Annotated in this window: 96 protein-coding genes and 22 pseudogenes (1 of these 118 cut by a window edge); 57 read left to right on the top strand and 61 right to left on the bottom strand. The window is 68.8% G+C overall.

Features of this window, described 5'->3' with window-relative positions; genetic code table 11:
- Positions 1 to 195: 195 nt before the first annotated feature.
- The 4 genes and pseudogenes from ACFY1U_RS34470 to ACFY1U_RS34455 form a co-directional block, all read right to left on the bottom strand.
- Positions 196 to 602 (bottom strand): annotated as a pseudogene (locus ACFY1U_RS34470) (transposase); the annotation flags it as partial.
- 150 nt (positions 603 to 752) lie between these two features.
- Positions 753 to 1103 carry a hypothetical protein gene (locus ACFY1U_RS34465; RefSeq protein ID WP_390698052.1) on the bottom strand — a complete coding sequence of 117 codons (351 nt, stop codon included), beginning with the start codon at positions 1101 to 1103 and terminating at the stop codon, positions 753 to 755.
- Positions 1104 to 1697: 594 nt separating this feature from the next.
- Positions 1698 to 2954 carry an MFS transporter gene (locus ACFY1U_RS34460; protein ID WP_390698051.1) on the bottom strand — a complete coding sequence of 419 codons (1257 nt, stop codon included), beginning with the start codon at positions 2952 to 2954 and terminating at the stop codon, positions 1698 to 1700.
- Positions 2955 to 2986: 32 nt separating this feature from the next.
- Positions 2987 to 3580 carry an ArsR/SmtB family transcription factor gene (locus tag ACFY1U_RS34455; protein WP_390698050.1) on the bottom strand — a complete coding sequence of 198 codons (594 nt, stop codon included), beginning with the start codon at positions 3578 to 3580 and terminating at the stop codon, positions 2987 to 2989.
- Positions 3581 to 4017: 437 nt separating this feature from the next.
- Here ACFY1U_RS34455 and ACFY1U_RS34450 point away from each other — a divergent pair, with 437 nt between their 5' ends.
- Entirely contained in the window at positions 4018 to 4401 is a 384-nt protein-coding gene (locus tag ACFY1U_RS34450; RefSeq protein WP_390698049.1) for a hypothetical protein, read from the top strand.
- Positions 4402 to 4875: 474 nt separating this feature from the next.
- Here ACFY1U_RS34450 and ACFY1U_RS34445 read toward each other — a convergent pair whose 3' ends face one another.
- Complete coding sequence (locus ACFY1U_RS34445) at positions 4876 to 4998, bottom strand: hypothetical protein (protein ID WP_390698048.1); 123 nt, start codon at positions 4996 to 4998, stop codon at positions 4876 to 4878.
- A gap of 115 nt (positions 4999 to 5113) precedes the next feature.
- On the opposite strand from ACFY1U_RS34445, the gene ACFY1U_RS34440 reads away from it, so the two are divergent.
- The gene (locus tag ACFY1U_RS34440; protein ID WP_390698047.1) at positions 5114 to 6196 is read left to right on the top strand and encodes a hypothetical protein; all 1083 of its coding nucleotides are present in this window, start codon (positions 5114 to 5116) and stop codon (positions 6194 to 6196) included.
- Between the two features lie 100 nt (positions 6197 to 6296).
- Here the strand turns inward: ACFY1U_RS34440 and ACFY1U_RS34435 are convergent.
- From ACFY1U_RS34435 to ACFY1U_RS34425, 3 genes and pseudogenes are all read right to left on the bottom strand, one after another.
- Positions 6297 to 6485, bottom strand: a pseudogene (locus tag ACFY1U_RS34435) (transposase); the annotation flags it as partial.
- A 121-nt stretch (positions 6486 to 6606) separates the two neighbouring features.
- Positions 6607 to 6819: a hypothetical protein gene (locus ACFY1U_RS34430; RefSeq protein ID WP_390698073.1), complete on the bottom strand. Its 213-nt coding sequence runs from the start codon at positions 6817 to 6819 to the stop codon at positions 6607 to 6609.
- 88 nt (positions 6820 to 6907) lie between these two features.
- A complete protein-coding gene (locus ACFY1U_RS34425) occupies positions 6908 to 7702 on the bottom strand; it encodes a WD40 repeat domain-containing protein (RefSeq protein ID WP_390698046.1) in 795 nt (264 codons plus the stop codon).
- Between ACFY1U_RS34425 and ACFY1U_RS34420 the strand changes: the two genes are divergently transcribed.
- Positions 7701 to 8027, top strand: coding sequence for a transposase family protein (locus ACFY1U_RS34420; protein WP_390698072.1), 327 nt, complete (start codon positions 7701 to 7703; stop codon positions 8025 to 8027). The genes ACFY1U_RS34425 and ACFY1U_RS34420 overlap by 2 nt on opposite strands.
- A gap of 96 nt (positions 8028 to 8123) precedes the next feature.
- Here the strand turns inward: ACFY1U_RS34420 and ACFY1U_RS34415 are convergent.
- A pseudogene (locus tag ACFY1U_RS34415) lies at positions 8124 to 8228 on the bottom strand (hypothetical protein); the annotation flags it as partial.
- Here ACFY1U_RS34415 and ACFY1U_RS34410 point away from each other — a divergent pair.
- Positions 8216 to 8456 (top strand): annotated as a pseudogene (locus tag ACFY1U_RS34410) (DinB family protein); the annotation flags it as partial. The pseudogenes ACFY1U_RS34415 and ACFY1U_RS34410 overlap by 13 nt on opposite strands.
- Positions 8457 to 8542: 86 nt before the next feature.
- Here the strand turns inward: ACFY1U_RS34410 and ACFY1U_RS34405 are convergent.
- Positions 8543 to 11353, bottom strand: a complete 2811-nt coding sequence (locus tag ACFY1U_RS34405; RefSeq protein WP_390698045.1) for a BTAD domain-containing putative transcriptional regulator — start codon at positions 11351 to 11353, stop codon at positions 8543 to 8545.
- Between the two features lie 581 nt (positions 11354 to 11934).
- Here ACFY1U_RS34405 and ACFY1U_RS34400 point away from each other — a divergent pair.
- Positions 11935 to 12183, top strand: a complete 249-nt coding sequence (locus ACFY1U_RS34400) for a hypothetical protein (RefSeq protein WP_390698044.1) — start codon at positions 11935 to 11937, stop codon at positions 12181 to 12183.
- Positions 12184 to 12351: 168 nt separating this feature from the next.
- Here the strand turns inward: ACFY1U_RS34400 and ACFY1U_RS34395 are convergent, their stop codons facing one another.
- From ACFY1U_RS34395 to ACFY1U_RS34385, 3 genes and pseudogenes are all read right to left on the bottom strand, one after another.
- Complete coding sequence (locus tag ACFY1U_RS34395) at positions 12352 to 12612, bottom strand: hypothetical protein (protein ID WP_390698043.1); 261 nt, start codon at positions 12610 to 12612, stop codon at positions 12352 to 12354.
- Between the two features lie 269 nt (positions 12613 to 12881).
- Positions 12882 to 14043, bottom strand: a pseudogene (locus tag ACFY1U_RS34390) (IS3 family transposase).
- Between the two features lie 80 nt (positions 14044 to 14123).
- Positions 14124 to 15283: pseudogene (locus ACFY1U_RS34385) on the bottom strand (IS3 family transposase).
- Between the two features lie 725 nt (positions 15284 to 16008).
- On the opposite strand from ACFY1U_RS34385, the pseudogene ACFY1U_RS34380 reads away from it, so the two are divergent.
- From ACFY1U_RS34380 to ACFY1U_RS34370, 3 genes and pseudogenes are all read left to right on the top strand, one after another.
- Positions 16009 to 16230 (top strand): annotated as a pseudogene (locus tag ACFY1U_RS34380) (transposase); the annotation flags it as partial.
- Positions 16231 to 16420: 190 nt separating this feature from the next.
- A pseudogene (locus tag ACFY1U_RS34375) lies at positions 16421 to 16612 on the top strand (transposase); the annotation flags it as partial.
- An 88-nt stretch (positions 16613 to 16700) separates the two neighbouring features.
- Entirely contained in the window at positions 16701 to 16841 is a 141-nt protein-coding gene (locus tag ACFY1U_RS34370; protein WP_390698079.1) for a hypothetical protein, read from the top strand.
- A gap of 29 nt (positions 16842 to 16870) precedes the next feature.
- Here ACFY1U_RS34370 and ACFY1U_RS34365 read toward each other — a convergent pair whose 3' ends face one another.
- A complete protein-coding gene (locus ACFY1U_RS34365; RefSeq protein ID WP_390698042.1) occupies positions 16871 to 17314 on the bottom strand; it encodes a hypothetical protein in 444 nt (147 codons plus the stop codon).
- Between the two features lie 250 nt (positions 17315 to 17564).
- Entirely contained in the window at positions 17565 to 18302 is a 738-nt protein-coding gene (locus ACFY1U_RS34360; RefSeq protein ID WP_390698041.1) for a DUF4352 domain-containing protein, read from the bottom strand.
- Between the two features lie 614 nt (positions 18303 to 18916).
- Here ACFY1U_RS34360 and ACFY1U_RS34355 point away from each other — a divergent pair.
- Positions 18917 to 19516 carry a hypothetical protein gene (locus ACFY1U_RS34355; protein WP_390698040.1) on the top strand — a complete coding sequence of 200 codons (600 nt, stop codon included), beginning with the start codon at positions 18917 to 18919 and terminating at the stop codon, positions 19514 to 19516.
- Positions 19517 to 19855: 339 nt separating this feature from the next.
- Here ACFY1U_RS34355 and ACFY1U_RS34350 read toward each other — a convergent pair.
- The 3 genes and pseudogenes from ACFY1U_RS34350 to ACFY1U_RS34340 all read right to left on the bottom strand — a co-directional run.
- A pseudogene (locus ACFY1U_RS34350) lies at positions 19856 to 19996 on the bottom strand (LysR family transcriptional regulator); the annotation flags it as partial.
- 567 nt (positions 19997 to 20563) lie between these two features.
- Positions 20564 to 21016, bottom strand: coding sequence for a DUF5707 domain-containing protein (locus tag ACFY1U_RS34345; RefSeq protein WP_390698039.1), 453 nt, complete (start codon positions 21014 to 21016; stop codon positions 20564 to 20566).
- Positions 21017 to 21442: 426 nt separating this feature from the next.
- The gene (locus ACFY1U_RS34340) at positions 21443 to 21802 is read right to left on the bottom strand and encodes a hypothetical protein (protein ID WP_390698038.1); all 360 of its coding nucleotides are present in this window, start codon (positions 21800 to 21802) and stop codon (positions 21443 to 21445) included.
- Positions 21803 to 21864: 62 nt separating this feature from the next.
- On the opposite strand from ACFY1U_RS34340, the pseudogene ACFY1U_RS34335 reads away from it, so the two are divergent.
- The 4 genes and pseudogenes from ACFY1U_RS34335 to ACFY1U_RS34320 all read left to right on the top strand — a co-directional run bounded on the left by ACFY1U_RS34335 (position 21865) and on the right by ACFY1U_RS34320 (position 26887).
- Positions 21865 to 22673 (top strand): annotated as a pseudogene (locus ACFY1U_RS34335) (IS5 family transposase).
- Between the two features lie 65 nt (positions 22674 to 22738).
- Complete coding sequence (locus ACFY1U_RS34330; protein WP_390698071.1) at positions 22739 to 23794, top strand: PP2C family protein-serine/threonine phosphatase; 1056 nt, start codon at positions 22739 to 22741, stop codon at positions 23792 to 23794.
- Between the two features lie 1289 nt (positions 23795 to 25083).
- The gene (gene mscL / locus ACFY1U_RS34325) at positions 25084 to 25527 is read left to right on the top strand and encodes a large conductance mechanosensitive channel protein MscL (RefSeq protein WP_115912821.1); all 444 of its coding nucleotides are present in this window, start codon (positions 25084 to 25086) and stop codon (positions 25525 to 25527) included.
- 769 nt (positions 25528 to 26296) lie between these two features.
- Positions 26297 to 26887, top strand: a complete 591-nt coding sequence (locus ACFY1U_RS34320) for a DinB family protein (protein ID WP_390698037.1) — start codon at positions 26297 to 26299, stop codon at positions 26885 to 26887.
- 52 nt (positions 26888 to 26939) lie between these two features.
- On the opposite strand, the gene ACFY1U_RS34315 is transcribed toward ACFY1U_RS34320, so the two are convergent.
- Complete coding sequence (locus ACFY1U_RS34315) at positions 26940 to 27371, bottom strand: hypothetical protein (RefSeq protein ID WP_390698036.1); 432 nt, start codon at positions 27369 to 27371, stop codon at positions 26940 to 26942.
- A gap of 954 nt (positions 27372 to 28325) precedes the next feature.
- Here ACFY1U_RS34315 and ACFY1U_RS34310 point away from each other — a divergent pair.
- From ACFY1U_RS34310 to ACFY1U_RS34300, 3 genes and pseudogenes are all read left to right on the top strand, one after another.
- Entirely contained in the window at positions 28326 to 28625 is a 300-nt protein-coding gene (locus ACFY1U_RS34310; protein WP_390698035.1) for a hypothetical protein, read from the top strand.
- A gap of 120 nt (positions 28626 to 28745) precedes the next feature.
- A pseudogene (locus ACFY1U_RS34305) lies at positions 28746 to 28872 on the top strand (Tn3 family transposase); the annotation flags it as partial.
- A gap of 195 nt (positions 28873 to 29067) precedes the next feature.
- The gene (locus ACFY1U_RS34300) at positions 29068 to 29757 is read left to right on the top strand and encodes a hypothetical protein (protein ID WP_390698034.1); all 690 of its coding nucleotides are present in this window, start codon (positions 29068 to 29070) and stop codon (positions 29755 to 29757) included.
- Positions 29758 to 30010: 253 nt separating this feature from the next.
- On the opposite strand, the gene ACFY1U_RS34295 is transcribed toward ACFY1U_RS34300, so the two are convergent.
- A complete protein-coding gene (locus tag ACFY1U_RS34295; protein ID WP_390698033.1) occupies positions 30011 to 30814 on the bottom strand; it encodes a maleylpyruvate isomerase family mycothiol-dependent enzyme in 804 nt (267 codons plus the stop codon).
- A 174-nt stretch (positions 30815 to 30988) separates the two neighbouring features.
- On the opposite strand from ACFY1U_RS34295, the pseudogene ACFY1U_RS34290 reads away from it, so the two are divergent.
- Positions 30989 to 31246 (top strand): annotated as a pseudogene (locus ACFY1U_RS34290) (transposase); the annotation flags it as partial.
- Positions 31247 to 31358: 112 nt separating this feature from the next.
- On the opposite strand, the gene ACFY1U_RS34285 reads toward ACFY1U_RS34290, so the two are convergent.
- Positions 31359 to 31586 carry a hypothetical protein gene (locus ACFY1U_RS34285; protein ID WP_390698032.1) on the bottom strand — a complete coding sequence of 76 codons (228 nt, stop codon included), beginning with the start codon at positions 31584 to 31586 and terminating at the stop codon, positions 31359 to 31361.
- Positions 31587 to 31819: 233 nt separating this feature from the next.
- On the opposite strand from ACFY1U_RS34285, the gene ACFY1U_RS34280 reads away from it, so the two are divergent.
- The gene (locus ACFY1U_RS34280) at positions 31820 to 32941 is read left to right on the top strand and encodes a PP2C family protein-serine/threonine phosphatase (protein WP_390698031.1); all 1122 of its coding nucleotides are present in this window, start codon (positions 31820 to 31822) and stop codon (positions 32939 to 32941) included.
- 325 nt (positions 32942 to 33266) lie between these two features.
- Positions 33267 to 33853 (top strand): annotated as a pseudogene (locus tag ACFY1U_RS34275) (PHP domain-containing protein); the annotation flags it as partial.
- A gap of 657 nt (positions 33854 to 34510) precedes the next feature.
- Here the strand turns inward: ACFY1U_RS34275 and ACFY1U_RS34270 are convergent.
- A complete protein-coding gene (locus tag ACFY1U_RS34270) occupies positions 34511 to 35317 on the bottom strand; it encodes a hypothetical protein (protein WP_390698030.1) in 807 nt (268 codons plus the stop codon).
- A gap of 502 nt (positions 35318 to 35819) precedes the next feature.
- Here ACFY1U_RS34270 and ACFY1U_RS34265 point away from each other — a divergent pair.
- Positions 35820 to 36029: a glycoside hydrolase family 125 protein gene (locus tag ACFY1U_RS34265; RefSeq protein ID WP_390698029.1), complete on the top strand. Its 210-nt coding sequence runs from the start codon at positions 35820 to 35822 to the stop codon at positions 36027 to 36029.
- Between the two features lie 15 nt (positions 36030 to 36044).
- Here the strand turns inward: ACFY1U_RS34265 and ACFY1U_RS34260 are convergent, their stop codons facing one another.
- The gene (locus tag ACFY1U_RS34260) at positions 36045 to 36185 is read right to left on the bottom strand and encodes a hypothetical protein (protein ID WP_390698027.1); all 141 of its coding nucleotides are present in this window, start codon (positions 36183 to 36185) and stop codon (positions 36045 to 36047) included.
- A 198-nt stretch (positions 36186 to 36383) separates the two neighbouring features.
- Between ACFY1U_RS34260 and ACFY1U_RS34255 the strand changes: the two genes are divergently transcribed.
- The gene (locus tag ACFY1U_RS34255; RefSeq protein ID WP_390698026.1) at positions 36384 to 39176 is read left to right on the top strand and encodes an ATP-binding protein; all 2793 of its coding nucleotides are present in this window, start codon (positions 36384 to 36386) and stop codon (positions 39174 to 39176) included.
- On the opposite strand, the gene ACFY1U_RS34250 is transcribed toward ACFY1U_RS34255, so the two are convergent.
- A complete protein-coding gene (locus ACFY1U_RS34250) occupies positions 39166 to 39885 on the bottom strand; it encodes an SDR family oxidoreductase (protein WP_390698025.1) in 720 nt (239 codons plus the stop codon). The two genes, ACFY1U_RS34255 and ACFY1U_RS34250, sit on opposite strands and share 11 nt — an antisense overlap.
- A gap of 305 nt (positions 39886 to 40190) precedes the next feature.
- Here ACFY1U_RS34250 and ACFY1U_RS34245 point away from each other — a divergent pair, with 305 nt between their 5' ends.
- From ACFY1U_RS34245 to ACFY1U_RS34235, 3 genes are all read left to right on the top strand, one after another.
- Complete coding sequence (locus ACFY1U_RS34245; protein WP_390698024.1) at positions 40191 to 41171, top strand: DUF4331 family protein; 981 nt, start codon at positions 40191 to 40193, stop codon at positions 41169 to 41171.
- Between the two features lie 21 nt (positions 41172 to 41192).
- Positions 41193 to 41903, top strand: coding sequence for an SDR family NAD(P)-dependent oxidoreductase (locus tag ACFY1U_RS34240; RefSeq protein ID WP_390698023.1), 711 nt, complete (start codon positions 41193 to 41195; stop codon positions 41901 to 41903).
- 175 nt (positions 41904 to 42078) lie between these two features.
- Complete coding sequence (locus ACFY1U_RS34235) at positions 42079 to 43098, top strand: GlxA family transcriptional regulator (RefSeq protein ID WP_390698022.1); 1020 nt, start codon at positions 42079 to 42081, stop codon at positions 43096 to 43098.
- Between the two features lie 38 nt (positions 43099 to 43136).
- On the opposite strand, the gene ACFY1U_RS34230 is transcribed toward ACFY1U_RS34235, so the two are convergent.
- From ACFY1U_RS34230 to ACFY1U_RS34220, 3 genes are all read right to left on the bottom strand, one after another.
- A complete protein-coding gene (locus ACFY1U_RS34230) occupies positions 43137 to 43541 on the bottom strand; it encodes a nuclear transport factor 2 family protein (protein ID WP_390698021.1) in 405 nt (134 codons plus the stop codon).
- 113 nt (positions 43542 to 43654) lie between these two features.
- Positions 43655 to 44260, bottom strand: coding sequence for a hypothetical protein (locus ACFY1U_RS34225; protein WP_390698020.1), 606 nt, complete (start codon positions 44258 to 44260; stop codon positions 43655 to 43657).
- Positions 44261 to 44277: 17 nt separating this feature from the next.
- Complete coding sequence (locus ACFY1U_RS34220) at positions 44278 to 44556, bottom strand: hypothetical protein (RefSeq protein ID WP_390698019.1); 279 nt, start codon at positions 44554 to 44556, stop codon at positions 44278 to 44280.
- 418 nt (positions 44557 to 44974) lie between these two features.
- On the opposite strand from ACFY1U_RS34220, the gene ACFY1U_RS34215 reads away from it, so the two are divergent.
- The 7 genes and pseudogenes from ACFY1U_RS34215 to ACFY1U_RS34185 all read left to right on the top strand — a co-directional run bounded on the left by ACFY1U_RS34215 (position 44975) and on the right by ACFY1U_RS34185 (position 49037).
- The gene (locus tag ACFY1U_RS34215) at positions 44975 to 45670 is read left to right on the top strand and encodes a type 1 glutamine amidotransferase domain-containing protein (protein WP_390698018.1); all 696 of its coding nucleotides are present in this window, start codon (positions 44975 to 44977) and stop codon (positions 45668 to 45670) included.
- A 103-nt stretch (positions 45671 to 45773) separates the two neighbouring features.
- Positions 45774 to 46391, top strand: coding sequence for a VOC family protein (locus tag ACFY1U_RS34210; RefSeq protein WP_390698017.1), 618 nt, complete (start codon positions 45774 to 45776; stop codon positions 46389 to 46391).
- Positions 46388 to 46513: pseudogene (locus ACFY1U_RS34205) on the top strand (oxidoreductase); the annotation flags it as partial. The gene ACFY1U_RS34210 and the pseudogene ACFY1U_RS34205, both read left to right, overlap by 4 nt.
- Positions 46514 to 46646: 133 nt before the next feature.
- Complete coding sequence (locus tag ACFY1U_RS34200) at positions 46647 to 47099, top strand: SDR family NAD(P)-dependent oxidoreductase (protein ID WP_390698070.1); 453 nt, start codon at positions 46647 to 46649, stop codon at positions 47097 to 47099.
- Between the two features lie 62 nt (positions 47100 to 47161).
- The gene (locus tag ACFY1U_RS34195) at positions 47162 to 48523 is read left to right on the top strand and encodes a dihydrolipoyl dehydrogenase family protein (protein WP_390698069.1); all 1362 of its coding nucleotides are present in this window, start codon (positions 47162 to 47164) and stop codon (positions 48521 to 48523) included.
- A 70-nt stretch (positions 48524 to 48593) separates the two neighbouring features.
- Positions 48594 to 48725, top strand: a complete 132-nt coding sequence (locus ACFY1U_RS34190) for a hypothetical protein (protein ID WP_390698016.1) — start codon at positions 48594 to 48596, stop codon at positions 48723 to 48725.
- Positions 48726 to 48755: 30 nt separating this feature from the next.
- Positions 48756 to 49037 (top strand): hypothetical protein, encoded by a 282-nt coding sequence (locus ACFY1U_RS34185; protein WP_390698015.1) that lies wholly within the window; start codon positions 48756 to 48758, stop codon positions 49035 to 49037.
- Here ACFY1U_RS34185 and ACFY1U_RS34180 read toward each other — a convergent pair.
- Positions 49034 to 49156 carry a hypothetical protein gene (locus ACFY1U_RS34180; RefSeq protein ID WP_390698014.1) on the bottom strand — a complete coding sequence of 41 codons (123 nt, stop codon included), beginning with the start codon at positions 49154 to 49156 and terminating at the stop codon, positions 49034 to 49036. The genes ACFY1U_RS34185 and ACFY1U_RS34180 overlap by 4 nt on opposite strands.
- A 19-nt stretch (positions 49157 to 49175) precedes the next feature.
- Here ACFY1U_RS34180 and ACFY1U_RS34175 point away from each other — a divergent pair, with 19 nt between their 5' ends.
- The gene (locus ACFY1U_RS34175) at positions 49176 to 49586 is read left to right on the top strand and encodes a group II intron maturase-specific domain-containing protein (protein ID WP_390698068.1); all 411 of its coding nucleotides are present in this window, start codon (positions 49176 to 49178) and stop codon (positions 49584 to 49586) included.
- Between the two features lie 180 nt (positions 49587 to 49766).
- On the opposite strand, the gene ACFY1U_RS34170 is transcribed toward ACFY1U_RS34175, so the two are convergent.
- Positions 49767 to 50276, bottom strand: a complete 510-nt coding sequence (locus ACFY1U_RS34170; protein ID WP_390698013.1) for a CGNR zinc finger domain-containing protein — start codon at positions 50274 to 50276, stop codon at positions 49767 to 49769.
- A gap of 36 nt (positions 50277 to 50312) precedes the next feature.
- Between ACFY1U_RS34170 and ACFY1U_RS34165 the strand changes: the two genes are divergently transcribed.
- Positions 50313 to 51014, top strand: a complete 702-nt coding sequence (locus tag ACFY1U_RS34165) for a hypothetical protein (RefSeq protein WP_390698012.1) — start codon at positions 50313 to 50315, stop codon at positions 51012 to 51014.
- A gap of 930 nt (positions 51015 to 51944) precedes the next feature.
- Here ACFY1U_RS34165 and ACFY1U_RS34160 read toward each other — a convergent pair.
- Complete coding sequence (locus ACFY1U_RS34160; RefSeq protein WP_390698011.1) at positions 51945 to 53570, bottom strand: esterase-like activity of phytase family protein; 1626 nt, start codon at positions 53568 to 53570, stop codon at positions 51945 to 51947.
- 775 nt (positions 53571 to 54345) lie between these two features.
- Between ACFY1U_RS34160 and ACFY1U_RS34155 the strand changes: the two genes are divergently transcribed.
- Entirely contained in the window at positions 54346 to 55083 is a 738-nt protein-coding gene (locus ACFY1U_RS34155) for a hypothetical protein (RefSeq protein ID WP_390698010.1), read from the top strand.
- A 142-nt stretch (positions 55084 to 55225) separates the two neighbouring features.
- Here the strand turns inward: ACFY1U_RS34155 and ACFY1U_RS34150 are convergent, their stop codons facing one another.
- Together ACFY1U_RS34150 and ACFY1U_RS34145 are read right to left on the bottom strand one after the other, a co-directional pair.
- Positions 55226 to 55987 carry a metallophosphoesterase family protein gene (locus ACFY1U_RS34150; protein ID WP_390698009.1) on the bottom strand — a complete coding sequence of 254 codons (762 nt, stop codon included), beginning with the start codon at positions 55985 to 55987 and terminating at the stop codon, positions 55226 to 55228.
- A gap of 71 nt (positions 55988 to 56058) precedes the next feature.
- Positions 56059 to 56454 (bottom strand): hypothetical protein, encoded by a 396-nt coding sequence (locus tag ACFY1U_RS34145; protein ID WP_390698008.1) that lies wholly within the window; start codon positions 56452 to 56454, stop codon positions 56059 to 56061.
- Between the two features lie 332 nt (positions 56455 to 56786).
- Here ACFY1U_RS34145 and ACFY1U_RS34140 point away from each other — a divergent pair, with 332 nt between their 5' ends.
- Positions 56787 to 57170 (top strand): hypothetical protein, encoded by a 384-nt coding sequence (locus ACFY1U_RS34140; protein WP_390698007.1) that lies wholly within the window; start codon positions 56787 to 56789, stop codon positions 57168 to 57170.
- A 1469-nt stretch (positions 57171 to 58639) separates the two neighbouring features.
- On the opposite strand, the gene ACFY1U_RS34135 is transcribed toward ACFY1U_RS34140, so the two are convergent.
- From ACFY1U_RS34135 to ACFY1U_RS34125, 3 genes are all read right to left on the bottom strand, one after another.
- Positions 58640 to 60895 carry an ATP-binding protein gene (locus ACFY1U_RS34135; protein WP_390698006.1) on the bottom strand — a complete coding sequence of 752 codons (2256 nt, stop codon included), beginning with the start codon at positions 60893 to 60895 and terminating at the stop codon, positions 58640 to 58642.
- Positions 60896 to 61204: 309 nt separating this feature from the next.
- Positions 61205 to 61609, bottom strand: a complete 405-nt coding sequence (locus ACFY1U_RS34130; RefSeq protein WP_390698005.1) for a hypothetical protein — start codon at positions 61607 to 61609, stop codon at positions 61205 to 61207.
- A 196-nt stretch (positions 61610 to 61805) separates the two neighbouring features.
- Positions 61806 to 62585 (bottom strand): hypothetical protein, encoded by a 780-nt coding sequence (locus ACFY1U_RS34125; RefSeq protein WP_390698004.1) that lies wholly within the window; start codon positions 62583 to 62585, stop codon positions 61806 to 61808.
- A gap of 47 nt (positions 62586 to 62632) precedes the next feature.
- On the opposite strand from ACFY1U_RS34125, the pseudogene ACFY1U_RS34120 reads away from it, so the two are divergent.
- Positions 62633 to 62815, top strand: a pseudogene (locus ACFY1U_RS34120) (hypothetical protein); the annotation flags it as partial.
- A 54-nt stretch (positions 62816 to 62869) separates the two neighbouring features.
- Here the strand turns inward: ACFY1U_RS34120 and ACFY1U_RS34115 are convergent.
- The 7 genes and pseudogenes from ACFY1U_RS34115 to ACFY1U_RS34085 form a co-directional block, all read right to left on the bottom strand.
- Positions 62870 to 63007: pseudogene (locus ACFY1U_RS34115) on the bottom strand (IS630 family transposase); the annotation flags it as partial.
- Positions 63008 to 63138: 131 nt separating this feature from the next.
- A complete protein-coding gene (locus tag ACFY1U_RS34110) occupies positions 63139 to 64209 on the bottom strand; it encodes a histidinol-phosphate transaminase (protein WP_390698003.1) in 1071 nt (356 codons plus the stop codon).
- Between the two features lie 3 nt (positions 64210 to 64212).
- Positions 64213 to 65232 (bottom strand): 3-oxoacyl-ACP synthase III family protein, encoded by a 1020-nt coding sequence (locus tag ACFY1U_RS34105; RefSeq protein WP_390698002.1) that lies wholly within the window; start codon positions 65230 to 65232, stop codon positions 64213 to 64215.
- Positions 65229 to 65882 (bottom strand): SRPBCC family protein, encoded by a 654-nt coding sequence (locus ACFY1U_RS34100; protein WP_390698001.1) that lies wholly within the window; start codon positions 65880 to 65882, stop codon positions 65229 to 65231. The genes ACFY1U_RS34105 and ACFY1U_RS34100 overlap by 4 nt, the downstream gene beginning before the upstream one ends.
- Positions 65854 to 67629 (bottom strand): thiamine pyrophosphate-binding protein, encoded by a 1776-nt coding sequence (locus ACFY1U_RS34095; protein WP_390698000.1) that lies wholly within the window; start codon positions 67627 to 67629, stop codon positions 65854 to 65856. Before ACFY1U_RS34095 ends, ACFY1U_RS34100 begins: the two co-directional genes overlap by 29 nt.
- Entirely contained in the window at positions 67626 to 68705 is a 1080-nt protein-coding gene (locus ACFY1U_RS34090) for a GlxA family transcriptional regulator (protein WP_390697999.1), read from the bottom strand. Before ACFY1U_RS34090 ends, ACFY1U_RS34095 begins: the two co-directional genes overlap by 4 nt.
- 134 nt (positions 68706 to 68839) lie before the next feature.
- Complete coding sequence (locus ACFY1U_RS34085; protein ID WP_390697998.1) at positions 68840 to 68986, bottom strand: hypothetical protein; 147 nt, start codon at positions 68984 to 68986, stop codon at positions 68840 to 68842.
- Between the two features lie 425 nt (positions 68987 to 69411).
- On the opposite strand from ACFY1U_RS34085, the gene ACFY1U_RS34080 reads away from it, so the two are divergent.
- The gene (locus ACFY1U_RS34080) at positions 69412 to 70068 is read left to right on the top strand and encodes an HD family hydrolase (protein WP_390697997.1); all 657 of its coding nucleotides are present in this window, start codon (positions 69412 to 69414) and stop codon (positions 70066 to 70068) included.
- 46 nt (positions 70069 to 70114) lie between these two features.
- Here the strand turns inward: ACFY1U_RS34080 and ACFY1U_RS34075 are convergent, their stop codons facing one another.
- On the bottom strand, positions 70115 to 70300 hold the full coding sequence (locus ACFY1U_RS34075; protein ID WP_390698067.1) for a hypothetical protein: 186 nt from the start codon (positions 70298 to 70300) through the stop codon (positions 70115 to 70117).
- A gap of 841 nt (positions 70301 to 71141) precedes the next feature.
- On the opposite strand from ACFY1U_RS34075, the gene ACFY1U_RS34070 reads away from it, so the two are divergent.
- Entirely contained in the window at positions 71142 to 71873 is a 732-nt protein-coding gene (locus ACFY1U_RS34070) for a dienelactone hydrolase family protein (protein WP_390697996.1), read from the top strand.
- A gap of 75 nt (positions 71874 to 71948) precedes the next feature.
- A pseudogene (locus ACFY1U_RS34065) lies at positions 71949 to 73083 on the top strand (IS630 family transposase).
- A gap of 36 nt (positions 73084 to 73119) precedes the next feature.
- On the opposite strand, the gene ACFY1U_RS34060 reads toward ACFY1U_RS34065, so the two are convergent.
- Entirely contained in the window at positions 73120 to 73989 is an 870-nt protein-coding gene (locus tag ACFY1U_RS34060) for an NAD-dependent epimerase/dehydratase family protein (protein WP_390697995.1), read from the bottom strand.
- Between the two features lie 92 nt (positions 73990 to 74081).
- Between ACFY1U_RS34060 and ACFY1U_RS34055 the strand changes: the two genes are divergently transcribed.
- Positions 74082 to 74657, top strand: a complete 576-nt coding sequence (locus ACFY1U_RS34055) for a TetR/AcrR family transcriptional regulator (RefSeq protein ID WP_390697994.1) — start codon at positions 74082 to 74084, stop codon at positions 74655 to 74657.
- Between the two features lie 351 nt (positions 74658 to 75008).
- Complete coding sequence (locus tag ACFY1U_RS34050; RefSeq protein WP_390698078.1) at positions 75009 to 75785, top strand: dienelactone hydrolase family protein; 777 nt, start codon at positions 75009 to 75011, stop codon at positions 75783 to 75785.
- A gap of 40 nt (positions 75786 to 75825) precedes the next feature.
- On the opposite strand, the pseudogene ACFY1U_RS34045 reads toward ACFY1U_RS34050, so the two are convergent.
- Both ACFY1U_RS34045 and ACFY1U_RS34040 read right to left on the bottom strand, forming a co-directional pair.
- Positions 75826 to 75956: pseudogene (locus tag ACFY1U_RS34045) on the bottom strand (IS5/IS1182 family transposase); the annotation flags it as partial.
- A gap of 514 nt (positions 75957 to 76470) precedes the next feature.
- Positions 76471 to 76995 (bottom strand): EF-hand domain-containing protein, encoded by a 525-nt coding sequence (locus ACFY1U_RS34040; RefSeq protein ID WP_390697993.1) that lies wholly within the window; start codon positions 76993 to 76995, stop codon positions 76471 to 76473.
- Between the two features lie 336 nt (positions 76996 to 77331).
- On the opposite strand from ACFY1U_RS34040, the gene ACFY1U_RS34035 reads away from it, so the two are divergent.
- The 3 genes from ACFY1U_RS34035 to ACFY1U_RS34025 are packed head-to-tail and all read left to right on the top strand — an operon-like array spanning position 77332 to position 79157.
- The gene (locus tag ACFY1U_RS34035) at positions 77332 to 77751 is read left to right on the top strand and encodes a hypothetical protein (protein ID WP_390697992.1); all 420 of its coding nucleotides are present in this window, start codon (positions 77332 to 77334) and stop codon (positions 77749 to 77751) included.
- Positions 77752 to 77759: 8 nt separating this feature from the next.
- Entirely contained in the window at positions 77760 to 78827 is a 1068-nt protein-coding gene (locus ACFY1U_RS34030; RefSeq protein WP_390697991.1) for a cobalamin-independent methionine synthase II family protein, read from the top strand.
- 33 nt (positions 78828 to 78860) lie between these two features.
- Complete coding sequence (locus tag ACFY1U_RS34025) at positions 78861 to 79157, top strand: hypothetical protein (protein ID WP_390697990.1); 297 nt, start codon at positions 78861 to 78863, stop codon at positions 79155 to 79157.
- Between the two features lie 642 nt (positions 79158 to 79799).
- On the opposite strand, the gene ACFY1U_RS34020 is transcribed toward ACFY1U_RS34025, so the two are convergent.
- Positions 79800 to 80852: an Lrp/AsnC family transcriptional regulator gene (locus ACFY1U_RS34020; protein WP_390697989.1), complete on the bottom strand. Its 1053-nt coding sequence runs from the start codon at positions 80850 to 80852 to the stop codon at positions 79800 to 79802.
- Between the two features lie 300 nt (positions 80853 to 81152).
- Between ACFY1U_RS34020 and ACFY1U_RS34015 the strand changes: the two genes are divergently transcribed.
- Positions 81153 to 82067: an alpha/beta hydrolase gene (locus ACFY1U_RS34015; protein WP_390697988.1), complete on the top strand. Its 915-nt coding sequence runs from the start codon at positions 81153 to 81155 to the stop codon at positions 82065 to 82067.
- Between the two features lie 246 nt (positions 82068 to 82313).
- Entirely contained in the window at positions 82314 to 82607 is a 294-nt protein-coding gene (locus tag ACFY1U_RS34010) for a hypothetical protein (RefSeq protein ID WP_390697987.1), read from the top strand.
- A 61-nt stretch (positions 82608 to 82668) separates the two neighbouring features.
- Here ACFY1U_RS34010 and ACFY1U_RS34005 read toward each other — a convergent pair whose 3' ends face one another.
- Both ACFY1U_RS34005 and ACFY1U_RS34000 read right to left on the bottom strand, forming a co-directional pair.
- Positions 82669 to 82986 carry a helix-turn-helix domain-containing protein gene (locus tag ACFY1U_RS34005; RefSeq protein ID WP_390697986.1) on the bottom strand — a complete coding sequence of 106 codons (318 nt, stop codon included), beginning with the start codon at positions 82984 to 82986 and terminating at the stop codon, positions 82669 to 82671.
- The gene (locus ACFY1U_RS34000; RefSeq protein ID WP_390697985.1) at positions 82983 to 83912 is read right to left on the bottom strand and encodes a tyrosine-type recombinase/integrase; all 930 of its coding nucleotides are present in this window, start codon (positions 83910 to 83912) and stop codon (positions 82983 to 82985) included. Before ACFY1U_RS34000 ends, ACFY1U_RS34005 begins: the two co-directional genes overlap by 4 nt.
- Positions 83913 to 84197: 285 nt before the next feature.
- Between ACFY1U_RS34000 and ACFY1U_RS33995 the strand changes: the two are divergent.
- A pseudogene (locus ACFY1U_RS33995) lies at positions 84198 to 84335 on the top strand (ATP-binding protein); the annotation flags it as partial.
- A gap of 14 nt (positions 84336 to 84349) precedes the next feature.
- On the opposite strand, the gene ACFY1U_RS33990 reads toward ACFY1U_RS33995, so the two are convergent.
- On the bottom strand, positions 84350 to 84733 hold the full coding sequence (locus ACFY1U_RS33990) for a YybH family protein (protein WP_390697984.1): 384 nt from the start codon (positions 84731 to 84733) through the stop codon (positions 84350 to 84352).
- 771 nt (positions 84734 to 85504) lie between these two features.
- Complete coding sequence (locus ACFY1U_RS33985) at positions 85505 to 85888, bottom strand: hypothetical protein (RefSeq protein ID WP_390697983.1); 384 nt, start codon at positions 85886 to 85888, stop codon at positions 85505 to 85507.
- Between the two features lie 71 nt (positions 85889 to 85959).
- On the opposite strand from ACFY1U_RS33985, the pseudogene ACFY1U_RS33980 reads away from it, so the two are divergent.
- The 5 genes and pseudogenes from ACFY1U_RS33980 to ACFY1U_RS33960 form a co-directional block, all read left to right on the top strand.
- Positions 85960 to 86652: pseudogene (locus tag ACFY1U_RS33980) on the top strand (transposase family protein); the annotation flags it as partial.
- A pseudogene (locus ACFY1U_RS33975) lies at positions 86585 to 86731 on the top strand (transposase); the annotation flags it as partial. The pseudogenes ACFY1U_RS33980 and ACFY1U_RS33975, both read left to right, overlap by 68 nt.
- Positions 86732 to 87184: 453 nt before the next feature.
- Positions 87185 to 87754, top strand: a complete 570-nt coding sequence (locus ACFY1U_RS33970; protein WP_390697982.1) for a dihydrofolate reductase family protein — start codon at positions 87185 to 87187, stop codon at positions 87752 to 87754.
- A gap of 8 nt (positions 87755 to 87762) precedes the next feature.
- Entirely contained in the window at positions 87763 to 88725 is a 963-nt protein-coding gene (locus ACFY1U_RS33965) for a GNAT family N-acetyltransferase (protein ID WP_390697981.1), read from the top strand.
- A gap of 115 nt (positions 88726 to 88840) precedes the next feature.
- Positions 88841 to 91585: an AAA family ATPase gene (locus ACFY1U_RS33960; protein WP_390697980.1), complete on the top strand. Its 2745-nt coding sequence runs from the start codon at positions 88841 to 88843 to the stop codon at positions 91583 to 91585.
- A gap of 128 nt (positions 91586 to 91713) precedes the next feature.
- Here ACFY1U_RS33960 and ACFY1U_RS33955 read toward each other — a convergent pair.
- Together ACFY1U_RS33955 and ACFY1U_RS33950 are read right to left on the bottom strand one after the other, a co-directional pair.
- Positions 91714 to 91899, bottom strand: a pseudogene (locus ACFY1U_RS33955) (hypothetical protein); the annotation flags it as partial.
- Positions 91900 to 91919: 20 nt separating this feature from the next.
- Positions 91920 to 92258: a pentapeptide repeat-containing protein gene (locus ACFY1U_RS33950; protein WP_390698066.1), complete on the bottom strand. Its 339-nt coding sequence runs from the start codon at positions 92256 to 92258 to the stop codon at positions 91920 to 91922.
- 35 nt (positions 92259 to 92293) lie between these two features.
- On the opposite strand from ACFY1U_RS33950, the gene ACFY1U_RS33945 reads away from it, so the two are divergent.
- Positions 92294 to 92542, top strand: coding sequence for a hypothetical protein (locus ACFY1U_RS33945; protein WP_390698077.1), 249 nt, complete (start codon positions 92294 to 92296; stop codon positions 92540 to 92542).
- A gap of 588 nt (positions 92543 to 93130) precedes the next feature.
- On the top strand, positions 93131 to 94618 hold the full coding sequence (locus tag ACFY1U_RS33940; RefSeq protein WP_390697979.1) for a hypothetical protein: 1488 nt from the start codon (positions 93131 to 93133) through the stop codon (positions 94616 to 94618).
- Between the two features lie 184 nt (positions 94619 to 94802).
- Here ACFY1U_RS33940 and ACFY1U_RS33935 read toward each other — a convergent pair whose 3' ends face one another.
- The 5 genes from ACFY1U_RS33935 to ACFY1U_RS33915 form a co-directional block, all read right to left on the bottom strand.
- Positions 94803 to 95138, bottom strand: a complete 336-nt coding sequence (locus tag ACFY1U_RS33935; protein WP_390697978.1) for a macro domain-containing protein — start codon at positions 95136 to 95138, stop codon at positions 94803 to 94805.
- Between the two features lie 397 nt (positions 95139 to 95535).
- Complete coding sequence (gene ygiD, locus ACFY1U_RS33930; protein WP_390697977.1) at positions 95536 to 96342, bottom strand: 4,5-DOPA dioxygenase extradiol; 807 nt, start codon at positions 96340 to 96342, stop codon at positions 95536 to 95538.
- A 66-nt stretch (positions 96343 to 96408) separates the two neighbouring features.
- Complete coding sequence (locus ACFY1U_RS33925; protein ID WP_390697976.1) at positions 96409 to 96732, bottom strand: MoaF N-terminal domain-containing protein; 324 nt, start codon at positions 96730 to 96732, stop codon at positions 96409 to 96411.
- 16 nt (positions 96733 to 96748) lie between these two features.
- Positions 96749 to 97510 carry a nuclear transport factor 2 family protein gene (locus ACFY1U_RS33920; RefSeq protein ID WP_390697975.1) on the bottom strand — a complete coding sequence of 254 codons (762 nt, stop codon included), beginning with the start codon at positions 97508 to 97510 and terminating at the stop codon, positions 96749 to 96751.
- The gene (locus tag ACFY1U_RS33915) at positions 97507 to 98229 is read right to left on the bottom strand and encodes a DsbA family protein (RefSeq protein ID WP_390697974.1); all 723 of its coding nucleotides are present in this window, start codon (positions 98227 to 98229) and stop codon (positions 97507 to 97509) included. The genes ACFY1U_RS33920 and ACFY1U_RS33915 overlap by 4 nt, the downstream gene beginning before the upstream one ends.
- A 120-nt stretch (positions 98230 to 98349) precedes the next feature.
- Between ACFY1U_RS33915 and ACFY1U_RS33910 the strand changes: the two genes are divergently transcribed.
- On the top strand, positions 98350 to 99258 hold the full coding sequence (locus ACFY1U_RS33910) for a helix-turn-helix domain-containing protein (RefSeq protein WP_390698065.1): 909 nt from the start codon (positions 98350 to 98352) through the stop codon (positions 99256 to 99258).
- A gap of 33 nt (positions 99259 to 99291) precedes the next feature.
- Here ACFY1U_RS33910 and ACFY1U_RS33905 read toward each other — a convergent pair whose 3' ends face one another.
- A complete protein-coding gene (locus tag ACFY1U_RS33905; RefSeq protein ID WP_390697973.1) occupies positions 99292 to 99606 on the bottom strand; it encodes a hypothetical protein in 315 nt (104 codons plus the stop codon).
- A 29-nt stretch (positions 99607 to 99635) separates the two neighbouring features.
- Positions 99636 to 99881 (bottom strand): hypothetical protein, encoded by a 246-nt coding sequence (locus ACFY1U_RS33900; protein WP_390697972.1) that lies wholly within the window; start codon positions 99879 to 99881, stop codon positions 99636 to 99638.
- 191 nt (positions 99882 to 100072) lie between these two features.
- Here ACFY1U_RS33900 and ACFY1U_RS33895 point away from each other — a divergent pair, with 191 nt between their 5' ends.
- Positions 100073 to 100912 (top strand): TauD/TfdA family dioxygenase, encoded by an 840-nt coding sequence (locus tag ACFY1U_RS33895; protein WP_390697971.1) that lies wholly within the window; start codon positions 100073 to 100075, stop codon positions 100910 to 100912.
- A 48-nt stretch (positions 100913 to 100960) separates the two neighbouring features.
- Here the strand turns inward: ACFY1U_RS33895 and ACFY1U_RS33890 are convergent, their stop codons facing one another.
- Complete coding sequence (locus tag ACFY1U_RS33890; RefSeq protein ID WP_390697970.1) at positions 100961 to 101563, bottom strand: TetR/AcrR family transcriptional regulator; 603 nt, start codon at positions 101561 to 101563, stop codon at positions 100961 to 100963.
- Between the two features lie 653 nt (positions 101564 to 102216).
- Between ACFY1U_RS33890 and ACFY1U_RS33885 the strand changes: the two genes are divergently transcribed.
- Positions 102217 to 102325 carry the beginning of a Rieske 2Fe-2S domain-containing protein gene (locus tag ACFY1U_RS33885; protein ID WP_390697969.1) on the top strand. The gene runs 932 nt beyond the window's last position, so only the first 109 of its 1041 coding nucleotides appear in the window; its start codon is at positions 102217 to 102219; the stop codon falls past the right edge of the window.

The raw sequence follows: 102325 nt of genomic DNA, 5'->3' as shown, positions 1-102325 counted from the left end.
TCGAAACCGGTCAAAGACATCCGGCCACTGTCACAGCACACCCCGATAGCCAACACCCCCTCCACCCACGACGAACACCTCAAGCACACCCCCCCCCACGCTTACCTCACATCCAACTCCGACCCGACCCGATCGACACCCGCCCGACCGCCACCAGCCCCCCCACCCAACACCCGACAAACAACCCAAGGAAGTCAGTAGGTTGTGCTTCGAGCCGGGGCGGGCGCGGTCGACGGGTGAGGGGCCGACGTGATCCCCCCTTTCAATGCCCGGACGTGCGACCCGTCCACGGAGCAGTCATCCAGGTCCAGCAGGCCGACACGGCGAAGCTCGGTCAGCAGGGCAGCGTGCAGGCGCGGCCACACGCCAACCTCGGTCCAGTCCCGCAGCCGGCGCCAGGCCGTCACCCCAGAGCAGCCCACCGTCTCTGCGGGGACATCACGCCATGTGACACCGGTCCGCAGCACATACATCACACCGGCGAGTGCCACTCGGCCGGGAACGCGCAGCCGCCCGGGGTGGCGATGGCGCCGTTCGGGAACAGGCGGCAGCAGCGGGGCCACCCGCGCCCACAGGTCGTCAGGAACAAGATCAGAACGCACCCCAGATACCCTGCCGACCAAGATCAGCAAGCGCAAGATCCGCAGATCAACTCATTCTGAAACGATCAGTTAGAGCATCCGCCAGTAAGGCTGTCCCGTAACTGTGAGCCGTCGCCGCCCCTCGGTGATGGGTCACCCCGCGTTCCCGGATCAGCCGAAGATGAGTTCGACGTTCTTGTCCACGCAAGACCGCAGGACGGTGACCAGCTCACCGACGTCTTCGATGCGCCGTCGCAGGACGGGGTCGCTGTCATCCGGCAGTCCGTGATCGAGGATTTCTTCCAAACGGGGCAGCATGGCCGCGCATTGAGCGGGCGTGAGGTCGGGGCCGTCGTCATCTGGGTGGTTGAGGAGTGGCTTCAGCATGGTGGAGACGCTGGACCAGTCGCGGTCTCCGCCGAAGCCGCGCATCTCGGCGAGCGCGAACCCCTCGGTCTGGGCCAGCCACTCCCTGAACATCCCGAAGCCGGTGTAGGACCAGGAGACGTCCGGGCTGGTCACGTCGCCGTCCCCGGGAAAAGCATCAGTCCCATCTCGCCTACTCCCCCTGCCGGATGGTCAGGATCCCCGAGGGGCGGGCTGTCGGCAATTGAAATGATCTCCGGATGGCTGGTGTGATCACGGCAGCGGAGACGTCTTGGATAGCCCCGTTCACCGGGCGCATCCTGCTCCGCATGGGCCCGTACACCCAGCCCTGGCTCGCCTCCCGCGACGCGGAACGCCTCAACACCCTGCTGGAGGGCAAGTCGCCCACCGTCATGCCCGCCGAAGCTCGTTCGTCTGATCGACGATCAGCTCCGCCACAGCACGCCCCGGCACCACACCGCGGCTGGACGAAGGTACCTCTTACCCGGACAAAGCCCTGGACACCTGCGCAACCCCCTCGGCCTCGCCGACACGCTGAGACACCACGGTCTGCCCGACCGCGCAGCTCGGAACACCGCCATGATGGACTCCCTGGCCGACCTGCCGCCCATGGTTATCGCTGACCTGCTCGGTATCCACCCCAAGCCAGCCGAACGCTGGGCAACGCTCCCCGGTGAGAACTGGGCCGGATACCTCGCAGCCCGCCAGGCCGAATAGCGGGGTACCCGTTCAACTGCGCCGGGGCAGTTCGGCGCGCCGTACCGCGCTGGACGCCAGGGCGATGGCCACGCCCAGGCTGGCGAAGGCGCCGCAGCCGACGAACACCGGTGCGGCACCCCAGGCTCCGATGGCAGCGCCGACGAGCGGATAGCTGAGGGGCGCGAGACCGACCATGGTGAGCATGACGACGGAGGTGACCCGGCCGAGATAGGCCGGGTCCGCCGCCGTCTGTATGAGGGTGTTGTCCAGGCTGCCGAAGATGCCCGCGCACAGCCCGATGACTGCGGCCAGCACCGCGGCGAGCCAGAGGGTAGGCACCAAGGCGATGGCGGCGGCGCCCGCGCAACCCACGAGCAGTGTGCCGGTCATCATCAAGCCGGCGCGGGGCAGCCAGCCGGCGATCGCGAGCAGTGCGGCGCTGGCTGCTGCTCCTGCGCTGAAGCTGCTGACGATCCAGCCGTAGCCGGAAGGGCCCCAGCCGCGTTCGGCGTTGAGGAGCACCATGCCGACGTTGAGGGTGCCGGTGAGACCGAGTTCGTAGATGGCGCCGGCGGCGACGAGCGGGCCGATGAGTTGGTGCCGGCGGATGTACTGCAGCCCGTCGAGCAGGTCCCGCCGCACGGTGCCGGGCCCTGGCCGCTCCGCGTCGTGCGATCCGAGGGGCCGTATCCGTACTGTCAGCAGGAGTGGCAGGGACAGAGCGAAGAGCGCGCCGGCGACGGTGAAGGCGGCCGCAGGCCCGCCCAGTCCCATGGCAAGGCCGCCGATCGGCGGGCCCGCGATCTGGCTGAGGCGCATCGACAGTGAGCGCATGCCGGTGACCCGGGCGAGCTGGTCAGGACTGGTGATGCGTGGCGGGAGGGCACCGACAGCGGGTACGAACAGCGCGTCTACGGCGCCGAAGACGAGCGCCACCGTGACCAGGATCCACAAGGCCGGCGCAGTCAGTGCGATTCCGGCGGCAGCCGCCAGGATGAGGAGACAGCGCAGCGTGTCACTGCCGAGAATCACCCGACGGGGGTCGAGCCGGTCCGCCACCACGCCCCCGCCGAGCATGAGTATCGCCCGCGGTAACGCCCCGGCGGCCATGACGAGACCGACTTCGGTAGGGCCGGCGGCCTTCTGGGCGGACCAGCCCAGGGCGACGAAGTACACGCTGTCGCCGACGAGGGAAGCGGTGTAGGCGGTGAGCCAGCGCAGTACGTTGCCGTCGCGGTGGCCTGGTGTGGTGGCATATTCGGGCAGGGCTGTCTCTGTAGTGGCCATGGCCGGCTCCAGTAGGTCGGGGAAAGGCCGGGTCAGGGCCGGAAGGGAAAGCCGTAGAGGTGCACGGACACGTGCTCGCGGTCCTCGGTGTCACCGGCCGCCTTGGCAGCTTTGCCGCGCTCGCGCCAGCGCCTTGCCAGCTCCTCAAGTTCGTCACTCATCTCGGAGAGTTCGGCGGGGGTGAGGTCGAGTAGCCACTCGGAGCTGAAGGCCGCGTCGGTCCACGCTTTGCCCCAGGCGGCCTTCTGGTCGAGATACGTGCGGTACTGGGCGACGCGGGTGTCGAAGATGCCGCGGGTCACCGCGCCGACTGCGGCGGCGCCCTCGGGCGTGTCCGCGAAGTCCGAGTCGCGAAAGCCCCAGCCCTCCTCGGATGCCACCCTCCACCACCGCTCGCGGCCGTCGGTGCCCTCGCTGCTCGCCTGGGCCACGAAGCCGTGTTCGGCCAGCTTGCGCAGGTGATAACTGACCAGCGACGGCGTCTCGTCGACATGCTCGGCGAGCTGAGAGGCGGTCGCGGTGCCCGCGGCGTACAGCATTCGGTAGAGCTGCATCCGCAGCGGGTTCATGAATGCCCTCAACCGTGACAGGTCGGTGATCTGTTCAGGCTCGTGCTTCGGTCGCATGCGCTAACCGTAGATGTGAAGCAGAAACTTCACAATAATGGCTTCAGAGTTTTCACGGCGGCAGAGTCCGGATCTGCACCGACGAGGTCAGATCCGACTGTCTTCAGGCAGCAGGCCCGTAGCGCCCCCGACCCGTCGCCGCCTCACCGAGCTCCGTCACGGTAGGCGGCGGCCAACTGCGGCAGCTCAACTAAGAATTGCGCACGCTCCGCATACCGCCACTGCACCAGTGGGCGACGTCGACCAGCCCCACCACGTCAAGCAGCTCGCCGAGCCCGCAGCCCGCGCCCACCGCATCGAGCACCTCGCCGCATTCCACGGCCGCTGAACCACCGTCCCGGCCCCGGCCGGATCACCCCTCAAGCCTGTGCGGCGGCCGTCGACACCGTTCAGGCTGCCAAGCAGCACCACCCCATCACCTGAGAGAGAGCCTTTCCATGACGGACGGCACCATCCAAACCACCACCTGCGGCTCGCCTTCCCGCCCCTCGATCGTCGTACTGTGCGGATCAACCTCGTACTGGGAGCAACTCGCCGAAGCCAACCTGTACGAGACCGCGGCCGGCCGGATCGTCCTCGCGCCCGGCTGCAACCTCAAGCAGCCCCACCCCCTGTGGGCCGACCCGGCCCAGACCGACCGCCTCAAGCAGGTCCTGGGCGACCTACACCTGCGGAAGATCGACCTCGCCGACGACGTCCTCGTGGTCAACCCCGGCGGCTACATCGGCGACAGCACCCGCCGGGAGATCGACTACGCCCGCAGCCTCGGCAAGCCCATCCGCTACACCCACCCCGTGGACGGCGGGAACGCCCGTGGCTGACAGCACGTCGATCGAATGGACCGACAGCACCTGGAATCCACCACGACGACTCCCGGCCCGGTGAGCGGCCAGGTGGTACCTGGAACGCGGCCAGCCCGTCGCCGTGCTCATCGCGTACTGCGCCCGCCGCGCTCCCAACGTCACCGGCGACTGGCTGCACCGGGCCTCACCCACAGCGCTCGACCGACAGCCCCCCATCCGAGGAACCCATGACCATCCCCCACCCGAGCCCCTACACCGCGGCCTCCAACGCAGCCGACGCCCTGCTCGCCGCGCACCCCGACCTCCCCGCCACGTCGGTGGACGTTGCCCACGTGCGCGGCCTCGAACCGGCCGCCCCGAACCAGGTCGAGAACAAGCCCGCCCTGCGGTCCTGGGCGCAGGCCCCTGAACACCACCGCCAAGCAGCAGCCGCCCCCCCGGAGCCCCGTGCCCGCCACCGTGCGGGCGCGGCGCTCCCTCTTCACCAAGAAGTCACAGATGACCATCAGCCCACCGGCGCCGGAGCGAGCCCAGCAGCTGCTGGCGCAGCTGGAGCGGTTCGGGTCCCGCGAGCACGGGCAGTTCGCCGTCGGCCAGCGCCTCCTGCAGGAGCACCCCGACCTGCCGCTGACCGGCTTTCGCGATCCCCGGCAGCTTCTCTCAGCTCATCGCACGGCCGGCTGCGGGAATGCCTTCGCCGCGAGCACCTGGTCCCGACATGATTTCCACCATGGACGAGGACAAGGACCATCGCAGGCGAACGCGGTACACGCTGTCTGAGACGGAACACGGGCAGGCCTGGGGCGTTTGTGCCGAGGCGGAAGGACTGTTCGGAGAACCCCAGCGCGGGACCTATGAGCTGTTCGGCTGGGTTCCAGAGGCAGAAGTGCACGACTGGGTCGGTAACCGAGTATGGCTTGTGCCGGACGACGATCCACGCGAACCCTGGCTGCTGCAGGACGCGGAGAGCCTGGGCCAGCTCCTTGGGACAGACAGTCTCGTACTCACTGGGCTGGACGACTACGAAGGTCCACCTGAGGGACACAGGGGGCGCGTTCGGGTGCACGACGGGAGCCGCTGGCTGGGGTTCTGCCGGGAAATCACCCGCATCCTGCCACCCAAACAGTCCGCGCCCCCGCTCGTCCTGCGGGGGCTCGCCCAGGGAGATCAGCTGCGAGCGGCACTGCTGAAGGGGACCCCGCGGGCGCTGGACCTGGAGCAAGCCGCTCTGGAGATACGGGACGACCAGGGCGAGCCGCTCACCGAACGCCTGTTGTGGAGCAGAGTCAGCGCCTGGCGCCCATCCTCCTACGGGACGGATCTGATCGACCTGGAGCTCGACGGAGAGTTCTTCACGCCCGTTCCGCAATACGCGCAGTCCATCTGGGAACGATGGCTCGCTGGTCCGCCAGACAACCAGGGTGCCTGGGCCGACCTCGATACTCGGCGCCGGTGGGCATGGCTCGACCTCGTCCGGGAGCGGGCTTGCCGACGCACCCATCGTGACCCGCCGCCTGGGCACGCCTATGAACTGGACGGTCAGCACATCACCGACGAACCGGGCCTCTACCTGGCGCTCGGCGAGGCCGTGAACGGGCCTGGCGGCTACTTCGGCGGCTGCCTCGCAGCCATTGACGACTGCCTGGGCGGGTCCTTCGGCTACACCGCACCCGCAACCCTGCTCTGGCGGAACGCCGCGACCGTACACGCACACCTGTCCCACACTCTTACACCGGACGGCGAGCCCTATGACCTATTCGCCGAGGTCCTCGAGGTCCTGGCCGAGGGCGGCATGCACGTCACCCTGGTGTGAGCAGCGGGTCGGTCGCGGGACATTGGCCACGACGGTTCCGCACTATCACGGGCCGTGTCATTGTCGGAGATGTCGTACGGCCCGCGGGCGTTGAGCAGACCGCCTCCCAGCGGGCGAACCGCTCATAGACCGTCTGCCACGGCCCATAGCGTTGAGGCAGGTCACGCCACGGAGCACGGGTACGCAACCGCCACAGCACCCCGTTGATCACCTGCCGGTGATCCCGCCACGGTCGACCCGGGCCCTGCGCCCGAACCACCGACGGCACGACCAAGACCGCCAGGATCATCGTGCCCGTCTTCCTCCAGCCCGGCGAGGACCCGACCGACATGGTCGCCTCCCCTCGTTCGCAATCCGGTAGGGAGCAGAGGCGAATCTCCTCCGTGCCCTGTCGTGCTCGCCGCGCTCGATTACGGACACGGAGGGTTGTACGGCAGCCCGGACAGGTGCAGCTTCCACTGGGCCGGCGTGAGGGTGCCCGCGGACGCGGTGCAGACCAGGTCGGCGTCGTGGCTGGTCTCAGTGGGCCAGAACCTTATGGTGCCGTCGTAGCCGTCGCTGACCAGGATGGGAGCGGTCGGGGCGAAAACGGCGGTTTCGACGGCGCGGCTGTGGCCGGTCAAGGGGATTCCGAAGGCGGTGGGGTGGGCGGGGGCGGAGACGTCCCAGAGGGGGATCGCGTTGTCCTCGCCACCGGAGGCCAGGAGGCGTTCATCCGGACTGAAGGAGAGGGTTGAAACGGCTCCTGTGAAGATGACGGCGGTTCCTCGAGGGGTGGGAGTGCCGGAGAGAGACGCTCCAGAACCGGATCTTTCCCCGGTCGCTGCCCACGGCGAGAAGATGCCCCTTCGGACTGAAAGCCATGGTCTGGCCGTACTCACTGCCGTTGAGGGGCTTTGTGCGCTTGGTATGTGTGGGGTTCCTGGGATCGCGCACGTCCCACACGGTCACCTGCCCTTCGCCAGCGTAGAGAGAGGCGAGCAGTCGCCCGTCGGGGCTGAATGCGAGCTGGTCCACCCAGCCGACCGTTCCTTTGGGGAACTGGTGGAGCAGTGTCGCGTGGCGCGGATCCGACACATCCCAGAGCCAGGAGGTGAGTTGGTTCCCGGCGGCCAGAACACGTCCGTTCGGGCTGAATGCAAGCGTGGTGTAGACGGAGTTACTCTTCGCCGCCAGGGTTCCCAGCCTCTTCGCATGGTGCAGGTCGGTGATGTCCCAGAGCTCCACTCCGACTCCATGGTCGCGAGCCAGGGCCATCGTGTGTCCGTTCGGGCTCACCGCGAGGACGTTCGGCCACGCGTCGATGTCCGCGTCGTCCGGCACCTTCTCGAACCACCCGCTGTCCAGCAGAGTGGGCCGCGATGTGTCACGGATGCTCCAGCGGCGCATCGCCCCGTCATAGCTGACCGTGAGCATGGTGCGGTCGTGCTGGCCGAAGGTGGTACTGTCAGCGATCTCGTGAAAGCCGAGGTCAAGGGGCTGTGCCCACGGGAACGCCCTGGTCATGGGGGATGTCTGCTTACCGGCCGAGGGCGTGTTCTTTCCCGGGATTCGTGGTGTGCGGGTGGAGTGTGTGAAGGCGCTCGTGGATGGGACACTGGTCCGCCTGTCCAGCACATACTCATCGAGAACGTGTCCGGACTGCGGTGTCGCATCCCGCCGGGTCCACAGCCGTTACGGTCGTCAGCTGGACGACTGTCCCGTCGCCGGCAGGCCGGTGCTGGTTCGACTGACCGTCCGCCGGTTCTTCTGCGATACCCCAACCTGCCAACGGCGGACGTTCGTTGAGCAGGTTGACGGTGTGAGCGAGCCCTACCGGGGTCCCGCGTGAATCGCTCGGCGTATGGCTGATCAGTTCGGGCCTGGCGGAACCGGAAAAGCGCCATAGCTGCAGCGACCCGTCCTGAGCACCGGCCGCGAGTAATCTCCCGTTCGGGCTGAAGGCAATGGAGTTGAACGGCCCCTTCCCTCCGCTCAACGGCTGGGACAACGGCTGACTGGCATCCTGGATCAACCGCGACCATCCGCCCACGTGGCACGTCGGCCGCACCGATGTCGGAAGGTTCGGGGGAATGGACGATGGACTCCGCGTCCCCTGCCCCCGGTGTCGGCGCCGGTGACCACGATTGCCTGGCGGCTGGCGCACATCATCGTTTCGTGCCTGGGCTATCGGGTCGGATGGTACTTCGGCGGTCAGGACGTCGACTGCCAGACATTCGCCTACGCGGGGACCGCTGACGAGGCGCTGAAACAGCTCGATGCCCCTCGTACCGGGTGCCGTGACGCACAAGACTCCGGGCCTTATCGGCGGGCCCGGAGTCTCATGGCGCGGCGGGTGACCTCGGCTCAACCTTCTTTCGCGTCCGGCCCATTGGGCTCGTCGAGGGTGCTGAGCTGGTGCCGGACCTGGTCGGCCTGCTCTGTGCGGTGCTGGGCGTGATACAGGTCGAGGGCTTTCTGCCAGGTGACGCGGGCGGAGTCGGCCCGGCCGGCGGTGAGATGCGTGTGGCCCAGGCGGTCAAGGGTGTCGGCCTCGGAGTAGGTATGGCCGAGCTCGCGGTACAGGGCCAGGGCCTGCCGGTAGTACTCCAGCGCTTCGGGGAGCCGGCCGGTGTGGTGGGCGATGTGGCCCAGGCTGTCGAGAGTGTGTGCCTCGCCTTCGCGGTCGTGGTGCCTACGGTGCGCCTCCAGCGCGGCCTCGCAGGCGCCGCGCGCCTCGGTGTGCTCGCCGAGTCGGGTGGAGTACCAGCCGACCTGGTTGAGGGTCCGGGCCGCGCGGACGGGGTTGCCTAGGGCCTGGAACATGTGGAGGGCACGGGTGGCGTGTTCGCGGGCCGGCCGGTACTCGCCCCGCCGTCCCCACGCCCAGGCCAGTGTGTGGTGGGTGCGAGCCTGTCCGGCGAGGTCGTCGGCCTGTTCGGCCAGCGCGAGTGCCTCCCGGAAGTGTTCCAGTGCCTCGTTGTGTCGGGCGAGGTCGGCGTGGGCCACGCCGAGGTGCCGGTGCGCCAGGGCGCGGCTTTCGGGGTCGTCGAGGTGGTCGGCGGCGTTGAGCGCGGCCTGCCAGGCGGCGAGGTCGTCATGGAGGTGACCGCGGCGGACGTGGTAGGCGTCCAGCGCCAGAGCGAACTGCCAGACCGAGCGATGCCAGCCCCGGGCGACGGCGAGCCGGAGGGCGGTGAGCAGGTTGGTGTGCTCGGTGTCGAACCACGCCAGTGCGGAACCCTCGTCGTCGAACGTGAGGGGCTCGACGCCGGGTCCGGGCGGACCGAGCCGCAACGGCTGGGTGTCCGGATTGATCAGCCGCTCGGCGTTTTCGGCGGTGTGCAGATAGAAGCCGAGCAGCCGGTCCAGGGCCGCCTCACGGGTGTGTGGAGAGAGGTCCTGGTCGGCCCGTTCACCGGCGTAGAGGTGTACGAGGTCATGCATCCGCCAGCGGCCGGGGACGCTCTGTTGTACCAGCGAAGCGCGCTCCAGGGCTCGCAGGACGGTGCGCGCCTTCGCGTCGGGGACGGCGGCCAGGGCGGCCACGGCGGGAACACCCAGTTCCGTGCCGGGCGCGCTGCCGAGGAGCGCGAACATCTCCGCCTCGGCGGTGGGAAGAGCGGTGTAGGACCAGGAGAGCACGGAGGAGAGGTCGGCGGTCGGGTCGCCTTCGTCCAGCGCGGCCAGCCGAGCGGTGCCGTCGCGCAGTTCATCGGCCAGCGCCCGCAGCGGGAAGCCGGGGTGCGCGGCGGCGCGTCCGGCGATGATGGCCAGGGCGAGGGGGTATCCGCCACAGTGGGTCAACAGGTCGTCCACCGCTTCGGGTTCGGCGGCCAGCCGCTCGGCGCCGAGCCGGCGCGCCAGCAGTTCTCGTGCCTCGGACTCCGGCAGCACGTCCACCGGGAGCAGATGGGCGCCGTGCGCGGTGACCAGCCCGGTCAGACGGTCCCGGCTCGTTACCAATACCGCGCACGTTGGGCTGCCCGGCAGCAGCGGTGCGACCTGTTCGAGATCATGGGCGTTGTCCAGCACGATCAGCATGCGCTTGTCGGCCACATGGCTGCGGTACAGCCCGACCAGGGCGTCGGCGTCCGCCGGGAGGAGGCCCGGCGCAACGCCCAGACCCTGCAGGAACGCCTTCAGGGCGGCGCCCGGGGCGAGCGGGTCCGCGTCGGGCGCGAAGCCGCGCAGATCGATGAACAACTGCCCGTCCGGAAACCGGTCGAGGTGCTGCTGGGCCCAGTGCAAGGCGAGCCATGTCTTGCCGATCCCGCCGGCGCCGGCCAGCGCCGAGATCACCACCGTGCCGCCCGCCGCCGCCTTGTCGAGGACGCCGGTCAGGGTGGCCAGTTCGGTGGTGCGGCCAGTGAACGACGGCGGTGGCGCGGGCAGCTGACGCGGTATCGGATCGGGCACACCCGTGCTGTGCGGACCGGACACCGCCGGGTCGACGGTGAGGATCCGCTGGTGCAGCCGCCGCAGTGCCGGGGAGGGGTCGCTGCCCAGTTCTTCGGCCAGCACCGTCCGCATGCGCTCGTAGGCGTCCAGCGCCTCGGCGTGATGCCCTGCCTGGAACAAGGCCGATATCAGTGCCTCCCACAGCCCGTCCCGGAGGGGATGCCGGGCGAGCAGCGGCCGTACTTCCGCGACCGCGTCGGCGTGGCGGCCTGCGCCCACCAGGGCCCAGGCATGACGCTCGGCCACCGCCAGCCGACGCTCACGTAATCGCACGATGTCCATCATGGGCCCCGACCCCAGTTGGAGATCCTCCAGCGGCTCTCCCCGCCACAACTCCAGCGCCCGCTCGAAGAACTCGGCCGCGCCGACGAAGTCACGTTCCGACAATGCCCGGTCGCCGCGGCGCGCCAACTCCTCGAAGGCGAGCACGTCCACCTCGTCGGGCGCCGCGGCGAACAGATAGCCCGCCGGCCGGGTGACCAGCCGCTCCCCGCCCTCGCGCAACAACCGCCGCAGTGCCGCGACATAGGTCCGGATGTTGGTGTCCGCCGACGCCGGCGCCGTCTCCCACACCGCCTCGACGAGGGCCCGGACCGTGACGACCTCGTTGGCGCGCAGTGCCAGTACCGCCAGCACGGCTCGCTGACGCGGCCCGCCCAACGCGAGGACGTCGCCACCGTGGCGCACCTCCACCGGTCCCAGCAGCCGGAACTCCACCCGATCCCCCTAGTCGCACGTCACACACCGGAAACAGACCCAGTCCACTAAAACACCGCACCCAGCGGCCGTGTACGGCATCTGTGCGCCATCTGTGCGCCCGGGAGACAACCTGGATCTGCGCGCCGAAAACCAGCACTTCGGGGCGTCAACCGGACCCGGAATCCTCGGACCTCGGGAGAACCGACATGAGGACCCGAACGAAGTCACTCGCCGGCGGAGTGGCGAGCGCCCTGACCAGGCAAGGCCCGCTGAACTCGATGACGTGAACACAGCAGGGGCATCGGCTCATCCGATGTCCCCGCAATGGCGGAGAAGTGAACCGCTGTCCCGCCGCTCGTCCCACGACCAGCAGAAACGAGGAGCTCATGCTCAAAAAGAAGATCGGTGTTCGCCTAGGCACGGGGGGAGCTGCAGCGCTCCTCGGTCTCATGGGTGCCTTCGCCGGGCAGGCCAGCGCCAGCCCCTCAATCCCGGCAATGGGGCAATCCCCCAGCATCACGCGTCCCAGCGGCTTCGCACCCACCGACGTGGTGTTCGAGCCCACCTCCGTGGTGACCGACGCTAGCTGCAAGGGGTGGATGAACACAGAGAAGCAGAACGGCAACTGGTTCGCGCAAGGGCTGGTTCAGTCCTGGAGCGGCCAGGGCTGCTACATGTACCTCGAGCGGTATCACAACGGCGCGTGGACGATGGTGTCCTCCGAGCACTACGTGGTCGACAAGGCGGACAACACCGGCTGGTACTGGGACGACTCGGGCTACAAGTCACGTGTCTGCATCTACAACGAAAGCGGCTCCCAGACGTGGAAGTGCGGTGGTGCCGTGTAAAGCGAGATCGAGGCGGTATGGGCGGCCCGGTGACCTCGTAGGCTCGCGGGTCTGACCAAGTCCTAGCCGCCCTTGCGGGCCGCCACCTTCCAGTCGGTGACGGCCCGCACTCCAGTGAATACCTCGCCTCGTCCAGCGCCCTCCACATTGATCTTGATGAACACCTCGTCAAGGTCCCACTTGCCACCGGCCTGAGGACGACGGCGCAGGGTGGGCGCGATGGGCGAAATGACAGGCCCGGTCGGTGTACAGCTTGGTGATCAGCTGCAGGCCGCAGCCACCGAGCAGCAGCCCGCACCAGAACGTGTCGTGCTCGTGACGGCGGCGGAAGGCGTCCCGCTCGATCGCCTCCAGCGGCAGCATCAGCGGCTCCTCCCAGTCCGCTCCGCCCAGGACCGCCGTCTGAATCTGCCGCCTGTCACCCCGCACGAAACCCCCGCCTTCCGCCCCAACTCATCGTGCCACCAAGGCCGTTGATCTCACAGACGACCACTGTGCTCGTGCCGTCGCACGCGGCGGGCAAGGCTCGCCGACAGCGGCCGGTCTGCCAGGCAAGCCACAGCCCAATCGAAGGTTGATCACGGCGGCCGCGATCACGTCACGTGCAACTGGCCCAGCAAGCGACCGCGGTCAGCTTGTGCCGCCACCAGGCTTGCCAGCTCACCGTCGTCTGTGAAAGGTTCGGGTGACAGGTTCGGTCACGCGGCCTGGAGGGCCAGTGTGGTCATGACGATCTCGAATTCGACGGGTGTCAGCCGGCCGAGGGCGGCTTGTCTGCGGCGCCGGTGGTAGGTCCTCTCGATCCAGGACACGATCGCGATCCGCAGTTCCTCGCGGGTGGTCCAGCTTCGGCGGTCGAGGACGTTCTTCTGTAGCAGGCTGAAGAACGACTCCATCGCTGCGTTGTCGCCGGCTGCCCCAACTCTTCCTATCGAGCCGGCCATCCGGTGGCGGACGAGAGCCTGGACAAACTTGCGGGACCGGAACTGCGAACCGCGATCGCTGTGCAGAATGCACCCGTGGACGTGCTCGCGTCGGGCAACGGCGTTGTCCAGGGCTGCCACGGCCAGGCGGGACTTCATCCGGGCGTCGATGGAGTAACCCACGATCCTGTTACTGAAGACGTCCTTGACCGCACAGAGGTACAACTTCCCTTCGCCGGTGGCGTGTTCGGTGATGTCTGCGAGCCACAGCCGTTCGGGCCGGACGCGGTGAAGTGGCGGCTCACGAGATCGTCATGCACCGGCGGGCCGGCCTTCTTGCTCCTGCCGCGCTTCTTCCCGAACACGCTCCACCAGCGGTTGTCCCGGCAGATCCGCCACGCGGTCCGGTCCGCCATCCCGGCTCCGGCGCCACGGGCTTCATCGGCAAGGAACCGGTAGCCGAACTCCGGGTCGTCGCGGTGGGCGTCGAACAGTGCGTTCGCGCGATACGCCTCCTCCAGGACAGCGGCGGCAACCGGCTTGCCCAGCCAGCGGTGGTAGGGCTGTCTGGCGAGCTTGAGCACCCGGCACGTCACCGTGACGGGCACCCCGTCCGCGGCCAGCTCTTTCACGAGCGGGTAGATCCTTTTCCCGGAAGATGTGCCTGCGGAAGATAGGCCGCAGCCCGGCGCAAGACCTCGTTCTCCTGTTCCAGCAGCTTGATCCGCCGACGCGCTTCCCGCAGTTCCGTGCTCTCCTGGCTGGTCGTCCCGGGCCTGGATCCGTCATCGATGTCCGCGCGGCGCATCCATTTCCACAGCGTCATCGGATGGACGCCGAAGTCCTTCGCCACCTGCTCGACCGTCACCCCCTGGCCACGGTTCCTCGCGACCCGCACGACGTCCTCGCGGAACTCTTCCGGATATGGCTTGGGCACAGCGACATCCTTCCCACCCACCCCACAGGGCAAGCCAGTTCAGATGACCTGCCCCGCGGTTTGGGTTCCAGCTGCGGTGGCTAACTGGCGGCGTGGATGGTGTCTTGTGCGGAGAGTAGTTCGTACTCGATGGGGGTGCGGTACCCCAGTGCTGAATGTCGTCGCTGGCGGTTGTAGAAGATCTCGATGAACTCGAAGATCGCGTTGGCCAGTTCGACCCGGGTCTTCCAGCGCTTGCGGTTGAGCAGCTCGATCTGCATCGAGGACCAGAACGACTCCATCATCGCGTTGTCCAGGCCGTCCCCGACGGTGCCGAACGACGGCAGGAGGCCGGCGGAGCGGATGCGTTCGCCGAAGACCCAGGAGGTGAACTGGGTGCCGTGATCGGCGTGAACGATCCCGCCCGGCTCAGGGCGGCGGTTGCGGATGGCCATGTCCTGCGCGTTGACCACGAGGGTGGAGTCCTGGCGTGAGTCGATGGACCAGCCCACGATCCTGCGGCTGAACGCATCCAGGACCGCCGCGCAGTAGACCCACCCTTCCCTGGTGCGGTGTTGCGTGATGCCGGTGACCCACAGCTCGTCGGGACGCAACCGATGGAACTTCCGGTTGACCAGGTCGTCGGCGGTGACGACACCACGCAGCCGCTTGATCCGCACCAGTCCGGGCAGCCCGTGGATCCCGGCCTGTGTCATCAGCACCGACACGGTCCTGCTGCAGACCCGGATGCCCATGCCCAGGGTGAGCTCGGCGTGGATGCGGCGGTAGCCGTAGGTGCCGCGGGAAGCGACGTGAACCTCTCGGTTCAGTCCGGTCACCCAGTCCCGCCGTAGCTGTCGTGGAGTGGTCGGTGTGCGCTTGTGTTTGTAGTAGTTCTGACGGGCGACGCCAAGGATCCGGCAGCACCTGTTGACCGGTGCCCCGGCATCGACGAGTCGGTCGATCACCGGGTAGAGCCTTTTGGGGCCGGCTTGTCCTCGCCAAGGAACTTCGCCGTCTGCCGGACGATCGCCAGCTCGGTTTCCAGCTCATGGATCCGCCGGCGCGCGGCCCGCAACTCAGCAGACTCGCTCGACGGCGTTCCCGGCCGCCGCACGTTGTCGATGTCGTCTTGCCGCAACCACTTCGACAACGTGACGGGATGGATGCCGAGTTACACCGCCGTCTGTTTGGCCTGCTTGCCGGCGCGGACCAGCGCGATGGCACGCGCCCGGAACTCCGGAGGATAGGGACGAGGCATGGCTGCCAGCATTCCGTGAAGGGCTGTCAGTTAGCCACCAGAACTGGAACTTGAGAGGTGGGGCAGGTCAAACCTGTCACCCGATCGTGCGGCAGATCCACTGATACCGGCGTCCGCGCAGGTCACAGGGCTAGCCACGGTGGGCTGCCGCACGTGAGTGACTTGGCTCACCACTTCCAGAAGTACTGTGTGCGACCTCGGAGACAAGAGCGCGCGGGCCGCGGCGGTAGTGTCCAGGCTGAGCACGTAGGGCATCAGAAGCAGAGGACAAGGCATGCAGGCCGCAGACCGGTACGCCCTCGGGTTGTGCGTTGGAGTCGGCCTCATGCTGGTCATCGCTCGCTTGGTGATGTCCGGGAACCGGAGCCACTGGCGAAACAGCGCATGGTGGGAACGGAGCTACGTCGCCGTACTCACAATCTTTGCGCTCTCCGAGTCGGACAAGGTCATCCGGATCGTCATGACGGTGACAGCGGTCTGTGCTGCCTACGCGCTTGGCCGGCGGAAACCATCGCGCCCATAGTTCGCATCGAGGGCACACGCCGCGGTGGCCATGCCACTCTCGTGCCAGAACGGACGCGGACTCATGGGGAACCAGGGTCCGTGGAGGCAAGTTCGGCAGACTCTGGCCAGGACAGAGAATCGGCAGGTCAAACCTGCGACCGCCCAACCTCGCCCCTAAGAAGTCCTAACAGAAGCTATTGATCATGTGACTTTCGGTGTGGATGGTCGTTGGCCTGGTCGTGGGAACACGTCAGTCGCGGCCGTGGATCGTCTCGGACGAACTGTGGTCGCTGATCGAGCCGTTGCTGCCCGTGCCAGGTCCGAAGCTGGTGGAGGGCCGGCCTCGTGTGCCGGACCGGCAGGCGTTGTGCGGGATCTTGTTCGTGCTGCATACCGGCATCCAGTGGGAGTACCTGCCCCAGGAGCTGGGGTTCGGCTCGGGCATGACCTGCTGGCGGCGCCTTGCCGCGTGGAACGAGGCCGGGGTGTGGGACCAACTGCATCTCGTGCTGCTGAAGAAGCTGCGCTCGGCCAAGAAGCTGGACTGGTCGCGGGCGGTGATCGACTCCTCCCACGTGCGGGCCGCTCGGCGGGGCCCAACAGCGGTCCCAGCCCGGTCGACCGCGCACGACCGGGCAGCAAGCCCACCTCATCGCCGACGCCCAGGGCATCCCGCTCGCGGTGTCACTGACCGGCGGCAACCGCAACGACGACACCCAACTCCTGCCCCTGCTCGACAAGATCCCCGCCGTCGCCGGGAGCGTCAGCCGGCCACGGCACCGGCCCGACGCCCTCCTCGCCGACCGCGGCGACGACCACGCCACATACCGCCGACTGCTCTGGGCCCGCGGCATACGCCCGGTCATCGCAGAGGCCAACCCCACGGCACCGACCGGGGGGCATCTTCCGCTACGTGGTCGAGCGCACAATCGCCTGGCTGCACGGCCTCCGCCGCCTGCGCACCTACTGGGAACGACGCGACGACATCCACGAAGCCTTCCTCGGCCTCGCCACCTGCCTCATCACCCACCGACACGTCCAACGCCCTTGTTAGGGCCTCTTAGGCCACATAGCAGGTTCGTCCTACGACCCCTGGGCCGTGACGTCGGTGATCTCCACCGTGACCTTCTTGCTCACCGAAGAGGTCTGGATCAAAGACGGCGTGTAGTTCAGGCTCGTCTGATCCGACAGCTCCGCCGTCTCGATGACCGGGCCGTCCTCGGCGCCGTGGATCTCGTAGGTGATGTCGTACGTTGCGGCCGGGTCGATGTTCGCGCTGTCGACCAGGAGCGTCAGATCCGGCTCCACCGTGAGATTGCAGCCCGCCGACCCGAAGCACTGCCGTTTGGTGGTCTTCAGCGTGATCGTGAAGCTGTCGGCGGTGACCTCCTCGTACGACGGGGAGGGGGATGGCGCGTCGGCCTGGGCCGCCGGATGGCTGCTAGTCGCGCTGGCCGCCGCGGCCGGCTTGCTGTCGTCTCTGGTCTGCACAACCACGATGCCGGTGCCCACGATCGCGGCGATCACGGCGGCCGCTGAGCCGATGATGACGAGGTTCGTGCGGGACTTCTTCGGCGTCGGCGGCTCGGGCGGGAAGTTGGCATCGGCGGCTGCGGCAGTTCAGTCATGGTCCCCCCATGGTTCTGGTGTGCGTGATCGGAATAATGCGGTCACGTGTGCCCGATGTGGAACAAGCACTTCCTGCCCGGCGAGGCACCCACCGCATGACGACGGCCCCGCCCCGGCCACACCCTGCGGGGCCGCAACATGCTGAGGTTCAGGACAGCTTCCACTCACCCGTCTGGTCCGCGAACCCCGAGTCCATCGCGAAGTGCACGGTGGTCACCTTCGAAGCCTTCGGCACCTCGAACACGATCCACCCCAGCGCCTTCGCCCCTGGCTTCAACCTCACGTCCGAAGACATCGACGGCCCGGCCGAGATGTCCCCGAACGTCGACTCGAACTGCTGCCCCTGACGATCAGCAACCTGCGCCCCGTTCGACGGGCTGTCGCTGTAGGCGGCGGTGCCCGTGTTGACGAGCTGGAACTGGACGCCGACGAAACGCTTGCCCGCGCCAGCCTGTGTGAATTCGTCGGCTGGCTTGGCTGGGTCGACGACTTTGACGACGGTTACGTCGAGTTTGCTGCCGTCGTCGGTTCCCTTGAGGCTGATGGTGTCCCCGATCTTCGCTACGTCGGGCTTCCTGGCGTTCGCGCCGGACTTGGCCCCGGCGCTGTGGCCGGCCCGGGCCGTCGCGGATGCGGGCGTGGATGTGACAGAGCTGCCCGAGCCGCCGCTACTGGCGACCGAAATGATGACCGCGATGACGACGGTCAGGCCGATGATGCCGAGGCAGCCGAAGCCGAGGATCTTCCCGACGGGGCTCTTCTTCGGCGGCGGCGGTGCGCCCCAGCCGGGTTGTTGCGGTGCCCCCCACTGCTGCTGCGGTTGGGTCCAGCCTGGTTGAGCTGGTCGCTGTGCCCATCCGGGTTGTTGCGGGTTTTGATTGCTCACGTGCCCCCCTTGGTGCTGCTTTCTGTGCCGCGTGAATATATCCGGTGTAAGCACCACGTGAAGAGAGTGAGAGCGATTTGTGACACGAACGGGGCAGGAGGTGGGCGGGAGGTTCGAATCCGGACTCGCGCACTCCGCACGCGGCCCCCCAACTCCCGCGCCACACTGACGACATGGCGATTCGGATCGGGGTGCAGGCGGACACCGAGGAAGAGTGCGCCGAGGCTCTCGCGCAGCTCATCGACAAGGGCTATCTGCCCACCATGACGCCGAAGTTCCTCTCCGACGGCCGGTGGATGGCCCGCGCCGTGCCCAGGCCGGCTGCGCCTCCGCAACCGCCGAGCCGGTCTAGGGCCGTAGCCAGCAGTAGTGCCAGTCCGCATCCTCGTGCGGTGGCGCGCCGTACCATCGGGCCACCTACAGGGTTCCGTTGATCTCCAGCCGTGCCGGCGGGCACCCACCGTTCGTCTCCGCCACGACTTCGCAGCCCTCGGCCGGGCCGCCCTCCACGCCGAGTCGCATCTCCACGGCAGGACAACGGAAGGCAGCCCACGGCGGTCACGGAAGTGCAGAAAACTGTCCGCCGCGCCCTGGAAGCACCTACTCTCCTGGCCGTGAGCGCGATCAACTGGGGTGACGTTCCTACTTGGCTGGGGACCACTTTCGCCACGGCGGCCGCGGGCGCAGCGGTGTGGACGTTGAAGAGCCAGCGGGACCAGATCCGCGAGCAACGGGTGTTCATCAGCGAGCAGTCCGCCACGATGGAGTTGGAGCGTGCGGAGCTGCGCGCGACAGCGGAGGACCGGCGTGTGGCACAGGCCAGACAGGTGCGCATGTACCACTCACAGCAAAATGCCGACGCCGCAGCTAGAAGCATGCTTCGCAGGGATCCCGACGCTATCCCTGGCCATTGGTCGGTCGAGGTGGTCAATGACAGTGAAGCGCCGCTGCGTGACTTGGAAGTCCGGTTCGGCAGCGCGTACACCGCGGCAGAGGTCTACGAGTCCCGTGGCTCGGTCCGGGGCGAGCGATTGACGTTGCCAGTCGCTATCCTCGGAGCACGGCGACGAGCTGAGTTCCTGTCGCAGCGGTATTCGCCAGCCACGCTGCATAACAACCGGCCGACGCTGTACTTCACCGACGACGGTGAAGTCCGCTGGTCGTTGGACTCGTACGGCAAGCTAGCGGAGACGGACCAGCAGTCAGCGGAATAGCGAGCAGCAGCCCCGCCGCTTACGGGGGGGGGACAATGGTGGGGCCTCAGTGCAGTCTGGCATGCGCACCTACTTGTCGGCCCGCTCCACGGTGATCTCGACCTCCTCGTTGGCGCGCTGCTGCGCGGTGGGCGGGAAGTAGCCGCCTCCACTGGTCTGGTATGTGGTCTCGTGGCCTTGCAGCCGCTCGTCATCGGCGTCGATCGGCTTCTTGAATCCGGTGCCATGATGGCGGTCCTGTCTCTTCGTGGGATGGGAAACCGGGGCGGCCGGCTAGCTGCCAGGCGGGCGGCCACCCCGGGGCTCATGCGCTCGTGTCGCCGGTGAACAGCGCGTACAGGCGTCCAGCACCCGCCGGGCGTGCGGCAGCAGCGCCGCGCCCTCCGCGGTGAGCGCCACGCCGTGCCGGTCGCGCCGCAGCAGCTCCACCCCCAACTGCCGCTTCAGCGCCCGGATCTGCTTGCTCAGCGCGGGCTGCGAGCCTCGTCGGGTCTGGGTACGGGCGGGCTTCGTTAGCCCACCGAGCTCCCGGATTGGTGTGCATGGGGTGGTCGGCACACTCGCTGGCGGGCTGGGTGTGTCGGGCGGTTGGCCGTCCGGACGGGACCGGCCGAAGGCCGCACGCCCGGCCGAGGCGGCCAGAGCCGCCCGGCGCGGCGGAGCGCGCGTCTTGAGCAAGTAAAGAGAAGTTGGACCGATCGGGATGGTCGGGGTGGCGCGCGTGGCGGCTGGCTTGGTCGGCGCCACAGGGTTGTTGAGCTGGCACGTGGCGGCGGGGGCTGCTTTGAACTCATCGCACAGCAGTGCCAGCGGGGCACCAGCAGGCGCACGTACTGCCGCCTCCTGATCTCGGCAGTACGTGCTGGATGCGTGAAAGTACTCGTGGTCGTCGTCGGTGAGGCGCTGGATCTCCTCGATGACCCTGCAGACTCGAGTCTGCACCTTACGTCTCCACGTTCCCTCCGGCTCGCCTTTGGAGCCGCGCTAGAACGGTACGACAGCTTCCAAGAACCTGCAGAGTGCCCCGGCTGCCTTCCGAAAGTCCGGTCAGCCGACGGTGAAATCCGCCGCTTTGGTGTCCAGGGTGGTGGTGCCGTCCTTAGCAGTGGCGAAAACGGCGACATGCCAGGAACCGCGCGGGGATGAAGCGGCCTCGGCAGCGGTCACCGCGGCCGTGTACACGCACCGCACGGTGTCCGCGCCGGCGGGCTTGCATCGGGCCGACTCCGCATGGGCCATCTCCTTGGCGGTCGGCTGCTTCGCAGCAAGTCCCGACTTCTCGGGCCAGGCCAACACCTTGAGGGTCTTGACGCCGGAGGACGCCGTGACCTTGGTGGAGAAGGTGAACGAGCCGTCCCGCTCGCCGACCGGGGCGGTGTAGTGGGTGGTGTTGTGCGCGAGGGCGGGCGTCTGATCCCCGGCATACGCGAGAGCGAAGGCCCCGGCACCCGCCAGGACGACAGCACCAGCGACGACGGACAGGGCGATACGACGGGACATGGCGAGTTCTCCGTAACTCTCTCGGCTGACGGAACCCGGCGCTCTCGACCACGCCGCTGCACCGATGCTCGCGATGCGAAGCCGTCCCGGACCTGAGTACGGAAACTCAACTTGGCCTGGGTGATCGAGCCGGTCCGACCAGCCGATCACCCAGGGTCCTGAGGACCGCAACCCGCGCGCTCGCCTCGTGGCGGACGACGAACATGTCGAACCTCGCGGCCAAGACACAGTGACGCTCGAAGCGATTGATCCGCCCTACGGCGGCACACCAGGACCCCTCGCCTGGTCAACTACCAGGCGAGAGCCCTTCCCCCTCTCGACTATCTCGACGGCGCACATCCCCGTGAGCGGAAGCAGGTGGGACGCTTAGGTCATGGCCCTTACTGATCGTTTCAGAATGCGGTTGCCCGGCCGAGGCAACCGCGGTCAGTCATCGAGGCGGTGAAGGACTTGCGTGAGCTCGCCGCTCTCAGCCAGACCGACCAGGACCTCGGTCATGTTGCTGATGCCGGCGTCCCGGACGATGAGTCCGTCTGAGCACCAGAAGTAGCGGCCTCCGAGGGCTTCCCCGCTTTCGGCCCATCTCGCCATGATGACCTCGACCTGGGCGAGGGTGATCATGGTCGCGCTCCAGCGCGAGCCGTCCTTGAGGTCCACGAAGACATCGACGTTGTCCACGGCCTCCAGGCCCTCGCCCGCGTTCGGCAGGAATGCTGCCTCGAAGTGCTCCGTGTGGACGCGGTACCACGGTCCGTCCCAGATGCCCGGCTGTGTGCTGTGACTCACCGGACGAGTGTGCAAGGCTGAACGGATCACCTCAACTGCGTTCTTCTGGCACGCTTCCCGCCATGAACGGCGATCTTGTGCCTGATGACTTGTGGGCGCGCGTGGCTCCATTACTCCCGCGACACCCTGAGCGGCGGCACCGGCATGCGGGACGGCATCGGATAGCCGACCGCATCGCCCTGACCGGCATCCTCTACGTGCTGCGTACCGGAGTGGCCTGGCGCGACGTGCCCCGTCAGGTGGTGGGCTGCTCCGGTGTCACAGCCTGGCGCCGCTTGCGGGACTGGACGGAAGCCGGCATCTGGCCCCGGCTGCACGCCGCCCTGCTCGCCGAACTCCGAGGCGCCAGCCTGCTGGAAATGGACAAATGCGCCGTTGACGGCTCGCATGTCCGCGCCCTCAAAGGGGGCTTCACACTGGGCCGTCGCCGGTCGACCGTGGCCGTCCCGGCAGTAAGCATCACCTGATCGTCGACCAGTTCGGCACTCCGCTCGCGGTTTCGCTGACCGGCCGAAATCGACACGATGTCACCCAACTGATCCCCTTGCTCGACGCGGTTCCCCGAATCCGCGGCCAACGCGGGCGTCCCCGACACCGGCCCAAGTAGCTGTTCGCCGACCGCGGCTACGACTTCGACAAGTACCGGCGACTCCTTCGCGGCCGAGGGATCACTCCGAAGATCGCTCGCCGAGGTGCCCTACACGGCTCTGGCTTGGGCAAGATCCGCTGGGTGGTAGAGCGGAGTTTTGCATGGCTCCACCAGTTCAAACGGCTCCGCATCCGCTACGAGATACGCGCCGACCTCCACCAGGGCCTCCTTCAACTTGCCTGCAGCATCATCTGTTTGAGGCGACTGCGCACCGCACTCTGAAACGATCAGTTAGACCACGGCCGGACTTCCGGGGTTCCTGGCAGCCGGGTCACACACCCGCGCTGATCGTGATCCCACTGGGGCTGATCGTCACGGTCTGCGTAGCCGATGTGCTGTCACCGCCGCACATCCACTTCGGTCCGCTGCTCGTGGCGACACCAGCGATCACGGTGGCTTTCGCTGGCGCCCGGGTGACGGCACTGATGGGGGCTCTCGCGGTGGCGGCCCAGGTGCTGATCGGCGTACTCAGAGGGGTCCTGCCCACCGCCAACATCCAAGCCCAGATCACCGCCCTGATCGTCGTCTCCAGCATCTGTGTCACCATCTGCATGGTGCGGGACCGGCGTGAGCAGCACTTGCACCGGGTGCAGTCGGTGGCCGAGGCGGCGCAGAGTGTGCTGCTGCAGCCGCTGCCCACCCAGGTCGGCCCGCTGCGGATCTCTGGCCTGTACCTCCCCGCAGAGGAAGAGGCCGATCTGGGCGGAGACCTGTATGCCGCCGCACGGACCGCCGACCACAGCACTCGGCTCCTCATCGGCGACGTGGGCGGCAGCGGCATGGCCGCGATCAACAACGCCGCTCTGCTGCTCGGCGCGTTCCGCACGGCCGCCCATCGGCAGGCCACCCTCCCTCGCCTCGCCGTCCACCTGGATGGCGCGTTCCGTTGGGACGCCAGCCAGTGGCGATCACCGGCGGAGCAGGACACCAACGAGGACTCCGCCACCGCCACACTGCTCGACATCCCCGACCACGATCCGGTCGTCCACCTCTTTAACTGTGGCCACCCACCACCGCTCCTTCTGCGCGGCAATCGGCTCACTCCTCTCACGGCCGAGGCGAGCCACCTCCCGGTCGGATTCGGCGGGGTCTTCGGCATCACCGCATACGACGTCCAGACCTTCCCATTCGAGGTCGGCGACCTGCTGCTGTACACCGACGGTGTCATCGAAGCACGCAACACCGACGGAATCTTCTATCCCTTCACCGAACGAGCGCCCGAGTGGACCAAGGACGACCCCGACGAACGCTTGCGCCACCTCCAGGACGATTTGCTGGCCCACGTCCACGGACACCTCCACGACGACGCGGCCGCCGTCGCCATTCGCCGCCTGGCCGTCTGAACGCCGGGCCCCTGTGCCCGCCCCCAAGGCCACCCGACTCCCTCATCCTCACCCCGGCCAAGGCATCTCGGTCCATGGAGTGATGGCATGCCTCCCTTGACACGGGGCCCCTGTCGCTCACGGGGTCCGTTCGGTACCCCTCGAGGGCGGAAAGTAGCTGGTCAACGTGCGTGGTGGGAATCCACCCCGAACTGGCGCGACACCTGAAATGCAGAAGACCGAGGGTTCAGGTTCGGACAAGCCGCGCCGCGTGCTCAGCCTCGTCGCTCCGGACAACGCCGGGCCATGCGTTGCGGAACTGCCAGTGTGTGCTGACACCGTCCGGGCCGTCGAAGCCGGCCCGGGACAACGCTGCTCCGATCCGGCTGCGGACCTCGGCCTCAGCCGCAGGTTCGGCAGCAAAGAGCACCCGTAGTTGCACCTCGTCGCCGGAGGACTGCGTGGCGGTGTGGTGGGGCGCGAGCGGGCACGGCGGCTCGCGCTCCCAGCTCCCAGCTCCCGCAGAGTGCGACCGTTACGGCTGCTCCGAGAGCTCGCACATCGCCGCCCGCTTCGATCCTCACGACCGCCTCATGGACGAATACTTGGCGCACGCGGCCAGTATGCACCGCGGTCGTCACCGTTTGCCGCATCCAGTCCAACACCCGGCAGACACACCGAGACCCTTCGCGTTTCGGAGCGAGGCCTCTGCACATTCCGAGCCCACGTTTTCCCAGGTCATTGAATTCCGTCGGTGCGCCAACGGAACCTGCCCCGGCCTGACGCGGATAAGGAGACGGTGGGGCCGGTACGGCACGGGTACTGGCCCTAGCGGACCAGTACCCGTATGAAGGACGCTCACAGCCATGTCCGATCAGCAAGTGGCTGTCGCGCTGACAGCCGCAGCAGTCATCGCCGCAGTCCTGGCCGCCCGGGCAGCGGTCCTCCACCAGGGCGGCCGAACACAACGCGCTCGCGCTGTTCACCGGCCGCGTCGCCATAGCACACCCCACACCGGCAAGCACAAGCCTCCATCATCTCCAGCCGCGCTTTCCGACGACACCTCCTCCGCCGTTCGAGAGGCTGAGCAGCACGTTCGCCACTGCTGGCAGCAACTCCAATCACTGGTCGACCCGCCCGAATGACCGGAGCAAGACAAAAAGATGGCCAACGTCGCGGCCATGGTCTCGGCGAGCCGGCGGCGGGCCGTGGTGCCGCCGCCCAGTAGGTATAGGTGAGACGTAGCAGGGCATCCGGGGTGGGGGCCGGGGTGCCGCCCGTCGAGTCATGGGCCTTGAAGGGGTGAAAAGGTGAAGGGCTTCCGCAGCTTCATCCTGCGCGGCAATGTGGTCGACCTGGCGGTCGGCATCGTCATCGGGGCGGCCTTTACCGCCGTCGTCAACGGCTTCGTCAGCGCCTTTTTGACCCCGCTCGTGGGGCTGGCCACCGGTGCCACAGGCGACATGACCCGCAAGACCTTCACAGTAGGCGCCACCAAGTTCCCCTACGGAGCCTTCATCAACGCGGCGATCAGCTTCCTCCTCCTCGCCAGCGCCCTGTACTTCCTCGTCGTACTCCCGATCAACAAGCTGCACGAGCGTCTTGCTCCCCACAACGACGTCCAAGCCCCCAAACGGGACTGCCCCGAGTGCCTCAGCCCCGTCCCGGCCCAGGCCCGGCGCTGCGCCTCCTGCACCGTCCCCCTGCCCGCGGTACCCGCCCAGGCCGGGGAGACAACCCAACGGGCCGGGTGACCGGCCCCTGATCGACCGGTGACAGTCGGACACCCTCGGTACTCAACGCTTGGCCGGGTTGCCCCTGCAGCCGACTCGCGGCGACCGCTTTCCTCTCGTCTGACGACGAGGGTCACCCGGTCCGCCCGGAGCTGTGCGAGATCTGCGACGCGGGCAAGCCGGCGGCAGGCTCACCTGGTCCGGGTCTTTACCGGAGGCGGCGGCCAGGACGTCTCCCGGGCCGAGGAGGGTGCGGGGCTGATGTGGGACTGGACGCGGGAGGGGATGGCCGTCGACGGCTGGTTCTGGGAAGAGACTGTCCGGCCGGAGGTGAGCAGCGCCCCCTCGGTACGCGAGTTCCTGGCCGGACGGGATCGGATCAGCCGTTGCCGCTCCAGGAGCGCAGGCGGTCGGCGATGTCGTAGACGGTGAGACGTAGGGCGCGGATGTCGGAACTCCTTGAGCCACGAGGCCGAGATCAACCACGTGTCCGGCGGGAAAGGCATCCCACAGCATCTGCTCGGCTTCGGACAGACCCCGCCCAGACATAGGCCACTCCCCCACGACGCCATTCGGGCCATCCGTTTGTGACTCCCCCTCGGGGAGATGCCCCGCCCGCTACTGCAGGTTCCGACGCACACGCCGGAACTGCCGCGTGGACTTAACACCTCGCCCGGAAAGGCGCCCCCCAGCTGGCCGAGGAAACCCGCGCCAACCAACAGCTGACTGCCCGCTCCGAGCGCTGGTCGCAGATTGAGCCTGCTGGCTGTGCATGACAGGCTCATGCCCTGTGATTGATGAATTCGCGAAAGAGTACCTGCACAGCGATCTGCGAGAGATTCGCGAGGCGATGCTCTGGAAGCTCGACGGGCTCTGCGAGTACGACGTCCGCCGCCCCCTGACCTCGACGGGAACCAACCTTCTCGGCCTGGTCAAGCACCTGTCGATCTTAGAGGCCCGGTACTTCGGGGAGGTCTTCGACCGACCACTCCCCGAACCTCTGCCCCGGTGGGACGACGCCGGAGAGCACGGCGCCGACATGTGGGCGACCGAGCACGAGACACGCGAAGAGATCACTGATCGCTACCGTCGCGCTCAGGAGCACGCAGACGCGACGATCACTGCGCTCGCCATCGACTCCCCCGGCTACGTGCCCTGGTGGCCACGCCCCAACGTGAAGCTATTCAACATCCTGGTTCACATGCTTACCGAGACCAGCCGGCACGCCGGACACGCTGACATCCTGCGCGAACAGCTCGACGGCTCGACAGGGACAACAGCCGGACGCGCGACCCCGCAGCCTGACACGGCTGTCTGGGAGGCCCAAATCGCGAAAATCGAGCGGGCCGCCAAAGCAGCCGCCCTCAAGCCCGGCCACTGATGGCGATTCCTGAAAACGGCTCTGGCCGCAGTTCCGTGAACGGAGTTGCGAGTCAGCGGGAGGGCGGAATGGCAGGCCAGGGAAGCCCTTCGGGTGAGCTGTCGACTGGGCGTCCCGCCTTCACGTAATCGAGGTACTCATCCTGAACCACACCGGTGTTGACCCACCTTCCGCGCAGGGCTCCAGTGACCTCTTCGGCGGCTGTCAGGGCGGAGAGCGGGTCGTCGCGAGTCGCGACGAGGCGGCCGAACTCCTCTTTATCGTGGTCGGGGTCCAGGGGCGGGAACTCGACCAGATCGACGAAGGTCTCGTGACCGACATCTTCCCGGGTGTGCAGGAAGATGTCGTAGCGGTTCATGACCGGTCTGACCTCGACGTAGCGGATGCCGAGACGCTCAGGTGAACCGGCAGGACCGAGAAACTGCTCGACTGGTCGGCCCCTTCGCAGGGCCCCAAGGGCGAAAGACTCTGCCAGATAGCGCACGTAAGAAGCGTAGAGGGCCGGCCGGGACCTTCCGTGGTCTCATGGCTGGGTGCGGATTCGGCCTCGGAGGAGTTCGAACGAGGCCCGGCCGTGAGGCTCCTAGAGCTGGGCATACAGTCGGGCCCCATGAAGTCGCCACAACCCACGGATCCCCAAGCCGAGGCCGCACAAGGCCGTATCCCTCTATGGCTTGCCCCAGAGGACTTGCGCTGGCTGGCGCAGCACTGCTGTTGCGCCGACCACGCAACCGACGAAGACAAGGACCGCTGCGGACGCCTCCGTTTCCGGGCTAGCGCAGCCCTACACAAGCATCAGCACTCGGCATGAGCACGTAGGCCGTCACGGAACTGCGGCCAGAGCCATTTTCAAATAGCCCCATCAGGCCTGGCGACCTAGTGCTGGATTCCTCTTTCACTGGGTATGTGTCCTGGTGGCGGGGTTGTTCGGCTGCTCGGGGGCGGGTGCTGGACGGTGGTGTTACGGGCACGGCCGAGCCGTGACGAGAGCGAGGAAGGGCTCGTGCATCGGCTGGCGCGGGCGCGCAAGGCGCCTCGTGATGTGGTGATGCGGGCACGGATGGTCGAGCTGAGCTGGTCCGGACAGGCTGGAGGTGGAGGACACCTTTGCGGTCCATGTGGGGTGGGACCAGTACCTCTACCTCAGCAGCAGCCGGCCTTGCGAGGAGGCGCTGGAGCGCACCCGCGGGCTCGGGCTGTTCCGAGAACGCATGGTTGTGTCCCCGTACGCTTTCGAGGACGAGGAGGAAGGCGTGCAGCGGCCTGGAGATGATGAGTTCTGGTCCGACGTGCACCGAGCCGCCGCCACAGGTTGCGCCGGAATCCTGGAGGAGACGTATCTCGATGGCGCCTCGCGGTGGCACCTGCTCACCCGCGAAACCATTTCAGCGGTGCGTGCCGGACTGGCTCCCCGGGCCCGCCTGGCCGTCTGGCCCCCTTGTCTGGTGACATCGACGCCGTCCTCGGCGCCCTGCCCGAGGACGGACTCGTCGAAGGCGTATGGCAGGACAAGAGCGGCCGCATCCACAGCGGCATCGCCGACGAGGACGATTTTCCGGAACTGTCCGCCCGGATCTCCAGTGCCTCGGCCGCCGCGCTCCTGTCCGTATACGAGGGCGAACGTGTACCTCTGTGCACCGCTGTCATGCCCGACAACGACGGGGTTCTACGGGCTCGTTGGCGGACCGAGCCGACGCCGAGCGACCGGGACTGGGCACTTGGCCGTTGCCACGGGTGATAGGGCTAGGGCCGAATCATCCGGGGATCACCGCAGGTCATCTGCCTAGCTCCCGACAGGATTGGCGACTGGCCTCCTGTGAGCGCTACTTGACGGTGACGGCAGCTATACGAGCGGACCGCCTACGACGTGATCCGGATGCTGCCGCGCGACGGGCGCCCCGCTCGGCGACGCGATTGCGCACTACGGCCGGATCGCCAAGACCCTGCACATCCTCCGCCTGGCCGACGAACCAGGCTACCGCAAACCTCAGTGACCGCCCGCCCATAGTTCGCATCGAGGGGCAGCTGAGGCAAGGCTTGCACGGGGTGCCGTCGGCGAATTCGAACGCCGCAAACTCTCCGGCGGCACCTGCGCCCGCGCCTACGGCACCGCCTGCATCCATGAACACGCTTGCATTCGTTGCTCGCTTCTCCGGCCGAACCCGGCCCAGCGCAGCCGGTTGGAGGAGATCCGCGACAACCTCGTCGCCCGCATCGTCCAAGCTGAGCGCGAGGGCTGGCCTGGGGAGGTCGAAGGGCTCCGGATCAGCCTGGCTGGAGCAGAAGACAAGCTTGCTCAGATGGGCCGACGAGCTTCCGGTGGTACGGCGATCGACCTCGGCATGCCGGGCATAGCCACAGCGCAAGCCCCCAGGTGGAAGGAACGGCTTCGCTGCCACACTCGCTGGATGACCAGCAATGACATCAGGTTCGACTGCCGACACCGTGGCCACGGCGGCCCGCTCGTGATCGTCCCCCGCATCGACGGAGTACCACTCACCGAGTTGATCGACGGGTTCGAGATCGCCGCCGGGATGCAGCCCGCAGGTGACGCCTATGGCGGTCTGATCCCGGAGTTCTTCCGGTTCGGCCCGATGCAGGATCACTTCCTCGGACGGTCCACCAACGCGATGGGGCCGAAGACACCCATTCTCGGTTGTGAATGCGGAGAGTGGGGATGCTGGCCGCTCATGGCCCGCATCACCGCGACGGCCGACTTCGTGACCTGGGACGCCTTTGAGCAACCGCACCGTAAGAGCCGCAACTATGTGGCATTCGGTCCGTTCCAGTTCGACCGTCACCAATACGATGACGCTTTGCAAGCCCTGAGCGCGGTGATCGGCTCCGACGTCGACGACACGTGCGGATGAGCGCCACCAGGCGCGGCCTGCTGGGCTGGGCACGGCTCCCTCGCCACCGCCCACCCCGCCGACCACCGCCACACCCTGGCCGGGTCCCGACCGGAATACGCCACCGCGGCCGCCGACGCAGGGCCCGTTCCCGGCGTATGTCAGCGCCCGTCTCTACGTCAGCCTCCCGTGACACACAGGGCCTCACCGACCTAGGAGCCACCACCGGCGAAGGCCGGATGAGCACCGGCCCGCACGAGCCCCGACGCCCGGGTCAGAACGCCGTGTGCACGAACCAACGGTCCAGGAGCCCGGTGTCCCCCGATACCTCGAAGACCGGCTCCCGATGGGACCGGCGGCCGTAGAGCAGCAGCAGGAGGTCCGCGGCCGGAGCCCGGACCCCCGCGGAGTCCGCCGTCCCGGGGCCGCTCCCGCCCGCCACTGGCCGGAAGCCGTCCGGCTCCAGCTGCACCCGCCACTCCTCGCCGACCGTGCCACCGGCGTCCGTGCACCCGAACGCGAGGACCTCGCCGTCGCCGCGCAGTTCGGTCACCCCAGGCGCGAAGATCCCCGCGTACGGCAGGTTCACCAGGAACTCGTCGACGCCGTCCGCGGCCAGCTCCGGGTCGACATCGGCGTCGCGGCCGACGGCACGCTCCGCGTCCACCCGGTGCACCAGCGTCTCGAACAGCATCCTTCGGGCCCAGAACCGCGCATGCGGGTCGGCGCCCCAGGTCCACATCGCCGCACCGGGATCGGTGTCCCGCAGCACAGCCTCCACCGCGGGCACGCCCAACGTCAGCCAGTCGGCGTAGTCCCGCACGTTTTCGGGAAGCCTCAGCTCGACGTCCCGGTCGCGGGGAACCTCCTGCACCCGCCGGGACAACAGGACGCAGAACCAGCGCTGCAGCGCTCCCACGTGCCGGGTCAGATCGGCCAGGGTCCAGCCGGGGCAGGACGACACAGCGCCGGCCGGGTCGGCGTCGCGCACCGCGTCGGCGAACCGGCGAGTCTCCCTCCCGATCGCCTCACAATACGTGTCGTACGGCAGGGGGTGCCCCGCCTGGTTCGTCGTCATCTGCAGCCGCCGTTCTTTGCCGTGCACTCGATCTCGCGATCAGTGTGGCGGCTGGAGCGCACTCGAAGGTGAATCGGCCCCGGAGGTCAGTGGGCGGACAGCCCGGTGAGGGCCAGTTGGTCCGCGATCCACGGGTCGTACACTGCCTGGCCCTGCTTCAGCGCCGTTTACCAGCCCGAAGAAGCCGACGAGCCCACCGGCTACTGGATGAGCAACCTGCCCGCCACCACTCCCATCGCCGATCTGGTGCGCTTCGCGAAGATGCGCTGGCGCATCGAGCACGACTACCGCGAACTCAAACACGGGCTGGGCCTGAACCACGTTGAGGGCCGCACCTGGCGCGGCTGGCACCACCACATCGCCCTCGTCACCGCCGCCCAGACCTTCCTCACCCTGCGGCGCTACGACCCAAAAGCCCTCACAACAGCCTGAGCCTCTACCAAGTCCTCGACGCATTACAAGGCCTGCTGCAGTGCTGGACCGGCACCTGCACCACCTGCGGCCGCCCCCTCACCAGAACCAGAATCTAACGAGCACTACTAGGTCACTGACTGCCGGACGCGGCCGGCTCCTGGCGCAGCAGGTCGGACCGGGTGTCGGCAAAGTCGAACGCCCGTCGGAGGTCTTCCACGAGGGCGGGCTCGATCCGGTAGATGCGTACGCGGTCGTCGAGGTCGAGCACGCGGGTGTTGTTGTCCGGGCCGATCCGGCGCCGTACCGCGCGGACGCTGGTCAGCACCCCGCCGATCTTTCCCTGCCCGAGCTCGACCACTGTGACTGTGCACGATAGGTGGCCCGGATGGTCAAATGCATGCACAGTTCGGGGCCCCGGCGTCACCGGGTGGCTGGCGAGTGGCCCAGCACCCCTCGCGCAGCAGAGCCGTGCACGGCGCCCCATCGACAGGAGGCCGTCATGGGCGCAGGCGCCGTCAGTGGTCATGCGCAGCACACGACCTTCGGAGCGGCGCGTTCCTGCAATGGGGAGGCGAGTGGAAGGCTTGGGGCATGTCCTTGCGACCATGGCGGGACCTCCGGCGGTCCTGGCAGCCGGGTCACGCGCCCGCGCTGATGGTGATCCCTCTGGGCCTGATCGTCGCGGTCTGTGTGGTGGACGTGTTGGCTCCGCCACACATTCACCTCGGCCCTCTGCTGGTGGCGGCGCCGGCGATCACGGTGGCGTTCGCGGGCGCTCGCGTGACGGCTCTGATGGGAGTGCTCGCGGTGGCGGCCCAGGTGCTGATCGGTGTGCTGAGGGAGAGCCTGTCCTCCGCCAACATCCAGGCTCAGATCACCGCTCTGGTCGTCGTCTCGGCCGTCTGTGTCGGCATCTGCGTGCTGCGGGACCGGCGTGAGCGACAGCTGCACCGGGTGCGGTCCGTCGCCGAGGCGGCGCAGAGCGTGCTGCTGCAGCCCTTGCCCGGCCGCGCCGGCCCGCTGCGGATCGCCGGCCTGTACATTCCGGCCGAGGAGGAAGCCGATCTGGGTGGGGACCTGTACGCGGCCGCGCGGACTGATCACCACAGCACCCGGCTCCTCATCGGCGACGTCCGCGGCAACGGTCTGGCCTCGATCAACAACACCGCCCTGCTGCTCGGCGCCTTCCGTGCGGCCGCCCATCGGCAGGCCACCCTGCCCCGCCTCGCCGTCCACCTGGACGCCGCCTTCCGCTGGGACAGCAGCCAGTGGCGCTCGGGGACGGAACAGGACACCGACGAGGACTTCGCCACGGCGATCCTGCTCGACATCCCCGACCACGAGCCGGTCGTCCACCTCATCAACTGCGGGCACCCACCGCCGCTGCTCCTGCGCGGCACTCACGTCACCGCCCTCACACCGGAGGCGAGCTACCTTCCGATCGGACTCGGCGGCGCCTTCGGCATGACCGCCTACGAGGTCCAGACGTTTCCGTTCGAGGTTGGCGACCTGCTCCTTCTGTACACGGACGGCGTCATCGAGGCACGTGACGCCGGCCACCTCTTCTACCAGCTCACTGACCGGGCGCCCTCTTGGACCAATGACGACCCTGCCGAGTTCCTGGGCGCTCTCCATGACGACCTTCTGGCCCACGTCCACGGCCACCTGGACGACGACGCGGCCGCAGTCGCGATCCGCCGCCTGGCCCTCTGATTTTCGGTCCTGGTCAACCTCCGGGAGGAACGACTTTCGAAGGATGGTCAGCCAGCGGGCTGGCTACCGCGCACATAGGCCAACTACCGCGCAAATGGGCCAACCAGCGTGCTCAACGTCCACCTATCGTGCTCAGTCACACCACCTCTGCGATCACGCCGTCGACGGCGAACAGACATCGAACATTTGCTCGAATTCTGGGGTATGGTGGGTACCTGGAGAGGCGCAGGTCAGGCAGGGCGTACGTGAGGGGCAAGAGGTGCGGGGCGGTGGATTTACTCATCTGCACGTGGCCTCCGGCTATTCGGCCCGCTAGGGCGCCTCGCTGCCCGGCGCGCTGGTCCAGCGTGCTGCGGAGCGCGGGATGACGGCGCTGGCCCTGACCGACCGGGATACCGACGCGGGCACGGTCCGCTTCGCCCAGGCCTGCTCGGACGCCGGCATCCCGCCCGTGTTCGGCGTCGACGTCGCCGTCGCCCCGCACCGGCGCCGCCCGCGTTCGCCGGTCCGTGACGGCGCGCACGTCCTTGAGCCGCCGCTGCGCATCACGCTGCTCGCCCGGAACGCCTCCGGGTGGACGCGGCTGTGCCGCCTGGTGTCCGCTGCGCACGCGCAGGCCGACGTCGGCCGGCCGATCCTGTCCTGGCCCTCTTTGCGTGAGTTCGCCAACCAGGACCTGGTGGTGATTCTCGGGCCCTCCTCCGAACCGGTACGGGCCCTGGCGGCCGGGCGCCCTGACCGCGCCGAGCAACTGCTCGCGCCCTGGCGCGAGCTGGCGGGGACGGGCTGCGGCTGGAGGCGGTGTGACTGGGACGTACGGGCACTGGCCCGGGGTCGCTGCGCCTGGCTGCGCGGACCGTGGGCCTGGCCGACCAGCTCGGTGTCCGCGCGGTGCTGACGAACGCGGTCCGCAATTCTTCCCAGCTGGGGCTTCCAACGGACTGAGCCCGTGACGTTCGCTCACCTTTTCACGGGCCCCGTACGGTGAGGATCCTCGAGGTAAGCGCGCCGGCCGCAGCGCCTTCCAGTACGGTGCGCAGGGTACGGCCCATTTCGCGCAACCGTGAGTGATCAGGTTGGTCCTCCCCCACTTCTAGGAGGACCGCGGCAGCCAATTGACGGACCGTGCGCTGCTGGCCAGCGTCCAGGTCAAGCACAGGCAGCGCTTCGGCGATGGCCTCGGCCAACTCCTCCAGGGCCGCCCGGAGCGTCTCCCCGACAGTTCCAGGCGGCTGAGGGTGCGGACCGCGGCCGGCACATGGGTGGCGTCGGTACGCTGCCGACCCCCGCCCTTGAGCAGGCCGGCCTCCCCGCTTCGGCCAACGGGCACGTCCGGTTCGGCGGGCAGGGACGGGAAAACCGGCACTGGAAACGGTGCACGGCGTCCCGTCCCCCACCCAACACCTCGAACTCGACGGCCGCGGCGCGGAGATGCTCTTTTAGGTTCTGACCGAATGCGAGGAGAAGAACAGCATCGCGATCGCCCCCAACGAAGCGTGCACGAAAGCTGGTCAAAGATCGTGGGATGTCGCCAGGAGACGGTCCCTGAGTCACGGCCGGGGCCTCATGTCATGGAGCGCGCACGGGTTCCTCCGCGTCGGGCCCCTCCCAGAATTCGGGGCCGAGGGTGTCTTTCAGCAGGGCGTACATACTGTTACGGAACTGGGCGGTCACGAGCCACGGCCGGGTGAAGATTCGGATCCCTCCGACCTCGCCCGCATCGTTGAGCGTGAAGATCTCGACCAGTTGCTGAACATTGCCGCCGTCCACGTATTCGTCGATCACCACCGCGAATCCCGGCCGACCCTCAATGTCGAGAACGGCACGCACCTTGAGGTCTCTGAAACTGTGCGCCGCCGCTTTGAGGACGGGCTCGACGACAGCTTTCCCTGTCGGCTCTTCGCGCAGGATCGGGGAGTACAGGGTGACGTCCTGCGCCAGCGGCGGGACGGCTGGATGGTCCACCCAAACCGGTGGCGGCCCTTCCGGGGCATACGGTCCAGGTCCTAGGCTCGGGTCTGCGAGAGCGGGGTCTGTCTTCGCGATCACTTCGCGCAGAATGGCCATGAACGGCCACGGCCGACCGTAGACGTCGATCGCGTCAATCAGGCCCGCAGCGTCGCGCCGGGCCAGCGCGACGATCTCTGTCTCTCGTCCGCCGGGGCTCGCGCTGTAGACGACCCCCTCCACCTCATCTCCCGTGAGCCGGACAGTAGCTTCAGGCGCGGCGAGCGCCTGCTGGTACGTACCGAGCGCTGCCGAAGCCGCGGCACGACCGGCGATGCGGGGCGCAGCCAGTGGAGTCGCGAGAGAGACGTCTTCGGCAAGCGCTGTGGGGACCCGTCCCGAAAGTGCGGCGTTCAACTGATCCGACATCACAGCCCTCCTCGTAGTCACGATCAAGGCGAGCCTGGGCTTCGGGGCATACTCGGGCGCGAGGTCGTGCAGGCGCGCTCGGCGCCGGCGCCCTAAAGGCCACCAAGAACTTTCTGACGTGCCGCGGCTGTACCCAGGCGGTGTCACGGATGGGTGCGCCGCAGCTAATCGCAGTAGGTTCGACGCCGCCTTTCCAGCATGCGCCTGGAGCGTGGCGCGGGCATGTTGAAGGACATGGCCGCTCCTTTGACTGGGATCGAGCGTCTGTGCAGGTCGCGACTCCCGCTGCGACCTCCATAGCCAATCCAGAGGTTTACATGCTCTGGTGATTCGCAGCCGCCACGGGTGCTGCGATCTGTCCGCTGGCGCACTGGCGGCCGGCCGTACGACGCTTTTCGAGAGCGTCAAGCCTGATCGAGGAAAGCCCTGCAAGGGCGTCCCTTCTGCTCTTCGCTCGGGGAGGTTCCGTAGGACCAGACCCGCCACAGCGCCCCTAACGGATATGGGAGCCGTCGACTCAATTGGCGCCACACACCCGACGCAGGCCGAAGCGATGCACGAGTCATTCCACAAGGACAGCCCGCGCCGGTTCGCCCGCCCATGGTTCTCCTGGGCCAATGCGATGTACGCCGAACTCGCTCTGGGCGTCGGCGGATCGGCACACTCCCCTGGTGGGCGGCCCGCACAGCCGACTGACGCCACCGCGAGATGAGGGGACGTCAGCGCGTCACTTCGGTGCCGAGCGCCAGTCGGGCATGTCCTCGAAGTGGACGTCGTAGCGCTCCTGTTCGGGGAGCAGCGACTCGAACTTCGCCTCGCCGCGCCCAAACGCAAGAGCAGCTTCGGTCGAGCATGTAGAAGACCACATGAGAGATCTTGTGGTGGTGCGGTGGTGCTTCATCGGCGCCGGTCAGGACAACGCTACCTACAGGAGGCGAACGTATCGACCTGAACGGTGGAGGACTCCGCGGGACCCCTTCTTTGCCGGTGAGGCTTCCGACCGCTATGTCTCCCCCTGTAACGTGCAAGAAGACCAAGGGACCAATCGGGACGAAAGCTGGCAACCGTGGTGGATCCGGAGCATGGACCGGGCCCCGGGGACAAGGTCGGCTTGCTCGGGCGCCAGGTCGAGTGCGCCGTCCTCGACAGGCTCGTCGACGCCGTCCGTACGGGAGAGAGCCGCGCACTCGTGATCCACGGGCCGCCCGGCATCGGCAAGTCGGCACTGCTGGGACACCTGACGGACTCGCCGGGCGACCTGCGTGTGCTGCGCGCGGTCGGCGTCGAGTCCGAGAGGGAGCTGCCGTTCGCGACACTGCACCAGCTCTGCGTGCCCCTGGTCGACCGCCTGGAGAACCTGCCCGCCCCGCAGCGCACCGCGCTCGAGACCGTCTTCGGGATACGCGCGGGAGCGCCGCCCGACCGCTTCCTGGTGGGCATGGCGGTGCTCAGCCTGCTGTCCGACGCGTCGCGGAAGCGCCCGCTGCTGTGCCTGGTCGACGACGCCCACTGGATGGACCGCGCCTCGGCGCAGGTCCTGGGCTTCGTCGCCCGGCGCCTCCTGGCGGAGTCGATCGCCCTCGTCTTCGGCGCCCGTGAGCGCGCCCCGGATCTGCTCGGACTGCCGGACCTCGAAGTCACCGGACTGCGGGGCGCGGCCGCGCACACCCTGCTCGAATCCGCCACGCACACCCGCCTCGACCACGACATACGCAGCCGGTTCGTGGCGGAGACCCGGGGCAACCCCCTCGCCCTCCTCGAACTGCCCCGCGCCCTGTCCGTGACCCAGCTGGCGGGCGGCTTCGGACTGCTGACCACCGACACCGTCCCGGGCCTGGTCGAGCAGAGCTTCCTGCGCCGGATCGAGGACCTCCCCGAACAGACCCGGCTGCTCCTGCTGATAGCCGCAGCCGACCCCGTCGGCGATCCCGCCCTGGTATGGCGCGCCGCCGATCAGCTCGGAGTGACACCCGAGGAGGCACTCGCCGACGGCACGGACGGCCTACTGTCGTTCGACCTGCGCGTGACCTTCCGGCACCCGCTGGTCAGGTCGGCCGTGTACCGGTCGGCCACGGAGAGCGAGCGCCGGTCGGCACACCTGGCGCTGGCGGAGGCCACCGACCCACGGGCCGACCCGGACCGCCGGGCCTGGCACCTGGCGTCCGCCACGGCCGGCCCGGACGAGTCGGTCGCCGCCGAGCTCGAACGCTCCGCCGGACGGGCCCAGGCGCGGGGCGGACTCGCCGCCGCGGCCGCGTTCCTCCAGCGGTCCGTCGTCCTGACCGTGGACACCTCGCGACGCGCCGAGCGAGCTCTCGCGGCCGCGGGCGCCAGCCTCCAGGCCGGCGACCTCGACGCCGCCCGCCGCTTCGTCGACGTGGCCGGCCAGAACGCCTGGGGCGATTTCCAGCGCGCGCGGACGCACCTGGTCCGCAGCCAGATCACCTTCGCGGCCGGCCTCAACCGTGACGCGCCAGGGCTGCTGCTCACGGCCGCGCAACGACTCGAACGGTTCGACGCGGACCTCGCCCGCGAGACCTATCTGCTCGCGTGGGGCACCTCCGCGCTGGTCGCCGCCGACGCCGTCAGCCTCAGGGCGATCTCCCAGGCCATGGGAGAGCTGCCGCGGTCGACGGCGCCGCCCCGTGCCCTCGACCTCGTGACCGAGGGCTACGCGCTGCTGGTCACCGATGGCCGCGCCGCCGCCGTACCCGTCCTGAAGCGTGCGGCCGCCGCGCTCGCGGATCTGCCCGCACACGACCTTCTCAGGTGGGGCTGGGTGGCCAACGGGGTCAGCGCGGCCGTCTGGGACGACCGGGCCATGCGCACCATGTACGGCCGGGCCGTCGACGTGGTGCGCGCCGCGGGCGCCCTCACCGAGCTCCCGTTCTGTCTCGCGTCACTGGGAATGGCCACCACCTGGACCGGGAACTTCCCCGGGGCCGCGGCGATCGTCGACGAGGCGGACGCCGTCGCCGCGGCGATCGGCGTTCCCATCGCCCCGCACGTCAAGCTCCGCCTCGGTGCGCTGAGGGGCCGTACGGCCGACGTCGAGCCCCTCATCTCGGCCACGGTCGAGGACGCCGGCGCGAGTGGCCGGCTGATGGGGGTCACCGTGGCCCAGTGGTCGGCCGCCGTGCTCTACAACGGCCTGGCCCGTTATGAGCGGGCACTGGCCGCCGCGCAGACCAGTGCCCGGATCCCCGAACTGTGGGTCTCGGTCTGGGTCCTGCCCGAGCTCGTGGAGGCAGCTGTCAGGGTCGGCGAGGCGAAGGCCGCCGGCGGGGCTCTGGAAGGGCTCACGGACGCGGCGGAACCGTGCGACACCGACTGGGCGCAGGGAATCCTGGCCCGCTGCCGGGCCCTGCTGAGTGACGGTGCCTCCGCGGACGGCCTCTACCGCAGGGCGATAGAACGGCTGGCCCGGACGCGCCTGCGCCCCGAGCTCGCGCGGACCCATCTGGTGTACGGCGAGTGGCTGCGCCGTAAGCGCCGACGGGTCGAGGCACGCGAGCATCTGCGGACCGCGTACACCATGTTCGCGGCCATCGGGATGGAGGCGTTCGCCGAACGAGCCCGCCGGGAACTCCTGGCCAGCGGGGAGTCGATCCGCAAGCACAGGCTGGAGACGACCTCGGGGGACGAGCTGACGCCGCAGGAGAAGCAGATCGCGCTGCTCGTGCGCGACGGCTTCTCCAACCCGGAGGTGGGCTCCCGGCTGTTCCTCAGCCCGCGGACGGTCGAGTGGCATCTGCGGAAGATCTTCACCAAGTTGTCGATCACCTCCCGCAGGCAGCTCCGCGACGCCCTGCCCCGCAGCGCGTACGAGCCCGCACCGGAGCAGGGGTTCAGGGGATGAGCTGCTGGCCGCCGTCGACGTCGTAGGTCGCCCCGGTCAGTGCCGTGTTGGTCATCAGGTGCAGCGCCAGTCCGGCCACGTCCGACGGCCCTACGACGCGTCGGATCGGCAGGGTGGCGCGGAGCTGCTGCCGTCGCTCCTCGAGTGCTTCGCCGAGCAGACGTGCGGACAGCGGGGTGTCGACGAAGCCCGCGGCGATCGCGTTGACCCGGACCGGCGAGATCTCCAGGGCGGCGTTCGCCGTGATGACCGGGAGCGCGGCGGCCGCGATGGCCGCGACACTCAGACCCACGCCGGGACGACGGGCGTACGTGCCGGTGACGAAGGTGAGCGATCCGCCGGGCGCGACACACGTCGCACACTCCCGTGCGATGCGCAGCGAGCCCAGAAGGTGTTCCTCCAAGACGCTCCGGACCTGCTCGAAGTCCATCTGGGCGATCGACGCGTATGTCGGCCCGCCACCCGTCACGAGGACGTGGTCGACCGGTGCGGGCAGCTCGCCGAAGAACCTTTCCAGTCCCGGGGGGTCGCTCAGATCGAGGGTCGCGGCCGAGGCTCCGAGTTCGTCCCGCGCGGTATCGAGCCGCGCCCGGTCGCGACCGGTGATGATGATCTTCGCGCCGGACGCGCGTGCCTGGCGTGCCGTTTCCAGGCCGATGCCCGAGCTGCCGCCGATGACGACGACCGTGCTTCCCGACAGATCGTTCACTGGTCCTCCCTACGGGCCCGCGCGGCGGGCGCGAGCCGGTGGTGCGGGGACACATCCTCCGGACCAGTCTCGGACGGTCCGGCCGTTCTCGCGCCCGTGGTACTCACTGGCCCACGGCCGCCCAGGGCGCCCGCCGGGGCCGCTGCCGCGCCGACGGGCCCGTGCTCTCCATCGCATGGGCCGCCGCCCCCGCCTCTGCTGGGCGGTGAACCAGTGACTTCCACGGGCGCGAGAGGCTCGGCGCGGCGTGAGGCTGGAGATGGCCAGCCACGCGGGATCCCTCGCGGTGGTGGAAGGGAGACGGCATGTCCAATCACTTCAGTGCGGCCTACCTCAAGTTCCCCGGCGACGACGCACGCCTGGACCTGACCGACCTGTACGTCTTCCCGACGCCCGGCGCCTCGGGGAGGACGACGCTGATCATCGACGTGAACCCCTTCACCACGGGGCTCAGCGCCACTCCGCCCTTCCTGATGAGCCCGGAGTTCCACCCGGACGCGGTGTACCGGATCAACATCGACAGCGACGGGGACAACCAGGCCGACGCCGCCTTCTCCACCGTCTTCACGAGGGCGGAATCAGACCGGCAGGTGGGCACGGTCTTCTACGCCACCGGCGACGACGCCCGGCGGATCGAGCCGGCAGGCGAGGTGATCGCCTCGGCGGTGCCGGTGGGCTTCGACGCGACGGCGCACCCCGTTCCGGCGGGCGACTGCGAAGTGTTCATGGGGGTGCGCAGCGATCCCTTCTTCGCCGATGCCGAAGGCGCGCTGCACGGCTTCGACTGGACCGGCGAGGACTCGTTCGCCGGCAAGGACGTGCAGTGCATCGCCCTCCAGGCGCCCGACGACATGCTCGGACCCGACCCGGCGATCTCCGTGTGGGCGACCGTCAGCGTGCGGCACGACGGCACGCTGGTCCAGGTGGACCGCGGCGGAAACCCGACCATCAACCCGTTCATCAATCCCGACTACGCCAAGGACCGGTACAACGCCGGACACCCCGCGGACGACGTCGCGACGTATCTGCAGCCGTGGTCGCAACTCCTTCAGGAGAACGGCTATCCGGCCGCGGAGGCGACGGAGGCGGCCGCCTCCGTCCTGCCGGACGTCCTGCACTACGACCGCGACCGGCCCGCCGTCTACCCCAACGGCCGCAGCCTGACCGACGACGTGTTCAGCGCCCGTATGTCCTTCCTGACCCACGGCAAGGTCATCTCGGACGGGCTGTCGCCGCACGACGACATGCTGACCGAGTTTCCCTACCTCGGACCGCCTCACCGGTGATCAGGACCGAGGTTGCCGATCATGAACATCTCCGGCAAGAAGGTCGCCGTCATCACCGGTGCGTCGCAGGGCATCGGCGCGGGCCTGGTCGACGCCTACCGCAAGCTCGGGCACCGGGTCGTCGCGACCTCCCGCAGCATCTCTGCCGCCGACGACCCGGACGTCCTCACCGTCCGCGGCGACATCGCGGACCCCGCCACGGCCGAGCGCCTCGCCGCCACCACGACCGAGCGGTTCGGACGCATCGACACCCTGGTCAACAACGCCGGCCTCTTCATCGGCAAGCCGTTCACGGAGTACTCCCGGGAGGACTACGAGGCGATCGTCGGCGTCAACCTGACCGGCTTCTTCCGGATCACCCAGCTCGCCGTCGAGCAGATGCTCCGCCAAGGCGGCGGACACCTCGTCCAGGTCACCACCAGCCTGGTCGACTACGCCAGTTCCACCGAACCCTCCGTGCTCACCTCCCTGACCAAGGGCGGCCTGCAGTCCGCCACCAAGTCCCTCGCCATCGAGTACGCGGCACGCGGTATCCGCAGCAACGCGGTGTCGCTGGGCATCATCAGAACCCCGATGCACCCGGAGGAGGACGAGGAACTCGCGAAGAAGCATCCGCTCGGGCGAATGGGCGAGGTGCGGGACGTCGTCGAGGCGGTTCTCTACCTCGACACCGCGTCCTTCGTGACGGGCGTGACCCTGCACGTCGACGGAGGCCGGAGCGCCGGTCACTGAGCGGCAGTGGGAGGCCGTGCCTACCAGCAGGGAGACAACAGGTCGTGGCATGGGTGGCGGTCGGAGACGGAGCATGGCGGGAGTGAGGCTCAGGGCACGTCGGGCCCACCGACGACCGGTCCGCCCGATCCGCCGGACGGTCTGGGCGCCCGCCCGCACGGTCCGGAGGTACCCGATGAACGGCAACCGTCCTGGGACGACCACGCTGACCGTCACCGTGCTCGTCTTCCCCGGCGTGCGGCTGCTCGATGTCACCGGCCCCGTCGAGGTGTTCACCTCGACCAACGGGTTCGGGGGCCGCTACCGCGTGCAGATCGTGTCCGAGGACGGGACCGACGTGATCACCTCGGCCGGCACCCGTATCAGTGCCGACCGTCGCGGCGACGAGATCCGCGAACCCTCCGACGTGCTGCTGATCCCGGGTGGTCCGGAGTGGAAGACGCTGATCAAGGACGATGCCCTGCTGGATGTCGTCCGTCGGCTGAGCAGGACGGCGTCCTGTACGGCGTCCGTGTGCTCGGGAGCGTTCCTGCTGGCCGCTGCCGGGCTTCTCGACGGTCGCCGGGCCACGACACACTGGCGCTTCACACGCCAACTGGCCCTGCGTTTCCCGTCCGTGCGGGTCGCACCGGATGCCATCTTCGTGCGCGACGGCAAGATGATGACGTCGGCGGGCGTGAGCGCCGGGATCGACTTGTCCCTGGCGCTGGTGGAGGAGCACTACGGCGCGGACGTCGCGCGTGCGGTCGCGAAGGACATGGTCGTCTTCATGCAACGACCCGGAGGACAGTCCCAGTTCAGCGTCCGCTCACAAGTCCCCTCCCCGCGCCAGGAGTTGCTCCGCCGAATCCTGGACACGGTGGCAGAGGACCCGGCCGCCAACCACAGCCTGCCGGCGATGGCGCGGCGGGCCGGAGTCAGCGTCCGCCACCTGGCCCGGCTCTTCCAGGAGGAAGCGGGCACGACGCCGGGCAGATATGTGGAGCAGGTACGGGTGGAGGCCGCCCAGGTACTGCTGGAGAGGGGCGACGACCCCATGGCGGCGGTGGCGCGCCGCGCGGGATTTGGTTCACCGGAGACCCTGCGCCGCGCGTTCGTACGACACCTGGGTGTCACCCCGGGTGTCTTCCGCTCCCGGTTCCGGACGACCGGCACGACCTTCAAGGACGCGGAACCGGCGGGGAGTTCGGGGTAACCGGTCATGTGGACGCCGTCCCGTGCACCGGGCGGGCGTCACGCCTCGCCGATGCCCCTGGCCGGCATCCGCTCCGCAAGTGCGGCCCGCGACTCGGGGGCGGCGAAAAGGTCGGCGAAGTACTGCGTCTCGTGCACCACGTGCCCCTCGGCGAACTCCATGACGCTGACCGAGACGGTGGGCACCCCGTCGTAGGTGATGACGCACTCGCTCACCCACAGGTCACCTCCGCCGACGATGCGGCGCAGAGTGAAGTGCCGGTCGGCGGCGTGCCCGCCGCGTTGCGCCGAGATCACGCCGCGTCCCCGGAAACGCTCGCCCGACTGCGGGTAGTCCAAAACCGCGTCCTCGGCGTAGACGGCGTGCTCGGCTTCGATGTCGCCGCGCTCCGAGGCTCGCCAGTGCTCCTTGATCGCGGCCCTGATGCCGCTGTCCGGATCCATCCTGTGGTCCCTTCAGTGAGCGCGCGGCGGGCCGTTCCCGAACGGGTTCGGAGGGCCCTCTCCACGGTAGGAGACCGGCGCCGGTCGCGCTCCTCGTCGTGGGCCCGCTGCTGTCAGTCCACGACCTGCCGGGCCGGACGACGCACATGCCGGGTGGCGTGCCGCAGGGAGCGGCCCGCCACCGCCAGCCAGGCGAGGACAACAGCCGTGTACAGCACGGCGGTTGTCCAGCCGAGCGGCGCAGACCCGGTGCGGGTGGCAAGGGTGCCGGTGGCCGTCACGCAGGCACCCACCGGGAAGATGAAGGACCACCACGTCGGCGCGAACGGCAGACCGACCCGGATCGTCCGTACCGTCAGCCCCGCAGCGAGGGCCAGCCAGAGCATGGCGAAACCCCACACCACGATGCCGCCCAGCAGCGCCAGCACCGCGGTGCCACGGGCGTAGGGGGCGGGCAGCGCACCCGATGCCACCGAGGCGAGCGCGCCCAGTGCCGTGACCGACTGCCCGAGCGCCCCCAGACCGATCCAGACGGTGGGCACCGTGGCGCCGGTGGGCACCTCGTGGTGCACCAGGCGGCCGTAGACCATGGCCAAGACCAGCAGTGTCGCGATCAGGCCGAGCCCGAGCATCGCGTAGCAGCCCAGCAGGAGGGTGAGCCGGAGCTGCCCGACCGGCGTGCGGGGTACCAGCAGCGCGCCCGTCGCGGCGGAGACCACCGGCGGCACCACCGGCATCAGCTGGCCGCCGAACGCCGCGTCCGGGCGAAGCGGTGCCGCGTGACCATGAGGTACGGCACGGTACAGGCGGTGACCAGGCCCAGTGCGGTACCGGTCAGCCACAGCACCCAGTCCACGCCCACTGCCGCGTCGAACCCGATCACGTCCTTGCCCAGCAGGAGCGCGCCGGCACCTACCGTGAGCAGCGCCATCGGCGGCGCGCCGAAGAACTGCGCCATCACCGGGTCGGCGGCGTGCGAACGGATCGCCCGCTGGCGCAGGTAGCACGCGGCCATCACGACCAGCAGGACCCCGGCGCCTGCTCACACCACTGTGGCCGCCGCTCGCAGCCCGGGAAAGGTGCGTGGCAGGGTCGCCGCGGCGTTGGCGACGATGCCCGTGCCCATCACGGCCGCGAACCAGGTGGGGCCGAGGAGCGGGCGTGCCGCCGAGCGGTCGGCGGGGGGGCGAGGGACGGGTCGGCAGGGAAAGATCCATGAACCGCACCCTGAGTTCGGGCAGGGTCGGGTCTGTTGATCATGTCCTGATGTGAGGGTGTCTCGGCACGGATCGAGCGTCGGCGGGCCGCGCGGGCCGGTGAGGACCAGGGTGTCCCACCGGTGCGACCGACGCCCTCCGCACGGGACCGTGACGAGGACAAGCGGCCTCGCGCGCAGGACGCGGGCCGGATCCCGGACGGCAGGAGTGGTCGTGATGGCGAAGGTACTTTTCGTGGTGTCCGGAGCGACGTACTGGGTCCTCAAGGACGGCACCAGGTACGCGACCGGCTACTGGGCCGAGGAGTTCGCGGCTCCGTACAAGGCGATCACCGAGGCGGGGCACGACGTCGTGGTCGCCACCCCGAACGGCGTGACACCGAACGTCGACATGATGAGCCTGCGCCCCTCCATGGCGGGCGGCGAGCAGGGAGCCCTCGAACTGGAGGAGATCATCCGCTCCGCCGAAGTGATGCGGCGGCCGCTGCAACTGTCCGTTGTCCGGCTCGAGGACTACGACGCGGTGTACCTGCCCGGCGGCCACGGCCCCATGTCGGACCTGTGGCTGGACGCCGACGTGGGCCGCCTCCTGACGGCGCAGCTCGCCTCGGGCAAGCCCCTCGCGATCGTCTGCCACGGCCCCGCCTCGATCCTGGCCACCAGGATCCACGGCAAGTCGCCCTTCAACGGCCGCCGGATCACCTGTTTCACCGACGAGGAGGAAGCGGCCGTCGGGCTGGCCTCCAGGGCGCCGTGGCTGCTGGAGACGGAGCTCAAGGAGAAGATGGGCGTCGACTTCAGTCGCGGCGAGATCTGGAAGCCGTACATGGTGGAGGACCAGAACCTCATCACCGGGCAGAACCCGGCCTCGGCCGCGGTCCTGGCGGAGCGGCTGCTGGTGCTGCTGAAGTAGCGGCGCGACCAGCGCGACCAGTGAGAATCCCTGGCGCGAAGCACCGGCCGTGCGCAGGACCCTCGTCATGTCGGCTTTTCGTCCCAGTACGGAGGCGTGAACCATGGACATGAAGCTCGAGGTCGTCGTCGTGCCGGTGACGGACGTGGACCGGGCCAAGGACTTCTACACGGCATTGGGCTGGCGGCTCGACGCCGACGTCGCCACCGATGAGAACTTCCGGGTGGTGCAGATGACCCCGCCGGGCTCGCCTGCCTCGGTCATCTTCGGCACGTCGGTCTCGTCGCAGACACCGGGCTCGGCCCAGGGCCTGCATCTGATCGTCGACGACATCGGCGCCGCCCACGACGAGCTCAAGCGGCGCGGCGCTGACCCCGGCGACGTCTTCCACGACGCCGGGGGCGTCTTCCACCACGCCGGGACCGATGCCCGTGTGCCCGGGCCCGACCCGCGGCGCAGCAGCTACGGCTCGTTCCTGTCGTTCAGCGACCCGGACGGCAACGGCTGGGTGCTGCAGGAGGTCACCAGCAGGCTCCCGGGCCGGCTGGACCCCGCCACGACGGCCTTCGCCTCGGCCTCCGACCTCGCGGGCGCGCTGCGCCGTGCGGCGGCCGCACACGGCGAGCACGAGGCACGCACCGGCGAGGAGGACCCGGACTGGCCGGACTGGTACGCGCGGTACATGGTGAGCGAGCAGGCCGGCACGGAGCGGCCGACGTGAGCCCCTCGGCCGCTGGAGCGCTGGACGGAGCCGTCGCGCTCGTCACCGGCGCCAGCAGCGGTATCGGTGCCGGCACCGCGCTCCGGCTGACCGGTGAAGGCGCGGCAGTAGCCCTCGTCGCCCGGCGCCGGGAACGCCTGCGCCGGCTCGCGGAGGACATCACGCGGCGGGACGGCCGGGCCCGGGTGGAGGCCGACCACCGAGCCCGATCAGGCGTACCGGGCGGTCCAGGAAACACGCGCGGAGCTCGGGCGCCTGGACATCCTGGTCAACAACGCCGGGGGCACGCTGCTCGGCACCGCCCTGCACACCACGATCGAGGAGTGGGACCAGATGGTCTCACTGAACGTGTCCGCGCTGCTGCACGTCACGCACGCCGCGGTCCCGCACCTGATCGACGCCGCGGCGACATCCCCGCGGCAGGTGGCCGACACCGTGAACATCAAGTTCGGTCTGAACGGCTTCACCGAGGCACTGCGCAAGGAACTCATCCTCGAGCGCGTCCGCGTAGCCGAACCCGGCACCGTACAAACAGAACTGGTGCACCACCTCGGCGAGGCCACCCGCACCGCGGCCCTCCAACAGGTCAGCGGTACCGAGCCACTGCAGGCCGCGGACAGCACAGACGCGATCGGCTGCCTCGTCACGCGGGAACGGCGCGTGGCCGTCAACGAGATGCTCGTGCGCGCCGGCGACCAGACATGGTGACCGGGCAGAGCCGCCGCGAGGCGGGAGCTGCGAAACGCAGACGGGAGACGGGAGACGGGCGCATGAAGCACGACTACGACGTCATCGTCATCGGCGGTGGCTCACCCGGTGAGCACTGCGCGGGCGCGCTCGCGGACGGCGGATTGCAAGTGGCGCTCGTGGAGCGCGAGTTGGTAGGCGGGGAGTGCTCGTACTTCGCGTGCATCCCGTCCAAGACACTGCTGCGGCCGGGCGAGGCCGTGCAGGGCGCGCGCGAGGCCGCGGCCACCGCCGAGGTGGACGTCGAACAGACCCTGGCCTGGCGGGACTTCATGGTGTCGGACTACTCCGACGCCGGACAGGAGAGCTGGCTGGCCGCCAACGGCATCGACCTGCTGCGGGGTTCGGGCCGGCTCGCAGGACCGGGTGCGGTGGAGGTGGCCGGTAGGCGGTACACGGCTGACCACGTCGTACTGGCCACCGGCGCCTCGCCGATCGTGCCTCCCGTGCCCGGCCTGCGCGAACTGGACGGCCTCTGGACCAACCGCGAGGCGACAGGTATGAAGGCGGTCCCGCGGCGGCTGCTCGTCCTGGGTGCCGGGCCCGTCGGTGTCGAGATGGCACAGGCGGTCCGGCGTCTCGGCGGCGAGGTGGTGCTCACCGGGCTCGACGACCGTGTGCTGCCGCGCGAGCCCGAGCCGCTGGGCCGGGCCCTCGGCGAAGCACTGCGGCGTGACGGCATCGAACTCGTCCTGGGCAAGCGCGCCGTCACCGCCCGCCACGACGCCGAGGACTACGTCCTGACTCTCGACGACGGGCAGGAACTACGCGGCGACAAGCTGCTGGTGGCCACCGGACGCCGCCCACGGACCCATGGCCTGGGCCTGGAAACGGTCGGCGTGACCGGCACCGACCGGGGCGTCCCCGTCGACAGCCGACTGCGCGCCGCCGAACGGCTCTGGGTCGTCGGCGACGCGACCGGCCTGTGGATGCTCACCCATGTCGGCAAGTACCAGGGCGAGGTCGTCGCCGACAACATCCTCGGCCATCCCCGCGAAGCCGACTACACGGCCGTGCCGCGCGTGGTCTATACGGACCCGCAGGCGGCGGCCGTGGGCGCAGCCGAAGGGCAGTTCAGCGCCACGGTCCCGAACTCCGAGGTCGCCAAGACGGCCGCCTACACGCGAGCCTACGCCGACGCCGTGGGCTTCCTGACCCTGCTCAGCGATGGCCGGACGTTCACCGGCGCCTATGCGCTGGGTCCGGAGGCGGGCGAGTGGCTGCAGCAGGCGACCCTGGCCGTCCGCGCCCAAGTCCCGCTGGATGTACTGCGGGACACCATCCAGCCGTTCCCGACCTTCTCGGAGATCTACGTCGCGGCACTCAACGACCTGCACCACCAGGTGGCACGGAGCCACGAGGCCGAGGGACGAGTCCCGGCATGACGCACTCGGTCCTTCCGTCCGTGCGGATGACCTTGCATGGACGAAGAGACGAAGCAAGGTGGCTCACGCCATGCGTTCCGACATCGTTCCGGGCGGGGTCTTCCCGGACTTCGCCCTGCCCGACCACACCGGCACGGTCCGTACCCTCAGCCAGCTCCAGGACCGCGACCCGCTGGTCCTCACCCTGGCGCGCGGTCACTAATGCCCGAAGGAGCACCAGCAGCATCAGGAGATGGCCGAGGTGCTCCAGCCGAAGGCGGCGGTGGCCTATACGCAGATGGCGACCATCGCCACCGACGAGCACCACACGCTGCAGGAGTTCCGCCTGCCGGTCGGAGCGCAGTGGACGTTCCTGTCCGACCCGGGCCGCATCGTCCAACGGGAGCTGGACATCCAGGAGTGCACCGATCCCGAGCACGACTCGATGATCCCGCACACTCTGGTTCTGAAGCCGGGCCTGATCGTGCACCGCGCCTACGACGACTACTGGTTCTGGGGTCGTCCCTCCGCCTAAGCGACGAGCACGGCGATCGCCGCCGCTCCCATGAAGATCCAGCGCCGACGCAGCATCCACCAGCCGTAGGAGGGCACCAGCACCGCGAAGCGGTGGAAACGCAAGAGAGGCTCGAACAAGTGGCACGTCTACGCCTTCATCGCCGACCGGCCCTTCTGGTCGCTGAAGGCGAAGATCCGTGCCATCACGGGCAGGACATCGCAGCAGGATCTTGCCCCTGTGCTGATCAGACTCACCCAGCTCATGCGCGGTTGGGCCAACTACTTCAAGCGCGGTCGCCAAGCATGTCTTCGGCAAGCTCGACGCCTTCGTGTGGTGGCGGCTGATCCGCATGCTGCGGGCCCGTCACCGCTGGAGTTGGGGCGACGTCCGCCGCCGGTTCACCACCCCCACGGGGCGATGGAAACCGATCGCAGCGGACGGGCTCGAACTGTTCCGGATTGCCTCGGTCACGGTCAGCCGTTACCGATACCGGCCCGCGGTCCTCACCCCATGGCAGCCTGCGAACCCCGTCTGCCGGCAGAGACCGTGGAGAGCCCGTTGCGTTGAGAGGCGCACGGCGGGTTCGGCGAGAGGTCCGGAGAAACGGACCCGGAGCAATCCCGGCACCGCGCTGCGGGCCTACTCAGCGACGGTCACGATCGTCTTGTTGACGCTCCGCGACTGGTTGCGGGAAGGCCACAGGTCGCGGGGGTTCCGCATCCAGCGATTGACGATCTGTGAGGGGGATCAGTGTCCAGCCTTACGGCGGGCACGGTAAGCGGCGACGGTGGTCCGGCTGGCGCAGGCGTTGGAGCAGAACCGCCGGGTGCGGTTGCGGGAGTCGTCGACGAAGAAACGCTCGCAGTCGACGGCGTGGCAACGGCCGATCGTCACGGCCGGGTCGCCGCAGACGACGTGCGCGAGTGCCGCGGAGCAACTGCGCCCGAGCCAGCTCACGGCATCCTCACCGTTGGGGGCGAAGTGCAGGTGCGGTGCGCCTTCGCCGTTGTGGTCGTCGACCCGGACAAGCGGCGGGTGTTGTTCCAGTAGGGCATTGACGGGGCCGAGCGGCCCGCCATGGGATGCGACCTCCACCGCGCGGAGCAGCCTGGGCAGGAACTCGCCGAGCCGCTCGGGGTCCGGTTCGGCGATCCGGTGCTGACGGAACATCTCCCGGCGCAGCCCGCTCGGCTCGTCGCCGTTGACGATCTCGACCGCAAGTCGGGTCAGATTCCCGATGTAGTCGACGTAACGCACTTGACCACCTACCTCCCAGCCTGAAAAGTAGGCATCATGACTACTGATGCCACCTACATAATGGGCGGCGGAACCGCCGTCGCGCGAATGCTGCACCGCATGGGCCGGTGGGACGAGGCGCTCGCCATGCTGCCGACGGACGCGGTGGCGGAGCGGGCCGAGATCCTGGTGGACCGCTACTGGTGGAGGCTGGACGGCGCCGCGGCGGCCGAGGAGGCGGTCAGCGCACTCCAGCCGTCCCACTCCGTACTCGCAGGATTCCTTACCGCACAGATCCGCTACACCCGGCTGCTTTTCAGCCTGGACCCGCTCCCCGAAGACCTGCAGCGAGCTCGCGAGGACTTCACCACCGCCACGGCCGACCCACGGCTGACCGGCTGGGCCACATTCTGGCTCGGAGTGCTCGCCGACCACATCGACAAAGATCCCGGCGCTGCCAAAACGGCCTACCGACAGGCCCTGGGGCACGCCCAGGAGCACGGCGACGCACTGCTGGAGTCCTACGCCGTACGCCACATCGGCGCCCACCTCCTGGAACAGGACCGGGAACAAGGCATCGCCCAGCTGCGCCGGTCCTACCACCTGCGAGCATCCCTCGGCGCCCGCCCACAAACGGCAGCAGCGGCCCTCACCCTCGCCGGCGAACTGCCCCCTGGAGCCGAAACCGACCAGCTCCGCGAGACATCCGCCCTGACCGCCCGCGAACTTGAACTGACCTGGCTGCTACGCACCCTTTGACGGCACCGCGTCCAGCACGTCCCCGCGAAGGCACATCACCAAGCGGACTGCCGAACCCGCGGACCCCACTTCCGCCGCCACGACACCCGCCGACGGAGGTGGGGAACCCAACAGAGCTGGTGCGTCCCCCACTCGAGCACCGCGTGGGGAGATTTAAGATTCAAGAAGCACGCCATCACCCGAGCAAGGACCTCACGCGGAGTGACAGGCGGTCAGGCCCTCAGCGCCACCACACCACACAACTTTGAAGACCCGGTATTCGTCGCCCCAATGGGCCACCACAACCCGGACCGTGCGTTCATGCCGTTGTGGAGATGGCGGTCCTCGGTAGCCTCGGAGGACGACCGCCACCGGCATACGGCGGATGTTCTCCACGGGCGATCTCCCCGGTTAAAACCCTCGGCCGCTCCGGAGAGCGGCCACCACCCGGCGCCCGCCAGAAATCGTGGCCCGACACCTGGCAGTTGAGATCCTCGGCCGCCCTGGAGGGCGACCGCCACATGCCCCTTACCGGATCGCCGCCTGTCCGGCCGAGTTGTTGCGGTCCTCCGCCGCCCCCCAGACGGCGACGGCCACGACTTACTACCGCCGCACCTGGGTGGCATGGAGGCTGTTGCTATCCCCGGTCGGCCTGGGGAGACCGCCACGTGTTCTCGGGCCTCGACCTCGGTCCGAACAGCGGGTTGCGCTCCTGGGTCGCCCCGGAAGGCGACGTGACTGGCGTCGGTGACGGAGACCCATTCGACGTCGTTGACGTTGCGATCCTCAGTCGCCCCAGAGGGCAACCTGGCGCAGGGCTGTACGGGGTCGGACAGCACAAGGCTGCGATCGTCGGCCTGCGCCGACAGTGCGGCGGAGGCCGACGCCAGGGTCACGGCCGGGTCGGCTCGGGAGCTACGGCACGGCTCCTGCCGCAGTTCATTCGGGAGGTCACTTGACGGTGACCGTCACGGTCGCCGTGCTGGTCGCGGCGGGGAGGCGCGTGGTGTCGACGGCCAGGTACTCGCCGTCGTCCTGCGTGCCGTCGGGCAGGATCTTGGGGTGCAGGGCGTAGGGCGGGGCGGGAGTCGAGGGGGACACGCCGTCGACGCCGAAGTCGCTGTCGTTGCTGACCACGACGGTGCGGCCGCCGTCCGTGGTCGCGACGCCCTCGATCTTGTCGTGGCCGAAGAAGCCTCCGGTGGGGTCGAGGCCGCTGAGCAGGCCACCGAGGTCGAGGTCGAGGCTCTTGGCGGCAGGGGTGACGCCTGCGGACTCGAGGGCCGCGGTGGCGGTCACCGTGGTGTCGGCGCCCACGTAGGCTTCGATCGTCTGCTGGGCCGGGCCGACGAGCAGGCCGCCCTTGGCCGCGTCGTACGCGGTCCCCGGCACCGTGGAGGCCGGGCCGACGTCCGTGGCGCCGGAGATGTCGATGGCGAACAGCCTCTTGTAGGCGCCGGGTTCGACGTTGCCGTCCCGCTCGTCGACGAGGAAGCGGGTGCTGCTCAGGGCGGTGATCTCACTGACCGCGCCGCTGTTCGTCTTCGGGTCGGTGAGCAGGTAGAGGTACTCGTGCGTGGCATGGGTGCGCAGGTCGTAGGTGACGATGCGCAGCGTGGTGACGTTCTTTGCCTTGACACCGCTGGGCAGGTCGGGCTGCTGGAGCGCGGACTGCATGATGCCGACGAGCGTGCGGCCGTCGGGGGTCACGGTCAGCCCCTCCATGCCCTTGTTGGGCACGCGGTGGGCCAGTTCGGCCGGGAGCGAGCCGTCGAAGGGGGACAGCCGCTCGATGGCCTGGCCGTCGCGGCCGAAGTGCGTGATGTAGGGCCCGTACTCGTCCGACACCCAGAAGGTGCCGTCGCGCAGGGCCACCAGGCCCTCGGAGTCGTAACCGTAGGGTGAGTGCGGCAGCGCGGTGCCGTTCAGGTCGACGAGGTTCTCTCCGGTGCTCGCCTGGGAGTTGACGAGCCCGTTGTACGGGGTGCCGTCGGCGGCGCGCAGCGGGATCGTCCGTTCCAGTACGGCCCTGGTGCCCGTCAGCCGGAACTTCCCGATCGCGGGGTCGAAGTGGGGCAGCGGCAGCACCTTGCCGCCGTTGGGCGCGTCCACGTTGGGGCCCCGGTCGGTGAGTCCGTAGAACTCGTCCTTCGAGCCGGGCACCGGGTACAGCGATGAACCGTAGCCCCCGGCGGTGACGGGCACGCCGCCGATGACGGCGAGGGGCTTGAGATGGGTCTGGTACAGCCGGACAGCGTCACTGATCCTGTAGGTGAAGGTGTCGGTGCCGTGATAACCGGCGTCGGGGATGTAGCGGAACGAGCCGTCCTGATGGAGGGTGAGCGTGCCGTGGGCAGTCTTCGTGTGTGCAACGAGAGTTGCCGGGCTGCCGGTGTCGTCAGCCAGTACGCCATGCCCCGAGCCGACGGTCAGCGTCCGCCCGGCGTGCACGGTGTAGGCGTCGTCGCGTGCCTGGAGCTTCGCTCCGCCGGCGCCGCTGGCGCCGGCCGGTCCGGTGCCGGCCAGGGACAGCACAACGGCCGTAGCGGCCGCGGTCACGATTCCCAGACGGTTCATCTGATCCCCTCCTCCTCGCGCGTCACCACGACACGCGAGGAGGAAGTCTGATCACTCCGCATGGCCAAGGGGCATCCGGAAGGTACAGAAGGGGTAAAGCGCAGGAGCCTCGGCAGGCCAACTGCGCCTGTGCGCGCCCCGGGCCTGGCTCCTGCTGCTGTTGGGCGCCGCATCACCTGGGCGCCGCATCATCTACAGCCTCCTGCCCGGCCGGCACCCCGTCGTCCTGGCGAGCTCATCGGCTGGGGCCAGACCAGCGAGGCACACCTGCCGTGCCAGTGCGGGCGCGGCGCGCTCCCCCTTGTCGGCCGTCAACTCGGCATCCCCCCTCACCTTCTCGACGTCGGCGCCGGAAGCCCGTGCATCAGTGCGGACATTACCGATGCACCGGTCCGGTCGCCGGTGGAGGGGTGCCACGAGGAGGGCCTCAGGGCCGGTCGGTACCTTGCGCCGGTAACCCTCGAGGACGGGCTCGGTGCTGGACCGAAAGGCTCGGGGCCTGAACCGGCACCGCCTTCAACTCACCAACGGTCTTCCGATGATGCCAGCGGCGGCGCGGGACCGGCTGCGTGCCCGGCGCCTCAAGTCGCCAACACAGTACAGGAGTCCGGCGCTGCGCTTGGCGACCCAGTCGAGGAAGGTCAGATCGTGGGCGCGGGCGTAGCGCAGGGCAGCGAGAGTGATCTCGGGGAAATGGTGTTCGTGAGCCTCGCGCAGTCCCACCGCATGGTCGTCGACCGTGGCCTGAGTCGTCGGCCGCTGGATCAGCGCCGCGATGCGCGGGCAGGACGCGACGCTGGAACGGCTCCCCGTCGACCGCCAACCCGAAGAGGCCCTGCCCCACCTGCCCGACCCACTCCACCTCGCCGAGGTGTTCCGCCTCGACGAAAAGACCGCGATGGCTGCGCGGACTCCGCACGAGCCCTGCTGGAACAGGCCGCCGAACAGCACCTTCGAGGAAACCGGTTCGACCGCGACGCACCATGAAGGGAATCATGGACGAGTGATGTCGACCGAAGCAGCAGCACTCGCCCTGCAGGACCATGCCGTCCTCTGGAGTATGGGCGAGATCCGTGCAACCGATGTCGTCACCAGCGCCTGTAATGCGCTCGTCGCCGGCCTCGACAGCCCCGCCCTGCGGATGCTTGCCGCGTGCACACGCGCGGAGGCGGATTACGACGTCCCCGATCTCCTTCCCCCAGCACTCGACGAACTGGGCCTCACCTTCTACCCAGTGGGCAGCCTTGCCGGACAGGAAGCCGCCGCACGAGCACTTGCCGCCAGAATGCTCGCCGGCGAGTTGACACCACGCGAGCTGGCTTTCCGGATCCACCAGCGCTTCGGGCACGAACTGCCCCTGGCCGAAGGACTCGCCAACCTGGACGACGAGTACGACATCCTCGAGTACGGCGACAGGACACCGGCACAGGTCGACGCCGACGTTCTGGCCGAAGCTCTCCGCCTCACTCAACATCCCCGTGTTACCCCCGAACCAACAGATCCACTGACCTGAAGCACACCCGTGGACCCCTGGGTTCACACTGAAGAGACCTCGTTTTCCGTGAACCCACGGTGCTCCGGCCTCGGGATTGGTCGGCGTCGTTGATCGTGTAGTCGGTGTTCGGCTGCCCGCTGTCGTGGATGGGGAGCGAGCGTCACGGGCTGTGGTCGCGTCCGTCCCGTGGAGCGAAGGCTGTGAGGGCGTCGGCGTCGGTCGCGCGAGCGTGCAGGAAGTAGTCGGCCCATTCGGTGATGTCGGGGTAGGACGAGTCCTGGCTGAGCTGGGTGGCTGCGGCTTGGAGGTCGAAGTGCGTGGTGCGGAGTTCGACGCCCGGGCCCAGGAGGGCCCAGTGTGCTCCGGTTCGTCCGTAGGGCATGCCGAGGCTGCCGGGGTTGATCACGAGTCGGCTGTGGGCGAGGCGGACGAACGGCATGTGGGTGTGGCCGCAGACCACGGTGCGGATGTCGGCATCGAGTCCGTTGAAGACTTCCTGCCATCGGTCGAGTCGGGAGTCGACCAGGACGACCTGCTCGTCGTCGCGGGGGGTGGCGTGGCAGAACAGCACCTTTCCCAGGCCGCTGACGGACAGGGAGAGTGATCGTGGCAGCGAGCTGAGCAGGTCGAGATGGTCCTCGCGGAGCTGTTCGGCTGCCCAGGGGGCGATCGGATCGGGGATCGTTTCACGTTGCCCCCGGCGATATTCGAGGAGTTCGCGGTCGGCGTTACCGCTGATCCAGATGACGCGGTCGCCGAGGCTGGTCAGCAGGTCGAGAACCTGGGTCGGTTGCGGGCCGGCGGTGATGTCGCCGGTGAGCACGATGTGATCGGCGGTGCTGACGTCTGGTTCGGCCAGTACTGCCTTCAGGGCCGGCAGGACTCCGTGGATGTCGGACAGGACGGCTACTCGGTTCAGCATGGTCACCACTGTGGGGCGAAGGCCGCCGAGTGGATTGATCTTTCGCCCGGCGCGTAGTTCAAGGGGGCCGTTCAGCGTGAGTGGTCGCCGGGTGCGTAGTTCTTCCAGGGGGCTCCGGCTTCGGTGGCGATGCGGGTGGTGCTCTTGTCGTGGCAGCCCAGTGCCTGGGCGATGACGGGCGCCGGGGCTTGGAGGACAAGCTGGCGGATGGCCGAGGTGCGGCCTTTCTCGGCCGGGACGCCGAGTTCGCGGAGCGCGACGCGCAGAGCGCCGGGGTTCATCGGCTGGCTCGGGCGGCGGCCGGGGAAGAGCCAGGATGAATCCTGGTTGATGGCAGGGGTGTTGGCGGGCAGGACCTGGAGGCAGTCGAGCAGGAGGGCGGCCACCGGCTCGGGTACTGGGGTGGGCGGGTCGCCGAGTCGGAGTGCGACGTGCTGGCCGTCGTGGACAACGTCGTCGGTCACCATGCGGACGATCCGGCTGACGGGCTGGACGAACAGCAGGACCAGACAGGCGGCGAGCCGGGCTCCGGCGAACTGCTGTCGTCGGCGAGGACCCGTTGCAGGGCGGTGATGCGCTGGTGTTGGCCCATCGGGTGGCGGTTGGTAGTCGGGCGGTTCGGGATGGTCAGCCGCGGCATGCGGCGGGTCTGTGGTGGTTGTGACCGAGCCCGACACCGTGCGCGGTGAGCCTTCGCTGCCTGAGCAGATCAGGACGCGTCGGGACTTCGCGGCTGCCTTGACGCTGCTGCGCGACGAGGCCGGCCTGTCGGTCCGTTGATGTGGCCAGGCGCACGGGTGTGCAGGGTGAACACAGCACGATCGGGGACTGGTTCGCGGGCAAGAGCCTGCCGTCCAGGTCGTCCGTGGAATTGCTGGAACGGGTACTCGCGGTCTGCGGGGTGGGCGACGAACGGGTCATCCAGCAGTGGATCAGTGCCTGGCGGCGGGTACGACCCCTGCCTGGACCGCAAGCGCGCGACATGGAGCCTTACCGGGGTTTCGCCCTCTACGCAATGGAGCACGCCGAGTGGTTCTTCGGCCGGGAGAACCTGATCACGGAGCTGATGCGGTGGGTGACCCGCAGGCATCCCGCGGGCGGAAATGTCCATCTGGTGGTGGGCGCCTCCGAATCCGGCAAGTCGTCGCTGCTGCGCGCAGGGCTGATCGGCCCGGCACAGTGAGGCAGTGCCGGACTGCTCCTGGTGGCCGGTGCTGCTGACACGCGGGGCGCGCACACTCGACGAGCTCGCCGACCGCTTGACGGTCCTCGGCGGCCCACACCGCATGGCGCCGTCACGAGCCTGACCTGCCAGGCCCTGCACGTCACCGACGGCGTGCCGCCCGAACCCCACGGCCCAACGGCACACCTGGAGGATCTGCAGGAAACCCTCGCCGCGTACACATGCAAGGACGGACCCGACCTCACTGACGTCGTCCTGCGTGTGGCCCCTCTCGGTCCTGAGCGCCCCCGCGCGTGGCTCTCGGGTCTCCTCACGGGCACTACGGCTGCCGGCTCATGCACAGCGATACCGACAACATCGGCCACAACAAGGAAGCGACGCTGCTGTGAAGGAGCGGGACGGCGGACAGGTGGCGGAGCACCATCGCCGCAGCCTCCCAACTCGGCTGCCACGAGCGCGCGGCCGTGGCCCGCGCGCCTACGGCATGCCGCTCCTGCAGTGCCCGTGGGTATCCAACGTGGCAGGGCAGAAAGGGGAAGCGGTGTTTGTCGATCAACTGGGCACACTACTGGCGGTGGCCGTCGGAGCCGCAGGCTCATACGCAACGACCACGCTCACCGAGCGGGCGCGGTGGCGCCGGGCTCAAACCGAGCGATGGCACGAGAAGAAGTTCGACATATACGCACGCTACGGCAATGCGCTCAAGGAACAGATCTGGATCACTCAGCGGGTCGGGGCGGCCCTTGGGTACCCGAACGTCGTGGATCCGCTGGAGCCTGTCGAAGGGCTCCGCCTGCTGGCCGAGGCTGAAACGCGGCGGGCCACGATCTGGGAGTCGGTTCTGCTGGTCGGGGATGCAGCAACCGTCGCAGCAGCCCGCTCCTGGCATGAGGCGATTTGGACTCTTGAACTTCACGTGCGAGAGGAGCGTAATGACTCGGACGGCTGGGCTCGTGACTCCCGTCGTGTGAGCCAGAGACGTGATGCCTTCTACGCATGTGCACGACGCGAACTGGGAGTTGCCGGACCGCCCCCGCCGTCCGGGAACTGGCCTCGGGCCTGGCAAGACGATCAGAACGCCGGATAGGCGGACCGACGTCCCACCAGCTTCCCCGCTATGACCGGCGCAAGCAGCCGCACGCGGGCATTGCGTGCGCCATCCACCTGAACCTGCGGCAAGTCGGTCGTGCGCCTGTGCGCGGCATGCCGCGAGGTAGGGCCGGGCGGTGGTGGGGGAGCATCTACTCAGCCGTCGCCCGCCCGTGAAGGATCGTCATGAGTTCTGCCCTCCGCGCCGTGCCGCCCGTCCTGCTCACCTGCCAACTGGTGGCGGGCTGTTCGTCCGTCGAGCTCGGCACGTCGGCATCGTCCGGGAGCCGGAGTCCGGTGGCGGGGGCGTCGGGATCGGCTGTGCCGTCCGTTGCGTTCGGGTCCATCCGCCAGTCATCACTCATGCCAGGGACGCGGGCTCAGGGGGCCAGCCGGGCGCGCAGGACGTCGGCGTCGGGGTGGCCCAGGTCTTCGAGGATGGGCAGCGCTCGCCGCCAGCAGCGGTGCGCGGCCGGGATGTCGCCCGCGTCCTGGTGGGCGTTGCCGAGGCGGATGAGCGTGTCGGCCTGGGGATGGCGAGCGCCCAACTTCTCGTACAGGTCCAGCGCGTTGTGGTAGCAGGCGACGGCCTGCTGGTGTTCGCCGAGGTGTTGGTGGGCGACGCCGAGGCTGTCCCAGGTGTCCGCTTCGCCGTGCCGGCTGCCGACCGCGCGGTGCAGTTCGAGCGCCTGGGCGCAGGAGTGCAGTGCCTCGTCGTGCTGGCCGAGCTGGGTCTGCATCCAGCCGATCGCGTTCAGCGCTTCCGCCTGGCCCGCCCGGTGTCCGGCCGCGTGGAACAACGCGTAGGCGGCCTTGCCGTGCTCCAACGCCTCCGGGTTGTCGCCCTGCTTGTAGGCGACGATGCCGAGGTTGTTGTAGCTGCGGGCCTGGCCGACCAGATCGCCGAGCGGCTCGTCCAGTTCGAGCGCGCGGCGCAGGCTGGCCCGCGCGTCCGGATAGCGGCCGAGCCGGATGTAGGCCCGGCCCAGTTCACGCAGCGACCTTGCCTGCCCGTGCGGTTCACCGGCCCGTTCAGCCGCGGCGATCGCGACGAATTGGGTGTCGACCAGCTGTCTCCAGTGCCCTGCGCGGATGCAGAAACTGGCCACGCTCCAGGCGAGTTGCCAGGCGTGGGTGTCGAAGCCGGCGCCGGCGGCGCGGTCGATGGCGGCTGGGAACACCGCGTGCTCGGCCGTGAACCACTGCCATGCCTGCTCGTCGTCGACGAGTTCGTCGACGACAGCCCCGGGCTGGGGTTCGCCCAGTGGCAGCCGGTCGTTGGGCGGATGGAGCAGCAGCGCTGCGGCGTGCGCGGTGTGCAGGTAGTGGTCGACCATGCGGTGCATGGCGGCGTGACGCGTCTGCTCGGACTCGTCCTGGTGCGCCTGGCCGGCCGAGTACGCTCGCAGCAGGTCGTGGTAGGCGAATCGGCTGGCGCTGGGTTCGATGAGCAACTTGGCCCTGGTCAGCTCGGACAGGGCCACGCGGGCCTGATCGCGGCCGGTTCCGACGAGGCTGGCGGCCGCGGACACCGAGACGATGGGCCCCGGGTGCAGGCTCAGCAGCCGGAACATCCGGGCCGCCTCGGCGCTCAGAGTCCGGTAGGAACAGGAGAACACCGCGCTGAGGTCGACGCTGGTGTCACCGATGTCCAAGGCGTGCAGCCGATCGCGCACATCCCGCAGCTGCTGGGCCAGCTCGGTCAGCGACACGGCTGGGGTGAGGGTGGCTCGCGCGGCGACGATGCTCAGCGCCAGCGGCAGGTGCACGCATAACTCGATCAGGTCGTCGACAGCCTGCGGTTCCGCGGCGAGCCGTTCCGGGCCCAGCCGGCTCGCCAGCAGGTCATGGGCCTCGGTGGTGGTCATCAGGTCCAGGGGGATGGCGCGTGCCCCCTCGCTGACGATCAGTCCGCCGAGGTGGTCACGGCTGGTGACCACGGTCAGGCACTTGGCCGAGCCCGGCAGCAGCGGCCGGACCTGGCTGGTGTCGCGGGCGTTGTCCAGCACCACGAGCATCCGCCGGTCGGCCAGCTGGGATCGGTACAGCGCCGCCTGCTCGGCCAGAGCGGCCGGGATCCGCTGGGCCGGCACCCCCAGCGCGCCCAGGAGACCCCGGATCGCCTCGGCCGGCTCGACCGGCTGGCTGCCGGGGTCGAAACCCCGCAGGTTGACGTAGAGCTGCCCGTCGGGAAACCGGTCCGCGACCTGGTGCGACCAGTGCACGGCGAGTGCGGTCTTGCCCACGCCCGCCGTGCCGTTGATCGTCGAGATCACCACGGTGTCTTCCCCATCCAGCAAGCTGGTGAGCTCCTTGAGCTGGGACGCCCGACCGGTGAAGCCCGCCACCGCACACGGCAGCTGCCGCGGCACCGCGGCACTCGGTCGGGGCGGCGCCAGGGACGGCATCGTGGTGTCGTTGCGCGCCGCCGCGAGCAGCTGCTCGCGGCGGCGCGGATCGAGTGCGAGGGCGTCGGCGAGCTGGCTCACCGAGGAGAGCCGCGGCTGTCGCCGCCCTGCCTCCAACACGCTGATCGAGTGCACCGACACCCCGGACCGGACTGCCAGTTCGTCCTGCGTCCAGCCGACCGAAAGCCGCCAATCACGCAGAAGCTCCCCAAAGGCACTACCGCCCATTCCCTCCCCCTGGAAACGGTCAGCTACTGAACCCGCACGGCCTGTCGGACCATACCTGGTCCGACAGGCCGTGCGGGTTCAACTTTGCTGTGCCTGTGGGGAGCAGGACGCTTCTCGGCCACCCAGCCACCGAGCACCGCACGTTCATGCTCCGACAACACCAGCTCCGCCAACCGCAGCACTGGACGCCCCATGCGTATCAAGCGACGCACCAGCAGCTCAGGCCACTACTGCGAGGCCGGCGTGGTCCGTTCGGCCAAGGATGCCGGCGCGGAGCCGGCACCCTTGGCCGCTGAAGGACTTACCGGGTCAGTAGCCGCACTTCTGCAGGCCGGCCCGGATGCCGGCCTCGCCGTCCACGTAGGGGGCGTAGGTCCACGCGTAAATGTGCAGCGAGTACCCGAGGTGGTTGTAGTACTCGGTTTTCGTGTGGTACCAGCGGTTTCCCTGGTCCAGCATCTTTCCCTTGTCGCTCCAGCAGTCGACCTCGATACCGTCCGTGACGTTCGGATTCGCGTTGTAGATGAGGTCCTGCTGAGTGGCCTTGTCGGCGTTGTCGATGACGTTGTAGTCGTTGTACAGCCCCACGTTGTGCCCGGTGGTCAAATGGATTCCCATATCCGTGATGGCCGCGTTCGCCGGCGCGGCAGCCAGCAGCCCGCCCGTGACCACGGTACCGACAAGCGCCGCGGCCGCCGCCAACTTCTCTCCCATGCGCATAAGCCTTTTCTCCTGACCGGATAGCGACATCGCCGAGCGATCACCGCACGGCGAAACGAGACTGTTCCCCTCTGCCGACAGGAAGCGGCCGTGCCCCGTTTATCCCGCCCCTGCCGTCGAACAACATCGTCTCCGCCCCAGTTCAGGATCTCCATGACGGCAACTTGACGTTCGCCTGTCGTTGGCGCCGTCAGCAGCGTTCGGCGATGCGCCCGGCGGACTGCTCCGCCAGCCCAGCATCGCCTCGTTCAGCTGCAGCGACAGGTTCAACCCCGACATCGCCCCCGTCCCGCCCGGGGCGTGCGCCGACGAGATCCGAAACCTGCTGGAGGCACTCCAGGACGCCGCGTAACCCACGCAGGCACAGACAGCAGCTCGCGGAATCCGGCACGAGTGCAAGGCGGCGCCCTGAAGGACCTGGCTGCAGGCGGACGACGAACGCCAGCAATGGATTCCTGCACGTTGCCGGAGCGGGCGAGGCAATAGCCACAGACTTCGGATCCCGGCTTCGACACTGAATGCAAAGAGATGGGCTTCCCGGGGCATCGGTGTCAATGGTGATGATCCGGCATCCCTCGGCGACGCGTTCGGCGGTCCACTCCCTGAACTCATCCGCCCGCCAGGAGGACAAAGCCACCGGCGGCTCGTCCAGGAGAAACAGGGTGCCGGGACGGGCGAGGTGCTCCTGCGCCGGAGTTTCACCAAGCCGCGCAATGCCAAGATGAGAGACGAACAGCCCTCCACGAAAACGTTGCTGGCCGTGCTGCTCGATGTCCAGGCATCGCGCCAGTACCCGGCTACTGGAACGTACCTCGGCGGCCTCGCCACCATTGATGTATGGGCATCCGGTAGCCACAGCCACTGCCTCCAACAGCCTGCATTTCCCGCTGCCATTGGGACCCACGAACAGTGCGATACCTACCGGCAAGGTGATGCCACGCTGCAGCTTGCCCGACGGGGTCCTCGACACGGCGGCACCGACCCGCGTACCGTACGGCGTTCAATGAAGCCCGGCGGATGCACGGTCACCATCGCCTTCGACCTGACGCGGCCCGCCGCCTCGCGGGGCTACATCGCGGTCAGCGCCGTCCACGGACGCGACCGGTGCACTTCCTCAGCGGCAACCCCGAACGTGCACTCTTCGACGATGTCGCCCGCCAGGTGACGGAGGGGAAGATGCGGCCGGCAGTGGACACGGTCTTCCTGCTGGAGGAGACAGCATCGGCACACCGGGCGCTGGAGGCGGGCGGGGTGCGCGGGATGCCGCTCGGGCCGACCCCGCTCGGCCCAGCACGACCCGGCGGTGGGTCGGATCCCCAGCGGACCGTACTCATCGAACGCGAACACCCGGTCGGGGAAGGGCGCCGGCACCGGCTCGATGCGGTCCAGCTTGCCGCCACCGACTCGGGACCGCCCCGCCTTGGTGCCGTCAACTATGCCGATTCCCGCCCTGGCATCCGGCTCGGCCATGCCGACCCCACATCCTGCTACTCATGGGTTTCGGCCTGCCCCCGTTCTACCGTTCACCGGCTGCCGGTGGTGCGCGCCCACCGCCTCGTTCTGTGGTGCGTTCGATGCACGCCTGGCTGACGCTTCATGGTGGCCACTCCCGCCAACGCGGCGAGCACGGCGTCGTTGGCCTCCCGGCTGCCGACGGTGAGCCGCAGTCCCTCGCCGGGATAGTGGCGCGCCTGGACTTGGGCATGGGTGAGTGCCGCGGCACCTTCGTCGACCGGATCGGGGGCTGCGAGCCAGAGGGAGTTGGCGTGGCCCGGGCGTATGTGCCAGCCACGCTGGAGGAGTTGGTGGTGGAGCCGGTTGCGTTCGGCGATGATGGTGTCCACGCGTCGGCGCAGTTCGTCGGTGGCGCGAAGCGATGCCTGCACGGCCGCCGTCGCCACTGCGTTGATCCCGAAGGGCAGTTGTTGCCGGCGGATTCGTTCCACCAGGTCGGGGGCGCCGAGTCCGTAGCCGACCCGCAGGGCGGCCAGGCCGTACGCCTTGGAGAAGGTGCGCAGGATCAGCAGGTTGGGGTGGCGACTCAAGAGGGTGGGGGCATCCGGCGGATCGGCGTCACGGGCGAACTCCACATACGCCTCGTCGAGGAGGACGGTGACGTGCCGGGGAACCTGACGTAAGAAGGCCGACAGTGCGTCGGCGGCGACCAAGGTCCCGGTGGGGTTGTGCGGATTGCACAGCACCACGACCCGGGTGCGATGGTCGAGCGCCGCCAGCAGGGCATCCAGATCCTGGCATCCGTCGGGCGCCAGGGGTACGGGGACGGTTTGAGCACCGACCATGGCGCCCAGCAGGGGATATGCGTCAAAGTTGCGCCAGGCGTAGGCCATTGTGTCGCCAGGCTCGACCACAGCCTGCAGCAACTGAAGGGCCACTCCCACCGATCCGCTGCCGACCACGACACGGTCGGGGCTCATCTGACACCATGCGGCGATCCGCTCGGTGAGGTCGTCGGGATAGAACTGCGGGTACCGGTGGGCCTGTGCAACGGCACGTTGCATCGCCTTGCGGACCGAGGGCAGCGGCGGGTACGGGCTCTCGTTCAGGGCCAGTCGGTGCAGCACGGGCATGTTCATCCGTCAGCCCTGCCCGCCGCGCCAACACACGGCAACGGCACCGGCGAAGTCGCCTGCATGGGCGAATCCCCCGAGAACCACCAGGTCACCGTCCGCGACCCGGTGTGACCGGATCGCGCGGTCCAGGGTGATCGGGATCGCCGCCCCGAAGAGATTGCCGTACTCGTCGAAGGTGTTCAGATGCCGTTCGGCGGGTAGTTGCAGCGCTTCTCGCCAGTTCCGCAGGAAGGTGCGGTTGGGCTGGTTGGTGATGAGGACGTCGATGTCGGTGGTCGCCACGCCGAGCCGCCGGCACAGGTCAGTGACCACCTCCGGCACGAGGCGGTTGCCGCGTGCCAGGACCTTGGCGACGCTGGAGTCGGTGAAGCCGATGCGCAGCTGGGACTCGCCCGGCTCCCAGTATTTGCGGCCGTCGTCGACCGCTACGGTCATGTCCCCGGCGTACTCGCCGATATGCCGGGTCTCCACGTCGAGCACCGGGCTGTCGGCCGATGTCGTCACATAGCCCACGCCGCAGCCGTCGCCCGGGATCGCGGCCTGGGCGAGCCGGCGTACCTCGGACTGCGTGAAGCACTGTCCCGCGGCGCTCTGCGCATTGCAGATCAGCGCGGTCTTCGCGTCGGTGGTGCTCAGGATCTGCCGCGCCAGCTTCATCATGTACACGAAGGACGCGCAGCCCGCGTTGGCCACGTCGATGAGCCACTCCGGGTTGAGGACCAGCCGACGTGCCACCTCGGTGCCGGCGCCCACGAAAGGCAGGTCCGGCAGCTGGCTGTGCACCAACAGCACGTCCACACCTCGGATCTCGTCCTTTCCATGCCGTTCGATCAGGGGCTGCACGGCGCGCTCGATCATGTCCGCGTTGGTCTCGTCCGCTGCCACGTGGTGCCGCATCGGCGGGACCTTGAACATGGGGTGGCTGCGCAGCTTGTCCTCGGCTCCGGGGTACTCGGTGTAGAAACCCGCGGGGACCGGCTCGCCGGGCAGGTAGCTTGCGACGTCGGTGAGGCTGACCGTGGTCACTGCGCCACCGCCCTCACCGGAGCCACGCTGACCGGCAGACCATTGCGGTGGCGGTGTTCCAGGATCGCCTTCAGGTTGTTCATCTCCACGGTGTGCCCCGCGTAGAAGAGGTCCCAGAAGTCGCCCACCCAGGGGCGGTCCGGGTGAGGAGCCAGGTCGGGGCTCGGGTTGTCGTAGTAGTACGGGTGCCGGCAGTTGGTCCAGGTGATCACCGATCCCGGCTTGTCGAGCACCTGGCGAGCCGGCACGACGCGCATCAGGTAGATCATCCACAGCTTTTCGCCCTGGTCCCAGGAGCAGTGGTAGTCCACGGTCATTGCCTCGGGATTGGCGACCACCTTGCAGTAGATCCTGGTGTCGTCCTCAAGCCGGTCGTAGCCTGCCCACAGCCCCGGTGTATCGGCGGGCGCGAAGTCCCGCAGGCTGCACGTCCACTCCTCCAGGTGGTGGCCCTGGCGCAGGTAGTCGTAGACCTGCTCCGGGGGGCAGTCGACGTACTCGTGGATGGTGCAGTACTGCCCGTAGACCTGGTGGTGGGGGTAGACGGCATGGGTGAGCTCCATGCAGTGCGCGGTCAACTCCTCCTTGCCGGGGTTCTCGATCCGCATCAGACCGGGGATGTCAGCCAACGTGGACGACGCCTCGCTCATAGGAGCTCTCCTTGCTGTCGGTGGCTTCGGTGCCTCGGGTGGCTTCGAGGAAGGACTGGAAGGGGCGGAATGGAGGGATCTCACCTGGGTCGCAGTCCAGCGCGACGAACGCCGGGCCGCCGTCCACGTTGCTGCGCAGCAGAGCACGGCGCAGGTGCGCAGCGTCGTCGGCTCCTGTGACCTCCAGGGACGGGAAGGCCGCGGCCATGCCGGCGGCGAGGTCGGTCCGGGAGAAGAGGTCGTCGCTGCGGACGCCGCCCTGGAGGTACTCCTCACGCACCGCGCACATGGCGTGGGCGTTGTTGTTGAAGACGACGAAGGTCACGGGTGCGGCGTACTCCACTGCCGTGTGCACTTCCATCCCGTGCATGAAGAAGGCCCCGTCCCCGGCGAGTACATAGGTGCGTCGGCCGGTGGCGAGCGCGGCGCCGATTGCGGCACCGAAGGTGTAGCCCATGCCTCCCATGCCGACCGCCAGCACGAAGCGGCCGTGGCGCGGTGCCGGGAGCAGATGCACCGCACTGGCCCCCGCGTTGCCGGCGTCCACGAAGACATGCGCATCGTGCGGGAGTGCCGCCTCCACCGCGGCGACCGCCTGAGCGTAGGGGATGGTTCGGCCTCGCGCCTGTGCATCCGGGCCCGGTACGAGCGTGGGAAGCGGGCCGGCGTGCCGAGGGCAGGCGCGTGAACGTGGCGGGAGCCGGTCGGTCACCGCGCGCAGCGTGTCCGGCAGATGTCCGATCAGTGCGGTGCCCGGCACGAACGGTGGTTCGGGATCCAGGCATACGACTTCGGTGGCGGCCAGGGCCCGTTCAAGGCCCCCGCGTGCCAGGACCGGCAGCCGGGTGCCGACCAACAGGCACACGTCCGCCCGCCGCAGACAGTCTTCGACGTTGGCATGGCCCATCACGCCGGCCACACCTGCGAATCGGGAATCGCTGTTGTCGAAGACGTCCTTGGCGTCGGGGGTGACCGCGACCCACGCGCCCAAGCGCCGGGCCAGTTCGGCCACCTGCGCACGCGCGTCCGTGGCGGCGACGCCTTCACCGGCGATGACGAGGACGCGGTCGGCCCGCCGAAGGGTGTCCGCCACGGCGGTGACGGCCACCGTGTCGAGCAGCACAGTCGATGCCGTCGGCTGCGACGTCGGCATGCTCGGCGTCTGTGCCGCGCCGCGGCCGGGCAACTGGATCCGTGCCTGCTGCACGTCCTTGGGCAGCAGCAGGACCGCCGGGCCTCGCGGATCAGTCTGTGCCGCCGCCACGGCCCGGGGCAGCAACTCCGTGAGCGAGTCCGCGTCATCGACCCGCGCGCAGAACCGGGAGACAGGTGCGAAGACCTCCCGGGCATCGAAGGAGCCCGCCTTGCCGCTGGTGTCCTGGAACGCCCCGTGGCCCTCCTGGCCGGTCGGCGGCTGCCCCACCAGGGCCAGCACGGGTACCCGGGACGCGTACGCCTCGGCCAGGCCAGGCAGGAGATTCAAGGCACCACCACCCGAGGTGGCGGCAACGACGCCGATGCGCCTGGTGGTACGGGCGCATCCGTCAGCCATCGTGACGGCGGAGAACTCGTGTTTGGCGACGACGCCGCGGACGGTACCGGCGCGGTGAAGTGCGTCGTACAGGTCCTCGATGTTCGCGCCACCGACCCCGAACACGTGGGTGGCGCCGGCCCGGGCGAGCTCCCCCACCAGATAGTCCACCAGGCGTACCGTTCCTGCCTCGGGTAAGTCCGCGGTCGTGGTCATACAGGGCTCCTGTCCGTCTCGTGGTGCGGGTCGATGAAGCCGGAGGGCGAGATGAGCTGAAAGCGGTGCCGGTATTCCTTCGGGGTGAGTCCGAGGTTTCGCCCGAAGGAGCGGAAGAAGGTCTCGGTGGCGCCGAATCCGCAGCGGCGCGCTACCTGACAGATCGTCAGATCAGTGGTTTCCAGCAGCTCACGGGCGCGGGCTATACGCGTTCGCTCGATGTACTGGCCGGGGGTCGTGCCCGCCTCACGCCGGAAAACGCGGGCAAAGTTACGCAGGCTCATGTTGGCTCGCCGGGCGATCTCGGCGACCGGTAAGGGGTTGTGCAGATTCTCCAGAATCCACTCCTGCGCAGCCCGGATCGGCGGATGGTCGGCCAACTGGGCGTCGAGGACGGCGCTGAACTGCGCCTGTCCTCCGTGCCGCTTGAGGAACAGCACCAGATACCGTGCCGTCTGCAGCGCGAGCGCCGCACCGTGATCGGCCTCCACCAGAGCCAGCGCCATGTCGATCCCCGTCGACACACCCGCCGAGGTCACAAAGGGGCCGTCCCACACGAAGATCGGCTCGGCGTCCACCGTCACGTCCGGATAGCGGTGGGCCAGCGCGTCGCTGTACGCCCAGTGCGTGGTCGCGCGTCTGCCGTCGAGGAGGCCGGCCTCGGCGAGCAGAAAAGAACCGCCGCATACGGAGGCAACCCTGCGGGACCGGGCCGCTGCCTGACGGATCCAAGAAACCAACGCCGTTTCCTGGAGCGCACTGTTGAGGCCCCACCCGCCCGGCACGAGGAGCGTGTCGATCGGGCCCTCCCCCGCCTCCAGCGGCGAGGCCCCCACCATCATTCCGGAGCTCATCCGCACCAGTGGTGCTTCGGCGGAGACGAAGTCGATCCGGTAGGGGGCTCCCGCCGGGGCGAGAAACCGGTTGGCGGTATCGAACACTTCAATGGGTCCGGTGATGTCCAGCGCCATTGCGTCCGCGTACATCACCACCACAACACGTCGCTCAAACACGATCACAGCCTGTATCGACCCACGGACTGGCTGCAATGACAGATCATTGACGTATCCGGCCATCGCACACGCCCCGAGTGCGAAAAGCCAGCGCTGGCCAGGCAGTTCGGACCGTAGGCAGACAGCGCCGGGTGAGGCAGCTCACAGGGCGCGGGCTGTGCCACCACTCCCCCGGCGGATGCCGACTCGACGGGATCTCAGCGAATGTCGGCGACGGCTGAAAACTGGTTCCGGATCACTTTCAGTGCCGGGGTGACGTACGCGTGGGCGCCGCCGAGGGAGATACGGAAACCCGCGGCGAGTTGAGCCAGGGGGTCGTGCCGCAGGTGCGCGAGAGCGATCACCGCATGCTCGGACAGCCGGAGTTTGCAGTGTCATTCGCCCTCACGGGCGACGATCAGCATGGTCACCCGGTCCAGCAGTGCGTGCGGCAGGTTCGAATGCGGCAGGATACGGGACCAACAGGGCTCCTGATCCGGAGCGTTGAGATCTAGACACCTCTCTCAACGGCACGGGATCCCTGACTGCTGCCTACGGTCCCGCCGCCACCCGTCCGGGGGCCACCCTGAAAGCCCCCAGTTGTTCACGGACCTGGGAGGCACCCAGATCTGCGGCCGGGTTGTGTTCACGAGTTTCGGGCTCTGACACAGATCTTGGGGAACGATGGCGGAGGGTTACCCAAGCAGATCGTCGTGTGAAGCGGTGTTCGTCTGGTTGCTGTGGCCAAGATTCACTCTGCGAGCCGGACAGTGCATGCCACGATGAGCCCATGAGTGATGAGCACCGCGGTCTACTTGCCGAGAAGACACCCTTCCCCGACGGCCTTGATGATCGGCTGCATGCCCAATTCACCTTTCTCGTTGAGATCGACCAGCTCAAAACCATCCTCCGTCAGTCTCCCCTCGCGGCGGCGGACCGCCGTGAGAACGACGCGGAGCACTCGTGGCACCTGGCGATGATGGTGGTGATCCTGGCCGAACACTCCGACCAACCCATCGACGTGGGGCACACCATTCAGCTTGTCCTTCTGCACGATCTGGTGGAGATCTACGCCGGTGACACCCCCCTGTACGACAGTGCTGCGGGGAGCGATCAGCGCGAACGGGAAGTGGCGGCTGCCGACAAGCTCTTCAGCTTGCTTCCGGCGGATCAGGCTCGGCACCTGCGGCTTCTGTGGGACGAATTCGAGGAACGCCGCACTGCCGAAGCCAGATTCGCCAAGGCGATGGACCGGCTGCAGCCACTGCTTCTCAACTGGATGGCGCGCGGCGGTACGTGGCGTACTCCGGGCGTCACCGCTGATGATGTCCGGGCCCGCAAGGCAGTGATCGGGGAGGCATCCGCTTCCCTGTGGAGGGCTGGGCTACGCCTCATCGACGAGGGCGAGAAGCGCGGCTGGTCGAGACGCGCCACGCCCCAGGGGTGACGAATGCCGCGACGGCTGCTCTGCGCTGGATAACGTGTCGCGGCGGTCACTGAAGCAGAATCAACTTGCGGAGCAGTGCGAATCCGGCTCGTCCGTAGAGCTGCCTTTTGATCTTCTTGATGCGGTTCACGGCGCCTTCGGTGCCGCCTGAGCTCCAGTGCAGGGTGAGGCCGGCGGTCACCGCGTCGAGGTCCCTGAGCAGGTGGAGGGCGAAGCCAGTGAGGCCGGGCAGTTCGCTGGCCTCGACGGCGTCGATCCATGTGGGGAGCGTGGAGCCGAGTCGATTGGTGAGGATCTCGCCGAAGTCGCGGACATGTGCGGCAGCAGCATCGAGTTCGGGGCAGCGGGGGTCAGCATGGCTCGTTCTTGCTCACTCAGGCTTGCGGGGTGACGGGTGAGACAGCCGGTGACCTGCCGCACCGTTGGAGGCGGAGGCGGCGCTGTCGCCGGTGTGGCGCGCAGGGTGGCGATGTAGGCGCGGACCATCTGGTAGGTGACCGGGGCGTTCTTGCGGATGGTGCTGGACGACTGGCCAGGGTGGACGGGACAGATCGAGCCCATCGGGGCGGGCCGCCTGGGCTGGGGCGTCGCCAGCACTCTGGGCCTGCTGCTGGGTATCCGCGGCCTTCGAGTCGGAGCCGGATCCGCCACAGGCCACCAGCGCGAACGCCAGCACGGCAACGGGAGCGGCGAGCAGGGCACAACGGGGCAGAGTTCGGAGAACCAAGACCGACTCTCCGGGGGACGTCAACGACCCTAGAAACCCTCTGTATAGCGGCAGACCAGCAGATGGAGAGAGACAGACCAGCAGAGCACCAATCTTTGGACACTGGCATGCCGCTCCACCGGAGCAGACACCGGACAGCGCCACACCTAGTGCCACATCAGACAACGTTCGCCCTGACGGCATCCCTGCCCGGGCCAGGGTGGAGTGCTTCGTGCTACGGTCCTGCCGCCGTGCATTGCCGCGAACTGAGGAGGTGAGACCGATCAACGCTTTGACTGGTCGGGCCTCCCTCCCTCGCATGGCCTGGGGAGCGCCCGCAGAGGCATCCCGAAAGGCATGAACCGCTATGCGTTTCATATCTGAGACGTCGTCCGACGGCGTCCGCGAACAGCTCTTCACCCTCGGCGACATTCCTGGCGTGTTGTGGACGCCAGAAGGTGCCGTCGCCACTCGTCCGCTCGTCTTGATGGGACACGGTGGCGGTCAGCACAAGAAGGCCCCTGACGTCCTGGCTCGTGCACGCAGCTTCGTGACCGAATGCGGTTTCGCGGTCGTTGCGGTCGATGTTCCCGCCCATGGCGACCGGCCGAAGGTTGAGGAGTACGACCGGATCGCAGCTGAGAACCAGGCTCGCGTGGAAGCCGGTGAAGAGTTGGCCCCGCTGATCGCCGGCTTCCAGGCGCTCGTGGCCCGCCAGACCGTGCCGGAATGGCGGGCGGTCCTGGACGCGGTCCAGCAACTCGAGCACGTAGGCGCCGGCCCAGTGGGCTACTGGGGGGTCTCGCTGGGATGCGGACTCGGTGTTCCCTTCGTCGCTGCCGAACCGCGGGTCCGCGCGGCGGTACTGGGCTTGGGCGGAGTGCTGGCGTCGGCCGAGGCCGCCGCGCGGATCACCGTCCCAGTGGAGTTCTTGGTGCAGTGGGACGATGAGCGGGTGCCGCGGGTTCAGAGCTTGGCGCTGTTCGACGCCTTGGCCTCGGCCGAGAAAACGTTGCACGCCAACCCCGGCAAGCACGGGGAGATCCCGACATTCGAGCTGGAGAGCACGCTGAGGTTCTTCGCCCGGCACCTCGGCTGATACCGCCGCATGCAGTCCGCGACGCGCCGATCGGGAACCGGATCCCGATCGGCGCGTTCACTGAAACTGGTCGGCGTGGCCGACAGAGTTCAGGTTCGACACATCGACGATGACGAGGGACAGCGCCTGCTGCGGATCATCCGCAGCAGGCACCGGGTCAGTGGTGACATGGCGGCGGGCCCAGATGGTCCTGCTGTCCGCGCAGGGCATGCCGGTGGCGAAGATCGCCGAGGTGTCGTTCACCAGCGCGGACCGGGTGAGGGATGTGATCCACAACTTCAACACGGACGGCTTCGCCTCGTTGTGCCCGAAGTACAAAGGCGGCCGGCCGAAGACCTTCACGCTGCCCGAGCTGCTCGAGATCAAGAAGATCGCGAAGTCGAAGCCGACCGAGCACGACCAGCCGTTCTCCACCTGGAGCCTGACCAAGCCGGCGGACTTCCTGGTTGTCGAGGGGGTGGTCGACGACATCAGCCACGAGGGCCTGCGCATCCTGCTCCGCGAGGAAGGCGTCTCCTTATCAACGCCTGAAGACCTGGAAGACCTCCCGCGATCCGGACTACGCAGCCAAGAAGGCCCGGGTCGAGCACCTCTACGCGATCGCCGACGGCGAGGTCATACCCGAGGACGGCGAGCCCGAAGTGGTCTTCTGCATGGACGAGTTCGGTCCGCTCAACCTGATGCCGCACCCCGGCCGTCAGTGGGCCGAACGCGGCGGCAGATATAAGGACCCCGACCGCGAACCACGCCGACGCCGCCGGGCGACCTACACCCGCCCGCACGGCGTCCGGCACCTGTTCGCCGCGTACGACCTGGGCAAGGACCAGCTCTACGGCCACGTCAAGCCGAGGAAGCACCGCACCAGGTTCCTGGAGTTCTGCCGCTATCTGCGCAGCTTCCACCCGCCTAGGACTCGCATCGCGATCATGCTCGACAACTTCTCACCGACCTGAGCACAGCGAAGGACACCAGGGTCGGCGACTGGGCCGACGCGAACAACGTCGAGTTCGCCTACACGCCCACCAACAGCTCATGGTTGAACCGCATAGAAGCCCAGTTCGCCGCCCTGCGCTACTTCGCCCTCGACGGGACGGACCACGCCAGCCACAAAGAGCAGGCCAGCATGATCCGCCGCTACATCATCTGGCGCAACAAGCACGCTGACGACACCCGGCTACCACAGGTCGTCGCCAGGGGAAACGTTGCCTGATGCGACATCAGAACACAGTCCTGGCCTCGTGGAGGCTCAGCGATTGAAGTAAAAGCCTGCGTCGAGGTCGGCGAGCAGAGTGGGGTGGGTCGGCTCCCAGCCGAGCAGTTCGCGGGTTTCCTCGTTCGGCATCTTGACGTCGATGCCGATGAAGGGGAAGGCCTTGAAGTGCTCGGCTGCTTGCTCCGCCGACATGCTGACCGCCTCGATGCCCAAGTGGCGGGCGACGGACTCGGCGATGGTGCGGACCGGGACGCCGGCCTCGGTGGCGCCGGTGACGTGGGAGCCGGTCGGGGCCTTCTCCACCGCGAGCGCCCAGACGCGGGCGACGTCGAGGGTGTGGCCCGCAGCCCAGGTGTTGGCGCCGTCACCGATGTAGCCGGCAACGCCGGCCTGGCGGGCGATCCGGACGTACTGGGGGATGAACCCGTTCCGGTCCCGCTCGCTGTGCGTGACGTTCGGGACCGCGACCAGGACGGTGCGCACGCCGCGCTCGGTGTACCCGTGGACGGCGAGTGCGACCTTGGCGCGGGGATTGCGGTGGTTCACGAGGTCCTCGACGCGGCCCATGCCGATGCCGAGGAAGGCCTTGCCGGTGTCGACGAGTTCGCCGCAGATCGCGTGGACGACCTCTTCGTCCTGCGCGGCGACCTCGGCGAAGCGGCCGGACGCGATGCCCTCGTGCTGGAAGCCGAGGTGGACGACCGCGTCGGCGTTGCGCGCAGCCTCGCGCAGGCCGTCCAGGTCGTTCAGGTTCCCGTGGCGGGCCTCGGCGCCCATCGCCCTGACGGTGGCGGCCGCCTGGTCGGAACGGGCGAGGCCGACGACGTCGTGACCTGCATGGATGAGCTCGGGAACGACGGCGGAGCCGATGTGGCCGCTGGCCCCGGTGACGAAGACGCGCATGAGGATCTCCTCGGGTCGAGGCAGTGATGTGACTTGGTAACATCACCGTAGCACGGTGATGTTACCAAGTCACATCACCTATGATTGTCCCCATGGCTCGATGGGAACCGAACGCACGGCAACGGCTGGTCCGCGCCGCGGTCGACCTGTTCGCGGAGCAGGGATACGAGGCGACGACGGTCAACGAGATCGCCGAGCGGGCCGGAGGGCTGACCAAGACCACGTTCTTCCGGCACTTCACCGACAAGCGCGAGGTGCTGTTCGCCGGGCAAGAGATCCACGGTCGGGTCGCCGCCGAGGCGATCGCCGAGGCGCCGGAATCGGCCACGCCTCTGGAGATGACCGGCCTGGCGGTGGACGCACTCGCATCCGTGTTCACGGAGGACCGGCGTGACGTCGCGCGGCGGCTTCGAGCGGTCATCGCGAACAGCGCGGAGCTGCAGGAACGCTCCGCCTCCAAGCGGGCGGCACTCTCCGACGCGATGGCGCAGGCGCTCCGCGCGCGCGGCATCTCGGACCTTGTCGCCGATCTCGCGGCCGAACTGGGCGCGCGTGCGTTCTACGGTGCGTTCGACCGGTGGACGTCGTCGGCGGATCCGCGGACTCTTGTCGAGTACGCGCGAGAGGTGTTCGGCGAGTTGAAAACGGCTGTCTCCATCCTCGAGTAGCCCGCCTGGCCGGGATGCGGCATTCCCCGATACGCGGCGCTGGCGAAGGTCGGCGCCGCGATCGTCGCGACCGGCATCGCCGAGCAGCACAATCTGCGCCCGCCGCCAGATCACCTCCGACCCGCTGCCCCTGCGCACGATCCGCTCCAGCCAACAACCCTCGTCGTCACCAATACCTCCATCCCGCCGGGTAGGGGTCACCACACCGACGGGGCGAACGTTGCCTGATGCGGCACTAGTTCAGAGAAGTCCGCAGTGGCAAATAGGGTGCAGGGGATGCTGAGGCGGCAGCAGTCTGTGACGTGCTCCGGCCGCTCCCAGGTCACGGCAGGCGCCTGATTGGATGACGTCGTGGATGAGGCAATCGAGTGGACTGATCGCCGCACCTTGGATGGTGGCACCCTTGAACTGGGTTTTCGTGTGGCGCGAGGAGCCAGCACGGTTCCGGGCGTTCTCTGGCTACCGCCTTCCCATATTTCTTCACCGCCTCGTCTCGTCCTGCTGGGCCATGGGGGCAGCGGGCACAAGCGAAGCGCGCGCATCGCTAGCCTGGCCTGCTGGTTTGCGTCCTTCGCCGGCCTTGCTTCACTTGCGATCGATGGACCGCACCATGGCGATCGAGTGCCCAGTCCGCTCCCTGCCTCGGAGTACCAGGCCCGCATCGCAGAAGAAGGGATCGACGTCGTCCTCGATCGCATGGCGGACGACTGGCAGGCGACGGTGAATGCGCTGTCGACCTTGGGGCTCGTGGACGCCGACAACCTCGCTTACCTGGGAATGTCCATGGGTACGCGGTTCGGTATCCCCTTGGCAGCCGCCCTGAGTGGTCGGCTCCGCTGCGCAGTACTCGGCAAGTTCGGCCTCTGGCAAGGACCAGCCCTAGCCAAAGGCATGGAAGCGCCAGAACGCATCGCGACAGACGCCCGACGGATCACCGCACCGACCCTGTTTCACATCCAATGGCACGACGAGATCTTCCCCAGGGACGGTCAGTTGGCCCTCTTCGACGCACTGGGAGCACCGGACAAGCAGCTGATCGGCTACACCGGTGCGCACACGGATACAAAGCCCGTTGCCACAACCCTCTGGCGCGACTTCGTTTCCCGCCACCTGGCAACTCACCGGTAGCAGATAGGGGTGCAGGCGATGCTGGCGAAGGCATGAAGTGGTCCGCTTTGCGCTCGTAGCGGCGGTGGAATCGTCTGGAGCCGGCCAACCACGCCATGGTGCGTTCGATGGTCCAGCGGTGGCGGCCCAGCCCCTGAGAGGACCTCCCTTGCGGGCAATGCGATGGGTGATCCCATGCTTTCGCAACCATCGCCGCAGGTGGTCGTGGTTGCGTCCAGGGAGATTCTGGTCCCCAGTCAGTGATGATCGAAAGGGTGCTGTCACCGGGCATGGGGGCATCGGCAGACCGCTGATCAGGGGCATGGGCGCCGACCCCGTACCGGGAGAGGCAGCTCTCCGTAAGGTGGATGCTGGCACGCTGATGCCGCAGGCAGGCCGGGACGGTTCGGAGCTCAGGAGCAAGGATCGCGTGGACCGAGGACGAGACCGTCGACGTGTATCTGGGCCTGGACGTCGGCAAGGACGAGCACCACGCCACCGCCCTGACTCCGGCCGGGAAGAAAGCCTTCGACAAGCTTCGCCAGTGAAACCACGGCCTTCGCGCTGTTCCCCTGCCTCTGTGACGGAGTACAGGATCAAACGAAGGCCCCCTTCACGTCTGCTGAACTGAGCCGTTTCCACCCTCACGCTGACGCATGGCGACGGACGAGGAAGGCCTGTCCAGACCGTACGGACCCGTCTATCACTACGCTGGGGTGTCCGAGAGCGGCCTGCTGTACAGCGCCGTGCCCATGGAAGAGCCTTCGCCGGTGACATGAGCGCGGATCGACGCAATGTAGTCGTCGCGGTTGATGCGTCCGTCGCCATCGGCGTCCAGGGCCTTGAACGCTGCTTCGGCGTTGGTGGCCGGGTTGTTCAGTGCTGTGCGCAGGGCTGTGAACTCGGGCCCGTCGAGGGCGCCGTCCTGATCGGTGTCGGCGAGGTCGAAGAGGGCGCCGAGGACGGGCGCGCAGACGGTGTCGAACGCCTCGGCGCCCGCCCAGGCCGCGTATTCGTCGAAGGTCATCCCTCCGTCGCCACAGGCGTCCATCGATGCCCACGCCCGCTCGCCGAGTGTGCGTGCGGTGACGACGAGCGGGTCGTCCTCCTTGCGCCCCGTCGCCAGCGCCACGTTCCTGGTGCGTGCCATGTATTCGTCCCTGGAGACGACTCCGTCTCCGTCCGCGTCCAGCATGGCGAAGACGAGTCTCTGCGCGGCTGCCTGGTCCATCGGGATCCCTTCTGACGGCGACGTTCGGTGTGAGTGCTGTGTTCCGGTTCGGCTTACCCCTCAACATCAGGCTCAAGGCACCCATTGGGTGTGCGCGGGGTGCGTCCCGCGCAAAGTGCGGGTCGTACGCGGGTGGTGTGCGGCAACGCGCCTGGGTGGCAGGAGTGGCCCGGGGTAGTCACGGCCTGTTGGCAGAGCGGATTCGCTGGAGGGTGGATGTTCGGTAGAGGTGGCGCGGCAGTGGCGCTGAGTTCCTTGGCCCTGGTGGGCTCGTCGGTGGTGTGGGCTCCGGCGAGCCAGGCCCATGTGCCCGAGCACAGAGAGAGTGTCCTGTGCATGGGTTCCAGCACCAGCATGTACGACCCGCCATTGACTCTGCTGCCCCGCCCGACCCGCGTTCGCACACGCGCCAGTTACGGATGCGCGGTCGCTCCCGGCCGGACGGTGTCGGCCACCGGCTACCTGGAAGGAGAGTCGCCCTCAGCGTCCTGCATCACGGTAGACAGCCCCCGCCTCAAGGAAGTCGTCCGCTATGCCGACGGCAAAAGGTCGTTGATCTCCTACGACAGCGGCACCAGCATCCGCGTCGCCGGCGTCCTCGTCGTCAGGCTGTCGGGCCGGGTTGTCGAGGGCCGCGGCGAAGGGCTGGCGGCACATCGGACCGTGCCCGCGCTCCCCGGCAAGCTGCCCACGGAGTGCCTCTTGTCCGGGCTGACGGGAAGCACCGGTGAGGCGCTGCTGGAGATCGGAGCGTGACCCCGGCCATGGCAGGGATTCCCACCGAACCCATCGGCAGCATTCCCCGGCCCGCCGAGCTCCTCGTAGCCGTGGCAGACCATGCCGCGGGCCGGATCGGCAACGAGGAACTCGCAGTTGCCCAGGACCGCGCGGTCGCCGACACCATTCGATGCCTGGAGGACATCGGCTCCCCGGTCGTCACCGACGGCGAACAGGCCAAACCCAGCTTCGCCACCTATCCCCTGTCCGGCCTGGACCGGCTGTCACCCGACGGCGTCGTCATTCCCTTCGCCGATGGACACCAGCGACAGCTACCCCGCCTGACGGCCGGGCCGCTGCGCTACGGCGTCCACGCCGACGGCTACCTCCGCACGGCCCTGCGGTACGCGACCGTACCGGTGAAGCAGGCCGTCATCGCGCCCTCGGCTCTCAGCCTCCTCTATCCACCCGAAGGCATCGACGGATATCCCCGCGATGCCTTCCTCGACGACCTCACCAGTGGGGCCGAGACCGACATCCGACGGTGCTTGGATGCCGGCGCGCACTGCGTCCAGCTGGACTTCACCGAGGCCCGCCTGGCACTGAAGCTCGACCCGGGCGGCGGACTGCTGGAGCAGTTCATCGCGCTCAACAACCGGGTCCTGGAACGCTTCTCCGCCGCCGAGCAGGCCAGGATCGGCGTACACACCTGCCCCGGCGGTGACCAGGACTCCACGCACAGCCTTGACGTGGACTACACGGCCCTGCTGCCCGTCTTGCTCCGGCTCAAGGCCGGCGCCTTCTACGTGCAGCTCGCCAGCGAGCCCGACCCGGACAAGGTCCTCGCCGTCCTCGCCGATCACCTTCCCGACCAGGCCCGCGCCTTCATCGGCGTCACCGACCCGATCGATCCCCGCGTCGAGCCCCCCGAACTGGTCCGCGACCGCGTCCTGGCCGCTGCCCGTCACGTGCCCGTCGACCGCCTGGGCACCTGCGACGACTGTGGCTTCTCCCCCTTCGCCGACGACACCTCCACCTCCCGGGACACCGCCTTCGCCAAGATCCGCGCCCGCATCGAAGGCACCGCCCTGGCAGCCCATGAACTGGGCGGCTGAATCTTAGGCGGAGGATGTGACAACACTGCGCGGATGAACGGCCGTGCCTGCCCACTCCACAGGCGAATACTGCAACTCTCGAATACCGACACTTCACCGGGGTGCCCGAGCCACCGCCGAAGCACTGTCAGCGGTAACCGGGGCGCTTGCCTCTCCGGCCACACTCCTGCTGCCCCGCTGCTCGACAAGCCCGAACAGGCGTCGCCCTCCGCACAGTCACTGACACTCCGGCTGCCTCGCCTGTCGATGATCACCGGCCTGTTCGCCCTCACCTGGCTGATCGTGGTGATCCTGATGATCGTCCGCCCCGGCTCGACGACCGGCGCATAACAGCTCAGCTACTTCAGTGACTCCGGCCCACTGCCGGTGACGGTTGACGTGGTCGCGCTGTTTCAACAGCGCGCGGATGTGCGAACCAGGGCGAAGAGAACCAGACCCGTAGCTGCGCGCGGAACCTTCCACGCGGGAGAACCCGGTCTCGGACAATGGACAGGATTAAACCCTGTCCATAATTTCGGCTCGAGCGCCCAGCCGAGCGTCTCGGGAACGACCGTGACTGCGCGGGCCAGAGCAAGTGGGGCGGGCAGAGCAAAGGGCGGCACCGGGACCTCCTGCGGGGCCTTCAGCGTAGGCTGTCCGCCCCGGGCATGGGCCCCTGGACCTGCCAGGGTGCGGGAGCAGCTCCGCCTCGAGAACCGACAGACCCCGACTACACCCTCTGCTGCGATGAGCCGGCTATGAGCCGGGGCCGACCTGGCCCGGAAGCCGGGGCCACTTCAAGCCCGAATCTCCGCCCAACCGATCTCCGAGTGGAGCCGCTTCAAACCGGAAAAATGGGGCCAACTCAAGGGTCTGGCACAAGTCCCGTGCCCTGACTACGCAGCGCAATGTTTCCCGTCTCTTTCGACTTGGCCCCTGTCTTCGTCCTAGCAAACCCTGATGCTCACGATCAGCGGTTACGTTCCGCAGTTGTCAGTTGCAGCTCTTCGACGCGGCGTTCACCCGTCCCTGGCCACCTGGTGCCGGCTGGACCGGCGCGGGAGTGCGTTTGGCGGCGCGGCTGACGATGGCCGTCTCGACATGAGTGATGCCCAGGCCGACCAGGTCGCGGGAGAGGAAGCCGTAAAGGGCTGTCAGGTCCGGGAAGTACGCGGCCGCGTGCAGGTTCGAAGGTCCCGACGTCGCGAACGCTCCGTGCACCGAGGGGTGGTCGGCCAGCGCCTGCCCGGCAACGGCCAGATGGTCGGGGGTCACGTGCAGCAGGAGCTTGGCCTCGATGGGCAGCCCGAGACGGTGCGGATCGACCAGGACCTGGGTGATCAGACGGCCCTGGGCGGCCAGTTGGGCGAGGCGGCGGCGCACCGTGCTCTCCGGGTGGCCCGTTCGGGCAGCCAGGGCTGCCGCTGTCAGGCGCGCGTCGGGGGTGAGGGCGTCGATGAGGGACTGTTCCAGGGCATCGGCATCCACGCCGTAGGGGCCCGGAGAACTCGAAGGGGGCGCCCCGGGAACCGGCTCGGCTGGTCTCAGCTCCGCGCGTTCGGGCCCGGTCAGCACCTGGTGGCGCCACTCGGAGGTGAGCCGGAAGACGTGCAGGATCGTGGCGCTCTCCAGAGACATCACCGCCTGAGTGGAAGGCAGTTGCCGGAAAACCAACGGGTCGCGTGAACCAGGCTCGGTGCGGGCAACCGCGAAGATCTCGTCACCCGCGGTGGTGACGTCGACGAACGGGATGTCCTCGCGCGCCGCGAGCGCGGCCACGATCGTGTCGAGCTTTCCCCGCAGGACCCGGATGCGCAGGAACAGGGCCCCGGCCGCGCCACCGCCCCGCGGTCGCGCGACCGGTGAGATCACCACGCGCACGGTGCCGTCGGCGCCGAGCGCGTGCAGGCGGCGGCGCACGGTGGCGGGGCTGAGCCCCAGCACATGGGCCGCCCGCTCCGCGGTGAGGCGGCCGTCCCACTGCAGCGCCGCCACCAGCCGCTGATCCATGAGGCTCAGTACGGAACCCGCCGATGCGCGCGCCATAAAGGAGAGTTTCGCTCATTCCGTCGCCGTGCGGAGCCCATTTCGGGGATTGCGCCCCAAGCATGGATGACATCCACTCCGCCCCTGTCCCTGGCACGCGTCAGCGTCGGCGGACCCGAGCCACGGAAGGAGCACCCGATGATCCTCGGCCCGTGCATCTGGCCCCCCGGCCTGATCGGCTGACCATCGGCCCCTCCTGGGCCGCCACCGACGGCCAGCGAAGGGGGCCTGCGGCGCGACGACGCCGCAGGCCCGCGTTTCCAGAGCACCACGACACGACGATTCACCATGGAGGTCCATGTGCCCGCGTTCAAGCAACGGGAGAAAGTACGCTTCGCCAGCGGTGACACCTCGTGTGCCGCCTGGCACTATCCAGGGACCAACGGCGGCTGCGTGATCATGGCCGGCGGAACCTCGGTGACGAAGGAGCCGGCCTCGGACCTGTTCGCCGCGCGGTTCAACGATGCCGGTTTCGCGGTCCTGGCCTTCGATCACCGACGGTTCGGGGAGAGCGGAGGCGCCCCGCGCCAGATCGTCCGCTTCGACGAGCAGGTCGCCGACTGGCACGCCGCGATCGAGTGCGCGACCGGTCTGCCGGACGTCGACCCGGACAGGGTCTCGGTCTGGGGCTTCTCGCTCGCGGGCGGCCACATCTTCCGTGTCGCGGCCGACCACCCGCGACTGGCCTGCGCGATCGCACAGACCCCGCTGGTCGACGGCTCCGCAGTCGCTCCCCACGCGCTGCGCTCCATGACACCCCTCGCGGCGCTACGTCTGTTCGGGCGGGGCGTTGCGGACTCGTTCGGTGGCCTCACCGGACGGCCGCCGCTGCTGGTCCCGACCGCAGGACCGCGCGGCGCGGTCGCCTTGCTCACTACGCCCGATGCCATGGACGGCGACCGGGCCCTCGATCCCGACCGCCGCCACGCGAACTGGGAGCAGACGGTCGCCGCACGGATCGCCCTGCAGATGGGCGGGTACCGGCCCGGCCGCCATGCCTCCCGGATCCGCTGCCCCCTGCTGGTCGTCGTATGCGACCAGGACCAGAGCGTGCTCACCGATCCCGCCGTCCGGGCAGCCCGGAACGCGCCTCAGTCCGAAGTGGTTCACCTGACGGGCCGCCATTACGCCCCGTTCCTCGAGTCGCACGAACAGGCCGTCGCAGCGGAGATCTCCTTCCTGGCGAAGCATCTGGATCCCCGCGATCCCAGGTGAGGCAGAAGCACCCGCTCCATCGACCAGCCACGACTCGAAGCCGACCTGCCGCCCGGTCGTAGCCGCCCAGTACCAGCCCGGGAAGTGACGCTCGCCGCGCGACCGGCGAAACGTGCGTACCGGAACGACATCCTCGAACCGGCCTGTCGCACAGTCCCACAGCGGACGCCGACGACGTTCGTACACCGCGTCCACATACAACAACTCGATGCACGGCCATCCAGGAGCCACCCAGCCGTCCACCGGGTGTTCGCCTCCTGCGGCCAGGAAGCCTTCTTCGAAGGCCACGTCCACGCGCTGCGGGCGCTGGGCGGCATCCCGCGGAGCAAGGTCCGCAACGACAACCTCAAGGCCGCCGTCGTACGAGTGCTGGGGCTCAGCCGGGCCAGAGTGGAGGCCGACCGGTGGATCGCGTTCAAGTCGCACTTCGGCATCGAGAGCCTTTACTGCCAGTCCTTGCCACAGGACGGACATACCGCCCTCGCTGCCTCTTCTGTCATCCGGCGCCAGCACCGGCAGCAGTGCCAGCGGTCGCGATAGCCGACCGCCCGCCGCAGGTCACGCAGTCCCGCTGTTTCTTGCTCATGGAGAGGTCCGCAGGTCACAGAGGCGGCATCGACCGGGCCCGGGCGGAACCGACGGCCTTCGGGACGTCGGCGACGGGCCGGGGCGGAGTCACAGGCCGCTCGACGGGGGTGGTGTCGATCTCGATCAGGTCGTTGGGGGTGCACTCCAGCGCGGTGCACAACGCGGCCAGGGTGGCCATCTTCACCTGCGAGGGCTCCTTGGTGAACAGCGCGGACACTGATGCCGAGGAGAGCTCCAGGCCGGCCTTCTCGGCCAGCAGTTTTCGCAGTTCGGTCCCGGTCCACACCTCCCGCTGGGCGGCGGCCATCCGCAGCCGCCATCGGATCTTCATGCCGTGGTGTCCTTCCCGGTCAGCTCGGCCAGAGTTCCGGCGACCGCCCGCTGATAGGCGTCCTCGATGAACGTCGCGGAGGGCCGGACATAACGCATGGTCGAGCTGACCGTCCAGTGACCGAGCATCTGCTGGATGGCCACCAGGTCGACGTCGTGTTCGTAGTTGTGGGTCGCGCAGGCCCTCCGCAGGGCATGCGGGCTGAACCGTTCCGAGGCCGGCCGCCCGTCGAGCTCCATGAGATAGCGCAGCCGGTTGCGGATCGTTCCGCGATGCAGGGTTCCGTCGGACTCGTCGGCGAACAGCACAGGAGAATCGGGGAACTTGGGGCGCACGTCGTCCAGGAACCATCGCAGCACCAGGTCCAGGCCGTCGATCATGGGCACCCAGCGGGGCCGGGGCCCGGAGGTGTGAGCCCCTTTGCCGAAGCGGACGTGGAGCTTGCCGAACGGGCCGCGGCTGCAGTGCACATCCGGCTTGTCCAGCAGCGATGCCTCCTCCGAGCGGAGGCCGGCGTGATACAGGGTCCGGAACATCGCATAGTCCCGGGCGGCGGGCCCGTACTTCCTCGCGGTCGCGATCCGCTGCTTCATGAAGTCGAAGAACTCCTCTACCCGTTCCGGTGTCGGCGGCGGCACCAGGGCCGGAGACTCGTCGCCGACATGCCGGGAGGCGTTGAACACATCGACCGGGCAAACCAGCCGGACACCGAACGCTGCCTCGATCTCGGCGGCCTTGCGGGCCTGCAGGAACCGGTGGAACCCCTTGAAGATCTGCACATACTCGGGCCGGGTCGACGTCGACCGGCCCTTCACCGCGAGGTCGCCGACCACCCTGTCAATGTCCTCGGGCGTGACTTCCCACGCGGGTCGGCCCAGAGCAGCGAGGGTTCGCTCCAGCAGGCCGATGTCGTTGTCGATGGTCACCGGGCTGAACCCGCGGGCCCGCCAGGAGGCGACGAACGCGTCGACGCATGTGGTCTGAAACTGCCACGGGTCCGTGGTCAGCGGTTCCTGCGGGACGGCCCGCCCGCGATGACCTGGAGTCTGGCCTCGGCCACCAGCGCACCTTGCCCGCACCTGAACGGTCAAGGCAGCACCTTGAAAACCAGGGCGCCACCGCGAGAACCAACGAGGACCTCAGGAGCGGGATACGGCCAGGTGGCAGCGGCAACTCTTGTGAGGGAACAAGTGCCAGCCCCAGATGGCTGATCAAAGACGTTCACCGACCCGCGGCTCTGCGCGGCCATCGTGGACCGGCTCACCTTCAACGCCACCCTGATCGAGACCGGAACGGAGTCCTACCGGCTCGCCCGCACCAAGGCGAACAAGGCCAACGGGCTGAGGTGAACACCTGCCAAGGATCAGGAGCTGAGATGCTCATGCAGCATCTTCAACTCGCCGTCCCGGCGCGCGATGACGTTGGTGCCCCGGCCCTGTCCGGAGCGAGGTTCGCCGTTCACGACACCGGTCCAGGTAAACAGATAGCGACACACCGCGACACCAGCGGTGAGCACAGGCCACTCCAGCTCACACACCTCATACACCTCGTCGAGGATCGTCGCGAACGTCTTCTCGATCGCGGACCGGATCTCCTCGATGCCCCGATGCGAACCGTCCGAGAACCAGTACACGGCGTCCTCGGCAATGAACGGCACGACACGTGAGATGTCATGGCTGTTGTTGGCGCGTTCGTACTCGCCCATGAACGCAGCAAGCTCAATTTCCAGAGATGTCCGATCCGTCATGGGGCCATCATGCCGACACTCTCGCGCGGCCGTCGCTGTTCCCTCGCCGCTTCAGCGGTCCCAAATCAAGCCACCCTCCGGGGCCACCGCACGACGCCCGATCTTCACCAATCATCCGCGAACTGGGGCCAGTTGGAGCCGCCGCGGGTGGAGTCAAAAGGCGCCGCCCTAGCCACCTTGAGCGACGAGCGGGTGCCCTGGGACAGCCGGCGCCGCTGGAGGGGCCGCGTTGTCGTAGCCGTACGCCAAGATGACCAGTCATGGCCATCCACGAAGAGGAACGCCCTGACGCGGCGGACGACGACCTCGAAATCGGGCCTTGGCATGAGTCGGATCTGCTCCGGGATCTGGCCGCCCTGCGGTCGGTCTCCGGTCATGTCCCTGTGTTGGTGTAACCGCGTCGGGGGGAACTTCGGTCCCGAAGCTGAAGATCCTGCGGCTCCTTCTTGGGGAGCCGCAGGATGCGTAGAAGTTGCCGCCTCATCTGCGGCCCGCTGTAGTGCTACAGCACGCTGATGACGGACCAATACTGGTCCGGGTAGGGGCCGTAGGGATATATGTTGATGGGTGCGACGTCGGTTCGGGCTCCAGGGACAGACATGGACCAGCCCTGCATGGTAGCCACTTCTCCGCTGTTGTAGTCGTAGTGACAGAGCTGCGTGTTCGTATTGCCGTTTGCCGCGTTCACGCCGCAATACTGAAGCGTAAAGGCTGTCCCGTAACTGTGAACCGTCGCCGCCCCTCGGTGATGGGTCACCCCGCGTTCCCGGATCAGCCGAAGATGAGTTCGACGTTCTTGTCCACGCAAGACCGCAGGACGGTGACCAGCTCACCGACGTCTTCGATGCGCCGTCGCAGGACGGGGTCGCTGTCATCCGGCAGTCCGTGATCGAGGATTTCTTCCAAACGGGGCAGCATGGCCGCGCATTGAGCGGGCGTGAGGTCGGGGCCGTCGTCATCTGGGTGGTTGAGGAGTGGCTTCAGCATGGTGGAGACGCTGGACCAGTCGCGGTCTCCGCCGAAGCCGCGCATCTCGGCGAGCGCGAACCCCTCGGTCTGGGCCAGCCACTCCCTGAACATCCCGAAGCCGGTGTAGGACCAGGAGACGTCCGAGCTGGTCACGCCGTCGTCCCCCGGGAAAAGCATCAGTCCCATCTCGCCTACTCCCCCTGCCGGATGGTCAGGATCCCGAGGGGCGGGCTGTCGGCAATTGAAATGATCTCCGGATGGCTGGTGGTGTGATCACGGCAGCGGAGACGTCTTGGATAGCCCCGTTCACCGGGCTGAGGCCACGCTGCTTCGGCAAGCTGGCGACCGCGGTGCGTCGCGAAGTCGCCAAGGAGCCGCGGCGTGGACGGCCCTGGGGTCTGTCGCTGGAGGATCGCCTCCTCTTGGTCTCGGCTTACTGGCGCACGAACTTGACCCTGCGGCAACTGGCTCCGCTGTTCGGTGTCTCCAAGTCGGCGGCCTGCCGGATCATCGACGATCTCGGCCCGAGGCTCGCACTTCGGTCGCGAGAGCGATTCCGTAAGGACACCGTGCTCATCGTCGACGGCACCCTGGTGCCCACCAGGGACCGCTCGATCGCAGAGCAGTCGAAGAACTACCGCTATTCCACGGCTCATCAGGTGGTCATCGACGCCGACACCCGCTTGGTCGTCATCGTCGGCCGGCCGCTGCCCGGAAACCGGCACGACTCCCGAGGCTGGGAGGAATCTGGCGTCAAGTGCGCCGTGGGCCACACCATGACCATCGCGGACGGCGGCTACCAGGGCACCGGACTCGTCATCCCGCACCGACGGACGAAGGGTGAGGAACTTCCGGGCCTGGAAGGAGGAACACAACTACTCCCACAAGCGAGTTCGAGCCCGCGTCGAGCGCACTTTCGCCCGTATGAAGAGCTGGAAGATCCTCCGCGACTGCCGTCTCAAAGGCGAGGGCGTCCACCACGCCATGCGCGGAATCGCCCGCCTGCACAACCTCGCGCTCAACGGATAACCGAGAGGCGGGACTAACAAGGCTGTCAGCATCCACATCGACACCAAGATCCATTACGGGACAGTCTTTAGACGATGTAGCGGCGGATTCATGCTGCCCTGCTCTTTGTGGCTGGAGTGGTCGGTGCCGTTCATGCGACTCAGTCCGGGCGCGCTCCTGCCCTCGGTGCCGTTGCCGGCGGCTGTCAGACCGGGACCGCCCACGCGCCGCACGATCGCTACGAGCTCGGTGACCTATGTGGCCACAGCACGGGCGGATCGTCCGGAGCGCCGCCGTGATCCGGGAGCTGTCCAGGTCGACGGCTGACCACGGCAGCCGGAAAGGCCGGCAAGTCGGACTGGCACATTGGGTCGTCGTGACCGATGCCGGGGGTGGTGACCGCAGCCTAGGTTCGGGCTGTCCTCGTCGGTCGCCCGCGGCCCGACGGTCACCCAGCGAAGTGAAAGGCGGCCCGTGCGCCGGCTCACCTACTACATCGGCTGTAGTCTCGACGGCTTCATCGCCGGACCGGACGGGGAGACCGACTCCTCCGGCTTCGACGGTGACTTGAAGGACGCGATCCTCAGCGAGTACCCCGAGACCATCCCCGCCCACGCCCGCGAGGCACTGGGCCTGGCCGACGTGCCCAACAAGGTCTTCGACACGATCCTGATGGGCCGCGCCACCTACGAGCCCGCCCTGCGGATCGGCGTCACCAGCCCCTATCCGCACCTGCAGCAGTACGTCTTCTCCTCCACCCTGCCCCGGACCGACCCCGAGGTGGAGGTGGTGTCGGGGAACCCGGTGGAACTTGTCCGCGGCCTCAAGCGACAGCCAGGCGCGGGCATCTGGCTGTGTGGCGGGGCGAGCCTGGCCGGGCAGTTGTTGGGGGAGATCGACGAACTGTTGCTGAAGCGCTACCCGGTGGTGTCCGGCAGTGGCATCCCGTTGTTTCGCGCCCCCTTCGCCCCCGCCGACTGGCTGCTCAGCGACACCCGGGTCTTCCGCACCGGCACCACCCTGACCAGCTACGTCCGACACTAGGAGCACCGATGCTGTTTCGACCCACGACCCGGGCCGAGGCCGACCGCGTCGCCGCGGTAACGGTCACCGAACCCGTCGGCTGGATCGACGCCGACCGCTACCGGGATGAGCTCGGGCAGGGTATGTACCGGCCGGAGTGGACCTGGATCGCCGAGGACGGGGACGGCCGGCTGCTGGCCCGCGCCCTGTGGTGGGGCCGGGCGGACAGCGCCCACCCGGTCGCCCTGGACTGCCTGCACGTCGAGCCCGGGGCGGGCGACCGGGCTCGGGTGGCGACCGGGCTGCTCACCGCCGGGCTGCAGGCGTTCGCCGCAGCGGGCGCGCCGAAGCCGCCGCTGTACAACCTGACGCTGCCGGTCGGTTGGCGCGACGATGCGGTGGCGGCGGACGCGGTGGCCTGGCGCCGGAGCGCCGCGCGGGCCGCCGGCCTCAGCCACGAAGTGGAGCGGCTACGGGTGGAGTGGGCCGTCGGCGATGCGCTGCCGGGGGGTGGGAGCCGACTCACCTTCGCCCCCGCATCGGACGAGGAGTTCCTCGGGATGTTCCGGAGGATCGCGGTCGGCAGCCTGGACGACGAGACCCGCCGCAATGTCGCAGCGATGGGCGTCGAAGCGGCCGCCCGGGAGGAGCTGGAGTTCTACCTCGGTTGCCCGGGCGAACGGGAGTGGTGGCGGCTGGCGTACGGCCCCGACGGGCGGCTCGTCGGGCTGGCGATCCCCTCCGCGACGCCGTACGCCCGGAACGTCGGATTCCTCGGCGTGCTGCCCGAGTTCCGAGGCCGCGGCTATGTGGACGACCTGCTGGCCGAGGTCACCCGGAGCCATGCGCAGGCGGGCGCCGAACTGATCACCGCCACGACCGACACCGGGAACGCCCCGATGGCGGCGGCCTTCGCCCGGGCCGGCTACCGGACCACGCAGATCCGGATGATCTGGTCGGCGCCGGTGGCAGAGCAGGAGCGAGCGTTGTAGGCGCAGCGGTCGCCGTCCTCGAGTTCGTCCCCGGTCCGTCCCGCCCGGGCCGCGTACAGTGACGATCAACGAGGCCCGGCGGTGGCCGGGTTGGCGAATCCGGGGGGGCGCACGGATGCAGGGACGCGACGAGGAGCTGCGGCGGATCGAGCTGCTGCTCGCCGGCGCCCTGCGTGGCGAGAGCGGCGCCCTGCTGCTGCACGGCGAGGCCGGCATCGGCAAGACCGCGCTCCTCGAGCACGCCGCCGCCCGGGGGGAGGGCCTGCGGGTGCTGCGCGTGGAGGGTATCGAGTCCGAGATGGAGCTGGGCTTCAGCGGGCTGCACCAGCTCTTCCTGCCGGTCCTTGAGGTGCTCGACCGGCTGCCCGCCCCGCAGGCCCAGGCGCTTCGCTCCGTCTTCGGCCTCGTCGACGCGCCGGTGCAGGACCGGCTGACCGTCGCCCTCGCCGCGCTGTCCGTCCTGGCCGAGGCCGCCGCCGACACGCCCCTGCTGTGTCTCGTCGACGACGTTCACTGGCTGGACCGGCCGTCTGTGGATGTGCTGGCTTTTGCCGCCCGCAGGCTGCGCGCCGAGGGCGTTGCGATGCTCTTCGCCGCCCGCGGCGACGCGCCCGGCAGCACCGGGCGGGCGCTGCCCAGGCTCCACGTCACCGGCATCGACCGCACTGCGGCCGCGGCGCTGCTGCCCGGGCTCGCGCCCCATGTCGCCGAGCAGATCATCGATCAGGCGCAAGGCAATCCGCTGGCGCTGCGGGAGCTGTCAGCAGCGCTCACCCCGGCGCAGCGGTCCGGCCAACTGGGGCCGCTGGTCCTGCCGGAGGTGTCGTCGGCGCTGCCGAGTCGGCTGCAGGAGTCGCTCGCCGAGCGGATCCGTCGGCTGCCCGAGGCCACTCGCCGGATCCTCGTGGTGGCCGCCGCGGACGACACCGGGGACTTGGCCGCAGTGCTGGCGGCGTCGGCCCGGTCCGGGGGATCGGTCGACGATCTGGCGCCCGCCGAGCGGGCCGGGCTGCTGGCCGTCTCTGGCACAGGGCTGCGTTTCCGGCATCCGCTGGTTCGGTTCGCCGCCTACCGCAGCGCGCCGCTCGCGGAGCGGATCGCGGCGCATCTGGCGTTGGCGCAGACGCTGGACGGCGCCGGGCACGCGCACCGCCGGGCCTGGCACTTGGCCGCGGCGGCGACCGGCCCGGACGAGCGGGTGGCCACGGAGCTGGAGCAGGTCGCCGAGTGGGCGGGCAGCCGGCAGGCGATGGCGTCGGCCTCCGCTGCCTACGAGCGGGCCGCTCAGCTGACCGCAGAGCCGGCGCTGCGGGCGAGGCGTCTGATCGGCGCGGCGCAGCGGGCCAGCGAGGCCGGACAGGACGAGCGCTGCGGGGCCCTCGCCGACCAGGTGCCGCAGCCGCTGCAGGATCCTGGAATGGCGGCGGACTTCGCCCGGGTGCGGGCCGTGGTCGAGCTCGGCTTCGGCAGCCCGGCGCGGGCCGCCCGGATCCTCGCCGAGGCCGCGGACGCGACCGCCGCGCAGCGCCCCGACAAACTCCCCGTGCTGCTGACGGACGCGCTGCACGCGGCGTTCGCCGCGGGGGACGCGGCGCTGATCGCCCAGATCGCGGCCCGCGCACCCGATCTGCGGGTCCTCGCGGTGCCGGCACAGGTCTTCGCCGACGCGGCGGACACCCGGCACGAGAACGAGGATGCGGGCGCGCACGACGTCCCCACTGACCCCGACGTCCATGGCGCGCGGCGACTGCTCGCCGAGTTGGTGGCCGCCTGCGACCGCGATGAAGTCAGCCTGATGGACCGGCTGATGACCGGGCACTACTGCCATCTGCTCGCCGACCACGCGAGCGCACACCGGGTCGCCTCCGCCGCCGTGGCGCACTGCCGCGACCACGGCGTCGGCGGCTGGCTGCCCACCACGCTGCACCTGCTCGCCCAGGTGGAGCTCGCGCTCGGCCGCCGCGACGACGCCCAGGCGCACGCCGCCGAGGCGCTCCGGCTCGCCGACTACTACGACCTCCACCACCGGGTCGCCCACCTGCGCGCCCTGCTCGCCGTGCTGGCCGCCGCCCGCGGCGAGGAGGACCGCACCCGTGAACTCGCCGACCTGGCCCTGGAGTACACCCGCCCGCGAGGCGTCGGCCGGGGCACCTCCGACGCGCTGTGGGCGCTGGGCCTGCTCGACCTCGGCTCCGGACAGAGCCAGCGGGCGCTGGAGCGGCTGGAGACGGCGCGGGATGAGGCCGGTCACGCGCTGATGGCCCGCCACCTGCTGCCCGACCTGGTCGAGGCAGCCGTGCGGGCCGGCCGCCCGGAGCGGGCGAAGGCGCCCGCGGATGCCTTCGCGGCCTGCGCGGACACCCTCCGGCAGCCGGCGGTCGACGCGCAGCTCCTCCGCTGCCGGGCCCTTGCCGGACCGGATTCCCAGGCCGAGGAGCACTACCTCGCCGCCCTCGACCTGCACTCGGCCGACGACAGCTTCGAGCAGGCCCGCACCGAGCTGCTCTTCGGCGAGTGGCTGCGCAGGCAGCGCCGCATGCTCGACGCGCGCGAGCGGCTGCGCGCCGCGCTGGAGCGCTTCGACCGAGTGGGCGCTCGACCGTGGGCGCGGCGGGCCCAGACAGAGCTGCGGGCGGCGGGCGGGCACCACGACCCAGCGCTCGCCGCGGACTCGCCGATCGCGCGGCTGAGTCCGCAGGAGCGCGAGGTGGTACGGCTCGCCGCGACCGGCGCGACCAACAGGGAGATCGCCACCCAGCTGCTACTGAGCCCGCGCACGGTGGGACACCACCTCTACAGGGCGTTTCCCAAGCTCGGCATCAGCTCCCGCACCCAACTCGCCGACGTGCTTAGTGAGTAGCCGGTGCGGGCAGAAGCTGCGCAGCGCAGCGGAGCGAACGGGACAGGTCGGTGCCGGTCTCCTCGCCCGCCATGGCCGCTGTAACGGCTTCTTGAACACCTGCGCACAATAGAGCAGTACTGCGCCGCCTGGACCCGGTCCGCGCTGGTGAACGTCACCTCGGCAATCTTCGCCACGGGCATGCGCTGCACGGACAGCAGAACCAACTGGGCCCGCCGCCAGATCACCACCGACCCAGTGCCCCGGCGGACGATCCGCAGCCGCCGTCCACCCTCGTCGTCATCGATCTCACGGACCTGCACGCGCTCAGCCACATGATCATTCTGACGGCCCACTACCACCCGGCCCAGCAACCGGGCGACACGCCACGACAGGGCGAACGTTGCCTGACACGGCACCGGATCCGGTAGCGCGGACGGTGCCGTCCGCACGAAGTCCCGCACCCCCTTCCCTGCTGCCCCGGAGCCGTAACCTCTGGGTCCGTGGCCAGGACATGGGCGGAGGCAGGAACAATTCCGGCAGGCGGTGACCCGCTCGCCGGCAGACCGGACGGCGCTTCACCTGTCGCTTCGTGGAAGTCGACGCCGGAGAACGTGGCCTCGCTGAAGTCGACCGTGCCCCCGGAGACCTGCGCCCCGCTGAAGTCGACCGTGCCGTCGAACACAACGCCGATGAAGTCGAAGTCGTGCCCCTGCCAAGAGTGCCGGTGTGCGGTCGCGGACCGTGGGCCCCTTCCAGGTGGACAGCGTCGTACAGGGCTTGGACGAGCGCCCAGAGTTGGCTGCCGCCCGCGGACACGTGCACGCCTTCGCGCGGATGGTCTGCGACCTCGGCGGAAACAGCCTGCCGGCATGGACAGACGCCCTCCACACCGATGACCTGCCCGCCCTGCACGCCTTGGCCGACGGTCTCCAGCGTGATTGCCAGGCTGTCACCACGGGGCTTTCGCTGCCCTGAAGCTGGCACCAAAGCCAGCTCGCGTAGCGCGCGCCGCATCGCGGAGCATCGGCGGAGGCTGTGGAGCCGTCACCGGCTGTAGGGATCCGAAGCGCGGGACACGTCGAGGACTGTCTGGACCTCGCGAAGCTCGGAAGTTCGGCGGCGGACCTGTCGACGCGCCGCCACTGCACCGGTCTACGGGCATCACCGCCGCTTCCCCATCGGGGGCCAGTCCCCGAGGAGCCCCACCTCGGAGATCAGCATGAGCACGTCCTGACGGTCGCCCCCTCAGCTCCCGCACCGGTGACAGCGACTGCCGAGGACAGTGGTCGACGACCCAACGCACCTTCCCCGAGGGCTAGTTGACCCACGGATGAATGTGCTCCACGTCACCCTGCGGCCAGAGGAGAAGTGGCCCCTGCCGCGCCGTTGACCTGGCATGCTCATGCGCACCTACTGACAGGTAATAACCGCCGCGCACTGTCACGAGGACAGCCGCGCCGGCCGACCACGCCCCCTCGTACCCGCTCACCCGAATATCGCCATGGCACCAGCGCCATTCCTTCCCGAAGCACACCCCCTGCCACCGCTCCCGAGGACTCACGCGTGCACAAGTTCAGAGCGCATGCCCTGGTTTCGGCCCTGTCGACGATCACCGTCGCGGCTCTACTGGCCACCGGCTGCTCCGCCCACTCCCCCGCCACCACCGGCGAGGCAGCCGCCCCGACGGCCGAAGCCTCAAAGCCCGGCACCGACGACGAGCGACTCGCGGTCGTCTCCGCTCCCACCGGTGACGTCGCCACCCCGACCGCCGTGGCCGCGGCGAACACGCTCGACCAGGCCCGGGCCAGGAAATCCGCGCTCAAGGTCGCGTCGTACGACAGGAAGAGCGGCCGGGCGGTCATAGCGGCACCGCCCTCCGGCTCGGGCACGGCACCACCGGCAACCCCGTCGACAACGACCGCTTCCTCGCCCACCGCCTCCGGCACTCCCCAGGACGCAGACTCGGGCGGCGCGAATTCCAAGACCGCCGTGGCTGTCGGCGACGTCATAGCCAGCGCCCCCGCCCCCGGCGCCCCCGACGGCGTACTGGCCAAGGTGACCGAGATCGTCGACACCGCGGCGGACGGCAGTGCGACCGTGCAGACGGAACCGGCCAAGCTCAACTCCGTCCTGGGTAAGAGCAAGGCGGACGGTGCGGTGCCCGTCGACCCGTCCGCCTTGAAGGTCGAGCCGCTCGTCGAGGGCGTGAAGGTCTCCTGGGCGAAGACCAAGGATCTCACCTTCGGACCCGAGGGCGCGAAGCTCCCGCTGGGCAGCCTGCGCATCGACGTCGGAACTGCTGTGAAGACCGCCGCAGGTGCCCCCGCCTCGGCCGCCGCCTCGATCGAGGGCTTTGTCCAACTGGCCCCCGAGGTCGCCTTCTCGTACGACGGATCCCGCGCCGCCGCGAGCTCTTCGCCCAGCGGCGCGTTCCTGGGTCTGACCGGCGAGTGGACGTCCCAGTGGCAGCTGAAGGGCCGCGCGGCCGGCACGACAAACGGCAAGCCGATCCGCATCCCCTTCGCCGAACTGCACGCCGACCCCGTGATCCAGGTCGGCCCCGTCCCGATCGTCGTCAATCTCGATCTCGTCTGCTACTTCCGGGTGGACGCCGACGGCCGCGTCACGGTCAACGCCGAACAGCACCTCAAGGGAGACTTCCGCGTAGGCGGCAACTTCACCTGGACCAAGGGCTGGCGCGGCGTCAGCACATCCCACATGACCGGTGAGCCCCTCAAGACGACGGTTACCGCCCTCGGTGACGTCAAGGCCGCCATGGGCGCCGAGGCGACAGTGGGCCTCTACGGCACGGTGGGCGTCACCGCCGACCTCGCCCCCTATCTCCGCGCCGAATCCAACGCGACAGCCGGGGGCTCGGCGGACGGCGCCGGCTCCGCGTCCGGCTCCTGGGCCCTGTACGGCGGAGTCGACCTGAGCGGCACGCTGAATCTGCAGCTCTCCATCTTCGGCACCCCCGTCTTCCAGACACGGATACCTCTGGGCGCCGTGCACAAGGAGTGGCTGCTGACGAAGGGCGAAGTGAGGACGTAGAAGCCCTGGCGGCCAGGACGAGCCGGAGCGGGCCTGCTCAGTAAGCCACGCAGAAGCGCCCCTGATGGCGCGGGGCCTTGTCGGGCTCACTGACGAGAGCGATGGCGTAGTCCGGGCCCGCGACGAAGGAACGGCCGTCGGCGTCCGAGAGGATGGCATCACCGCCGAGGCCGAAGGCGCCCACTCATTCGCCGGGGATGTGGGCGCCGAACTCGGCGGCGGGGCTGAGGTAGCACCAGTCCGAGTCGGCGTCGGCGGGCACGATGGGGCCGACGGTGTGCAGGACGTAGCGGGCGGGCAGCCGGTGACCTGCTGTGATCTTGGCGGTGCCGGTGGGTTCCGGGTGTCCCTGTAGTTCCATGATCGTGTGGCAGTCGTCGCGCAGGGCGGGGCCTGCGGCGCTGTGGATGGCGTTGTCGATGCACGGGTGCATCGGGACGAAGCAGCCGAGCATCGCGCTGTTGGCGGCATTCACGATCGCGCCGGCGGCGAGGGTGGTGATGTCGCCCTGCCACAGCACGGTACGGTCCGCCGCCCGGTAACCGGTGTGCGGACGGGCATCGGCGATCAGCGGCAGGCGGGCCGGGCGCTGATCGTACGGGCGAGACGTTCGCCGCCCAGCAGCGCGTCCAGGGCCTCTGCGGCCCGCTCGGGCAGGGGGCCTGGGGCGCGGACGGTCAGCACGGTGCGCAGCAGAAGCCGGGCACGGGCGTCGTCGGCCGACGCGATGTCCTCGGCGGACAGGCCGAGGCGGCGGGTCGCCGGGTCGTCGGCGAGCAGACTCAGGATCTGGCGGGTCAGGGCGGGCAGTTCGCCGGGGTGGCGGGCGGGGCGAGCGGCCGGGAGGGGGCGTGCAGGGCGATCGCGTCCCGGTAGGCGGGAAGGGACAGGGCGGAAGGCTCGGACATCGCAGGGGGTCAGCCGATCCGGACCGAGAGCATGGAGATCGATCCGCCGCCGTCGTAGCCGTCGACAGGGAAGGCGACCGGCTCGGTGACGCCTTCGTCGTGGCGGCACTGTGCGATCACGTAGAGGAACGGCAGATAGTGCTCGGGGGTGGGGACGGACAGCTGTCCGTCCTGGCCGCACTCCTCGTAGTCGATCAGTTCGTCGACGCGTCCGGCGGGGACGGCCTCGCGGATGCGCTGGTTGAAGCGGACACCCCAGTCGAAGAGTTCGCCGCGGGTCAGGCCCCAGGCATAGGTGTGCAGGTTGTGGACCACGTTGCCCGAACCGAGGATCAGCACACCCTCCTCGCGCAGCGGGCGCAGGCGCTTGGCCAGTTCGTAATGTGCGCGCGGGGTGAGGTTCTCGTCCACGGAGAGCTGGACGACGGGGATGTCGGCCTCGGGGTACATGTGGACCAGGAGCGACCAGGTGCCGTGGTCCAGGCCCCAGCGCTGATCGGAAGCGACGGCCGGCTCGGGGCCGATCAGTTCGGTGACCCGACGGCACAGCTCCGCCGAGCCGGGGGCCGGATAGCGCATCTGGTACAGCGCGGACGGGAAACCGCCGAAGTCGTGAATGGTGCGCGGACGCTCGCCCGCGGTGACCCGGACGCCGGGCACGTACCAGTGGGCCGAGACCGCCAGGATCGCCCGGGGCCGTGGCATGGAGCGGGCCAGCTCCGCCCAGCCACGGGTCCACTCGTTGGACTCGATCGCGTTCATGGGGCTGCCATGGCCGACGAAGACGGCCGGCATGGTGCCGGAGGCGGCGTTCACCAGGACTCCTCGGGTACGGGCCCGGCCCCGTGCACGAGGGTGGACGGGGCCGGGGCCGGGGTGGGATCAGAGCTCTTCGAGCGTGCCGGTGTGCAGTTCGCCCACCCGGCCGTTCTCGGTCTCGTACGTCCAGAAGGCGTGGACGGTGTTGCTGTTCATGTTCATCGCGTGGGTGACGGTCATGCCGGACTTCTCCGTCCAGCCGACCAGGAACACCCCGGGGACGATCTCGGCGGCGTGCAGGTCGACGTCTTCCGAGGAGCCCTTCCCCCACCCGGCCACGGTCTCCCAGTGCAGCTTGGTGCCGTCGGGGGCGTAGGTGTTGTGGAAGACCGTGCCGTTGTCCACGGTGAACCGGAACGTCTTCCCGGCGTAGGTTGCGGTGCTCATGCGGTCCTCCGTGAGGTCAGAACAGTCCGTTGGAGTGCGGCAGCTCGGCCGGGATCGGGGCGATGACGTCCCAGTGCTCGACGATCTTTCCGTCGGCGACCCGGAACAGGTCCCAGTACGCCACCGGTACACCGAACTCGCCCTCGGACTGCAGCAGCACCAGGTCGCCCTCGGCGACCACCTTGTGCACGGTCTTGTAGACGAGGTTCTTGCCCTGCTCGCCCCACTTGGCCGCGGCGGCGCCGAAGCCGTCCAGGCCATCGGCGGCCTCCGGATTGTGCTGGAGGTAGGTTTCGGTGGAGATGTAGTCGGTCAGCACCGAGTAGTCGGCACCCTTGAGAACCTTCTCGGCGAACTCCAGGACCAGCGCGCGGTTAGCCTCCGTCTTGCCCAGGTCACGCGGCTCGCTCTGGCCGTCGGTCTGGGAACGGCCCGAGGCGGTCGGGGAGACCACCGGGGTCAGGGCGTCCCAGTGCTCGGCCAGCTTGCCGTCGGCGTCCACGCGGAACAGATCGAAGGCGACCAGCGGGCCCGGACCGAAACCGTGGTACGTGCCGTGCAGGGCCACCAGATCGCCGTCGGCGATCACCCGGGCGCCCTCGTAGCGGAAGCCCTCGGGCAGTCCGGCCACCAGCTGACGCAGGGCCTCGGGGCCGTCGGCGGCCAGAGTGCTGTGCTGGGTGTAGTCGGCGGCGACCCAGCGGTCGACTGCGGTGGGGTCCTTCTTGCCGAACAGTTCGCCGGCGGCCGTCAGGACGGTGTTCTTGGCGTCGCTCATGACAATTCTCCTTCTGGAGGAGGGGGTTGGGGTGGAAGTGGGTCGGGGTGGGTGGAAGAGGGTCGGGGGAACGCTCCGGCGAGGCACTGGTCGAGCGCTGCGGTCAGTGATGCGGCGGTGGATGCCGCACCGCCCAGCCGGCCCGCGCCGTGCGCGGTGTGCAGCAGGAGGGTCGGGTAGGTGGTCACGTGCAGGCGACGCAGCGCGCGGAAGTCGGCGCGGGCCTGCTCCCAGGGCTCCGGCGAGGCGTACGCCGCCGTCACCGAGGACGCGTCCAGGCCCAGACCGGCGGCGATGTCGTGGTAGACCTCGGGATCGGCGAGGCTGCGGCCGTCGACGAACCACGCCTGCTGTACGGCCTCGGCCGCATCCAGGTGCTCTACGCCGACCTCGTCGGCCTGGCCGTACAGCAGCGCCAGGCCGGCGGCCGCCGCGGTGGAGTCCGCGACCGTCGTTCCGTCAGTCAGCGCCCGCGAGAATCCGGCTCCGAAGCCGACTCCGGTCAGCCGCGTGACCCGCTCGCACTCCTCGGCCATCCGAGGGTGGGCCGAGACCGGCCGAGCCCGGGCGCCGGTGGACAGGCCGGCCGACCGGATGTGCAGCCGGATGCGGTGGGCGTTGTCCTGGGCGAAGGACCGCAGGGTCGGGCCGAAGCCGTAACACCAGGGGCAGTACGCGTCGAAGGCATACGTCAGCCGGACGCACTCTGTTGCAGCCATCGCACGCCTCCTCCCCTACGGCTCTTACGCTTTTCCGACACTCGGCGTGGTGCCGTGTGAAGCGATACCTCCAAGCTATGAGGCAGAACCGAGGGAAGTTGGATACGCTGGTGACACATGATGGCCAAAAAGCGACATGATGCTCGCGTGGATGCCAGGGCGGAGATCCGAGAGATCGCCTTCACCGCGCCCGCCGGCACGCCTGCGGGGGTCGAGGTCCTGTCCCTGGCCGATCTGCGCCACCGGGCCACCTCGGCCCAGCTCTCGACACCGCACCGGCCGGACTTCCACCACCTGCTCACGCTCACCGGCGGCACCCTGTGGCACACCGTGGACTTCACCGGCTACGCCCTCGAACCGGGATCCTGGCTCTGGGTCCGCCCCGGCCAGGTCCACCAGTGGGGCGACCTCACCGCCGCCGAGGGAACCCTGATCCTGTTCCGCCCGGACTTCCTCGACGCGGCCACGGCCGACGCCGCCCGCACACAGGACCCGCACGCCCCGGTCCTGCGCCTCCCCCTGCCCGACGACGCCACGGCCCTGCGCCTCGCCGCCGAGCACCTCGGCATCGAGTTCCGCGCACTCGGACACCTGCCCCTGGACGTCCACACCGCAGCCCTGCGCCACCTGCTGGCCGTCCTCGTGCTGCGCCTGACCCACCTGACCACGCCCGCCGGCTCGCCCACCCCCGAACCCGACCCCACCTACCTGCGCTTCCGCGACGCCGTCGAACGGGACTTCGCCCGCACGCGCCGCGTGGAGGACTACGCCCAGACCCTCGGCTACTCGCCCCGCACACTCTCCCGCGCCACCCTCACCGCCGCGGGGCTCGGCGCCAAGGAGTTCATCGACCGCCGCGTGATCCTGGAGGCCAAGCGCCTTTTGGCCCACGGCGACCAGAGCGCCGCCCGCATCGCCGACCGCCTCGGCTTCCCCAGCCCGACGCACTTCAGCAAGTTCTTCCACCGGGGCACCGGGCAGACCCCCATCGCCTTCCGCGACACGGTCCGCGGACACTCCGCGCGGTGAACGGCACGCTCTCCGGATTCAGGAAATCCTGAACTAGTGGGCCTGTGGTCGGCGGCCGTGGGTTCCGATGCGGGTGACACTCGTGGCGGCTTCGAGTTGCTCCTTCAGGCGCTGGTTGTCCAGGGTGACCTGCTGGATGCGGGCGGCGGCCAGAGTGAGGTGGGCGGTCAGCTCCCTGTTCCGCCGCTTCAGCTTGGCGTTGCGGGCAACGAGCAGGTCGTAGCGGCTGGGTGGAGTGACGGCTGTGGGTGTGCTGGTGCGGGCGGCTTCGGCGATGTCCCGGGCGATGTCGGGGAAGTGTCGGCGGAAGGTGGTGTTACTCAGCCCCAACTCGCTCTGCAGCGCCACACCTGGCAGGCACTGGTCGCCTCCACCCGCTACAGCGACACCACCCCGCTGAGTGCCGCCGCCCTCGGCTCCGCGACCGAGGACTTCCTCGACCATGCCTGGCGCCGGTTCCTCGTCGTCGTCGACCACGCCCCGACGCTGATCGACCGGTGCCGCCCTGCCAGCAGCCCGTGGCCCGACGACACCACGGCGCTGTCCTGGACGATCCCGTCACACGGGCTCACGGTGAAGCCCTCACGGCCCCGCCGCCTGCCGACCCGGTCGTTCCACACCACCAGGCATCCCCCTCAGGAGCCCCTTATGAGCCAAGCCGTGCATGACACAAGCCCAGGGCTGGGTGAACCCCAGGGTCCGCGTGGGCAACTCAAAGCACGCGGGTGCGTCACTCCGGGGAAACATGGGGCTTCTACGCTGATTGAACCGGTTGGTTCAATCAGGCTTGGTTCCGCTGGCTTCAGGAGGCGCTGTGTCGGACGTCAGCACCGCAAGTTTCATCCCGCGCAAAGTAACCGGCCCGCAGGAGGCGGCAGAGGTGCTCGCCGCCGAGGGCGCGGCCATGGTGACCGGGCTGGCGGACGAGGAGAAGGCGGTCGCGATGGCCCGCGCGATCATGGGGGACCGGGCCGTGCGTTGCGGCACCCAGTTCGAGGCGACCAAGGAGAGCGCCCGGGTCGAGGCGATGAAGATGAAGGCGCAGCCCTCCGACAGGCGCGGCCGCAAACGCGACGCCAACGGCTCGGCCGAGGAGCGGATGGTCGCCCACAACGACGGCTTCGCTTTCGGTGACTACGCCCCCGACCATCTGTTCCTGTGGTGCGAGCGGCCCGCGGCCAGCGGCGGCGACTCTTTCCTGATCGACACCTCCCGGCTGCTGGACCTGCTGGCCGCCGACCCCGCCAGCGCCGCACTCGCCGACTTCTGCCGCACTGTCGACATCGACCACTCCGAGCCCAACTACCCGCAGCGCGGCTTTTCGCCGATCGTCCGGCGGACCCCGTCGGGCCGCTTCCAGGGCCGTAACCATCCCTATCTCGCGCCGGTCGAGGGCCCGTTGGAGCCGGAGCACTGGACGTATGTGCGCGCCTGGCAGGACGCGGTCGTCGCGGCCCGTGACAGCGGGCCGATGTTCCGGGTGGGGCCGGGTGAGATGATCTGCATCGACAACTACCGGGTGCTGCACGGCAGGGACGGGTACAGCGACCCGCTGCGCAGGGTCTGTTCGATCTGGGGCTGGAGCCAGGACGCGGTCGCGGTTCCGGACGGCCCGCTGGACATTGTCGTCCCACGAATCCCGATGGCATCGTGAAAACTCCGTCATTCCAGGGAGATGTGACGGGATATCAGGATTCAGATATCAGGATCCAGGAGCGGCGGCGGCCGTCGCCGCCCGCCGGGCGATCGACTCGGCGGCGGACGCGATCACGCGATCGGTCCCGGCCCGGTCGCCCGAGGTGATCAGGTCCAGCTGCAGGCCGCGCCACAACGCGACCAGTTCCCGGGCCAGATCGTCCGCGGTGGCCTTCGGCACGCCGCCGCCCAGCGAGGCCGCGAGTTGTTCGCGCCACTCTCTGCCCACCGACCCCAGGAAGCTGTCGAACCGCCCGCGTTGATGCGCGGCCAGGCCCAGTACCTCGAAGAACGTCCGGTGGAACGGCAGGTTCTCGGCTGCCGCCACCGCGTCCCAGGCCGCGGTGATCCGCTCGCGCAGCGGGCGCAGCTGGTCGTCCATGATGACGAACGCCTCGCTGAGAATCGGGAAGCGCCCGCTCGCCTCGGCCAGCGCGGCCGTGATCAGCTCCTCCTTGGAGCCGAAGTAGTACAGCAGCATGCGATTGTTGGTGCCGATCGCGCTGCCGAGCTTGCGCAGGGTCAAGTCCGCGACGCCGTGCTCCAGGACGTAGTCCGCGGTCAGCCTCAGCAGGCGATCACGTTCGGACAGGGCCGGGGTATCGGACATGGCCGGCACATTACCCGCAGCTCAATGGACGTAACCAAGCGGCTCGGGGCCGACGGGACACTCACGGACACGGCGGCCTTCAGCAGCACCTCGGCTCGCAGCCGGGGATTGACCACACACGCCGGCTCCGCCTCACCGACTTCACCGCCCCCCGGTGCCCTCCTGGCCACAGAGGCACTGAGCACTCCATTCCCTGCCTCGGTTCCGCGGGCGCTCGCTTCGGCGCCCCGGGCCAAAACCGGGCATGGAATTCGTAAGTAACAAATACGGAATGACTGGGCAATCTCTGTGCGTCAGTCTCGGCTTGGTCGTCCGGCGGCAGACAGTCGGCACTGAGCACGGAGGGATGCGCGATGAGCTTTGTCAGCGCGTGCAGCACGGACCTCCGGTGCCGTGCCCACCAGTCGGCCTGGACGCGCGGACGCGTGGCGCACGGTTCACATCCGGAGTCCGAGGGCTCTCACCACTGACCTCGTACCGATGACCGCACCCGGTGCCCTGCCCGGCCTGCGGTTCCACGGTGCCTCCACCCCGGGATCGGCTTGTCACCGCACTCTTTCGCCTCGCATGTGCCCCACGCCGCCGTACTGGCGTGCGCGCTTCACAGGTGTCTGTCCGGCCGTTCCCAGCCGCGCCACGCAGAAGGATTCCGCATGACCACTGCTCCACCCCGGCCTGCCCTGCCCCGCGACTGCACGTTCGATGCCGACGACTGGGCGATCCTCGCCCAGCACTGGTACCCGGTCGCCCTGTCGAGCGAGA

The sequence above is a fragment of the Streptomyces sp. NPDC001351 genome (assembly GCF_042896045.1).
In the GTDB taxonomy this organism is placed as follows: Bacteria; Actinomycetota; Actinomycetes; order Streptomycetales; family Streptomycetaceae; genus Streptomyces.
Note: the sequence above shows the minus strand (reverse complement) of the source record. Positions and strands in the feature narration are given on the sequence as shown.

Bases quoted from the DNA above. Each gene is read 5' to 3' on its own strand.
- ACFY1U_RS34055 (WP_390697994.1), top strand. From the start codon at position 74,082: ATGGCTCGATGGGAACCGAACGCACGGCAACGGCTGGTCCGCGCCGCG.
- ACFY1U_RS34005 (WP_390697986.1), bottom strand. From the start codon at position 82,986: ATGAAGATCCGATGGCGGCTGCGGATGGCCGCCGCCCAGCGGGAGGTG.
- ACFY1U_RS34400 (WP_390698044.1), top strand. From the start codon at position 11,935: ATGAACACAGAGAAGCAGAACGGCAACTGGTTCGCGCAAGGGCTGGTT.
- ACFY1U_RS34070 (WP_390697996.1), top strand. From the start codon at position 71,142: ATGCGTTTCATATCTGAGACGTCGTCCGACGGCGTCCGCGAACAGCTC.
- ACFY1U_RS34280 (WP_390698031.1), top strand. From the start codon at position 31,820: ATGTCCTTGCGACCATGGCGGGACCTCCGGCGGTCCTGGCAGCCGGGT.
- ACFY1U_RS34450 (WP_390698049.1), top strand. From the start codon at position 4,018: ATGACGGACGGCACCATCCAAACCACCACCTGCGGCTCGCCTTCCCGC.
- ACFY1U_RS34110 (WP_390698003.1), bottom strand. From the start codon at position 64,209: ATGAACATGCCCGTGCTGCACCGACTGGCCCTGAACGAGAGCCCGTAC.
- ACFY1U_RS34420 (WP_390698072.1), top strand. From the start codon at position 7,701: ATGGGGGATGTCTGCTTACCGGCCGAGGGCGTGTTCTTTCCCGGGATT.
- ACFY1U_RS33925 (WP_390697976.1), bottom strand. From the start codon at position 96,732: ATGAGCACCGCAACCTACGCCGGGAAGACGTTCCGGTTCACCGTGGAC.
- ACFY1U_RS34265 (WP_390698029.1), top strand. From the start codon at position 35,820: ATGGGAGCCGTCGACTCAATTGGCGCCACACACCCGACGCAGGCCGAA.
- ACFY1U_RS34190 (WP_390698016.1), top strand. From the start codon at position 48,594: ATGCGTTCCGACATCGTTCCGGGCGGGGTCTTCCCGGACTTCGCCCTG.
- ACFY1U_RS33910 (WP_390698065.1), top strand. From the start codon at position 98,350: ATGGCCAAAAAGCGACATGATGCTCGCGTGGATGCCAGGGCGGAGATC.
- ACFY1U_RS34425 (WP_390698046.1), bottom strand. From the start codon at position 7,702: ATGACCAGGGCGTTCCCGTGGGCACAGCCCCTTGACCTCGGCTTTCAC.
- ACFY1U_RS34185 (WP_390698015.1), top strand. From the start codon at position 48,756: ATGGCCGAGGTGCTCCAGCCGAAGGCGGCGGTGGCCTATACGCAGATG.
- ACFY1U_RS34210 (WP_390698017.1), top strand. From the start codon at position 45,774: ATGGACATGAAGCTCGAGGTCGTCGTCGTGCCGGTGACGGACGTGGAC.
- ACFY1U_RS34155 (WP_390698010.1), top strand. From the start codon at position 54,346: ATGCGCGGGCAGGACGCGACGCTGGAACGGCTCCCCGTCGACCGCCAA.
- ACFY1U_RS34095 (WP_390698000.1), bottom strand. From the start codon at position 67,629: ATGACCACGACCGCGGACTTACCCGAGGCAGGAACGGTACGCCTGGTG.
- ACFY1U_RS34135 (WP_390698006.1), bottom strand. From the start codon at position 60,895: ATGGGCGGTAGTGCCTTTGGGGAGCTTCTGCGTGATTGGCGGCTTTCG.
- ACFY1U_RS34195 (WP_390698069.1), top strand. From the start codon at position 47,162: ATGAAGCACGACTACGACGTCATCGTCATCGGCGGTGGCTCACCCGGT.
- ACFY1U_RS33915 (WP_390697974.1), bottom strand. From the start codon at position 98,229: ATGGCTGCAACAGAGTGCGTCCGGCTGACGTATGCCTTCGACGCGTAC.
- ACFY1U_RS34460 (WP_390698051.1), bottom strand. From the start codon at position 2,954: ATGGCCACTACAGAGACAGCCCTGCCCGAATATGCCACCACACCAGGC.
- ACFY1U_RS34295 (WP_390698033.1), bottom strand. From the start codon at position 30,814: ATGACGACGAACCAGGCGGGGCACCCCCTGCCGTACGACACGTATTGT.
- ACFY1U_RS34090 (WP_390697999.1), bottom strand. From the start codon at position 68,705: ATGGCCGGATACGTCAATGATCTGTCATTGCAGCCAGTCCGTGGGTCG.
- ACFY1U_RS34440 (WP_390698047.1), top strand. From the start codon at position 5,114: ATGGACGAGGACAAGGACCATCGCAGGCGAACGCGGTACACGCTGTCT.
- ACFY1U_RS33890 (WP_390697970.1), bottom strand. From the start codon at position 101,563: ATGTCCGATACCCCGGCCCTGTCCGAACGTGATCGCCTGCTGAGGCTG.
- ACFY1U_RS34130 (WP_390698005.1), bottom strand. From the start codon at position 61,609: ATGGGAGAGAAGTTGGCGGCGGCCGCGGCGCTTGTCGGTACCGTGGTC.
- ACFY1U_RS34165 (WP_390698012.1), top strand. From the start codon at position 50,313: ATGACTACTGATGCCACCTACATAATGGGCGGCGGAACCGCCGTCGCG.
- ACFY1U_RS34035 (WP_390697992.1), top strand. From the start codon at position 77,332: ATGGGTTCCAGCACCAGCATGTACGACCCGCCATTGACTCTGCTGCCC.
- ACFY1U_RS34240 (WP_390698023.1), top strand. From the start codon at position 41,193: ATGAACATCTCCGGCAAGAAGGTCGCCGTCATCACCGGTGCGTCGCAG.
- ACFY1U_RS34145 (WP_390698008.1), bottom strand. From the start codon at position 56,454: ATGGTGACCGACGACGTTGTCCACGACGGCCAGCACGTCGCACTCCGA.
- ACFY1U_RS34220 (WP_390698019.1), bottom strand. From the start codon at position 44,556: ATGGCCGCGTGCTACCTGCGCCAGCGGGCGATCCGTTCGCACGCCGCC.
- ACFY1U_RS34260 (WP_390698027.1), bottom strand. From the start codon at position 36,185: ATGTGGTCTTCTACATGCTCGACCGAAGCTGCTCTTGCGTTTGGGCGC.
- ACFY1U_RS33920 (WP_390697975.1), bottom strand. From the start codon at position 97,510: ATGAGCGACGCCAAGAACACCGTCCTGACGGCCGCCGGCGAACTGTTC.
- ACFY1U_RS34060 (WP_390697995.1), bottom strand. From the start codon at position 73,989: ATGCGCGTCTTCGTCACCGGGGCCAGCGGCCACATCGGCTCCGCCGTC.
- ACFY1U_RS34345 (WP_390698039.1), bottom strand. From the start codon at position 21,016: ATGTCCCGTCGTATCGCCCTGTCCGTCGTCGCTGGTGCTGTCGTCCTG.
- ACFY1U_RS34020 (WP_390697989.1), bottom strand. From the start codon at position 80,852: ATGGCGCGCGCATCGGCGGGTTCCGTACTGAGCCTCATGGATCAGCGG.
- ACFY1U_RS34100 (WP_390698001.1), bottom strand. From the start codon at position 65,882: ATGAGCGAGGCGTCGTCCACGTTGGCTGACATCCCCGGTCTGATGCGG.
- ACFY1U_RS34270 (WP_390698030.1), bottom strand. From the start codon at position 35,317: ATGTCGGATCAGTTGAACGCCGCACTTTCGGGACGGGTCCCCACAGCG.
- ACFY1U_RS33960 (WP_390697980.1), top strand. From the start codon at position 88,841: ATGCAGGGACGCGACGAGGAGCTGCGGCGGATCGAGCTGCTGCTCGCC.
- ACFY1U_RS34215 (WP_390698018.1), top strand. From the start codon at position 44,975: ATGGCGAAGGTACTTTTCGTGGTGTCCGGAGCGACGTACTGGGTCCTC.
- ACFY1U_RS34025 (WP_390697990.1), top strand. From the start codon at position 78,861: ATGAACGGCCGTGCCTGCCCACTCCACAGGCGAATACTGCAACTCTCG.
- ACFY1U_RS34235 (WP_390698022.1), top strand. From the start codon at position 42,079: ATGAACGGCAACCGTCCTGGGACGACCACGCTGACCGTCACCGTGCTC.
- ACFY1U_RS34160 (WP_390698011.1), bottom strand. From the start codon at position 53,570: ATGAACCGTCTGGGAATCGTGACCGCGGCCGCTACGGCCGTTGTGCTG.
- ACFY1U_RS34040 (WP_390697993.1), bottom strand. From the start codon at position 76,995: ATGGACCAGGCAGCCGCGCAGAGACTCGTCTTCGCCATGCTGGACGCG.
- ACFY1U_RS34150 (WP_390698009.1), bottom strand. From the start codon at position 55,987: ATGCTGAACCGAGTAGCCGTCCTGTCCGACATCCACGGAGTCCTGCCG.
- ACFY1U_RS33965 (WP_390697981.1), top strand. From the start codon at position 87,763: ATGCTGTTTCGACCCACGACCCGGGCCGAGGCCGACCGCGTCGCCGCG.
- ACFY1U_RS34030 (WP_390697991.1), top strand. From the start codon at position 77,760: ATGGCAGGGATTCCCACCGAACCCATCGGCAGCATTCCCCGGCCCGCC.
- ACFY1U_RS34230 (WP_390698021.1), bottom strand. From the start codon at position 43,541: ATGGATCCGGACAGCGGCATCAGGGCCGCGATCAAGGAGCACTGGCGA.
- ACFY1U_RS34080 (WP_390697997.1), top strand. From the start codon at position 69,412: ATGAGTGATGAGCACCGCGGTCTACTTGCCGAGAAGACACCCTTCCCC.
- ACFY1U_RS34455 (WP_390698050.1), bottom strand. From the start codon at position 3,580: ATGCGACCGAAGCACGAGCCTGAACAGATCACCGACCTGTCACGGTTG.
- ACFY1U_RS34245 (WP_390698024.1), top strand. From the start codon at position 40,191: ATGTCCAATCACTTCAGTGCGGCCTACCTCAAGTTCCCCGGCGACGAC.
- ACFY1U_RS33985 (WP_390697983.1), bottom strand. From the start codon at position 85,888: ATGGGACTGATGCTTTTCCCGGGGGACGACGGCGTGACCAGCTCGGAC.
- ACFY1U_RS33990 (WP_390697984.1), bottom strand. From the start codon at position 84,733: ATGACGGATCGGACATCTCTGGAAATTGAGCTTGCTGCGTTCATGGGC.